Below are 111983 nucleotides of genomic sequence, written 5' to 3'. Positions count from 1 at the left end.
ACATCAGACCTTCGGCGATGGCCGTTTCCGGCAAGTCCAGCTCCAGCGCTGCTGCGATGGCCACGCCCGCATTGTCGATCTGGTGCGCGCCCGCCAGACCCGGCGCGGGCAGGTCCAGGAACCGTTGCTGATCCTGAAACGCCAGCCCGCCGCGTTCCGCCCAGGCGTCGAAGTCCACGCCCATAACCGTCAGCGGCGCATGGACCGCCTGGGCTGCACGTTCGATGGCGGCCATGGCGACCTCCTGCTGGCGCGCGATCACGCCCGGCGCGCCCGGTTTCAACACCCCGGCCTTTTCGGCGGCGATGCCCGCCAGATCGGTTCCCAGGAACTCGGCATGGTCATAATCGACCGGCGTGATGACGCTCAGCAGCGGGCGTTCGATCACATTGGTCGCGTCCAGAACCCCGCCCAGCCCCACCTCGATGATGGCCAGGTCGGCGGGGGTTTTGGACATGGCGACGAAGGCGGCGGCGGTCGTGCTTTCGAACACGGTGGCTTCGCCCCCAGAATCGGAAGTGGCGGCCTCGATCCGGTCAAGGATGGCGTTCAGCTGACCGTCCTCGATCAGTTTTCCGGCCAGGCGGATACGTTCGTTGAACCGCACCAGGTGGGGCGAGGTGTAGGCGTGAACCTTCAGCCCCGCCGCCTCGGCGATGGCGCGGATCATGGATACGGTCGAGCCCTTGCCATTGGTTCCCGCCACATGGATCACAGGCGGCAGGCGGTGCTGGGGATCACCCAGCGCCGCGCACAGGGCCTTCATCCGATCCAGCGACAGGTCGATCCGTTGCGGATGCCGCGCCCGGAGGCGTTCGGAGATCGGGTCCACGGCGGTCAGGCCGCCTGACGGGTTCCGCCCATCAGCATCGACAGGATTTCACCCAGCACGCGCGGCAGGTCGGCGCGGACGACCACGCGGTCGACCATGCCCTTTTCCTGCAGATATTCGGCGCGCTGGAAGCCCGGCGGCAGTTTCTCGCGGATGGTGGCCTCGATCACGCGCGGGCCGGCGAACCCGATCAGGGCGCCCGGCTCGGCCAGATGCACATCGCCCAGCATGGCGTAGGAGGCCGTCACCCCGCCTGTCGTCGGGTCCGTCAGGACCACGGCGTAAGGCAGTTGCGCTTCCTTGATTTCCTCGATGGCCAGGGTGGTGCGCGCCATTTGCATCAGTGACAGGGCGCCTTCCTGCATCCGCGCGCCGCCTGCGGCGGTGAAGCAGATCAGCGGAACCTTGCGGGCCACAGCCTCGCGCGCCGCCTTGATGAAGGCCTCGCCCGCCGCCATGCCCAGCGACCCGCCCATGAAGGTGAAGTCCTGCACGATCACGACCGCGTCCTGACCGCCGACGGAGCCATAGCCGATGGCCATGGTGTCCTTGCGGCCCGCCGCCTTGCGCGCGGCGCTCAGACGGTCCTTGTAGGATTTGCCGTCCGAGAATTTGAGCGGGTCTTCCGGCACGTCCGGGGTTTCGATGGCTTCATACTTGGCCCCATCGAAGGTGGCGCGCAGGCGTGTCGGCGCATCAATGCGCATATGACGGCCCGACGGCGTGACCCACAGCGAGGTCTCCAGATCCGAGCGATACAGCATCTCGCCGGTGTCGGGATCCTTGACCCAGAGATTGTCCGGCGTGTCCCGGCGAGAGACGATCTTGCGGACGCCGGGCGCAAAGCGGCTCAGCCATCCGCCGCGCTTTTCCTGCGGCTTGTTCTTGTCGACCATGGGGGCGCTCTTAAACGGTTTCCGTCACGGAAGCACTAGCAACCGATCGAACAGCGTCGCTCAGCAGCTTCACCTTGGCCAGAACGCGCGGGGCGGCGGGTTCGTTCGCGGCGACGGCGGCGGCGACTTCCTCGACCAGGGCCGAACCGACGACCACGGCGTCCGCCACACGGGCGATAGCGGCGGCCCGTTCCGGCGTCTTGATGCCGAAACCCACGGCGACCGGAAGGCCCGAGGCCGCCCGCACCCGCGCAACAGCGGGCGCCACGACGTCGGCGTCGGCTTCCTTGACCCCGGTCACGCCCGCGACGGCGACATAATAGACAAAGCCCGAGGTGCCCTGGACCACGATCTTCAGACGCGCGTCATCGGACGTCGGCGTGGCCAGACGGATCAGCGAGATCGACACCTTGTCCAGCGCCTCGACCAAAGGCGCGGCCTCTTCCGGCGGGCAGTCGACCACGATCAGGCCGTCGACCCCCGACGCCGCCGCATAGTCGGCGAAGGCGTCATAGCCCAGGCTCTCGATCGGGTTCAGATAACCCATCAGGATGATCGGGGTGGCATCGTCTTGCTTACGAAACTCACGCGCCAGATCCATGGTGGAACGCAGGCCGAAACCGGCGGCCAGACCCCGGATCGCCGCCTTCTGGATCGGCGGCCCCTCGGCCATCGGATCGCTGAAGGGGAAGCCCAGTTCGATGATGTCGGCGCCCGCGGCGGGCAGGCCCTTCAGGATGGCCAAAGCCTCCTCGCGCGAGGGATCGCCCCCCATCACATAGGGAACAAAGGCGGCGCGGCCCTGGGCCTTCAGCGCCTTGAAACGTGCGTCGATGCGGGCGGTGGTCATTGAGGAACGGTCCCTGCTGCGGCAGGTGGGGCGGCGGGCGACGCGGGCTGGGCCGCGCAGATGTCGCCGGGAATGGTGGCGAAGGCCAGATAGCCGGGATCGGTCGCCGTCACATCGGCCTTGGAGGTGTCATAGAAGGCCTGCATCTGCAGTCCGTCGCAGCCGCCGCCGTCGCGACGCTTGACGAAGACCACGCGATTGTCATCGCCGCCCGCCGCCAGCCACTGGCGGGTTTCGAGGTCGGCGATATAGGCGTCGGCCAGGGTGCCGATCTCGCCCAGCGGCGCGGTCACGCAGAAGGCGCTGCCGCTGAGGCTCAGCAGATTGCCGCAATCGGCCGCCAGCTGCGCACCGGGCAGAAGGGGCACATCCGTCGCCGGGCCGCCGCGCGCAGGTTCCTGCGCCTGTGCGGCGGTCGCAATCATCAGGACGGCGGTCGCCGCCAGCAGGTTACGGATCACAGTTCCACTCCCAGATGTTTGGCGACCTGGAAGATGTCCTTGTCGCCGCGTCCCGACATCAGCAGCACGACATCACCGCCTTTGCCGACTTCACGCGCCACTTCGCCGGTGCGCGCCAAGGCGTGCGAAGGCTCAAGCGCCGGAATGATGCCTTCCAGTTTCGAGCATAGCTGGAACGCCTCCAGCGCCTCTGCGTCCGTCGCCGAACGGTATTCGGCGCGGCCAATGTCATGCAGCCAGGCGTGTTCCGGTCCGATGCCCGGATAGTCCAGACCCGCCGAGATCGAATGGCCTTCGACGATGTTGCCGTCGTCGTCCTGGAGCAAATAGGTGCGGTTGCCGTGCAGCACGCCGGGGCGCCCGCCCTTCAGCGAGGCCGCGTGATCGGGCGTGTCCAGACCATAGCCCGCCGCCTCGACCCCGATCAGGCGCACGCCCTCATCCTCGATGAAGGGGTGGAAGGCGCCGATGGCGTTCGAGCCGCCGCCGATGCAGGCGACCACGGCTTCCGGCAGCTTGCCCATCTGGGCGCGCGACTGGACCTTGATCTCCTTGCCGATCACCGACTGGAAATCGCGCACCATGGCCGGATAGGGGTGCGGACCCGCCGCCGTGCCGATGATGTAATAGGTGTCGGCGACATTGGTGACCCAGTCACGCATCGCCTCGTTCATGGCGTCCTTCAGGGTCGCGGCGCCCGCCGTGACGGGGAAGACCTCGGTTCCCAACAGACGCATGCGGAAGACGTTCGGCTGCTGCCGCTCCACGTCCACCGCCCCCATATAGACGGTGCAGGGCAGGCCGAAGCGTGCGGCGACGGTGGCCGAGGCCACACCATGCTGACCTGCGCCCGTCTCGGCGATGATCCGCGTCTTGCCCATGCGGCGGGCCAGCAGGATCTGGCCCATGCAGTTGTTGATCTTGTGCGCGCCCGTGTGATTCAGATCCTCGCGCTTCAGCCAGATGTTGGCGCCGCCGAAATGTTTGGTCAGGCGCTCGGCAAAATAGAGGGGGCTTTCGCGACCGACATAATGGGTCAGGAAGCCGTCCAGTTCGGCCTGGAAGCTCGGGTCCGCCTTGGCCGCCGCATAGGCCGCGTCCAACTCATGGATCAGGGGCATCAGGGTTTCGGCGACGAACTGCCCGCCATAGGGGCCGAAACGTCCCTGCGCATCAGGCCAGGCGTAGGTGTTGGGCAAGGTTGCGGTCACGAGTTCAGCTTTCACGCAAGGCGGCGTCGGAATTACGACCGGCGCACGGCCTCGATGAAGGCCGCGATCCGGCCCGCGTCCTTAACACCCGGCGCGCTTTCGACGCCAGAGGAGACGTCCACCATCGGCGCCCCTGTTATCCGAAGCGCCTCGGCCACATTGTCCGGGTTCAGACCGCCAGCCAGGAACCAGGGATGGCGAAACACCCGGTCTGCCAGCAGAGTCCAGTCGAAACTGTGCCCCACCCCGCCCGGCAGGGCTGAATCTTCCGGCGGCTTGGCGTCGAACATCAGATGGTCGGCGTGGTAATCCCATTCGTCCGCCGCCGCGAAATCCTCCCCGTGCCGGATCGGCAGGGCCTTGATGACCCCCGCCCCCGTCAGCGCCCGGACGTCCTCCGCCCGCGCAGCCGTCTCCGATCCGTGCAGCTGGATGAAGTCCGGCTTCAGCGTCTGCGCGATCTCGTCCAGCAGGGCGTCATCCGGATTGACCGTGACCGCCACGATTTTCGCCCGCCCGCGCGCCCGTTCAAACAACACAGCGGCGTCTGAGGGCGCGATGTGGCGCGGGCTTTTGGGAAACACCACCGCTCCCACGAAATCCGCCCCGCCGTCCAGGGCCGCGTCCAGCGTGTCCGGCGTCGTCAAGCCGCAGATCTTGATCAGGGTCATGGCACGATCACCGTCAGGCCGATGTCACGCGCAACCGCCGCCATGGCCTCGTCCAGCGTCGCCAGACGGCATCCATGTCGCACGGCCAGGGCGAGATGAAGCCCATCCGGTGCGCGCAGTCTCACGTCATTTCTGACCAGCCGCCGCGCTTCCACCATGTCATTGTCGATCACCGAAAGAATGACCCTGCCACTCAACCATTGGTCCAACTGCAGTTCGAACTCGCGACGTTCCTTGTCGTGCAGATTGCGCATCCGCGTCCTCACCGCCAGGGCGGAGGAAAACTCAGTCACGGTCCAACTGCTCATGACAAAGTCATCGACGTCCGCGATCCAGGTCGACGCCCGCTCCGTATGCTTGTCGTTCTGGAACAGAGACATCAGGACGCTGGTGTCCAGATAGACAGTCAAATCTCTTCATCCCGCATGCGGCGCAAGAGGGTTACGGAGTCCACCGAAGCCTCCGTCTTGATCCGCACACGCTTCAGCCAATCCATGTCCATCGGGCCGGATGTCGGCTTAACCGCCTGCGCCGGTTCCAGCCGCGCCACAGGCACGCCGCGCCGGGTGATCGTCACGGCCTCGCCCGCCAACATGCGATCCAGCAGCTTGGGCAGGTTGTTCTTGGCTTCGGCGACGGAATAGCTGGACATGGCCATCAAGATAGCCATTTCGGCCAAAAATGTCCATCACGCCCGATAGAGGTCCGCATCGGGATCGACCTGGCCCCGGATCGTGCGGCCGATGATCTGGGAGGCGATGACCGAATAGGTGATGCCGTTGCCGCCGAAGCCCATGACGGCGTGAATATGATCCTGTCCCTCGACCGGGCCGATCTGCGGCAGGCCGGTCGCGCTTTCGCCGAAGGCGCCCGCCCAGGTGTAGTCCACCTCGAACTCCAGATCGGGCAAAAGGCGGCGCAGCTTTCTGGCGATCGTCTGGCATTTCCGCTTCAGCTTGGTCTTGTCCTCATGCGCCGTTGCGGACGCCTCGTCCTCGCCGCCGACGATCAGCCGTCCGTCGCCGCCCATGCGGAAATACAGATAGGGGTCAGAGCCTTCCCACACCAAGGTGTCGCGCAGCCAGGCGGGGCAGCGCACGCGCGGCTTGGACGCAAGAGCCCAGGACGAGATCACCTCGGCGCCCGGCGTGGGCACGCCCTTGGGAAACTCATAGCCGCAGCAGAAGATCACCTTGCCGGCGCGCACCGCATGACCCGCATCGGTCAGCAGGGTCACGCCGTCGGGATCGCTGACCGCCTCCAGCACCTCGACCCTGGAATAGATCTTGGCGCCCTTTTCCGTCGCGCGCCGCAGCAGCCCCGCCGCCAGCCTTGCCGGGTCGGCGCTGGCCGAACCCTCCGAAACGATGGCGCCGGTGCGGTCGACGCCGAACTGTTCGCGCAGTTCCGCCGGGCCGATGTAGCGGCTCTTCAGCCCCATCGCCGTCCGCGCCTCGGCCTCGGCCTCAAGCGCCCGATGGCCGTATTCATCGCCCGCCAGATACAGACTGCCCTTGGGTTTCAGGCCGCAGCGGATGCCTTCATCGACGACGATCTTCTGCAGGGCGTCGACCGCCGACTGCGACCGGCGATAGGCGCGCCGGGCGTTGGCCGGTCCGATCCGTCCGCCCAGGGTCATCAGCGGCAGGTCGATCTCCCACTGCAGCATGGCGGTGGAGGCCAGGGTTGATCCCATCAGCGGCGGGCGTCGGTCCAGCACCGCCACCGTGTGATCGCGCGCCAGCTCATGCGCGACGAAGGCCCCGCTGATGCCTGCGCCCACCACGGCGACATCGACCGAGATCGCCTGGGTCAGGGGCCGCGTCTTCACGCCCAGACCGGGGCTGTCCGCCCACAGCGAACGTCCGGTCCGCAAATCCCGTTTGATGGTCGCGCCGTCCATGATCCACTCCGCCTCAGCGGAGCGATAGGGCGCCAGCGCCGTTCGGGTTCCCGCGCCTCAGTCGAACAGACTGTCGATTTCGGCCTGGGTCAGCAGCCGCCACTGACCGGGCGCCAGATCGTCGGGCAGGACCAGCCCGCCCATCCGCTCGCGGTGCAGGGCCTCCACATGGTTGCCGACGGCGGCGAACATGCGCCTGACCTGGTGATAGCGCCCCTCGGTCACCGTCAGCAGGGCTTCGGTCGGCGACACCACCTCCAGCACCGCAGGCGACAACGGCTTGTCCTCGCCCTCCAGCACCAGTTCGCCGGACGCGAACAGCGCTCTCTCCGTCCCTGCCAGGGGCCGGGCCAGGGTCGCGCGATAGACCTTGGTCACATGGCGTTTGGGCGAAATCACCCGATGCAGCAGATCGCCGTCGTCGGTCAGCAGCAACAGACCCGTCGTCTGTTTGTCCAGTCGGCCGATAGTCGAGATGGCCGGATCACGCTCGCGCCAGCGTCCGGGCAGGATGTCATAGACCAGCGCGCCCTCTTCCTTGTGCGAACAGGTCATGCCCAGCGGCTTGTTCAACATCAGCACCAGTCCCTGAACCGGGTCCAGCGGCTGGCCGTCGATCTCCATGCGGCTGGGCAGGTCGGGCGTCACCGGAATGCGTTTAGACACATCCGTCAGGTCCACGCCGTCCAGCACGATGCCGCCCGCCTTGGCCATCCGCGCCATCTCCGCCCGCGAGCCATAGCCCATCGAACCCAATAGGCGATCAACGCGGGAGGTGGGCGTCTTGGCCATTATTTCACCGCCTCAAACAGCTTGTAGCCACCGGCATCCGCCACCATCCGCACCCGATTGAACGCGGCGTTGAGTTCCGCCTCATAGGGCAGATGCCGATTGGCGACGATCCAAGCGACACCGCCCTTCTTCAGCAGTTCGGCGGCCTTGCGGATGAAGGCTTGGCCCAGCCGCCGGTCCTCGGCGCCGCCGTCGTGGAAGGGCGGATTGGAGATGACGAAGTTCAGTTCGCCGTCCGCCGTCATCGTGCGCACATCGGCCCATTCGACGCTGGCGCGTGGATCTTCGATATTCTTCCGGGCGGCCTCGACGGCCCGGCGGTCCAGATCGATCAGACGCAGCGAGGTCACCCCCGGCGAACGCAGGGCCACCGTGGCCAGCGCGCCGTAACCGCAACCCAGGTCCACGCCCGCGCCCTTCAGCGCAGGCAGATGTTCGGCCAGCAGCGCCGAGCCCGCGTCGATCCGGTCCCAGGCGAAGACGCCCGGCTGAGACCAGGCCTCCAGCCCCGGCACGATGCGTGGCGCGCCGTCGGCAATGGCGGCGTCGAGACCGGTCACGCCTTCCGGCCTGATCACGATGCAGCGGCGGTGGTGGGCCTTGGCCGTCTCGCCGACCTCGACGCCGAAGCTCAGCAGTTCCTTCTTCAGGCGCGATCCGCCCTTGTCCTTGAAGGCCATCACGTCCAGCCGCCCGCCGACCTTCAACGCCCGCAGCGCCTGAGCCAGCACATAGCGGCGCTCCAGCACGCCGGGCGGGGCGTAGATCATCACCTCATCGACCGAACCGTCAGGCACGGACTCGATCGGCGTGGAGCCGGGGATCAGGGGCGAGGTCTGGGTCGCGGCGCCGGGCGGGTCAAAGACGACCGGCGGTCGGCCGTAGAGAAGCGTGGTCATGCCCCGCCCTTAACGCCGCAAGGCCGTTTTCACCAGCGACGCACTTCTCAAGGCGTCATTCCGGAGCGATGAACCCGGACCCGAAGGGCGGCGCGTAGCAGCCAACCCAGGGGTGCAGTCGCTTCGCTGAAGGCGTTCGACGCCGTATGCACGTTTCCTGGGTTCCGGGTTCGTCCTTTGGACGCTCCGGAATGACGGCTCCAGGCTGAATGCCGATTGGCCCCAGGATGACGGCTTGAGGAAGCCTCAGAAGCCCATCTGCAGCAGCACCAGCCCCACGACGCCCACCGCGATCCGCCACCAGGCGAAGACGCCGAAGCCGCGCTTGGACACGAAGTCCAGCAGGAAACGCACCACCGCCAGCGCCGAGATGAAGGCCACGACAAAGCCGATGACGATCAGGCCGATGTCGCTGAAATCCAGCGTCTTGTAGCTTTTCAGCAGGTCATAGGCGACCGCCGCCCCCATGGTCGGAAGCGCCAGGAAGAAGCTGAACTCGGCGGCCGAACGCTTGTCCGTCTTCAGCAGCAGGCCGCCCGCGATGGTGGCGCCCGAACGCGACACGCCGGGGATCATGGCCAGGCACTGGAACAGGCCGATCAGGAAATAGACCCGCATCGGATAGGTCTCGGCGTTCAGCCACTGGGGACGCTTGTCCATCCGATCCAGCGCCAACAGGATGACGCCGCCGACGATCAGGGCGATGCAGATGACGATCGGCGTCTCGAACAGCACGGTCTTGATGAAGTCGTAGGCAAAGAAGCCGATCACCACGGCAGGGGCGAAGGCGACCAGAAGCCCGATCAGAAAACGCCGCGCCTCAGGGTCGAACGGCCAGCGCGTCGCCAGCGCCCACAGGCGTTTGAAATAGACGCTGATGATGGCCAGCAGGGCGCCCAGCTGGATCACGATCTCGAACGTCTTGCCCGAGCTTTCGAAACCCATGAAATGGCCCAGCAGGAGCATATGGCCGGTGGAGGACACCGGTATGAACTCGGTCAGTCCTTCGACCAGACCCAGAATGATCGCCGCAAGCCAATCCGCCATGAAATCCCCGCATGGGTCCGGGTCAGTTCGCGCCCGGCTCTGGCCCCACATAGCGCAACCGCGACCGGATAGGCGAGCCGTCAATCACCTGATCCAGCGCATGGGCCAAAAGTCCGTTCAAACGGCCCAGCAGAACCAGGTCGCCCGCCCCGGTCGGCCCCAGATCCAGCCTGCGCGACACAAGGGCCAGAGCCAGTTCGAAGCTGGCGCCCTGGCCGCCCGCCGCCTCGCCTTCGGTGCGGATCGCCGCCAGATCGGGGGTCAGCTGCGCATGGCTCAGCAAGGCGTCCACGCGCGGGTCGTGGCGCGCGAAATCGCAGACGCCGAAGCCGGGCACGGAGCCGCGCAGACCGATCCACCGCTTGGCCGCGCCGGTCGGATCACGCCGCGCCTCGCTGACATAGGCCACGACGTCCCCCATGGCCGTCAGGGTTCCGCCCAAGGCCGAAAGCCCCGCCAGCGCCGCCCCGGCCAGGGACGCGCCCCCGTCCGCCGCCGCCCGCGTCGCCAGCACCGCCGCATCCAGCCCCTTGTCGGCGCCCAGCACCAGGGCGCGGCGCAGCAGGTGGCTTTGCACATCCACCACCTTGAACCCGCGCGCCAGACGCTGGTGGAAATACAGGCGGGGCCCCGGCCCGGACACGCTGTCCACCACCTCATTGAGCAGGGAGGCGGCCTCGCGCTTCAGTACAGCGGGTTCCTGCAGCCTGGCCGAGCGGTCCTCGGTCAGGCGCCGCCCCAGCACGGCCAGCACGCGCCGCTGGGTCGATCCGCCGACGATGGGATCAATGCGCGGCTTCAGACCGGCGAAGGGATCATCGCCCCGTGCATCCCACAGCACCCGCGACGCGGCCTCGATGGAGCCGCTCTCAGAAAGCTGCACCACGTCGCGACCGCGATAGAAGAGCCGCCCCTCCGCCGTCATGGAAACGGAGGAATGGACATCCGCCTCGCCGCGCGCGGCTGCGCCCAGGCCGGGTGGACGCAAGCCTGGCGCCCGCACGACGCCGACATCCCCGCTGGCGACCTCGTCGCCGCACAGACGGGCCACGTCGGCGGCGGCATAAAGGCTTTTACGGGAATCCGTCGGATCAGGCCGGGCGGCGATCCGTCCACGGCTGACATAGGCGTAAAGGGTCTGGGCCTTCACGCCCAGGCGGTTCAGGGCCTCGCTTCTGGCGATCCAGCGTTCGTCAGCGCCCATATCGTCCCCTCACGACTGTTTCGCATTCGAATTGAACAGCAGGCCGCACAGCGGCGTTTCCCTGTCCTAAACTGAAACGGCCACGCTCGTCTATTCCGTCGCCAAGGTTGGCTTTCGGCCATGATTGGGAGACAAGGAAATCTGCATGTCGACCTCGTCTTCCCCCTCTCCCGCGCCGCTCGAAGACGCCAATGGCGCCACACGCCGCATCACCCGCCTGTCGGTGGGCGTGGCCATCGTGCTGATCGTGCTGAAGGCCTTTGCGCTGGGGGCGTCGGGGTCGGTGTCCATTCTGGCCAGCCTGACGGACTCGGCCTTGGACCTGGCGGGATCCCTGACCGCCTTCTTCGCCGTGCGCTGGGCCGCCGCCCCGCCGGATCAGGAGCACCGCTATGGTCACGGCAAGGGCGAGGCCCTGTCGGCCCTGGTGCAGGCCGGGCTGGTCTTCGCCTCGGCCGTCTTCATCGGCTGGGAGGCGGTGCAGCGCATTTTTGATCCGCGCCCCGTCACCTCCGGCGGCTGGGCCGTCGGCGTCGTGATCGCCGGCATCGCCATCACCACCTGGCTGGTGTGGATGCAGACCCGCGCCCTGAAGACGACCGGATCCCTGGCCGTCGCCGGGGACCGAGCCCACTACGCCGCTGATCTGGCGGCCAATATCGTCGTGCTGATCGGGGTGATCTCGGGCGCCTTCCTCAATGCGCCGGGTCTGGATGCGGCGGCGGGTCTGGTCGTCGCCGTCTGGCTGTTCTGGGGCGCGACCGGGATGTTGAGGTCCGCCGCCGATCACCTGCTGGACCGCGCCCTGCCGGAGGGCGAGCTTGCGGCCATCACCCAGGCGGTTCTGGCCGACCCGCGCATCTCAGGCGTTCACCGGCTGCGCGCCCACATGGCCGGACAGGTGATGGTGGCGCAGATGCATGTCGATCTGGACGCCGCCCTGACGCTGGACGCCGCCCACGCCATTGTCGTGGAGGCCGAGACGCGGGTTCTGACGCTGTTTCCCGCCGCCGACATCCTGATCCACGCCGATCCGCGCGGTTCGACGCCCAAGCCCGCGCCGATCGTCGCCGAACCCGCGCCAGGTCAGAGTTTGGCCACGCCGTCCGCGCCCCCCGCATCCGCGCCCGACCCCGCTTCCCAAGCCAAGCCCAAGGGCCCGTGGTCCTAAGCCGGTAAACGAGGACTTAAGATGTCGTCCGCTAGGGTGCGTCGATGTCCCAGTGCGTACTCTATCATTTCGCCTTCCATCCCGCCTCGCGCGCTGCGCGGCTGGCGCTGGGCGAGGCGAAGATCGAATATGCCGATGCGCCTGTCCGCCCCTGGGAAGCCGACTGCCCGCTGAACCAGTTCAATCCGTCCGGCATGCCGCCGGTCATCCAGACCTCGGATCGCGGACGGCCTCTGAACCTGTGCGAACTGCCCGCCATACTGGGCTGGATCGAGGATCAGCAGCGCGGGCCGCTGCTGCTGCCCGCCGAGGCCGCCGAACGCGCAGAGGCGCGGCGCCTGACGGGCTGGTTCGACCGCCGCTTCAGCGACGACGTGGACGCCATCCTGCTGCACGAACGGCTGGAGAAGCCGCTGCTCAAACTGGGGCCGCCCGAGGCCCGCGCCCTGCGTGAAGGCCGCGAGGCGCTGAAGGAGCATCTGATCATGCTGGAGGAGCTGGCCGGCGCCCGTGACTGGCTGGCGGGACGCCGTCTCAGCCAGGCCGACCTGGTCGCCGCCGCCCACCTGTCGATCCTGGACTATTTCGGCGAGATCACCTGGACCCACTGGCCCGCGCTGAAGATCTGGTACTCCAAGCTGAAGTCCCGCCCCTGCTTCCGCCCGCTGCTGGCAGACCGTTTCATCGGCGTGCCGCCCGCAAGCTGGTACGCCGACCTGGATTTCTGACCCGACGGGGCCATCCTCCCCGCCGGATTGTTTCGTCGCCGTGCCTGCTGTACTCTGGCCGTGACGCGAAAATGACCGCCTGTTCTTCGGGCCGTCGCACGCATCCCGGCCCGTGCCGCTGCACGGCTTGGCCAGCGTCTCCCAAATCAACCGCCTGACAACAGGCAGCCTTCTGACGTGCGCGCCCGCTTGCGTGGTCGTCAGAGGGGCACAGGAGCGCGACGTGCCTAAATCCATCACCATCATCGGCGCCGGTCTCGGCGGCCTCATCCTCGGCCGTGTTCTGCATCTGCACGGGATCGCATCCACCATTCATGAAGCCGAAGCCTCGGCGGACGCCCGCACCCAGGGCGGCCTGCTCGACATGCACGAACACAGCGGCCAGATCGCCCTGAAGGCGGCGGGTCTGTTCGACACCTTCCTGAGCCTTGTCCGGCCGGGCGAAGACGCCAAACGCATCGTCGACGCCACGGGCCGCATCCTGTTTGACAAGCCCGGCAGCCACAGGGGCGAACGGCCCGAGATCGACCGCGGCGACCTGCGCCGGATGCTGATCCAGTCCCTGCCGGCCGAGACGATCCAGTGGGGCCGCAAGCTGGTCGCGGTCACGCCATTGGGCGAAGGCCGCCACGCCCTGCGCTTCGCCGACGGCGCGACCGCCGCATCGGATCTGCTGGTCGGGGCGGACGGGGCCTGGTCCAGGGTGCGCCCCCTGCTGTCCGCCTCAACGCCCGTCTATACCGGCACATCCTTTGTCGAGACGACGGTTCTGGACGGCGACGCCCGCCTGCCCGCCAGCGCCGAGATGATCGGTCTGGGCACCCTGATGGCGGTCATGCCGGGTCAGGGCATTCTGTCGCACCGCTATGCCGACGGAACCCTGCGGACCTATGCCGCCCTGAACCGGCCAGAGGCCTGGTTCGCCGATCCGAGCCTGATCGCAGAGGCGTTTGTCGGCTGGGCGCCGCCCTTGATCGACCTGATCACCCACAGCGACGTGGAGCCGATCCTGCGTCCCATCCATGCGCTTCCCGTCGATCACAGCTGGAAGCGCACGCCCGGCGCAACCCTGGTCGGCGACGCGGCCCACCTGATGTCGCCCTTCGCCGGCGAGGGCGCCAACCTGGCCTTGCTGGACGGGGCCGAGTTGGCCCAGGCCATCGCCGCCTCGCCAGACGATATGGAGGCGGGGCTGACGGCCTATGAGCAAAGGCTGTTTCCGCGCAGCCGCCAGGTCGCCGACCTTACCGCGCGCAATCACGAACGCTTCTTCGGCGCCGAGGCGCCGCGCAGCGTCGTCGCCCTGTTCAACGGACTCTGAACCAACCTGTGATCGGTTTGGGCGGGGCGTCTTCACGCCGCGGCATGACGCCCCGCCCTGACTGGCCTGCCCTGACTGGCCTGCCGCTCAGAGGCCCGCTGCGTCGTGGGTCACCTTGCCGGTGAACTCGCAGGCGGCGCCGTGGAAATAGGTGCAGCCGTTCTTTTCCTGCAGCGACAGTTCGTAGGGCGCCGTGAAGCGCAGCTCGATTTCGCAAACGCGCGGCGTCGGCGCATCCGGCTCGGCCACGCGCAGAACCCCTCTGCGGCCTGTCAGGACGACCTCGCCGTCGATCCCGCCCCCGCACCCGCCCACGTCGCCGCGCATCGGCGTCATGGTCGACAGCGAAACCGCATACCGCGTCCCGTCGATCCGCTTCAGGTCCGCCGTCAGTTCGCGGCCGGGCGTCTGGCTTGAGTAATGGCCTTCCAGTTCGTCAAAGGCCTGAGACAGAACCGGACCGGACGCCGCCAGCATCGCCCCTGCGAAAATCATCGTCCTGAGCATGAGCCACTCTCTTTTTGCCCCTTGGGGCGGTTGATCCGATGGAAACGATGACCCAGCCGCGAAAACCGGGCAAGCGTCGCCGTTTCGCACCCTGCGCCGGCTCCTGCGCGCCATTTCGTGCTGCAGAAAACGGAGGGTTGCGATTTATTGAACAATGATCATAAAATCTGATCGTCGCAAGTGGTCATGGGTTTTGAAATGAAAACGACAGTCATCACCGTCTCCCGCATCAAGTACCTGCTGCTGCTGGCCCTGAGCCTGGTGTTCGTCGTCGGCCCCTTTGCAAGCGGCATGGACGTGGATGACGTGGTGCTCCAGCTTTGCATCGGACTGTTCGGATTGTGCGCCGCCGCCTTCGCCTGGGTGATCATCCACCCCATGCGCCTTCATATGAACGGCGAGGGCTTCAGGGTTGAGGGGGGCTTCGTCCGTAAGCCGAAACTGGTGCGGTGGAGTGAAGTCGACAGCTTCTTCGTCTTCCAACCCCCACGCAGCGGCAGGATCGTCGGCTATAATTTCAAGCCCGACAGCAGGCACGTCACGAGCATGACCAAGGTCAACCGGGCGTTCGGGGCGGATGCGGGGCTGCCGCGAGGCTGGTCCAAATCGCCCGATGCGGTGGCCGCCGAACTCAACGCCTATCGAGAGCGCGCCACCCGATCCTGACACCCCGACGGCGGCAAATCCGTGCTACAGGCCGCCGCCGTGACCGAACGCCTGAAAACCTTCATCCGCCAGCGGGCGACCGAACTGGGCTTTGACATCTGCCGCTTCGCCTCGGCGGCCGACGCCTGGCCTGCGGGCGAGCGGCTGCGCCATTTTGTCGATGAAGGCCGTCACGGCGAAATGGAGTGGATGGAGACGACGCTGGAACGGCGCCAGCACCCCACCGCCATGTGGAACGAGGCCAAAACCGCCATCGTCCTGGGCATGAATTATGGTCCCGAGGACGATCCCCTGCCGCAGCTTGCCGACCGTTCGGCGGGCTATATTTCGGTCTATGCGCGCGGCGACGACTATCACGAGGTCATCAAGGGGCGGCTGAAGCAGCTGGCCGGTCAGATTGCGGCCCGCAACGGCAAGGACATCAAGGTCTTCGTCGACACCGCCCCCCTGATGGAGAAGCCGCTGGCCCAGCGCGCCGGTCTGGGATGGCAGGGCAAACACACCAATCTGCTCAGCCGCACCCACGGCAACTGGCTGTTCCTGGGCACGATACTGACGGCGGCGGAGATCGCGCCTGACGAACCGGAGACCGAGCACTGCGGGCGCTGCACCGCCTGTCTGGACGCCTGCCCGACCAAGGCCTTTCCCGCCCCGTTTCAGTTGGATGCGCGGCGTTGCCTGTCCTATCTGACCATCGAGTTCGGCGATCCCTGGCCGGTCGAGTTCCGGCGCGCCACCGGATCGCGCATCTATGGCTGCGACGACTGTCTGGGCGTCTGTCCGTGGAACAAGTTCGCGCAGGAAGCCCGCGAGATCCGGCTGATGCCGCGCGACGCCTTTGAAAGTCCGCGCCTTGCCGACCTGCTGGCGCTGGACGACGCCGCCTTCCGCGCCCTGTTCACCAAGAGCCCGGTCAAGCGGATCGGCCGCGACCGGTTTCTGAGAAACGTCCTCTATGCGGTCGGCAATTCGGGCGACCCGGCCCTGATCGCCCCGACGCGCAGCCTGCTGGACGACGCCTCGCCGCTGGTGCGGGGCGCCGCCGTCTGGGCCCTGTCGCAGTTGTTGGCGCCCGCCGATTTCGCCGCCCTGCGCGATGCGGCGAACGAAGCCGATCCGGCGGTTCAGGCTGAGTGGGCGCTCGACGCCGCCTGATCAGCCCATAGCCGTTCCGGCGCTGCCGCCGCCCGGCACACGCGCCACATCCAGCAGCTTGATGCGGAAGATCAGCACCGAGTTGGCCGGGATCGCCCGCCCCTGGCCGCGCGCGCCATAGCCCAGTTCCGGCGGTACATAGAGCAGCCATTCATCGCCGACGCGCATCTTCTGCAGCGCCTCGGTCCAGCCGGGCACGACCGTCTCGGGCGTGAAGATGGCGGGCGCGCCGCGCGCAAAGGAACTGTCGAAGACGGTGTTGTCGATCAGCTTGCCCTCGTAGTCGACCTTGACCAGGTCGTTGCGGTCGGGGCTTTCGCCGTCGGCCGGTCCCGACTGGACGACCTTATACTGCAAGCCGCTGGGCAGGGTCTGGACGCCTTCCTCCTTGGCGTTCTTGGCCATGAAGGCGGCGGCTTCGGCCTTGCCCGCTTCAGTGTCCACCGGTGCAGCCTCGCGACCGCAGCCCGCCAGCAGCAGTACGCTCACAAGGCCGGCAGCCAGCGCCGTCCTACCCCATCCGAAGTTCATACCCACGTTCCTTCAAGGCCTCGCCGATTTCGTCAGCGTGGGCGCTATCGCGCGTTTCGACCATGATGTCGAACTCGGCGCCCTTGGCCGGAACATCCAGGGCCAGACGGTTGTGGACCACGTCGATGATGTTGCCGCCCAGGCCGCCGATCACCGCCGCCATGGCCGACAGCATCCCCGGACGGTCATCGCCCAGGATGCGGTAAACCAGCAATCTCCGTTCACGGACCATCTCGCGGTTCAGCACCACGGCCAGCATCCGGGCGTCGATGTTGCCGCCGGTCAATTCGATGCCGACCTTCATGCCTTTGAAGGCCTCAGGGTTGGCCAGCATGGCGGCCAGACCGCCCGCGCCCGCGCCCTCGCAAACCGTCTTCTCCATGGTGGCCATATAGGAGACGCCGCGTTCGAAATCGGCCTCCTCGCAGACGAAGACCTCGTCGATCAGGTCGTTGGCCAGGCCGAAGGGAATGTCGCCCACCGCCTTGATGGCGATGCCCTCGGCGATGGTCTGGCCGGTGCAGACCGGCGGCAGGCCCGCGCGCTTGGCGGTGAAGGAGGGATAGCGCGCCGCCTCGACCCCGAACACCTTGATGCCCGGCTTGATCGCCTTGGCCGCGATGGCCGTGCCTGCGATCAGGCCGCCGCCGCCGATCGGCACGATCAGGGCGTCGATCTCGGGGGCATCCTCCAGGAACTCGATGCCGCAGACCCCCTGGCCCGCCACGATGCCTTCGTCGTCGAAGGCCGAGACGAAGACATAGCCCTTCTCGGCCTCCAGCCGTTTGGCCTCCTCGGTCGAGCCGGTGAAGTCCAGGCCGTGGATCACCACGGTCGCCCCGTGCGAACGGGTGCCGTTGATCTTGGCGAAGGGCGTGCCCTCCGGCATCACGATGGTCACCGGCACGCCGAGGCGCCCGCCGTGATAGGCCAGGGCCTGGGCGTGATTGCCGGCGGACGCCGCCACCACGCCGCGTTTGCGCTCATCCGGGGTCAGCAGCAGCAGTCGGTTCAGCGCGCCGCGCTCCTTGAAGCTGCCGGTGAAATGCAGGTTGTCGAACTTCACCCAGACATCGGCCCCGGTCAGTTGCGACAGCTTCCTGGAATAACGCGTCGGCGTGTGGTCGACCTGACCCGCGATTCGCACGCGGGCGGCCTGGATATCTTCAAAACTGACACTCATGGGGGCGTTTCCATCGCACAATCGGCCGGGGAGCCGACGATTTTCTTCCGCCTGTTTCGCGCTTTGGCGGCGTCGGGTCCAGAGGTTCCGCACATGACGATGGAACTCCAACTCCGCCTCATGCGATAGTGATCCAGCCGTCCCCCACGGCCAAGTTTCCAAAGGGAACAGCCCCCTTAGTCTCTGGAGGAGAGCCTATGTCGATCCGTCCCCTCGCTGCGCTGGCTGCAGCCGCCGCCGCCCTCGCCGCCTGCGCGCCCGCGCCCGCCCCCATCGGCGCCGTGCCCGGCGCCTTCCAGGCGGACGATTTCGCCTGGTCGCAGCGCGGCGGTCAGGCGGCCATCGAGGGCCGCGTCACCTATGCCCAGGACGGCAAGGCCTACGCCTGCGTCGCCTCTGCGGGGCTGACGCCCGACACCCCCTACACCCGTGCCCGCTTCCGCACCCTGTACGGTTCGACCGAACGCGCCGCCCTTCCCGCCGCCGTGGTCCGCGCGCGCGACGCGGGCGAAGCCGGAGCGGACTACCGCGCCTATGTGCGGTCCGAGCGCTGCGACAACGGGCGGTTCCGTTTTTCCGGTCTGCCGGACGGCGGATGGTTCCTGATCGTGCCGGTCACGGCGGGTGAAGCGCCGGTCGTCCTGATGCGCCATGTCGACACGCGCGGCGGACGCGTCGTAAACGTCACCCTGTAATCCGCTGTGAGCGGACAAAAGCGTGGCCTCAGGGTCACGCCTGAACCGCTCACAAACCCACAATAACAGCGATCGCCATTATGTCGCCCCAACCGGCGGCTGATTGCGGCGCTTCTGCGACAGTCAGGGGAGGCGTTCTTGTCCCGACACAACATCACCGGTTCCGAAGCATTCAAACGCGGTCCTTCGATCGCGGTTCGTCGGTATCGCCCGGGCGGCATGCGCCGCAAGCGCGCCCGGACGACCATGACCTTCATCATCCTGGGCGCGCTGGCGGTTCTGGCCCTGATCGTCGCCGCCGTCGCCGCCCTGACGCCCGCCGTCGCGGCCTGATTCACCGGCGCGGGCGTTGAGGCCAAGCCTTGAGGGGCGTGACAGCCCCTAGGCGATCCAGACCATCATGCGGGTGTCCGCCTGGGCGCGGCGGGCCTGGCTCCAGGCCTTGCGGGTTTCGCCCGTGTACAGGAAGCCCGCCTTCTCCAGCACGCGTCCCGACGCCGGGTTGTCGGCGAAGTGGCCCGCCACCATCGCCCGGCGCTTCCACTTGCGGCTGGCCCAGACCAGGGCGCCGTCCAGGGCTTCGGTGGCGAAGCCCCGCCCCCAGTATTCACGACCGATCCAGTAGCCCGTCTCAGGCACGCGGTCGTCGCCCTCGAACATGCCGATGACGCCGACGGGCCCCAGGTCCTCGTGCTCGATGATGAAGGTGTTGGCCCGCGCCGGATCCTGAGCCGCAACCTGCAGCACGAAGTCGTCGGCGTCGCGCACACCGAACGGATGCGGCATCCGCTGGGTCATGCGGGCGATATCGATGTCATTGGCCAGGGCCGCGATGCGGGGGGCGTCCTGGGGCGCCGGGGCACGCAGGATCAGACGCCGCGTCTCAACGACGGGAGAGGTTTCGATAACGCACATGGACTTCGCCTCACTGTCGGTGTCCGTCTCCTTGGAGGGCTCGGGCGGACTTCGAGGCGGGTAAACGCAAACGGGGAGCCTGGTGATCCAGACTCCCCGCGGAATATTTTCCCTGGTCCGGATCGGCTGCTTGGAGAGCAACGCGATCCGGTGAATTCCAGACTGCGTTACTCGGCGGCGAGCGCCTGTGCGGCGTCGTCGTTCGCCGCGAGAATCGATACGTAACAACGGCCGCCACGTTTGGTCGTGAACTTCACGGCGCCGTGGGTCAGGGCGAACAGGGTGTGGTCACGGCCCATGCCGATGTTCTCACCGGGGTGGAAGGTGGTGCCGCGCTGACGCACGATGATGTTGCCGGCCAGCACGCGCTCGCCGCCGAACTTCTTTACGCCCAGGCGTTTCGACTCGGAGTCGCGACCGTTACGCGACGAACCACCGGATTTCTTGTGAGCCATTTGATCGCTCCGTTCCTATGGCCGGGCCCCGAGGGGCTCAGCGCAGTTCTTGTTCTAACACCTGGGCGCCGCTTCGGGCGCCGCAGAAATTCTTAAGCTTCGTCGCCTGCGGCTTCAGCCTTGGGCGCAGCCTTCTTCTTGGCCGGCGCCTTCTTGGCGGGAGCGGCTTCGACTTCGGCTTCGGCGGCGACCGGCTCAGCGGCGCCGCGGGCGGCCAGATTGCGGGCGCGCAGGTTGATCTCGGCCTTGGTCGTCAGTTCGACCTTGCCGTCCCACTTGGCGGTCTCGCCAGCGCCTTCGATGCCGGTGATGCGCAGGACCGATTCCAGCTGGCGGTGGCCGTTCGTACGGCGGTAGCCCTGGCGACGGGTCTTCTTGAAGATCTTGATCTTCTCACCCTTGCGGGTTTCGATCAGGGTCGCGCCGACGATGGCGCCGTCGATCAGCGGGGCGCCCAGGGTCACGCCCTTTTCGCCGCCCAGCATCAGGACGTTGTCGAACTGCAGCTCTGCGCCGGCTTCGCCGTCGAGCTTTTCGACGACAATGGTGTCGCCCGGTTGGACCCGGTACTGCTTGCCGCCGGTCTTGATCACCGCGTACATGTTGAAGCCTCAGCGCAAACGCAAAAAAGAATGCGCCCGCTGGGAAACCCCGGCGGGCGAAGAGCGGCGACATATACGGATGGGCGCTTGAGAGTCAACGCCGAACCCGGCCAAAAATCAGCCCACGCCGCATTTCGTCACCCTGAAGCGGCCCGAAAACATATCCGCCGCCCTATATGCGGGCTGGCCGCAGAAAATTCGCCCCGCCCCGCTCGACCGTTACACAGTAACAGGTTATAGAGCCCCTCATGTCCCCGCCCTCCCCCGACTCCGTGCTTCTCTCCCTACTGGGGGGCGGATTCGTTGCGGCCTTTCTTCATGCGGCCCTGCCGACCCACTGGTTGCCCTTCGTTCTGGTCGGACGCGCCCAGCGCTGGGGCACCGGCCGCACTCTGAGCGCCGTCGTCGCCGCAGGACTGGCCCATATCGTCACCACCGCCATCGTTGGCGGCCTGATCGTGGCGGCGGGGCTGGCGCTGGATCAGTGGATCAGCGGCCTGTTGCCCCATCTGTCGGCGGTGCTGTTGTTCCTGTTCGGCGCCTTCTATCTGGCCCGCGCCATGTTGAAGCGCCCGGTGACGGCGGGCGGCCCGGCGCTGGACAGTCCAGAACCTGCAGTGTCGAACCGCGCCGCCTTCCTGGGCCTGGTCATGCTGATGGCCCTGTCGCCGGGCGAGGTGCTGCTGCCCATCTATCTGTCCTCGGCGTCGGAAGGGATTGCGGCGCTCAGCCTGCTGACCGTCGTCTTCGCCCTGGGCACCGTGGCGGGCATGGCGGTCTTCACCTCCCTGGCCAGTGCTGGCGCCTCGATCCTGCGGCTGGAGCGCTGGGCGCGGTATGAGGGGGCGGTTCTGGGTCTGGCCCTGATCACCCTGGGTCTGATCGTGGCCACGCACCAACACTAACGGACAGCATTATATGATAACATTCAATGCGTTATCATATAGCCCATTGGCGTTTTCACTGATGGGCGTATAGGCGATTTCATGAGCGCCTCGCACACCCACGATCACGACCATGCAGGCCATGACCATGATCATGGCGGCCACGGGCACGGCCATCATGGGCACAGCCACGGGCCGGGCGGCCACAACCACGGTCCGGTGGACACTGGCGACTGGCGCTATGCCGTGGCCCTGGTCATCAACCTTGCTTTCGTGGTGTGCGAGTTCGGGGCAGGCTTCGCCGTCAACTCGACCGCGCTTCTGGCCGACGCCGGACATAATCTGACCGATGTGCTGGGTCTGGCCATGGCGGGCGGCGCGGCCCTGCTGGCGCGATTGGGCGGACACGGCATCGCTGGCGGGCGGCGCACCTATGGTCTGGGCAAGGCCACGGTTCTGGCGGCGCTGGGCAATGCGCTGCTGCTGATCTTCGCCTGCGGCGCCATCGTCTTCGAGGCTGTCCGCCGGTTCAACGATCCGGCGCCGATCCATTCGACCACCATCATGATCGTGGCGGGCATAGGCTTCGTCATCAACCTGGGCACCGCCCTGCTGTTCATCAAATCCCAGCACGACCTGAATGCGCGCGGCGCCTATCTGCACATGATGGCCGACGCCGGGGTGTCGCTGGGCGTGGTGCTGGCGGGCGGGCTGATGATGCTGACCGGCTGGTCGATCGTCGACCCCATCGTCAGCCTGATCATCGTCGCCGCGATCATGTGGTCGACCTGGGGCCTGCTGAAGGATTCCGTCAATCTGGCCGTGGACGGCGCCCCGGCCCAGGTCGATGTCGCCAAGCTGGAGACAGCGTTGAAGGCCCTGCCCGGCGTGACGGCGGTGCACGACCTGCACGTCTGGGCCTTGTCGACCACCGAGACGGCCCTGACCGCCCATCTGGTGCATGAGCGGGACGACGCGTCGGCCCTGCTGAGAGAGGCTCAGACCCTGGCCAAGGCGCGCTTCGCCATCGGCCACACCACGCTTCAGCTTGAGACAGAAGCCCAGCCGGATTGCCCGAACTGCTGAGCCCTTCAACGCGCCGTCATCCTCGGGCTTGACCCGAGGATCGGAAGCGGATCGGGCTGTGCGTCGCACATAGCGCAATGCGGCGGACCACCCGGCCCTCGGGTCAAGCCCGAGGGTGACGCTGGCTGAAGTTCTTACGCCTGTTCGAACGTAACCGGCGCGCCCCAGAACTGAGAGACCAGTTCGGACTGCGGCCCCGCCTGGCCCGTGGTCAGGAAATCGCGGCGGCCGCTGTCGCCCAGATCATATTCCGGGTGATGGGCGAAATACCGCTCCAGCGCGTCCGCCACGGCCGTCGGCTGTTCGATCAGCACCGTGCCCGCAGGCAGGGCCTGGGCGAACAGCTCGGAGATGATCTCATAATGGGTGCAGCCCAGGATGGCCTTGTCCGGGTGACGACCGATGCGGCGGCGCAGGGCGTCGACGTGATCGTCCACCACCACCTTCAGCTCCTCCGGCGGCGCGCCCAGTTCGATCAGGCCCGCCAGACCGGGGCAGGGCTCGGAGAAGACGGCGATGTCTTCGCGACGCTTGTCGATCTCGATCTCATAGACGCGGCTGATCGCGGTGGCGGCGGTGCAGAAGACGCCGGTGATGTCGATGGAGGCGACCTTTTCGCCCTCCTGCGGGCGTTCAGCCTCGAAACTCCAGGGCTTGCCGGTCGCCGCCTCGATGGTCGGCACGATGATGCCCAGGATATTGACCGGGCGTCCCAGACGCGCGCGCAGCTCCGGCAGCCAGGACTGTTGCAGACGACGCAGGGCGATGGCGCTGGCGGTGTTGCACGCCAGGACGACGATCGAGGCCCCGGCCTCGAACAACCGCTCGCAGCCCGCCTTGGTCAGTTGGACGATGTCCTCGCCGCCGCGCCCGCCGTAGGGGGCGTGGGCCTGGTCGGCCAGATAGACGAAGTCGCGCGCCGGGAAGCGCCGCGTCAGTTCACGGTGAACGGTCAGGCCGCCCACGCCGGAGTCGAAAACACCAATAGCCATGCGCCGGGCTTTAGACCTGTCGGACGCCTGTCTCAATGGCGCCTCTTGGGGAATGCGCGACGATTAATTACATCACGCCCCTGTGACGGATCGATCACATGGGTCTAGGGTCCATCCAAATGATCCCCCAAAGGAACAACCGATGCAAAGACGACAGCTCCTTCTCGGCAGCGCAGGCCTGATGGTCATGGCCGGCGCCCCCACAGCCTTCGCCCAGAACCGCGCGGCCGCCGCCCCCTCGGCCGCCAGCATCGCAGCCGAGGCCCGGGCCGCCCGCGCCGTGCTGCCGACCCAGCGCCCCCGCGCCGAGCTGCTGCAGCCCTGGACCGGTTCGTATGACGGCGTGCCGCCGTTCGACAAGGTGACCCCGGCCAAGCTGCGCGAAGCCATGCTGGAAGGCATAGAGCTGCAACGCGCCGACATCGCCGCCATCGCCAATAACCGCGCCGCCCCCACCTTCGCCAACACCATCGCGGCGATGGAGCTGGCGGGCGAACCGCTGGACCGCGCCAGCAACATCTATGGGGTGATGACCTCCAACATCGGCGGCGAGGCCTATGACGCCGTCGACACCGAACTGTCGCCGCTGCTGTCAGCCGCCTCGGACGAAATCACCTTCAACGAAAAGCTGTTCCAGCGCATCAAGACCGTCGCCGACAACGCCGATGCAGCGGGCCTGAGCGCCCAGCAGAAACGCCTGGCCGAGCGCAAACGCGACGCCTTCATCCGCTCGGGCGCCAATCTGGACGCCGCAGGCAAGGCCGAGCTGGGCCGCATCAACACCGCCCTGTCCAACGCCTTCACCCGCTTCGGCCAGAAGGTCGTCGCCGACGAGAACGCCTGGACGGTGATCGCGAACGAAGCCGGTCTGGCCGGTCTGCCGGACTCCAACAAGGCGGCCGCCGCATCAGCCGCCCGCAGCCGCAACCTCCAGGGCTGGGCCATCCTGAACACCCGTTCGGCGGTTGATCCGTTCCTGACCTTCGCCGACGACCGCGCCCTGCGTGAGCAGGTCTGGAAGAAGTTCGTCAATCGCGGCGACAACGGCGACGCCAACGACACCAAGTCCACCATCGCCGAGATCGTGGCCCTGCGCGACCAGCGCGCCAAGCTGCTGGGCTATCGCAACCACGCCGAACTGCGAATGCAGGACACGATGGCCAAGACCCCGGCTGCGGCCGAGAGCCTGATGAACCGCGTCTGGGCCCCGGCCAAGGCCCGCGTCGCCGAGGAGGTCGCCGACATGAAGGCGATCGCTGGTTTCGACATCGAGCCGTGGGACTACCTCTACTTCGCCGAGAAGGTTCGCAAGGCCAAGTACGACCTGGATCAGAACGAGCTGAAGCCCTACTTCGAACTGAACGCGGTGCGCGCCGGCTCCTTCGCCATGGCCGAACGCCTGTATGGCTTCGAGTTCAAGAAACTGCCCAAGGGCACGGTCCCGACCTTTGAGCCGGACGTCGAGGTCTATGAGGTCCACGACAAGACGCGCGGCGGCCGCCTGATCGGCCTGTACTACACCGACGACTACGCCCGTGCGGGCAAGCGTTCGGGCGCCTGGATGACCACCTACCGCTCCTTCTCGCAGCTGGACGGTTCCAAGATCATCCTGGGTTCGAACAACAACAACTTCACCAAGCCCGAGCCGGGCCAGCCCGTCCTGATCTCGCTGGACGATGCCGAGACCCTGTTCCACGAATTCGGCCACACCCTGCACTACTTCTCGTCGGTGGTGACCTATCCGTCGTTCGGCAACACGCCGCGCGACTTCGTGGAATATCCGTCGCAGGTGCATGAGCACTGGGTGCTGAGCCGACCGATCCTGGACGGCTATCTGAAGCACTACCAGACGGGCCAGGCCATGCCGCAGTCGCTGGTGGACAAGATCGAGGCGTCCAACACCTTCAACCAGGGCTACGCCACGGTCAGCTACCTGTCCTCGGCCATCGTCGACATGGATCTGCACACCCAGGCCACGCCGCCGACCGACATCGCCGCCTTCGAGAAGGAAAGCCTAGCGCGCATCGGCATGCCCAAGGAGATCGTGATGCGGCACCGCCTGCCGCAGTTCAATCACCTGTTCACGTCGGACGCCTATTCGGCGGGCTATTACAGCTATCTGTGGTCCGAGACGATGGACGCCGACACCTGGGCCTATTTCGAAGAGTCGGGCGACGTGTTCAATCCGGACATCGCCAGCCGCTTCCGCTCGATCATGCTGGCGCCGGGCAACACCACCGACCGCGCCGAGGCCTACCGCGCCTTCCGCGGCCGCGACCCCGACGTGGCGGCCCTGCTGAAGGTCCGGGGCTTCCCGGTTTCCTGAAGCAGGCGATCGAGCCCATGAGGCTCATCGACTGAAACGACGAACGGCCGATGGAGCGATCCGTCGGCCGTTTCGTTTGGCGGCGACCTGTCCTAAGTCTGACGGCGGGAAACTGCTGTGAGACCGCCTGCATGTCCGTCGTCGCCTCCTACGTCTACAAGGATGGAAAGCGCCTGCGAGAGGCGCCGCTGACGCAGGCGGGACTGAGGCTGAAGCCGGGCGAGTTCGTCTGGATCGGCCTGCACGACCCCACCGATGAAGAGTTCGACGTCCTGGTCCAACGCTATCGACTGCACCCGCTGGCGGTCGAGGACGCCCTGGCCGCGCACCAGATGCCCAAGGTCGAGGTCTATGGCCGCGAACTGTTCGTCGTCGCCCGCACAGCCGCGCGGATCGACGAACGGATCGCCTATGGCGAGACCCATATCTTCGTCGGCGACGACCATGTCATCAGCATCCGCCACGGCTCGTCGCGCGCCCACAAGACCCTGCGCGCCCAGCTTGAGGCCTCGCCTGACGAGTTGAAGCGGGGTCCGGACTTCGTGCTGCACGGCATTCTGGACTTCATCGTCGACGCCTACGCCCCCATCGTCGACGAGTCCGAGGATGCGGTTCTGGAGATGGAGCAGAAGACGCTGGACGCCTTCCTGTCGCGCGTCGAGATCCGCCGCCTGTTCACCCTGCGTCGCGAACTGCTGAAGTTCCGCCGGATCATGGGGCCGATGGAGGAGGTGACGCGGCGGCTGCAGTCGCTGGACCTGCCCTGCATCGACGCCGACGTCCGCCCCTATTTCCGCGATGTCAGCGACCATGTGCAGCGGGTGAACAGCCGCCTGGGCGGCCTGAACGACATCCTGTCGTCCGTGTTCGAAGTCGCCAATCTGCTGGAGCAGCAGCGACAGGGCGGCATCACCCGCAAGCTGGCCTCCTGGGCCGCGCTTCTGGCCGTGCCGACGGCCATCGCCGGCATCTACGGCATGAATTTCGAGTTCATGCCGGAGTTGCACTGGCGTTACGGCTACTATGGCGCGATCGCCCTGATGGCGGCGATCTGCACGGGTCTGTTCATCACCTTCAAGAAGACGAAGTGGCTGTAACTACAATCGGCCGTCATTCCGGGGCTGAGCGTAGCGAGGAACCCGGAACCCAGGACCGCAATCACAGCGCGTGAAGCAGTCGCGGCCTGACGCAAGCCTCCTGGGTTCCGGGTTCGTCCTTCGGACGCCCCGGAATGACGGCGTTGGGACTGTTGATCGAAAGCCCTCAGCCGCTGTTGCGCAGGCCCGCCGCCACGCCGTTGATGGCCAGCAGGATGCCTTCACGAACGCGAGGATCTTCATCCCCCGCGCGGCGGCGGCGGATCAGTTCGATCTGGACGTGGTTCAGCGGCTCGACATAGGGCATCCGCAGGCGGATCAGGCGATCCAGCTCGGGCTGGCCGCCCAGCAGGGTGTCATGGCCGTTGATGGCCAGGATGGCGTCATGGGTGCGCTGCCATTCCTCGCGGATCTCGCCATAGATGCGGGCCGCCAGCGAGGCGTCGCCCACCAGGGTCGAATAGCGCCGCGCGATGGTCATGTCCGACTTGGCCATGACCATCTCCATGTTCTGGACGAGGGTCTTGAAGAAGGGCCAGGCCTCGGCCATCGCCTTCAACTCGGCCATGTCGTGACCCTGAACCGCCGATCCGAACCCGTACCAGCCCGGCAGCATCACCCGGCTCTGCGACCAGCTGAACACCCAGGGAATGGCGCGCAGGTCTTCGATCCGCGTCGAGGCCGTCCGCGACGACGGGCGCGATCCGATCTTAAGGTCGGCGATCTCTGCAATGGGGGTGGCGGCGCGGTAATAGTCGACGAAGCCGTCCGTCTCATAGACCAGCTTGCGATAGGCGGCCATCGACCGGGCCGACAGGTCCGACAGGGTCGCGCCGTGGTCGGCGGTGAAGGCGTGATCCTGGCTCTCGCCCAATGACGCCAGCACGGCGCCGCAGGTCAGGGCGTCCAGATTGCGCAGCGCGATCTCCGGCTCGCCATATTTGTTGGCGATCACTTCACCCTGTTCGGTGGTGCGGATACGCCCCTGAACCGTGCCTTCCGGCTGGGCCAGAACACCGGCGAAGGACGAACCGCCGCCGCGCCCGACCGTGCCGCCGCGGCCGTGGAACAGCTGCAGCTTCAGATCATGCGCCTGGGTGACCTCCACCAGGGCGCGCGACGCCTCGTGCAGCTCCCAGCCCGAAGTCAGGTAGGAGCCGTCCTTGTTGGAGTCCGAATAGCCGATCATCACCTCCTGCACCCCGCGCGCCTTGGCGACGGCCAGGGCCGACGGCTCCTGCAGCAGCCGCTCCAGCGTGGGGCGTGAGGCGCGAAGATCTTCGATCGTCTCGAACAGGGGGGCGGCCTGGATGGGACAGGCGCCGGGGTCTTCGGCCCGGTACAGCCCGACTTCCTTCAGCAGCAGATAGACCTCCAGCAGGTCCGACGCCGCATCGGTCTTGGACACGATATGGGTGCGGATCGCCTGAGGTCCGAAGGCGGCCAGGGCGCGGGCCGAGGCCTGCAGGATGGCGCGCTCCTTCAGGGTTTCGGGCTGGTATTCCGCGTACTCGCTGAACAGCTGGCGCGGCGAAGCCAGTTCGGCGGCCAGCACCTTCAACCGGCTTTCCTCGTCCAGGGCGCTGTAGCCGTCGCAGACGCCCGCCACCTTCAGCAGATCGCCCACGACCCTTTCGTGCACGTCCGAGTTCTGGCGCAGATCCAGCGTGGCCATGTGGAAGCCGAACACCTCGACCGCCGTGATCAGATCGGTCAGACGGTCGTCGGCGAAGACGCCGCCGTGCTGGGCGATCAGGCTGTCGTGCAGCACCTTCAGGTCCGTCTCGAAGGCGTCGGGACCGGAATAGGCCTCGGCGACGACCAGCGGACGGCGAGGCGGCGGCGATCCGCCCAGCTTTTCATAGGTGGCGGCCAGACGCGCATAGATGCCGGTCAGGGCGCGACGATAGGGTTCGTCTGCGCGGTGCGGCGACGGGTCATGGGCGGCGTCGGCCAGGGCCTGCAGTGCGGGCGACACCTCCGCCAGTTCGGCCGCCAGGCTCAGCTCGGCGCCCAGGGTATGAACCTCATCCAGATAGAAGTTCAGCACAGCCCGCGACTGGGTGCGGAAGGCGTCGCCCTGCACCACTGCATCCACGTTCGGATTGCCGTCGCGGTCGCCCCCGACCCAGCTGCCGACCCGCATGAAGGGCTTGAGGTCCGGCGCATCCAGCAGGCGCCGCCACGCCGACAACTGCTTGGGCGCGACGTGCAGGAAGATGCGGTCCAGGAAGGAGACCACCGTCTCGATCTCGTCCTGCACCACCAGCCCCTGGGTCCGCACCAGACGCGTGGCCCACAGAATGACGATCTGGCGGCGCAGCGGCTCGGTGATCGAGCCCGGCGTGCAGGCCGCGCCCGCCTTGTCGCAGGCGTCCAACAGGTCGCTGATGGCGGCGATGCGGTCGATCACGCTCTTGCGGCGCACCTCGGACGGGTGGGCGGTCAGGACCGGCGACACCAGGGCCTCACGCAGCAGGTTGGTCACCGCCGCCTTGTCCACGCCCTGATCGGCCAGACGCTTCAGCGCGCCTTCGGGCGTATCGGCGCGGGCGCCCGCCTCGGTCTGGTCGCGCGCGCGGCGGCGGCTGGCCCGGTCCTCGGCGATGTTGGCCAGGAGCGAGAACAGCGCGAAGCTGTGCGCAAGTCCCGCCGCCTGATCCACCGACATGGCCGTCAGCAGCTTCTCCAGCCGCTTGGCCGGATGGGACGCAGGGTCGCGGTGATAGGCGATGGAGGCCTGACGCACGGCCTCGACATGCTCGTACAGCGCCTCGCCGCCCTCTTTTCGGATCACTTCGCCCAGAATGCCGCCCAACAGACGGACTTCGTCGCGCAGGGCGTCGTCGGCGGCGGGGCTCATCATTGCTTTAATCCAAGGCTTTAGCGGGGAGATGCGCATGTGAAGTATGCGAAACCGCCTCGTCAACGCACGATCCATGTCAGAGGCCAAAACTTACGGTCATGGTGAATCACCCGTTAGGGTTTGTTAACCGCGTCGGCGCAATCATGAGACCGAAGGATTTCGTCTTCGGTCCCGGCACGATTCAATGTTCGCCAAACGCCAGTCCGTTCTTGCAGCCGCCGCCGGCGCCCCGCCGCGCGCCCGGGCGAAGCTGAACCTGAAGCCTGTCGCCGTCGCCCTGAAAAAGCCGCCGGTGATCGCGGGTCTGGCGGGTGTCTTTCTGCTGACGACCAGTGCGCTTTTCCTGACCGTGCTGGGCGATCCCCGGGCGGGAACCCCCTCGGCGCGGATCGCCCTGCAGCGCGACGCCGCCCCGGAAGCGGCGCCCCCCACCGGATTTGAAGCGTTTTCGATGGGCGCCATGGCCCTCTATCAGGACCTGGGCGACGCGGGCGACCCCTCCGGCGCAGCGGGCGGCGAGGCCGTGATCACCCTGCCCGACGGCGCCACCGTCGCGGGCGGCGCCAGCTATTCCGCCCCGGTCCACGCCGCTTCGCCCCTGATCAAGGCGCCCATCGCCGGGTTGTCGCAGCAGGGGCCGAACGGCGCCCTGCCCGTCATCGCCCCCGATGGACGTGTCCCGGCCCAGGCCTATGCCCGCCCATTCCGCCCGAACGGCAAGCCGCGCGTGGCCCTGATCGTCGGCGGTCTGGGCCTGAACGCCGTCACCACCCGCGCCGCCATCGAACGCCTGCCGGCGGAGGTGACGCTGAGCTTTGTTCCCTATGCCGAGAACCTGCAGTCGTGGATCGACCAGGCGCGGGCCCAGGGTCACGAGGTGATGCTGGAAATGCCGATGGAGCCGACCGGCTATCCCAACAACGACCCCGGCCCCTACACCCTCTTGGCCAACAGCACGCCCGATGATGTGCAGGCCAAGATGGACTGGCTGCTGGGACGCGCCACCGGCTATTTCGGCGTGACCAACTATCTGGGCGACCAGTTCGTGGCCTCCGACACCGCGTCCAGCGCCTATCTGTCCTATCTACGCCAGCGCGGCGTGGCCTTCGTCGACGACGGAACCTTCCAGCGCCGCCCCGGCGCCTGGGCGCGCGCCAGCGCCGACCGCATCATCGACCAGACCCAGTCGCCCGCCGCCATCATCGCCGCCCTGAACAGTCTGGAGGCCCAGGCCAAGGTTCGGGGCTCGGCCCTGGGGACCGGCTTCTCCTATCCGGTGACGGTCGAGGCCGCCGCCCGCTGGACCGCCGGGCTTGAGCAGCGCGGCCTGCAACTAGCCCCCGCCTCGGCCATGACGCTGCGCCCCGGCCGCTGACGCTTATGACGGACCTAAGCCTCTATCGCCCCAATGTCGGGGTCGTGCTGTTCAATCGCGACGGCCTGGTCTGGTACGGCCAGCGCCACGCCACGCCCGGCCCGCATAACCAGCAGTTCCCCCAAGGCGGGGTGGATGAGGGCGAGGATCTGCAGGCTGCAGCCCTGCGCGAACTGCGCGAAGAAACCGGCGTCACCTCGGTGGAGTTCCTGGCCCGCACAGACGACTGGGTGCTGTACGATTTTCCGCCCGAGGCGATGAACAACGCCAAGGCCTGGCGCGGCTTCAAGGGTCAGAAGCAGCAGTGGTTCGCCTTCCGCTTCACCGGCGAGGACAGCGAGATCGACCTGACGCTGGACAAGGACATCGAGTTCGACGCCTGGCGCTGGGGCCCTCTGTCCGAGGCCTGCGACCTGATCGTGCCGTTCAAACGCCCGGCCTATGAGCAGGTGGTCGCCGCCTTCAGCCGGTTCGCGGCATAAAAAAAGGGCGGCGCGAACGCCGCCCTTTCAGACGTCTGGCCTAAAAGCCGTTTAGGCGGCCTTGGCCTTCTTCTCGATCTTGCCTTCGATCACCGAAGACCCGGCGCCGATCTCAACGCGGCGGGGCTTGAGCGCCTCAGGCAGTTCGCGCTTCAGCGAGATGGACAGCAAGCCGTTCACCAGATCGGCGTCCTGCACGATCACATAGTCGGCCAACTGGAAGCGGCGCTCGAAATCACGCTCGGCCAGACCGCGGTGCAGATAGGTCTTCTGCGTCGCCGCATCGTCGTTGGCCGTCTTGCGGCCGGTCACGGTCAGCAGGTTTTCCTTCACCTCAATGTTCAGCTCGTCTGCGGTGAAGCCCGCGACGGCGATCTCGATGCGATAGGCGTTCTCGCCCGTGGTCTCGATATTATAGGGGGGATAGCCGCTGTCGGACTGGGTGGCCGCATTCTTGAGCTGGTTGGCCAGACGGTCGAAACCGACGGCGGTGCGGTACAGCGGGGTGAAATCATAGGTACGCATCAGCATCCTCCTGAGGATCAGCAAGGTTGGTCCGCCCGGCGGTTTGCCCGGACGGCTGGGTTTCAGCCCGACAGCCCGAAATCGGCGCCGCCAGTCTGGAGAGCCCGGGATCGGCGCTCTCAGGACTTCAGATGGGAAGGCCCGCCGAGGCGTCAAGGGTCTGCCGCAAAGGGATGTGAGACTGCGTCAAAGCGCCCAGCGTCGCGGTATCTTCATTTGCGCTGACGCCAAGCCCGCCTAAGAAAGCCCACCGCCTTACGGAGACGTTGTTGATGCGCGCCGCCCTATCTCTGTCGATCCTGGCGCTGGCTGCGGCGTCTGCCCCCGCCCTGGCCCAGACGCCGACCCAGCAGACCGACGCCCCGTGGACGCCCCCGCGCTCGGCCCTGTCCTCGGCCATCCCGACCTTCGAGGAGGATGCCGCCCTGCAGGCCGCCATCGCCTCGGACGCGCGCCCCGCCGCCGACCGCGCCCGCGATATCTATCGCCATCCCTATGAGTCCCTGACCTTCTGGGGCCTGACGCCGCGCATGACGGTGGTTGAGATCGAACCGGGCGGCGCCAGCTGGTGGCGGCACATCCTTGAACCCTATGCGGCGGCGACCGGCGGACGTTATGTCGGCGTGGACAAGCCCTTGGAAAGCATGGGCGTCGCCGACGGATCGGCGGACTTCATCCTGGTGGCCCGCGCCTTCCACAACTGGGCGCGCAGCGACCGGACCCAGCCCTATCTGCAGGCCTTCTTCAAGGCCCTGAAGCCGGGCGGCGTCCTGGCCATCGAACAGCACCGCAGCGCCGAGGGCCTGAACGTCGCCGACGTCGCCGCCACCGGCTATGTCCCCGAAAGCTATGTCATCCACGAGGCCCGCAACGCCGGGTTCGTGCTGGAGGCCCGCAGCGAACTGAACGCCAATCCCAAGGATGACCACGACCATCCGTTCGGGGTCTGGACCCTGCCGCCGGTGCGTCAGTCCGCTGTCAGAAACGATCCCAACGGACGCACACTGACGGCCGAGGAACGCGCCGCCTATGACGCCATAGGCGAGAGCGACCGCATGACGTTGCGGTTCCGCAAACCGGAATGAGCGGGTGCGACTCCATGCAGGTTTTGACGCTGGCGGCGAACGTGACTAAGCCGTTCCGACCGAAGTGTCAGTCGGGCCTGGGGGGCCGACGCTCTGCGCGGGTGTCTGATGCATGATTTTCCTGGGGCCGTCGCCGGCCCGTCACGCCGTTTTCTGCTGACCGGGGCCGCCGCCCTGGGTTTGATCGGCGCATCGGGCTGTAATCGCCGCAAGGAAGCCAAGACCGAGACATCGGCCGCCCCGGCGGCGCCGTCCGGCCCGTCCGAAGGCTCGCTGGAGTGGGCGGTCGCCGGTCCCTGGCGTCAGGCCAGCGACAAGGCGCGCGACCAGTACCGGCATCCGATGGAGACGCTGCGTTTCTTCGGCCTGCAGCCCCGCATGACGGTGGTCGAGTTCTGGCCCGGCAGCGGCTGGTACACCGACATCATCGCCCCCTATCTGGCCAAGGGCGGCGGGACCTATGTCGCGGCCCTGTTCCCTGAAGGCCCCACGGCCGATCCGGCCCAGGCTGCGCTGAACGCCGCCTTCCAGTCGCGCTTCTCCGCCGACAAGAAACTGTACGGCACGCCCCAGTTCACCACCTTCGGCGCCGCCTCCGGCCCCGTCGCGCCCGCAGGGACTGCAGACCTGTGCCTGTTCCTGCGCACCATCCACGGCTGGATGGCGGCGGGGGTGGCGGAGAAGGCCTTCTCGGACGCCTTTGCGGCCCTTCGTCCCGGCGGCGTTCTGGGCATCGAACAGCACCGCCTGGCCCCGGAAGGCGATCAGGACCCCGTCGCCGCCAACGGCTATGTTCAGGAAGCCTTCGTGCGCCAACTGGCGGAGGAAGCCGGGTTCGTCTTCGTCGAGGGCTCTGAAATCAACGCCAATGAAACCGACACCAAGGATCACCCGTTTGGGGTCGATACGCTGCCGCCGACGCGCCTGACCGCGCCTCGGGGTCAACCCGCAAACCCCGAGTTCGACCGGTCGAAATATGAGACGATCGGCGAAAGCGACCGCATGACACTGAAGTTCAGGAAGCCCGAGTGAATCGCGCCCAAGCCTTTGCCGCCAACGCGCCCCTGATGGGCGTGCCCGGCGCCTCCTCTCCGCCTGGCGGCAAGGGTGACTGGTTCCGCGGCGCCGGGGGCATGCGGCTGCGCGCCGCCCTGTGGCGGCCTTCCCTGCCCAAGGGCGAAGCGCCGCGCGGCACCGTCGTGGTCAGTCCGGGCCGGACCGAACCGATCGAGAAATATTTCGAGTTCATCGGCAATCTTCAGGCGCGCGGCTGGTGCGTCCTGACCCATGACTGGCGCGGACAGGGTCTGTCGGCCCGCCTGCTGCCCGACCGTCTGAAGGGCCACGCCCGTGCGGTCGAAGAGTTTCTGGACGACTACAACCGCCTGCTGAACGCCTTTGAGGACCAGTGCCCCAAGCCCTGGATCATGGTCGGCCATTCGATGGGCGCGTGCCTGAACCTGCTGACGCTGGAAAGCGGCGAGCAGCGGTTCGCGGGCGCCGTCCTGTCCAGCCCCATGCTGCGCATCAAGACCGGCAAGCGGTCGATGTGGTCGGTGAAACTGGCCGTGCGCTGGGCCATCCGCAACGGCAATGCAGGCGATTATCTGCTGGGCGACCCGGATGATCCGTTCGACCACACCTTCGCCGAAGACGCCCTGACCTCGGACGAGCGGCGCTATGAGATGTGGCGCCAGCAGCTCTACGCCTGCCCGCACCTGGGCATCGGCGGCCCGACCTACGGCTGGCTGGCCTTCGCCATCGACGCGGGCGAGCGGGCGCTGAAGCCCAAGGCGCTGAAGTCGGTGCATATTCCCGTGGCCATCGTTCAGGCGGACGCCGACGACGTCGTCTGGAAACAGACCGCCCGCTGGGCCGCGCGCCGACTGGGACGCGGCCGCTATGTCGAAATCCACGGCGCCAAGCACGAAGTCATCATGGAGGCCGACGACATGCGCGGCGTCTTCCTGCGTGAGTTCGACGCCATGGCCGACATGGTCGCGCCCGTGGTTGATCCCAGCCTGACCGCCGACCCGTCCGCCCGCACCGAGGACGTGACGGAACTGGCCGCGCCGGTCGCCTGACGACCGGCGGTCTAGCCGATCAACCCTGCCAGAGTGCGCCGCCCCGCCGCCAGAATGTCCTGACCGTCCGGCACGGCCACATCCGGCTGCATCAGCCAGCGGGGGTGGCGGTTCACGTCATAGACCGGCTCGGCTGAATACTGGGCCCGGAGGCCGGTGCGGTCGAGCACGATGGGAAAGACCGCCGCGCCCAGCCCCATCATCGGGGTTCCCACGACGGTCGCCCGCCCGATGCCGCGCATCCCCATGGGGAAGCCCTCGGCCATGCTGGCGCTCCAGTGATCGGCCAGGACCACCACCGGCCGCGTGTAGGTGAAGGGGCCGCGCGGATCGACCGTCTCAGTCCAGTATCCGCTTAAGCCCTGACCTTCGCGACGACGCATCAGGGCGTAGGGTTTGGTCTCGGTGATGAACCGCCCCATGATCGGGCGCGCCACAGCCGTGTCACCGCCGCCGTTATTACGGACGTCAAGAATCAAACCCGGCGCATCGCCCAGTTCGGCCAGGGCCTGATCGAAACTCTCTGTCACGGCGTCATCGGCGAAACTACGGATGATGATATAGCCCGCCCCGTCCTCAAGCCTTCGCCATTCCACATTGGGTTTTGGCGTTGCAGGCCGGATGGGAATGACAATTTCGCGCGCCGTTTCATCCCCGCGTGCGATCAGATAACGCCTGGACTGCCCCCGAACACCCGCCACAGCGCGCCCCAAGGCGAAGGCCGTCGCAGCCGGGTCGGGCGAGGTCAGGCATTTCGGCGTCCACGTCTGGATCAGGGGCGCAAGCGACTGGCCATCCACGGCAAGGATCACGTCGCCAAAGCGCATATCTGCTTCCGCCGCCGCCGTATCTTCAAGGATGGCCTTGATCTGGGCGCGACCATTCTGTTCGTCCACGACGATATCGGAGATCGCCCCGCGCTGGGCGCCCGCCGGGGCCTCGGCTGGGGACGTATGCGGGTCATAGAGTTCCGCCATCACCTGCCCGACGACCGCAGCAAAGGCATCTCGCGAGTCCGCCTGCACCGCCATGGGACGATACATTGTCCGCACACGATCCCAATCCGTGCGCTTCTCGGAAAAGAAGCAGTAGCGATCGCGCAGCGTCGTCCAAAGCTCGTCGAAATCTCCTGCGAAGGTGACGTCTCGATCAGGCTCAACCGCCCATGCCGCGCCGCCCATCGTCGATCCGACCGCAGCCGCAAGGCCCGCGCGCAGCAACAGACGCCGATCCATGCCCCACTCCATATTCATCAACCTGTTCGAGTGTTGTGAACTGCGAGCAGCGAACGGGGCCAGTTAAACTCCTGTAAGATCGTCAGCTCTTACGCCCTGCTGCGCGACTGCACGGGCGAAACCGGCGCCGTTCGCCGGATCGTAGTCCAGATAGAAGTCCGGCTCGATCAGTTCGGCCTCCATCAGCACCCACCGGCCTGCGTCGTCGCGGGCCATGTCGATGCGGGCGTACAGCAGTGGCTCGTCGATGGCGGCCAGCACCTGTTCGGCCAGGGCCAGAGCCTCGGCGTCGGGGGTGACGGCCGTGTAGAGGCCGCCGAACTGCATCTGGATGCGGAAATCGCCCGGCACGGGGCGTTTGTTCACCGCGTGGCTGAGCCGACCGCCAAAGAACAGCAGCGAAGTCTCGCCCTCGGTCTCGATGGATTTCAGATAGGGCTGGATCATCGCCGCCCCTTCCGGCGCCTCCGTCAGGGCCTCGCCCGGCGACAGACGCAGGGTGCGAAAGGCGCCTGCGGACACGGTCGGCTTGACGATCAACACCGGCGCGCCCGTCTCCGCGAAGGCGGCGTCCACCTGTTCCTGGGTCACGCCGTCGGTCCACAGCGTCGGCGGGATCGGCACGCCCTTTTGCGCCAGGCGGGCCAGATAGGACTTGTCCGAGTTCCAGCGCAGCACCTCCGCCGGATTGGCGACCGGCAGGCCCGCCTTCGTCCATGACGCACAGGCCTTCAGCCAGCGGGCGTGGTCGCGGTGGTAGCCCCAGACGATGACCGGCAGGATCAGGTCATATCCGGCCAGACCCGAGGCGTCCTCGACATGATCGGTCCAGGGCGTGGCGGTCACGGCGGCACCCGTTTCCTGCAAGGTCGCCTTCAGGCGCTCCAGCACCTCGGGCCAGCGGCCGATGTAGGAACGGTCGGAGGGGGCGGGGGTCAGAACGGCGATCTGGGTCATGCCGATCCTCCTATCGCAGCATCGTTCCAGTTCAACCCGGCAAACACATAAGGGCTTCCTTATGGGATTTTGGATGACGCAGGACGCCCCCTGAGCTAAGGGCGTTTCATGACCCAGAACACCGCCCAGTACGATATCGCCGCCGTCGGCAACGCCATCGTGGACGTCCTCAGCCCCTGCGACGCCGCCTTCCTGGCCGCCCAGGACCTGGCCCCAAACTCGATGCAGCTGGTCGACGCCCAACGCAGCGCCGCCCTGTATGACGCCATGGCGCCGGGCGTTGAGGCTTCCGGCGGGTCGGCGGGCAACACCGTCGCGGGCGTCGGTTCGTTCGGCGGGCGCGCGGCCTATATCGGCAAGGTCGCCGACGACACCCTGGGCGAAGTCTTCACCCACGACATCCGCGCGGCGGGCGTCCATTTCGACACCCCGGTCCTGACCGGCGGCGCGGCCCAAGGCTTCGGCACCGGGCGCTGCCTGATCAACGTCCTGCCCGACGGCGCGCGCACCATGGCCACCTTCCTGGGCGCCGCCAACCAGCTGTTCGCCGATGACATCGACGAGGCCCTGATCGCCGCCAGCGAGATTGTCTATCTGGAGGGCTATCTGTTCGACCCGGCCCCGGCCCGCGCCGCCTTCGAACGCGCCGCCGCCGCCGCGCACAAGGCGGGCCGCAAGGTCGCCATCACCCTGTCCGACACCTTCGTCGTCGCACGCTGGCGGGCCGAGCTGCTGGATTTCGTCACCCAGTCCGCCGACATCGTCCTGGCCAATGAGGCCGAACTGGGCGCCCTGTTCGAGACGGAAGACTTCGACGCCGCCGCAGACAAACTGGCCGCCATTGTCGAGATCGCCGCCGTCACGCGCGGCGAACATGGCTCGGTCATCATCCGTGGCGATGAACGCACCGCCGTCGCCGCCTATCCGGTCGCCAAGGTTGTCGACACCACTGGCGCCGGCGACCAGTACGCGGCAGGCTTCCTGCTGGGTCTGGCGCGCGGCCTGTCGCTGGAGGAATCCGGCAAGCTGGGCTCGCTGGCCGCCTCCGAAGTCATCGCCCACTGGGGCCCGCGCCCGATGGTCAAGCTGGACCAGCTGGCCAAGGACAACGGCCTCAAGCTCTGAGAATGCTGCGCCTTCCCTGCCCGGGCGCGGAAGGCGTCAGGCCTTGCGCCGCAAGGTGACGTAAAAGGCGCCGTCGCCGCCGTGGCGCTGGTGCGCGGTGGTGTAGCCCGACACCACCGCTCGCAAACCGGGCGAATGCATCCAGTCAGCGAAGGAGGCGCGGATCACGCCGCCGCCCAGCCGCCCCTGGCCGGTGATGACCAGCACCGCCCGCATCCCGCGCGCCTGACACGAGGTCAGGAAGCCGCGAAGCTGATCCTCGGCCTCGAACCGTCCGAACCCATGCAGGTCGATGCGCGCCTCGATGGGGTCGCGCTCGCGGGTCAGGCGGCGCTTGCGGTTGGGCTCCACATCCTCGGGCGCGGACTTGCCGCGCGTCGGCGCCCGCGTATCGACCAGAACCGGCGTCGGGGTGCGTTTGACGCCCGGACGCGGCGGCGTTCGCGGCGGCGCGGGCTGAATGGCCTCAGGCGCATGGGCCGGGCCTTCGATGGCGACGCGCGCGGCCTTGCGCACGCGCGGCGGCGTGACGGAGCCAGAGACACGCCCCCAGATGCGGCGGTCGTCAGGCGTCAGGCCGTTCGCATCGACGTCCTTCGGCGCGCGCGGCCGCTTCATCCTTCGCCGTCGTCCTCGAAGCCGCCGGGGCCGGGCTCATAGACCAGCAGATCGCCGGGTTGGCATTCCAGCTCGCGGCACAGGGCGTCCAGGGTCGAGAACCGCACGGCCCGCGCCTTGCCGGTCTTCAGGATCGACAGATTGGCCACCGTCACCCCGACCCGATCCGCGAGTTCGGTCAGGGACATGCGGCGTTCGACAAGAACGCGATCGAGCTGGACGCGGATGGCCATGAGGGGTGTCCTACTCGAAACGGCTCAGATCGTCAGTTCAGATTCGCGGCGCAGGCGCGCGCCCTCGCGGAAAACCTCCGCCAGAACAAAGACGATCAGCACGGAAAAGATCGGGGTCAGCAGGTCGCCGATGCCCTGTTTGTCCATCACCCCCGGCGCCAGACGCGCGGCGACAAAGCCCTGGGCCGCCCAGACGCCGCCGGTCACCACCGCCAAGGTCAGGCCGATATGGCGCAGACGGCGCACATTGTCTGGATGGAAAGGATCGCCCATGGTCAGGGTGCGGAAGATGCGGCGCAGACTGCGCAGGATCAGCATGAAGCCGCCGAAATAGGCGGTCATCGCGCCCAGGCCGAACACCAGCAGCATGCGCGTCAGCGGCAACTGCCGCCCGCCGTCGTCGCTGGTGACGGTGATGTTCAGATTGTCGATGGGAATGAAGATGGCCGTGACCAGCAGGATCAGCAGCAGGCCTGTTAGCAGGCCCAGCAGCACATAGGCCACATCCAGGGCGATCTTCAGCAGGGTCGATACAGAGCCGGGGCCCATGGCGCGAAACTGTCGACGGGCGTCGTTCAGCAGGGGGATCGGCTGTCCGCCTGGCTTCGTCGTCAATCGTGGCGGCGTCGGCAGGCGCATGGCGTGGGTATGACTTTCAGACCGGGGTGGAGAGCGCGGCGGCCGCGCGGGGTCCGGCGAACCCGCACGCGGCTCTATACATCGCGGTCTTCATCAAGATCGTCAAAGCCCTCTTGATCACTACGGGGTTTGATCCGAAGGGATCGGTCAGAAGGCCTGGATCAGAATGGCGACCAGGGCGGTCGGTAGGGCGGCGATCAGAACCGTGTTGACGAAAAGAGCGCCAAGCTTGTCCATCAGCAGCGAGGTGTTCATGGTGTGCATCGTATTTCTCCGTTGACCTGAAAGGGCATTATCGCCCCGTTGATTTGATTTTCCGCAAAATCGTTTCTCCGGGTGGAGAAGTCAGGAACGAAGCGGCCTCGTTCTCGATGATCAATAGATAGGCCGTGCGAAGCCGAAAAGCACGTTACATATCGTTTAACGATATTAAACTTTGGCAATAGACTGTTTCAGGGATGTGATCGCCGATGAATCTCAAGCTTATCAAAGGCATGCGCCTAGTTGCGGCGACGCATAACCCCGGCAAGGCGCGCGAGATCGAAGCCTTGCTGGATGGAAATTACGAGATCGTCACGGCAGGCAGCCTGAATCTGCCCGAACCGGACGAAACCGAGAGCACCTTCACCGGCAACGCCATGCTGAAGGCGCGTCATGCCGCCGCCCTGTCGGGGGAGGTCTGCCTGGCCGACGATTCCGGCCTGTCGGTCGCCGCGCTGGACGGCGCGCCGGGCATCTTCTCCGCGCGCTGGGCGGGGCCGACCAAGGATTTCACCCTGGCGATGCAGAAGGTCGAGCAGAGGCTTGAGGAGATCGGGGCCGCCGATCGCCGCGCCTGGTTCACCTCGGCTCTGGCCGTGGCCTGGCCCGACGGCCCCTGCGTGGTGGTCGAAGGCGTGGTCCACGGTGAACTGACCTTTCCGCCGCGCGGCGACCGGGGCTTCGGCTATGACCCTATCTTCATCCCCGAGGGCGGCGACCTGACCTATGGCGAACTGGACCCCGCCGTGAAGGAGGCCGACAGCCATCGCACCCGCGCCTTCCGCCTGCTCAAGGCCGCGCTGATTGACTGATCCACTCGACCCCGTTTTTCCTGATCCCGGCAGCGACGTCGGCCTCTATGTCCACTGGCCCTATTGTTCGCGCATCTGCCCCTATTGCGACTTCAACGTCGTGCGCGACCGGGGTCGGGTGGAGGAGCAGGCCCGGCTTCTGGACGCCATTCTGGCGGACATGCGGGCGCAGGCGGCGATGCTGGGGCCGCGTCGGCTGGCGTCGATCTTTCTGGGCGGCGGCACGCCGTCGCTGATGTCGCCGGACGCCGTGTCAGCCGTCATCGATCAGGCGCGGGCGCTGTTCCCGCCTGCTGGCGACATTGAAATCACGCTGGAGGCCAATCCGACCGACGCCGAGGCGGGCCGGTTCGCGGCCCTGGCCGACGCCGGGGTCAACCGCCTGTCGATGGGGGTGCAGGCGCTGGACGACGCCTCGCTGAAGTTTCTGGGGCGCGACCATTCGGCGGACGAGGCCCTGCGCGCCGTCGATCTGGCGGGACGCGCCTTCAAACGCCTGTCCATCGATCTGATCTACGCCCGCCCCAACCAGACCGTCGCCGGGTGGACGGCGGAGCTGCGATCGGCCCTGGCGATGGGGTTCGAACACGTCTCGCCCTATCAGTTGACCATAGAGCCCGAGACGGCGTTCGGCCGCGCCCTGCGGCGAGGAACCCTGACCCCGCCGGACGAAGATCAGGCCGCCGCCCTCTATGAGGCGACGCAGGCGGTGCTGCAGGACGCCGGTTTCGACGCCTATGAGGTGTCCAACCATGCGCGCGGCGTGGCGGCCCGGTCGGCGCACAATCTGCATGTCTGGCGCGGCGGGGATTATCTGGGCCTGGGCCCCGGCGCTCACGGGCGGCTGACGCTGGACGGGGTGCGCACCGCCACCGTCGCCCACCGCCGGATCGACGCCTATGTGGCGGGCGTGGCCGAACACAAGCCGTGGAGCGACCGCGAGGCCCAATCCCCGGCGGACGCGGCCGAGGAGCGTTTCCTTCTGGCCTTGCGCACGGTCGAGGGCGCGCCGATCGGCCTGCTGGCGGATCTTGGCCTTTCGCCGGACGCGGCGCCTGCCGCGGACCTGATCGCAGACGGCTTCCTGACGGCGACGTCGGGTCGGCTGTCCGCCACGGCCAAAGGGCGGCCCGTGCTGGACGGGGTGCTGAAGGCGCTGCTGACCTGAGCTATTTCTTCAGGCCCAGCATCCCCAGCCAGCCGCCGCTGGTCAGCAGGGCCACGTCCAGCAGGGCCAGAGGCAGGGGCGTGGAGGCAGGGGCGGCAATGAAGCGCGAACGCCAGTCGGGCGCGAACTTGGACTTGTAGCTGCGCAGCCCCTGGAAGCCGTACAGGGCGCCGCCTTCGTCATAGACCAGGGCCCCGACACGGGCGAAGACCGGGGCCATCCGCCGGTCCTCCAGACCCGACAGGGGCGCCATGCCCAGATCGAACCGGGCCATCCCCTGATCCTTGGCCCACTGGGTGCAGCGGGTGAACAGATAGTCCATCACCCCATGCGGCGCGTCGGGCGCATAGCGCATCAGATCGACCGCCGCCTCGTCGGGCGCCGTCAGCAGATTGGCGAAGGCCACGATCCGTCCCTCGGACCGCACCACGGCCAGCGGCGTCAGGTCCAGATAGGCCGGATCGAACCGCCCCAGGGAAAAGGCCTTTTCGGTTCCCTCATGCATCTTCAGCCAGGCGTCGGACACGGCCCTTAATTCGTCCACGATGGGACCGACCGATCCGGGGGGCAGGACCTCGAACGAGCCGCCTTCGCGTTCGGCGCGGTTCACGGCTGTGCGCAGATTCTGCTTGGACTTGCCCTCCATCGAGAAGTCCGCGACCTCGATCACCGCCGTCTCGCCGACCTTGCGCACCGCCAGACCCATGGTCGCCAGATCGCCCAGCACCGCTTCGCTGACCGAATAGAAGACCGCCGCCCCGCCGTAGCTGTCGGCCATCTCCGCAAAGGCCCACAGCAGTTCGCGCCGCTCCTCTTTCAGGCCCGCCGGTTCGCCCATGACGATCCAGCGGCGTCCGCGCACACGGTAGGTCAGGAAGCTGTTCCCCGAGGGACTGAACAACAGCGCCTTGTCGCCCAGCATGGCCAGCCAGGCCTCGGGCGTCGCCTCCTCCGCCGTGTCCAGCACGGCCCGGGCCCGGGTCAGGTCTTCAGGCGATGCGGGCCCGTGATCATGCGAACCGGGCGAACTGAGCAGGGATCGCCCCGCCACGACCATGGTCAAGATGGCCAGCATCAGGCCCGCGCGCAGGAAGCCTGACGCCTGTTTGTCCGTCAGGAAGCGCCACCACAACTCGTCATTATAGGTGACGTCGCGATAGGCGAAGAAGCCCAGCCACAGCATGGCCCCCACGCCTGCGATCAGCAGCAGCAGCCAGCCAGGGCGCAAAGGCTCGCTGAGGCGCGAACGGCGGTTGAAGGCGCTGCGGCAAGGCGCCAGCAGGGCGGCGACGATCAGCAGGTCGAACGCCTCCTGCCAATCCAGCCCCTTCAGCACCGTCAGCACCGCCCCGATGATCAGGGTCAGAAGCGCCGCCCAATAGGCCCCTCGACGGCGCCGCCACAGGCCCGCCGACAGCAGCATCAAAAGGAAGCCCGCGATGCTGGCCACGAAATGCGACAGGTCGATCAGGATAGGCGACACCACGCCGGTCAACTGGCGCAGGCGGGCGTCGAATTCGGGCGTCATGGCCGAGGCCAGCATGACCGCGCCCGCGACGAAGGCCGCCACCGCAAAGACCTGCGGCGTCAGCTCATAGGCCAGACCCAGCAGCCGCCGGACCAATCGCTGTGCGGGAGTTGTGCGGGACGGCAAACAGCGGCTCCGATTCGGCTGCCCCGAATATAGACCAAGAATCGGCCAACTGGGGCGAGGTTGAGGTCATTTCGCGGCGTCTGCAACAATCTGAAACATCGCGGATTAGGTTATTGCGGGCGTCGGGCCCGTGTTACCGGATTATGTCCCAATGACGATCAAGAACATTCTTCTGGCCGGCTCGGCCGTCGCCTTCCTGACCGCCGCGCCCGCCATGGCGCAAGACACGACCCCGCCCGCACCGGCTCCGGCCGCAGCTCAAGCCCCCAGCCTGACTCTGACGCCTGGCGCGACCGTTCGCGGCGCTGATGGCGAACTGGGCAAGCTTGAGGGTGTTCACAACAATGCCGAAGGCAAGCAGGAGCTGACGGTCCGCGGCGCTGACGGCCAGGTCCGCGGCGTGCCGCTGGCGGGCATCCGCCAAGATGGCGCCGATGTCGTCGTCGGCTTCACCAAGGCCGAGTATGACGCCGCGCCTCCGGTCGCCGCTGACGCCCCGCCGCCTGCGACCGAAGAACCGGCCCCGGCGCCCACCGAACCGCAATCCTGAACCCCACAGGAAAAAGGGCGGCTCTTGCGAGCCGCCCTTCTTTTATTCAGCTCACCGGAACGATCAGGCGCGACGCTTGATCAGCCCCAACAGGAACAGAAGGATCACCGCGCCGATGGTGGCGACGATGGTCGAGCCGATCCAGCCGCCCCAGGCGAAGCCCAGCGCATTGGCGATGAAGCCGCCGATCAGGGCGCCGATGATGCCGACGATCAGATTGGTCAGCAGGCCGTGATTGCGGCCCATGATCTGTTCAGCAAGCCAACCGGCGATGATGCCGATGATGATCCAAGCGATAATACCCACGTTTTGCGTCCTTCCCTATTAAAAGCCAAGCTGCGTTGATTAATGCACATGGGCCGCCGAGGTTGCGTCCCCGCCGCTGACATTCCCCCCAGAGACGATCCCGGCACGGCGCTTGCCGCACGACAGGCGAGTCGTCCCGCATCGGGACGTCGTCTGATGAGGATCTGGCGGCCATGGCCACCGACATCGACCTGCATCTTGGACGTCGCCTGCGCCGTCGCCGCCGCCTGCTGGGCCTGACCCAGCAGCAGTTGGCGATCCAGATCGGCATCCGCTTCCAGCAGATCCAGAAATACGAATGCGGCGCCAACCGCATCTCCGCCGCCCGCCTGTGGCAGCTGGCCGAGGCGTTGGAATCGCCCGTCAGCTATTTCTACGACGGCCTGACCGAGGCGATGGAGCGCAAGGAGACGGCCGCCGCCGGGCGCGAGGCCTTTTCCCGCAAGGAGACCCTGGATCTGATCCAGGCCTATTATCAACTGGGCGAACGGCCGCGCCGCCGTCTGCTGGACCTGGCGAAATCGCTGCACGCCGAGGGCGACCCGGTTTCCTGAAACCTGCGGCTGGGCTAGACCTTGGCCATGACCGAATTCGAAGCCTTCGCCGTCGAACTGGCGCGAGAAGCCGCGCGCGTGACCCTGCCCTTCTTCCGCTCCGACATCGGGCATGTGGACAAGGGGGGCGCCGCCGGTTTCGACCCCGTGACCGAGGCCGACAAACAGGCCGAGGCCGCGATCCGCAAACTGATCGCCGCCCGCTATCCCGATCACGGGATCATCGGCGAAGAATATGGCGAGGACCGTCCCGACGCCGAACACGTCTGGGTGCTGGACCCCATCGACGGCACACGCGCCTTCATTTCCGGCCTGCCGCTGTGGACCACGCTGATCGCCCTGCGCGTCACGGGCAAGCCGACCGTCGGCGTCATCGCCCAGCCTTATCTGGATGAGATCTTCATCGGCGGCCCGTCCGGCGCCCGGCTGCTGCGCGGCGAGACCGAAACGCCTCTGGCCGTGCGGTCGTGCGAGAAACTGACCGACGCCATCATCGGCACCACCGATCCCGACATCTTCACCGGCGCAGAGCTGGGCGCCTGGACCCAGGTGCGGGCGGCGGCGCGTCTGGCACGGCTGGGCTGCGACGCCTACGCCTATGCCATGGTGGCGACGGGCAAAATGGATCTGGTCGCCGAAACCAGCCTGAAGCCGTGGGACTGGTCCGCGCTGGTTCCCGTAATCGAGGCGGCGGGCGGCAAGGTGGTCAACTGGCGCGGCGACGCCCCCGACGACAACGGACAGGTGCTGGCCGTCGGTGACGCGCGCCTGATCGATCAGGCGCTGATCACCCTGAGACGCGCCGCGATCTAGCCCTTCAACTCCGGGCCTCGCCCAGCGCCAGCAGGCCCGCCCGCGACGGGCACAGGTCGGCGATGATGCAGCCCAGGCAGGCCGGTTTGCGCGCCGTGCAGGTGTAGCGACCGTGCAGGATCAGCCAGTGGTGCGCCTTGGGCAGCCATTCCTCCGGCACCACCTTGAACAGCTGGGCCTCGACCTTGTCCGGCGTGGAGGCGTTGGCCAGGCCCAGCCGATGCGAGACGCGGAAGACATGGGTGTCGACCGCGATCGCCGCCTCGATCCCCAGTTCGTTCAATACGACGGAAGCCGTCTTTCGTCCCACGCCGGGCAGGGCCTGAAGCCCCTCGCGGTCCAGCGGCACCTCGCCCCCATGCTGCTCCAGCACGATGCGGCTGAGGGCGATGACATTCCTGGCCTTGCCCCGGTACAGGCCGATGGAGGCGATGTAGGGGATCAGGCCCTCCTCCCCCAGCGCCAGCATCTTCTGCGGCGTGTCGGCGACGGCGAACAACCTGTCCGTCGCCTTGTTCACCGAAACATCGGTCGCCTGGGCCGACAGGGCGACGGCGACCACCAGCGTATAGGGATTGGAGAAGTTCAGCTCGGTCTTGGGATCCGGCATGACGCCGGACAGGCGCTGGAAAATCTCCTCCACCCGGTCCTCATCCGGCGGCCAGCGCAGCACAGGCACCGAGGCCCCGGTCATGACGGCGGGGCGTTTGGCGGCGGGCGCGGCGGGTTTTCGGGCCTTGGTCGGCTTCATGCCTCGCTGTCGCCGGGGCCGGTGCGCGGGTCAAGTCCCAGGGCCAGCAACGCCGACTTGGCCGCCCGCTCGCCTTCCATCCAGGCGCCGTGAGCCGTGCCGAAATAGACCGGCGCCGTCGCCTCGCCCGCCAGGAAGATGCGGTCCTCGATGGCGGTGCGCAGCCGGGCGCGGTCGGCGGCATGGCCCGGCAGGGCGTGGGAATAGGCGCCGCGCGAAAAGGGATCGACGCCCCAACTGCTGGCGGCGAGGGGCTCCAGACGTTTTCGCATATCCGAACCGAGCGCCGCGACCAGTTCGCTGAGCGCGAAATCATACAGGGCCGCCGGACCTTCCGCCTCCAGCCCCCAGGCCAGATCAGCGCCGAAATAGCCCTCGATCATCGGCCGCCCGAAGGGCCGCAGATGATAGCCGCCGGTCTGGGGCGTGTCGCGCCGGGTCCAAAGCTGGGAATCGGGCGGGAAATCCTGAGCGCCGCGCACGCTCATATGCATCTTGGACGCCAGCCCCAGAGGCACGCCTGATACGGCCTCCAGCAGGGCGGGGACCGGCGGATCTATGCGCACCGCCTCAGACGCGATCAGGCTGTTGGGCACGGTCAGAATGACGATCCGGGCCTGAAGTCCGCCCCGGCTGGTCTCCAGCCGCAGCAGCGGTCCCGAACGGTCGATGCGCTGGACCATGCAATCCAGCACCGTGACCTCGTCCACCGCACGGGCCAGCCGCGCGATCAGGCGGCCATAGCCCTCTCGCACCCGCCAGTTCACGCCCGTATCCCCATAGGCGTCATAGTCCAGGGTCGACACCTCGGCGAAGCGCGCCCCGTTCAGCGCGCCGGAGATAGCGTCCAGACGCGGGTTCCAGGGGTTGTCCGGCTCGAACAGATCAGACGCGGGCCGGTCTTCGCCGCGCGCCGCCGCCTCGGCGACCCGCTGTTCAAAAGCGTCGAAGGCCTCGCCGAAGTCTTCACGCTCGCCCGCCGTGCTTTCGTGATTGAAGGCCTGGGCGCCCCACGGCGGCGGCGTCTTGTCCAGCGTCAGACCTTCGCCCTCGACCAGACCCGCCAGCAGATTGTCGTCGGCCGAGTGCAGCCAGCCGCAGCCCATATCGAGGCCCTCGCCCTGAATCCGCAGCGTATGCGCCCGGCCGCCGACGCGATCCCGCGCCTCCAGAATGAGGACGGACAGGCCGGGCCGCATCAGACGGCGGGCGGCGGCGACACCTGCGGCGCCCGCCCCGATCACGACGACATCGACCTGGGGCGGAAGGGGATTCGAGGCGTCGGCGGATGTGGTCATGAGGCGATGGAAACACACAAAAATGGATCGTGTTCATTGCATCGCACAAACGCCCATTGATTTTTGGACGCGCGGGTCCATTTTAGCGCCGCTTCAAAACGCCGCACCCTCCCCCGGACTGTTCACATGTCGCCTGAACTCAAGAAACGCCTGCCCCTTATCGCCGCCGGGATCGTCGGCGTGCTGCTGATCATCGGCGGCGCGATCTGGTGGATCAACGGCCAGCGCTGGGAGGCGACCGACAACGCCTTCGTCCAGGCCGACACCACCAATGTGGCCCCGCAGCTGTCGGGGCGCGTGACCGAGGTTCTGGTCACCGACAACCAGCAGGTCCAGGCCGGGGACATTCTGGTCAAGCTGGACGATGCGGACCAGCGCGCCGACCTGGCCCAGGCCGAGGCCAATCTGCAGGCCGCCATCGCCGCCGTCGGCAATGTCGACGCCCAGTCGCAGCAGGAAAAGGCCAATGTCGCCGCCCGCGCCGCCGCCGTCGCCCAGGCGAACGCCCAGGCCAATCTGGCCCACGCCGAGGTCGAGCGTTACGGCAAGCTGGCCCAGCAGGGCTGGGTCTCGCAGCAGCGCATCCAGACCGAGCAGGCCCAGGCCCAGACCTCTGTCGCCGCCGTCCAGCAGGCCCAGGCCGCCCTGGTCGCCGAGCAGCGCTCGGCCGGCGTGCTCAGCTCCAGCCGTGAACAGAGCGTTGCCGCCGTCGAACAGGCGCGCGCCCGTCTGGACGTGGCCCGCATCGCGCTGGAGCGCACGGTGATCCGCGCCCCTGTCTCCGGCGTCGTCGGCGCCCGCAGCGTCCGTGTCGGCCAGTTCGTCAACGCCGGCGCCCAGCTTCTGTCCATCGTGCCCCTGGGCGACACCTATGTGGTCGCCAACTTCAAGGAGACGCAACTGGCCAAGATGCGCATCGGCCAGGACGTGGAGATCACCGCCGACGCCTTCCCCGGCCGCAAGATCCACGGCCGCGTCGACAGCTTCGCCCCCGCCACCGGATCGCAGTTCGCCCTGATCCCGATCGAGAACGCGACCGGCAACTTCACCAAGATCACCCAGCGGGTGCCCGTCCGCATCGCCGTGGCCCGCAATGACGGGGGTCTGGCCCTGCGCCCCGGCCTGTCGCTGGACATCAAGGTCGACCTGAAGAGCCAGGGCGGGCAGCTGTTCGCCGACGCCGCCAGCGCCCCCCGCCCCGCCGCGCAACCGACTGTGGAGCCTGTGGCCCAGTGACGACCGCCAGCCCCGCAGACGGGGCTTCGGTCCCGTCCTCAGCGTCCGGCGGCGGCGGTCCCGTCGCCGGTCGTCCCGAAATCAACTGGACCATGCTGCTGCTCGGCTTTGCGGGCATGGTGGTGGGCCAGTTCATGGCGATCCTGGACATCCAGATCGTCGCCGCCTCCCTGCCTCAGATACAGGCCGGCGTCGGCGCGTCCGCTGACGAGATCAGCTGGATCCAGACCGCCTATCTGATCCCCGAAGTCGTCATGATTCCCCTGTCGGGCTTCCTGTCGCGGCTATGGGGCACGCAGCGGCTGTTCATGGTCTCCTGCGCAGGCTTCGTTCTGATGAGCGTGGCCACCGGTCTGTCGAACTCGATCGAAGCCATGATCCTGTTCCGCGCCATCCAGGGCTTCGTCGGCGGGGCCATGATCCCGACCGTGTTCGCCGTCGCCTTCACCGCCTTCCCGCCGGACAAGCGTGTCACGGCCAGCGTCGTCATGGGCCTGATCGTGACCCTGGCGCCGACGGTCGGCCCCACGCTGGGCGGACACCTGACCGAGTGGCTGAGCTGGCGCTGGCTGTTCTTCATCAACGTCGGGCCGGGGATTCTGGTGTTGTTCCTGGTCGGCCGCTACGGCGCCTTCGACAAGGGCGATCCGACCCTGGCCAAGGGTTTCGACTGGTGGGGACTGGGCATGATGGCCACCTTCCTGATGTCGATGCAGTTCGTGCTGGAGGAAGGGGCCAAGAACGACTGGTTCCAAGACACCCATATCCTGCTGCTGACCGTGGTCGCCGCCGTCGCGGGACCGATGTTCATCTGGCGGTCGCTGACCTATCATCAGCCGATCGTGGAGCTGCGCGCCTTTGGAAACCGCAACTTTCTGGTCGGTTTCATCATGACCTTCATCGTCGGTTTCGCCCTGTTCGGCGGCACCTTCCTGTTGCCGTTGTTCCTGGGCCGAGTGCTGGCCTATTCCTCGTCCGAGGTCGGCACCACCATGGTGGTGTCGGGTCTGGCCATGTTCGCCACCGCCCCGTTCGCCGGTCGGTTGGTGCGCAAGCTGGACGCGCGCATTCTGATGTTCGGCGGCTTCATGATGTGCGCCTACGGCATGTGGGAGGCGCGTCTGGTCACCGAGAACTGGGGCTTCTGGGAGTTCGCCTCAGTCCAGGCCTTCCGGGGCATCGGGGTGATGCTGGCCATGATCGCCTCGCAGCAGGTGACGATGGCCACCCTGCCGCCGCACATGGTCAAGAACGCGTCCGGCTTGGTGAACCTGGCCCGCAACGTCGGCGGCGCCTTCGGTCTGGCGATCCTGAACACCAGCCTGACCACCAATACGGCCCTGCACATGGTCGAACTGACCAGCGCGATCAACCAAGGCGACCAGGCCGTGCGCGGCCTGATCGCGGGCATGGCCCAGAGGTTCGGCGACACCATCGACCCCGCCGCCTCTGCGATGAAGGCCGTCTATGGCATACTGATGAAACAGGCGACGACCATGGCCTTTGGCGACGCCTTCGCCCTGCTGGGCGTCATGTGCGCCGGGGCAGCCTTCGTCACCCTGCTGGCCCAGCCGGTGAAGGCCCAGGCAGGCGCGCCCCCGTCGGACGTCCACTGATGGCCCGGCGGCGCGGCCAGGTCGACGAGAGGAAAAGCGAGGCGATTCTGGACGCCGCGACGACCCTGTTCGCCGACAAGGGACTGCAGGCCAAAATGGAGGAGATCGCCAAGCTGGCGGGGGTGTCGAAACAGACCCTCTACAACCGCTTCGCCTCCAAGCTGGAGATCGCCCAGGCCCTGGCCAATCAGCGCTCGGACCTCGTGGTCGCGCCGCTGAAGGCCGGGGGCGAACCGGCCGTGGTGCTGGAGGCGCTGGGCCTGGCCCTGCTGGAGCGCGTCTGCCACCGCGACAAGATCGGGTCAATGCGCGGCGTGTCGCTGATGTCGGTTGAGGCGCCGGAGATCGCCCAGGCCATCTATGAGGCCGGGCCCAAACGCAGCCTGAAACTGCTGGCGGCCTGGATGGCGGATCAGACCCGGCAGGGAAAACTGCAGGTTCCGAACCCGGACGAGGCCGCTGAAATGTTCTCGGGCCTGGTCATGGGCCACGGGCATCTGAAGGCCATGCTGGGCGTCGAACAGATCAACGCCGACGGCATCGAGCAGCGCGCCAGGGAGGCCGTGCGCGTCTTCATGGCCGCCTATGCGCCCCAGTCATAGAGGCGGGCCTGTCCGCTCCTGCGGGATCGCGCTATCAGTATGAAACCCAAGTCTGCTGCGTCGCCCCCCGGACGCAGAGTTTCGTTGTGAGAGTGCATTCATGCTGATCCACCTGTCGTCCTGGCCTGAAATCGATGCGGCGCTGAACGCTGGAAAGCCGCTGTCCAGGACGGTGATCGTGCCCATCGGCTCCAACGAGCAGCACGGGCCGACGGGCCTGCTGGGCACCGACTGGCTGTGCCCCGAGATCATCGCCCATGCGGCGGAAAAGACCGATGAGAACCTGATCGTCGCCCCGACCTTCAACATCGGCATGGCGCAGCACCATCTGGCGTTCGCGGGCACCATCTCCCTGCGCCCCTCGACCTTCATGGCCGCGATCACGGACTGGGTGTCGTCGCTGAGCCGCCACGGGTTCGAGCGCATCTATTTCCTGAACGGGCACGGCGGCAATGTCGCCACCATCGAAGCGACCTTCTCCGAAATCTATGCGGAATGGAGCTATGTCGAGGAACAGCCGCCGTTCGTGCTGAAGCTGAAGAACTGGTGGGACCTGCCAGGCGTGAACAGCCTGTGCAACCAGCTGTTCCCCACGGGCCACGGCATGCACGCCACCCCGTCCGAGATCGCCGTCACCCAGGCGGCCTATCCCGAACGGATCAAGACGGCGGCGTATTCGCCCAAGATCGCGCCGAACGGTCCGATCCGCGACGCCTTGGACTACCGCGCCCGCTTCCCGGATGGCCGCATCGGGTCCGACCCGGCGCAGGCCAGCCCGGAAAAGGGCCAGCAGATCATTGATGCGGCCATCCCCGGCCTGCTGAGAGACGTCGCGGCCTTCGCCGCCGAGGAACGCCCCTGACCCGCAAAAACCCTTCGCCTGCGGACGCCGCCATCACCGGCGCCGAACTGCTGGCCGCATCGGCTGAAGTCATCGCCGCCCGCACCACGCGGATGGCGCAGGACCTGACCAATCCCAAGGGTCAGGACCTGAAGGAGCTGTCGTTGATGAGTTCGGAAAAGGCCGCCGCCATGACCGCTTCGGCCAATGCGGTGGCGGCCAGCGCCGGGGCCATCAGCCAGCGCCTGGGCCGTGCGGCGATGGACGAAGGCGCCATCGCCATGCGCGCGGCCGCGTCCCTGGCCGAGGCCCGCTCGCCGGTCGAGGCCGCCACGGCCCAGTTCCGCTATGCCCTGGGCTGGTGGGGTCGTGCGACGGCACAGGCCGTCACATTAAACACCGAACTGATGCGGGCGCAGGCCGAGGCCATCGCCCCCATCCACAAGACCGCGACCGCCAACGCCAGGCGGCTGCGGAAAAAGTCCTAAGCCGCCTCGACGGCTTTTGGCTTCTTAACCTTGGCGGGCTTGGCCGGGCGGTCCGCCTTGCGGGCCGCTTTCTCGGCCTTCTTGGCTTCCTTGTCCGCCTGTTTCAGCGCCTTCTTGGCCGCCTTGGCCTCGGCCTTGGCGGCGTCCGGCGCGGCGTCGGCGGCGGCGGCCAGTTCCGCCAACTGCGCCAGGAAGGTCTCGCGCTGGCCCTTGGGCAGCAGGGCCATGATCCGCTTGTCCGCCGCCTCGACCAGAGGCCGCGCCGCCTCCAGACGCGCCGCCCCTTCCGTGGACAGACGAACCGCCTTGGCGCGCGCATCCAGGGTCGAGCGTTCGCGCTCCAGCAGGCCCTTGGCCGTCATGCGGGTGACCAGATCGGCCAGGGTCGAGCGGTCGATGCCGGTCATGCGGACCAGTTCCGTCTGGGTCAGGCCGGTCTTGATGGAGGTCGCCTCCAGCACAGCGAACTGGCGCTGCGTCAGGCCTTCCGGCCCCGTCTCTTCGGAATAGATATCCAGCGCCAACTGCAGGGCGCGATGCATCAGATGGCTGGGCGAGGTGCCCAGAGGCCCCACCCGTTTCGCCAGCTTTCCAGCCTTGACCATGAGAACGTCCCCCGATTGTTTCGTCCGAACGCGTACCAGCAGTGCTTTACGTTTTGACGGGGGAAGTGTGTCGGTTGCGCGACAATTTGTCTGTAGGCGCGCCACGCCCGGCGTCGGACCTGAAACACGCCCTCAAACCATAGGTTCCAGCGTCCCCTAAAGGCCTGTGTCGGGCGAGATCGGACCCGGCTCCTCGTCCTTGATCATGTTCTTCATGATCAGCGGCACCTGCGACAGGCCGAAGACCGAGGCCGAAATCCACAGCACGCCGCGGAAGCTGGTCCAGACGTCGTTCGGGTTCGGCGTGTCGCGGCCCAGAGCGTGCCAGATGGCGGTCACGGCGGTGGGGCTGCGGAAGATCTCGTTCAGTATGGCGACCGTCAGGAAATACAGCCCATAGCGCAGGGTCAGCTTGCGCCACGCGGCATCATTGACCTTGATCGCCGAGCCGAGCAGCGCCTTGAACGGGTATTTCTTCAGCGGGATCGACCCCAGCAGGATCACGGCCAGCAGGCCATTCTGGACCGTCAGCTTCAGCTTCACATACAGGTCGTCGTGGGTGAAGACCGTCAGCAGGCCGAACACCAGGGCGAACAGGCCGGTGATCAGCGGCAGGGGTGCAAACCGGCGCTCGATGGCGAATCCTACGCCCAGCGCAATCGCCGACGCCGCCACCAGCACCCAGGTCGCCAGGATCATGTCCTTGGTGACGAAATAGCTGATCATGAAGGCGGCCAGGGCGCCGAAATCGACGGCCTGCCTGATCCACTGGCGGTTCTTCTTCTCGGGGGCGGCGGTCTTGGGGGCGTCAGTCATGCTCAGTCTTCCAGTCCCACCAGCGAGCGGGAGAATGCGCGGGCGTCGAACGGCTGCAGGTCTTCGACGCTTTCGCCCACGCCGATCAGCATCAGGGGGGCGTCGGACGCCTGGGCCACCGGCACCAGAACCCCGCCGCGCGCCGTGCCGTCCAGCTTGGTCATGACGATGCCGGTGACGAAGGCGGTGCGGCCGAAAATCTGTTCCTGGGCCAGGGCGTTGCGGCCCACGGTGGCGTCCAGCACCAGCAGGGTGTCGTGAGGCGCCTCGGGATCGACCTTCTTCAGCACGCGCACGATCTTGAGCAGTTCGTCCATCAGGGCCGACTTGTTCTGCAGGCGTCCTGCGGTGTCGATCAGGACGACATCGTAGCCTTCCTCACGCGCCTTCTGATAGGCGTCGAAGGCCAGGCCTGCGGCGTCGGCGCCGTCGCGACGGCTTTCAAAATCCGCGCCCGCCCGTTCGGCCCAGACCTTCAGCTGCTCGCGCGCGGCGGCGCGGAAGGTGTCGCCCGCCACGATCATGACCTTGGCGCCCTTGCCCGTCAGGTCGGCGGCGATCTTGCCCAGGGTCGTGGTCTTGCCCGAGCCGTTCACGCCCACGAACAGGACGACATAGGGTTTGGGGCCGTTCAGCGGATCAAAGGTCGCCTGACGCGGCGACAGTTCGGCGGCGACCGCCTCGGCCAGGGCTTCCTTGACCTCGCGCTCCTGGGCGTCCTTGCCGAACTTCAGCGCGCGGAAGCGCTCGACGATGCGGGCGGAGGCGGCGGGGCCGAGATCGCTTTCCAGCAGATGCTCTTCCAGCTGCTCCAGCGAGGCCTCTGACAAGGGCTCCTTGACGAAGGTCGCGACGACCTGATCGGTCATCTGCTTGGAGGAACGAGAGAGTCCCGCGGACAGGCGCTGGAACCAGCCTTTTTTCGGCGTGTCGGTCATGGGATGGCTTTAGCGGTGACGGAGGCGCGCGTCATCCGCATTCGCAACACCATGGGCTGGACAAGGTGCCCATGGACATTCCCGAAGGCGGCGAACAGACTTGGACTAAAGCGCAGCCTGGGAGGATCGTGATGACAGATGTCTTTCCGCAAGGCGTGGTCCACGACGCCGCCGCCGACCTGGAGGGCGCTGTGCGGGCGGACGCGGGCGTCTATGATCTGTGGAAGGCCCTGACGCCGCTGGGCCGCAATGAGTTCATCTGCTGGGTGGACGACGCCAAACAGGCTGCGACCCGCCAGCGCCGCATCGAACGCACCGTGGAGGAACTGCTGGAAGGCAAGAATCGCCCCTGCTGCTGGTCCGGCTGCATCCACCGCACCGACAAGGCCCCCAGCCGATGGCAGCAGGCCGTGCTGATCGACGGCAAGGGAAGGCGCGGCGCGTAGAGCACGACCACACACGCCGTAGGCGCCGGGGCTCGCAACGTCAGCTTTTAGCAAAGAAGCCCGTTTCTCGTATCGACCCGTTGCGGACATTCGGATCGAAGATAAACTGCGCTGGAGGGAGGCTGCGATCATGAGCCGAGATGCGAGAAACTCTATCCTTCTATGGGTAGGCACGTTGGTCTTCATGGGCCTGTTTTGGGCCGGTACGCATTTTAATATCGGGGCCAACATTCCGGATCGCTGGCTTTGGCCGATGCTCGGGATTGTGGTGAGTATGGATATCCTTAGGTCAATTCGGGACTTCTTCCGCAAGCAAAAGGCCGAAGTCCGCTAACCCCCCCCCTAGCTGGAGTTGGGGGTGTCCGCTTTCCGGCCTGGCAGCCAGCGTCCGCTTTCGGCGCCGAAGCCCAGGACTGAAATCGACCCGTTGCGGACATCCATTCAGAGAAGCATCATCGGTGGATGTCAGCGCCAGATTACGACGATCCTAAGTCCAGACTTAAGCTGCGCTTTCGGCCGCTGCGCGGCTCAAGCACGCTTGTCTTGCTGGCTGTCGGACTGTCCATGCTCGCCGCGATTGTCTGCTTAATCGCCTTTCTGGCCAGCCTTCTTCCCGGTGCCGTAGTTAGCGGAAGTCCCTTCTGGTTCCTCGCCGGAGCGGCAGCTTTTGCGCTCAGTACCGGAGTCTTTTATGCGACTCACAGATTCTTGCGGCGCTTCCGCTGAACGTCCGCTTCCCACCCTTAGCCGAAACCCCGTACGTCTGCTCGTCAGCCCCGAGGTCAATGGGTCGGCGCCTACCGATGAACCGGTTTGCGCCACTGTCTTCGTCACCGAACTGACGAACTGATACCCCCCGGCTTCGGCCTGGGGCGTTTCCGTTTTGACGGGGCGGAATGCGCCTCTCGCCCCGGCCGAAGTTTCTCGCCTATATGAAGTCTGACGACCGGCGCGCTGCGCGCCGGGTGCAGCGGGCGAGCCGATGGCCGAGACTCTTTCCTTCCATTCTCCCAAGACCCACGGCTTCGTGCGTGTGGCGGCGGCGACGCCGGTCAGCCATGTCGGCGACCCGAAGGCCAACGCCGCCGAACACGTCGCCCTGATCCGCGAGGCGGGCGAACAGGGCGCGGACCTGATCGTCTTTCCCGAACTGTCGCTGTCGGCCTACGCCATCGATGACCTGCACCTGCAGGCGGCGCTGCTGGACGAGGTTGAGCGCCAGATCGCCGTGGTGGCCCAGGCGACGGCCGACGCGGATCTGATCGCCGTGGTCGGGGCGCCGGTGCGCAACGGCGACGCCCTGTATAACTGCGCCGTCGTGATCGGATCGGGCGAGGTGCTGGGCGTCGTGCCCAAGACCTATCTGCCCAACTACCGCGAATACTACGAGAAGCGCTGGTTCGCCCCCGCCGCCGCGCGCAGCGAGGACGTGATCCATCTGAACGGCGAGACGGTCGATTTCGCGCCGGGCCTGGTGTTCGAGGCCGTGAACCGGCCGGGCTTCGTCTTCGCCGCTGAAATCTGCGAAGACTATTGGGCGCCCCTGCCCCCCTCGACCCGTGCGGCGCTGGCGGGCGCGCGCATCCTGCTGAACCTGTCGGCCTCCAACATCGTCATCGGCAAGGCGGATGAGCGGGCGATGCTGAGCGCCAGCCATTCGGCCCGCACTCTGTCGGCCTATGTCTTCACCGCCTCGGGCTGGGGCGAGAGCACCACCGACCTGGCCTGGGACGGTCAGGCGACCGTTCACGAACTGGGCGTCAAGCTGGCGGAAGGGCAGCGGTTCTCGCTGGAAAGCCACCTGACCCTGGCCGACGTGGATGTGGACCGGATCGGGCTGGACCGGCTGCGCAACGGCACATTCTCCGACTGTGCGCGGCTGGAGGGCGAGGTCGCGACCATCGTGCCCTTCATGGCCCGCGAGGACGTGGTCGAAAGCGACCTGATCCGGCCGCTGGACCGTTTCCCCTTCGTGCCCGACGACGCCGGGCGGCTGGACCAGGACTGCTACGAGGCGTTCAACATCCAGGTGCAGGGTCTGATGCGCCGGATGACGGCGACACGTGCGAACCGGCTGGTGATCGGGGTTTCGGGTGGACTGGATTCGACCCAGGCCCTGCTGGTCGCCTGCCGCGCCTTTGACCGGCTGAACCTGCCGCGCACCGGCATCCTGGCCTACACCATGCCGGGGTTCGCCACCTCTGACGGCACCAAATCGAACGCCTGGACGCTGATGAAGACGTTGGGCGTCACCGGCGCCGAGATCGACATCCGCCCCGCCGCCGAACAGATGTTCAAGGACATCGGCCACCCCTACGCCGAGGGTCAGCCGGTGCACGACATCACGTTCGAGAATGTGCAGGCGGGCCTGCGCACCGACTATCTGTTCCGTCTGGCCAATCAGAATGACGCCTTTGTCCTGGGCACCGGCGACCTGTCGGAACTGGCGCTGGGGTGGTGCACCTATGGCGTCGGCGACCATATGAGCCACTACAACGTCAACGGCGGGGTGGCGAAGACCCTGATCCGGCACCTGATCCGCTGGGTCGCGGCGCGCGAACTGGTCGGGAATGATGCGACGCCGACCCTGCACGCCATTCTGGACACCGAGATTTCGCCCGAACTGGTCCCGGCCAAGGACGGGGTGATCCAGTCCACAGAGGGCACGGTCGGTCCCTATGCGTTGAACGACTTCTTCCTGTTCTACATCAGCCGCTTCGGCCTGAAGCCGTCCAAGGTCGCCTTCCTGGCGCACCAGGCCTGGGGCGACCGGACCGTGGGCGAATGGCCCGCCAACACGCCGCAGGATGAGCGGGTCGAATATGATCTGGCCACCATCAAGGGGTGGTTGAGAAAGTTCCTGATCCGCTTCTTCCAGACGGCCCAGTTCAAACGCTCGGCCCTGCCGAACGGGCCCAAGGTGGTGACCGGCGGCTCGCTGTCGCCGCGCGGCGACTGGCGCGCGCCGTCGGATGGCTCGGCGCGGGTCTGGCTGGACGAACTGGATGCCAACGTCCCGGACGTCTGAACATGAAATCCCATAGTCAGCGTATGGATATTGCGCGACCCGCTCGCTAGAAGCTTCGCCATGACCGAAGACGTGACCAAAGATTCCAACGGCAACATCCTGGCCGACGGCGACAGCGTGACCCTGATCAAGGACCTGAAGGTCAAGGGGTCGGGCGGCGTGACCCTGAAGCGCGGAACCCTGGTCAAGAACATCCGCCTGACCGGCGACACAGATGAGATCGAGGCCAATGTCGAGAAGGTGCGCGGCCTCGTGCTCCGCACCGAGTTCGTCAAGAAGGCTTGAAGCCCCCCCTTTTCAAGTGACGGTGCAGCCGCCATCTAGCGGCCTATGACCGACACCCTCGCCGCCCCCGCCTCTTCTGCCGCCGCCACGAACGGCAAGATCCCCGTCACCGTGCTGACCGGCTATCTCGGCGCGGGCAAGACGACGCTGCTGAACCGCATCCTGACCGAGGACCACGGCAAGCGTTACGCCGTCATCGTCAACGAGTTCGGCGAGATCGGCATCGACAACGACCTGGTGGTCGGCGCCGACGAGGACGTGTTCGAGATGAACAACGGCTGCGTCTGCTGCACGGTGCGCGGCGACCTGATCCGCGTGGTCGCGGGCCTGATGAAGCGCCAGCGCCCCGGCAAGCCCGCCTTCGACGCCATCATCGTGGAGACGACCGGCCTGGCCGACCCTGGCCCGGTGGCCCAGACCTTCTTCGTGGACGAAGACGTCAAGGCCAAGACCCAGTTGGACAGCGTCACCACCCTGGTCGACGCCAAGCACGTCATGGCCCGGCTGGACGACAGCAAGGAGGCCCGCGAACAGGTGGCCTTCGCTGACCGGATCATCCTGAACAAGGTCGATCTGGCCACGGCGGACGAACTGGAGACGGTGGAGGCCCGTCTGCGCGCGCTGAACCCGCTGGCGCCCATCGTGCGCGCCGAGCGGTCCAACGTTCCGCTGGACCAGGTGCTGGGCCTGCACGCCTTCGACCTGGATCGGATTCTGGAAGTGAAGCCAGACTTCGTGAACCCGCCGCATGGCGCCGACGGCCATGTGCATGACGAGCACTGCGGCCACGATCACCACCATCATGACCACGACCACGGGCATGACCATCACGAACATGACCATGCCCACGATCACGGACATGGCGTACGCGGCCATGCGCATCAGGACGACATCAAGGGCATCTCCCTGTCGCTGGACCGCCCGCTGGACGGGACCAAGTTCACCAACTGGCTGGACAAGCTGCTGGGCGAGCAAGGCCAGAACATCCTGCGCGCCAAGGGCATCATCGACGTGAAGGGCGAGAACCGCCGCCTGGTCTTCCAGGCCGTGCACATGATCCTGGAAGGCGACCTGCAACGCGAATGGGGCGTCGCCGAACGCCGCTGGAGCCGCGCTGTCTTCATCGGCCGCGATCTGGACGAGGCCGCGCTGAAGGCCGGGTTCGAAGCTTGCGCGGCCTGACCTTGACCTGATCGCTGAAAATAAAAGGCCGGTGGGGCGATCCACCGGCCTTCTTTTTGATCACGCCTTATCGAACAGCCTGTTCCAGCGACGCTTGTCGCGGGTCTTCCAAGCACCGCGGTGATAGGCGTCGGAGGCGATCAGCGGCACGACCGTGGTGGCTTCAGCAAAGACCATCTGTTCATGGGTGGTCTGGACCTTGCCCCACGACGCCGCCTCTTTCAGCGTCGAGGATGAGCAGGCGCCGTCGCGGACATCGGCGACCGTGATCTGGACGGCGTATCGGTGCATCTCGGCCTCGACGCCCAGGATTTCGGCGCAGACGACCGTGTCCTGGGCGAAATTCTTGGGCACGCCGCCGCCGACCATGAACAGGCCCGTGACGCCCGCCGCGATCTTGATGTCGGTCAGTTCGCGGAAGTCGGCGATGGCGTCCAGCATCAGATAGGGCTTGCCCGCCGCCGCCCGCTCCTTCTGGTGCTTGACCAGACCGAAACCCGCGGAGCTATCGACAAAGGCCGGACAGAAGATCGGCACGCCTTCTTCATAGGCGGTCTGGATCAGGGAGCCGGGCTTTTTCGCATTTCCCTCCGACAGCCACTTGCCCATCTCCCAGATGAACTCACGGCTGGAATAGCCGCGCGGCTCCAGACGGTTGGCGATCTCCAGGATGGTGTGGTCGCAGGCCTGGAGCTGCTCTTCGTCGATATAGGTGTCGTAGATGCGGTCGATGTAGTTTTCGCGCAGAACATTGTCGTCCACCGAACCGGCGGCCTGATAGTGTTTGAAGCCCAGGGCCTCGAAGAAATCCATGTCCACGATGGAGGCGCCGGTGGCGACCACGGCGTCGACCATGCCGAACTTCACCATGTCGCGGTACACGTCCATGCAGCCGCCCGCCGAGGTCGAGCCGGCCAGGATCAGCCAGGGCGAGCAATCCGCATCCTCGATGGCCATGGAGAAGATGTCGGCGGCGCGGGCCGTGTCGCGCGAGGAGAAGCTCATCTTGCGCATGGCGTCGATGATGGGGCGGGCGTCGAAGCGGGTGATGTCGACGTGCTCGACGACGTTCTGCAGCAGTTGGGCCTTGGTGTTGGCGGGCGCGGTTGCGGTCATTTCGGAAGCTTGCCTTGATGAACGCCCGTCGGACACGCAGCCATGCCGGGACGGAGCGACCGGCGGGACCGTTAGCCTCAACATAATCCGCCACCCTCGAACTTGATCCGAGGGTGGCGGCTTGAGATGTGAACGCGTTTACTTCCGGCGCGACTTGCGCTGGCCAGCCTTGCCCTTGGGACGCGACAGGCGAACGACCTTGCGGGCGTTCTCTTCCGCCGTGGTGCGCACGGTGGGGATGGAGCGCGGCGCCAAGCCGTACAGCGAGGCCATCGGGGCGTCCTCGACCACAGCGATGTCGTGCTCGCCATAGCCGTTGAAGCCGGTCGACATGGCCACGCCATAGGCGCCCAGCATGCCGATCTCGATGAAGTCGCCTTCGCGCACATCGGCAGGCAGCCAGAACGGGCCCGGCATATGGTCGATGGAATCGCAGGTCGGGCCGTAGAATTGAAACGCCTTGAGATCGCCCGCAGCATCGCCGTCCCGGACCAGTTTGGTCGGGAAGGGCCAGCGCGAGTGGGTCGCGTCGAACAGCGAACCGTACGATCCGTCGTTCAGATACAGGGCGTCGCCCTTGCGCAGATCAACGCGGGCCAGGATCGACGAGGACTCGGCGACGATCGCCCGGCCGGGCTCGCACCACAGCTCGGTCGTTTCCGACACCGGCATCTCGTTGAAGCCGCGGTGGATGGCGTCGGCGTATTCGCTCATGTCCGGCGGGACCATGCCCGGATAGACGGACGGGAAGCCGCCGCCGACATCGACGATGTCGACGATCACGCCCGCACGGCTGATCGAGCGGCCGACCTGGGCCATGGCGGCCTGGTAGGCGGTGGGCCGCATGCACTGCGAACCGACGTGGAAGCTGACGCCCATCAGACCGTCCTTGACCGCCTGGCGCGTGGCCAGCAGCAGAGCGGGGGCCTGATCCGAGGAGACGCCGAACTTGCCCGACAGGGTGTAGGCGGCGCCGTCCGCCGACACGGCCATGCGCACGACCAGATTCAGGTCGTCTGCGCCGCCGGTGGCGTCGAGGATCTTGGTCAGCTCGTCGATGCAGTCGAGCGCAAAGGTGCGCACGCCGTAGTCGAAATAGGCCTTGGTGATGGCCGAACGGCTCTTGACCGGATGCATGAAGGCCAGACGCACGTCGTCGCTGACCGAACGGACCAGTTCGATCTCGGCGATGGACGCCACGTCAAAACCGCGAACGCCCGCCTCGACCAGGGTCTCGATGACCCAACGCGACGGGTTCGCCTTCACCGCATAGAAGACGTCGGCTTTTAAATTATCCTGGAACCAGCGCGCCGCTACGGAAACCGAACGCGGCCGCACGAGTGCGACGGGACGTTCAGGAGGCCGCTCACGGACCAGGTCCAGGGGAAGCTGGTACGTGCGCAATTCACGTAACCCCCTGATGATTGTTAACCCAGACCGGCGTTAGCAGCGCGTAACGGTTAGACCTACGGGGTCCGCCGGAAAGCGCGATATGGGGTCTGTGGACTGTCATGTAAAGCGGTAATTTCATGGCGGGATCAGCTGAGGACCTGGCCCGATCGTGCGTCGCCCCCCAGCAGCCGCTTCCTCCCACTCCCGTCATCCCTGGGCTGGTCCCAGAGATCCATACGCCCGGTGTTTGGCGTGTGCGGCTTGCTCCCGGTCATCCTCGCCACAAGGGCGAGGATGACCATGAAACGAGAGCGAGAGAATGATTGACGAGAGAGATGGCGTCGACTGGGTCTTGCCCACGCCTGAAGCGCCTGCGACACGAACGTGCGCTATTCGTCCGAACCCCCATAAAAAAGCGTCGCAGGGTCGCGGTGCGTCGTCACACTCTGGCGAAATCGCCCGGTCCATGCGATTAAGACTTGCCCAAACGCCATTGGCGCGTCATGCGGCGCCCCTTCGCCACAGCCTCTCAGCGAGTTCATGAGTTCATCCGCAGCCGCCATCGCCCCCGGGCTCGTCCTGGCGCGTGACGTGTCGAAGACCTTCGGATCGCGAAAGGCGCTGAACGGCGTCTCGATCGAGGTCGCCTCAGGCGAAATGGTCGCCCTGATCGGTCCTTCGGGATCGGGCAAGTCCACGCTCCTGCGTTCCATCACCGGCCTGCAGTCGATCGACGCGGGCAAGGGAACCATCGCCGTGTTCGGCGAGACGGTTCAGAAGGACGGCCGTGTCACCGGCGCCGTGCGCAAGGCGCGCGGCAAGCTGGGCATGATCTTCCAGCAGTTCAATCTGGTCGGGCGCCTCAGCCTGTTCTCCAATGTCATGCTGGGATCGCTGGGCCGCCTGCCCGCCTGGCAGGGTCTGCTGGGCGTCTGGCCCCAGGCCGACAAGGACAAGGCCATGGCCGCCCTGCACCGGGTGGGCGTCAGCGACTACGCCGCCCAGCGCGCCAATACGCTTTCGGGCGGCCAGCAGCAGCGCGGCGCCATCGCCCGCGCCATCCTGCAGGGCGCCAAGGCCATCCTGGCCGACGAACCCGTCGCCTCGCTGGACCCCGTGTCCGCGCGCAAGGTGATGGAGTTGCTGGTCGAGCTGAACAAGCGCGACGGCATGGGCGTCATCGTCACCCTGCACCAGGTCGACTACGCCATCCGCTACTGCGACCGGGTCATCGCCCTGCAAGCGGGCAAGATCGTCTATGACGGTCCCTCAACGGGCCTGGACCAACAGCGCCTGATCGAAATCTACGGTCCTGAATTCGAGGACGCGTTCTGGGAGACCAAGGCATGAGCCCGTCCCAATTCTCCATGACCCGCCGCCTGATCGCCAGGACCGGCATGGCCGCCGTCGGCGCCGCCCTGGTTCTGGGTCTCGCCTCGTGCGGCGGCGGCGATGACAAGAAGGGCGGAACCCCGTCCGAGATCACCTTCTCGATCCTGTCCGCTGAAGGCCAGGCCTCGGCCGGCCCGCTGTGGCAGCCGCTGCTGGACGACATGTCCAAGGCCATCGGCGTGCCGGTGAAACCCTATTTCGGCTCGAACTACACGGTTCTGGTCGAGGCCATGCGCGGCAACCACACCCAGGTGGGCTGGTTCTCGGCCAAGCCTGAAGTCGAGGCCATCGACCGCGCCAACGCCGAGGTCATCGCCCGCACCGTCAACCGCGAAGGCCTGGACTCCTATCAGTCGACCCTGATCGTCAAGAAGGGCTCCGGCATCACGCTGGACAAGGTCGTGGCCTGCGGCAAGCAGTTCAACTTCGGCATCGGCGACGCCCAATCGACCTCGGGCACCCTGGCCCCCCTGACCTATTTCTTCAATCCGCGCGGCATCACGCCGTCGCAGTGCTTCAAGACCGTGCGTTCTGCCAACCATCAGGCCAACGCCTTTGGCGTGGCGACCGGCGTGATCGACGTGGCGACGTCCAACAGCGTCAACACCCTGTTCATCCGCAAGGAGAACCCGCGTCTGGCCGACCAGATCGAGGAGATCTGGTCCTCGCCCCCGATCCCTGAAAGCGGCATCGTCCTGCGCAAGGATCTGGACCCGGTTCTGAAAGAAAAGATCCGCGGCTTCTTCCTGACCTACGGCCAGGGCCAGGGCGCCGAGGCCGAGCGTCAGCGTCAGGTTCTGACGGCGCTGGAGTATTCGCGTTTCGCCGCCGCCGACGACGACTATCTGGATCCGATCCGCGAAATGATCGCCGACCAGAAGCTGAGCGAAGCCCGCGCCAAGGGCGACACCGCCGGCGCCGCTGCGGCCGAGCGTGAACTGCAACGCCTGCGCGCCAAGGGTGAGGTCCAACCTTGAGCGCAGCGCCTTCCCTGACGCCCGCGGCCATCCCCGCCGCGCCGCGCAAATCGGCCCTGGCATGGGCCGCCGACGTCCTGGTCTGGGGCGGCGTCGCCGTGGTGCTGCTCTACAGCATCAAGGCCGTCGACCTGGGCAATATCTCGCGCCTGTTCTCGGGCAACGAGAGCACGCAACTCTTCATTCACGACCTGCTGCGCCCCGACTTCTCCGATTGGAAGATGTTCGTCGGCAAGATGTGGGAGACCGTCCAGATCGCCCTGTGGGGCACCTTCCTGGCCGTGCTGTTCGGCATTCCGCTGGGTCTGGCCGCCGCCCGCAACATCGCCCCGCAATGGGTGGTGACGCCGGTGCGCTGGGTCATGAACCTGCTGCGTTCGGTGCCCGATCTGGTGATCGGCCTGCTGTTCGTCACCGCCGTGGGCCTGGGGCCTCTGGCCGGTGTTCTGGCCATCACCCTGAACACGGCTGGCGTTCTGGCCAAGCTGTTCTCGGAAGCCGTCGAGTCGATCGACAAGGGTCCGGTCGAAGGCGTGCGCGCCACCGGCGCCTCCAAGCTGCACGAGATCGTCTGGGGGGTGATCCCTCAGGTGGCCCCGCTGTGGACCTCTTTCGCCCTGTACCGCTTTGAATCCAACAGCCGTTCGGCGACCGTTCTGGGCCTGATCGGCGCAGGCGGCATCGGCCAGGTGCTGTTCGACAGCATGAACGCCTTCAACTTCAAGGCCGTGTCGGCCATCGTCATCATCGTGGTCATCGCCGTGACCCTGATCGACAGCCTGTCGCAGGTCATGCGCCGCCGCCTGCTGTAATCGTGCAGCCGGGCTTTGGGCCATCAGCCCGAAGCCCGGCCAGCCTGCTTCAGCGGCCCCTTGGCTTCAGCCGCTCCCCGACAGCCGCCCCCTTCAGCGGAATGTCACAATCCTCTGCTCTAAGCGTTGCGCACTAAGCCGCTCAGGGAGAGCCAGGATGATCCGCGCACTGAAATACGCCGCTACGGCGACCGCACTTCTGGCTCTCGCAGCCTGCGGCGACAACGGCTCCAGCGGCGGCTCCTCGTCGCGCGCCCGCGCCGGGATCTGGGCCGCAGGCTCCTCGACCGTCTTTCCCTTCTCGACCCGCGTGGCGGAGAACTTCGCGCGCACCTCGGGCGGCGCCGCTCCCCGCGTCGAGGCCCTGGGCACCGGCGGCGGCATCCAGGCCTTCTGCCAGGGCGTCGGCCCCAACAGCCCCGACATCGCCAACGCCTCGCGCCAGATGAAACAGTCCGAGTTCGACCTGTGCGCCAAGAACGGCGTCACCGACATCGTCGAACTGAAGATCGGCTATGACGGCATCGTCATCGCCACGGCGCGCAACGGCAACAGCTTCAACTTCGAACTGAACGACCTGTACGAAGGCCTGGCCAAGGAAGTTCCCGACGCCAGCGGCGCCTTCATCGCCAACCCGACCAAAACCTGGAACGATGTGAACAAGGGCCTGCCGGTCCAGCGCATCCAGGTCTATGGCCCGCCGCCCACCTCGGGCACGCGCGACGCCTTCCTGGAGCTGGGCATGGCGCCGGGCGCCAAGCTGGTTCCCGCCGCCGCCGCCATCGAAAAAACGGACAAGAGCCGGTTTGAAACCATCGCCCACACCCTGCGGGAGGACAATGCCTGGATCGACGCCGGCGAGAACGACAACGCCATCGTCCAGACCCTGAGCCGCACCCCCGGCTCGTTGGGCGTGTTCGGCTATTCCTTCCTGGAGCAGAACCTGGATACGGTGAAGGCCGAGACCATCGACGGCGTGGCCCCCACCGCCGACACCATCGCCGACGGCTCCTATCCCCTGTCGCGCAGCCTCTACATCTATGTGAAGAAGGCCAATATCGGCGTCATCCCCGGCCTGCAGCAGTTCGTGCAGGAGTTCCTGTCGGACGCCTCCGCCGGTCGTGGCGGTTATCTGCAGGACCGCGGCCTGATCCCGCTGCAGGCGGCGGATCTGCAGGCCCAGCGCGCCACGGCGGCCGCAATGACGCCGATGGCCCGCCCCGCCAAGTAACCGGGTTCTCTCCGAAGGCGTCCCGCCCCTTTTCACCGCTGCTCCGTCGGCTATGATGGGGCGGGACAGCTTTTCAGGACATCGAATGACTTCCAAGCCCGCGCGTCTGCGCAAGGCCGTACTTCCCGTCGCCGGTCTCGGCACGCGGGTTCTTCCCGGCACCAAGACGACCCCCAAGGAACTGTTGAACGTCGTTGACCGGCCGATCCTTTCCTACATCGTCGAGGAAGCCCGCGAAGCCGGGATCGAACACATCGTCTTCGTCACCGGCCGCTCCAAGGGCGCGATCGAGGACTATTTCGACCACCAGATCGAGCTTGAGGCCCAGTTGGAGGCCAAGGGCAAGACGGCCATCCTGGAGATGATGAACGCCGAACTGGCCAAGGCCGGTGAGATGAGCTTCACCCGCCAGATGCAGCCCAAGGGCCTGGGTCACGCCGTCTGGTGCGCGCGTGACATCATCGGTCATGAACCGTTCGCCGTCATGCTGCCCGACGTCATTGTCGATGGCCAGCCGGGCGCGTTGAAACAGCTTGTCGATGCCTATGAGGAGACGGGCGGCAATCTGATTGGCGTCGAATCGGTCGATATCGCAGACGCCCACAAATACGGCATCGTCGATCCGGCCAGCCGCGAGGGCAATCGCATCACCATGAAGGGGATGGTCGAAAAGCCCGCACCCGGCACGGCGCCGTCCAACCTGTCCATCGCGGGCCGCTACATCCTTCAGCCCGAGATCTTCGACCTGCTGGCGACCCAGGAACGCGGCGCTGGCGGCGAGATCCAGTTGACCGACGCCATGGATCGGCTGATGCACGAGCAAAGCTTCACCGCCGTCGAATACGCAGGCGTGACCCACGACTGCGGCGACAAGATCGGCCTGCTGCGCGCCAACGTCGCCCTGGCCCTGAAACGCCCAGATTTGGGTGAGGCGGCGCGCAAGGCGATTTCGGCCCTGCTGTAACCTTACGGAAGCCTGCGGGGGTTCCGGTTCGCATCGGCCCCTGCTAACCCTCCGCCAAATCATCAGGAGACGTATCATGGCGACGAGCGAAGGCTGGGACATGCCCACCGGAGACCTCATGAAGGGCAAGAAGGGCCTGATCATGGGGGTCGCGAACTCCAGCTCCATCGCCTGGGGCATCGCATCGCAACTGGCCGCCCAGGGCGCCGAGTTGGCCTTCACCTATCTGGGCGAAAGCCTGGAGCGCCGCGTGCGCCCGCTGGCCGAAAGCGTCGGCGCCAAGCTGCTTATCCAGGCCGACGTCACCGACGACGCCTCGATGGACCATGCCTTCGCCGAGTTGGAGAAAGAGTTCGGCACGATCGACTTCGTCGTCCACTCGGTCGCCTTCGCCAACAAAGATGAGCTGAAGGGTTCGTTCGTCGACAACACCACGCGCGACAGCTTCCTCTTGGCCATGAACATCTCGGCCTTCAGCTTCGTGGACGTGGCCAAGCGTTCGGCCATGCTGATGCCGAACGGCGGATCTATGATCACCCTGACCTATCTGGGGTCCGAGCGGGTCATTCCGAACTACAACACCATGGGCGTGGCCAAGGCTGCGCTGGAAGCCGCCACGCGTTACATCGCGCGCGATCTGGGTCCCAAGAACATCCGCGTCAACGCCATCTCGGCGGGCGCCATGCGCACCCTGTCGCTGGCCGGCATTTCGGGCGGACGCGGCCTGCACTCCAGGTCGGCGCAGTTCTCGCTGATCAAGGAAGAGACCTCGATGGAAGGCGTCGCGGGCGCGGCCCTGTGGCTGTGCTCGGACCTGGGTCGTTCGACCACGGGCGAAGTCGTGCACGTCGATGCGGGCTTCCACGCGGTCGGCCTGCCGGAAGACATCGAAGCCTGATCCCGACGGATCGGCTGAACATCAAGGGCCGCCGGGCGAACCGGCGGCCCTTTTTGCTTTCGGGGCGCGACAGCTCCGCTTATCCGTAGGCTATGAGCGCGCCGAACCTCCCTCCCCCCGCCAGCTTCTCCGCCGCCGCCGTGGCCACCGTGGTGGGTTTCGGCGGCACGGTCGCCCTGATCGTGCAGGCGGGTCAGGTTCTGGGCGCCAGCCCGACCCAAATCATTTCGATGGTGACGGCCCTGTGCCTGGGCATCGGCCTGCCGGGGATGTTGCTGAGCTGGCGCTTCAAAATGCCGGTCGTCTTGGCCTGGTCGACGCCGGGGGCGGCCCTGCTGGCGGCCTCGGCGCTAGGCCTGGGCTGGGCCAACGCCATCGGGGCCTTCGTGTTTGCAGCCCTGTTGATGGTGCTGACGGGCCTGGCGCCGGCGCTGGGACGGCTGGCGCAGAAGATTCCCGCCTCGGTCGCCTCGGCCATGCTGGCGGGCGTGCTGCTGCCCTTCGTGCTGAGGCTGTTCAAGGTCGTGCCGGACGAGATGGGGCTGGCGATCGGACTGCTGGCCGTCTTCATCGTCACGCGGCGGCTGTGGCCCGCCTGGAGCCTGCCCGCCGTTCTGGTCGCCGCCTTTGCTGTGCTGGCCTTCAAGGGGCAGATAGGCCTGCCGCCCGGAACCGGCCTGTTCGGCGGCCTGTCGCCGGTCATTCCCGTCTTTGACTGGAAGGTCGCCGTCAGTCTGGGTCTGCCGCTGTTTCTGGTCACCCTGGCCTCGCAGAACCTGCCGGGGCTGGTGGTGCTGAGAGCCGCCGGATACGAGCCGCCCGCCAACCGTCTGATCTTCGCCACCGGCCTGACCAGTCTGATCGCCGCCCCATTCGGCGCGCACGGGGTCAATCTGGCCGCCATCACCGCCGCCCTGTGCACCGGCCCTGACGCCCATCCCGATCCCGCGAAACGATGGATCGTGGGCGTCATCTATGGCGGGTTTTATGTGGTGGTCGCCCTGTTCGCGGCGCCGCTGGCGGGCCTGTTCATCGCCATGCCGCCTGCGGTTCTGGCCATCATCACGGGCCTGGCCCTGATCGCGGCCCTGACGGGGGCGCTGGGGGCCATGCTGGCCAAGCCGAACGAGCGGGAAGCCGCCGTCCTGACCTTCGCCGCCACAGGCTCCGGCGTCGCCCTGTTCGGGATCGGCGCGGCCTTCTGGGGGCTGGTCGTGGGATTCGCCGCACTGGCGGCGATGCGCTGGATCAGACCGAGGGCCTGACAAGGCTCGCGGTCCATCGACATTCGGTTAGTCAGTCTCTCGAATCGTCATTCCGGGGCTGAGCGGAGCGAAGAACCCGGAACCCAGGTTGAACGGCGCTGGAGCGACCTCCTGGGTTCCGGGTTCGCCCTTCGGGCGCCCCGGAATGACGGTTCTGAACTGGCTTAGTCGCGCAGCGAGGCCGGGACCTGGCCGCCGTTTTCGGCCAGCTTCCGCCAGACCGCCTTGGACAGGGCGATGTTCTGCTCGGCCGAGCCGTGTTCACCGGCATGGACGTTCAGTTCTTCAGCCAGCTCCTTGCGGGCCGACAGGCTGGAATCGAGGTCGAGCAGTTTCAGCAGGTCGACGATCGAGGTGCGCCAATTGCCGCCGCCGCCCTTGCTGGCGGCAAGGCCGCTCAGAACGGCTTCGACGTCGACCGGCGGCAGGCTGGCGGGCGCAGCAGTCGGCGCGGCGCCTGCCGGAGCGGCTGTCGGTGCGGGGGCCGGAGCCGCCGCAGGCTTGTGGTTCGTGATCTTGTTCCAGATGGAAGAGAAGATGCCCATGAGGTCGCGCTCCTGTTGAGGTTGCGGACTAACGCAACCATGACAGTATGGTTCACGTCCGTGACGGAATCTCAAGCCCCCGCTGAACCGCCGGACGCGCCAGCCCGCGTTCCAGCCAGGCGGCGACGTGCGGGAAGTCCTTGAACCCGACGATCTCGCCCGCTTCATAGAAGCCGATCAGGTTGCGCACCCAGCCCAAGGTGGCGATGTCGGCTATGGAATAGTCGCCGATGATCCAGTCACGCGGCTCGCCGCCTTCATTGGCCAGACGGGTCTCCAGGACGCCCAGCAGACGACGGGATTCCGCGACGTAGCGATCGCGCGGGCGCTTGTCCTCATACTCCTTGCCGGCGAAGCGGTGGAAGAAGCCGAGCTGGCCGAACATCGGGCCGATGGCGCCCATCTGGAACATGACCCACTGGATCGTCTGGTAGCGTTCGGCCGGATCCGCCGACAGGAATTTGCCAGTCTTCTCCGCCAGATAGATCAGGATGGCGCCGGATTCGAACAGGGCCAGCGGTTGCCCTCCCGGCCCCTCGGGATCGATGATGGCGGGGATCTTGCCGTTGGGGTTCAACGACAGATATTCCGGCCCCCAGGTCTCGTTCTTGGTGATGTCGATCAGATGCGGCTCATAGGCCAGACCGACCTCCTCCAGCATGATCGACACCTTCACGCCATTTGGCGTCGGCAGGGAATAGAGCTGGAGCCGGTCAGGATGCTGGGCGGGCCAGCGCTGGGTGATCGGGAAGGCGGACAGGTCGGTCATGCAATGAAGTCCTGATGGCGGATGCACCAATGTTGGCGCGATCCGCCTATTTCGCAACAGCGGCAGGAGCAGTGCAATCGCGCGCTTGTGAATGGCGACGCTGGGAGGTCAATGCCAGCTTGTCTGTGACCCGATCACAGGTCGTATCTGGAGACGCCCGATGGCGCACAAGTTCGAAGTCTATAAGGACAAGGCTGGCGAGTTCCGTGTCCGCTTCAAGTACAATTCCGAGATCATCTTCTCGACCGAAGGCTATTCGGACAAGTCAGGCGCCAAGCGCGCGATCGAGTCGATCAAGAAATACGTCGCCGACGCCCCGACCGAAGAAATCTAGGTTCAGTCGGGCTCACGCTCGCCCACCTCGTTCGGCGGCACGGCCAGAAGCCAGCCGTCGGCGAGGTGAAGCTCGGGCACGGCCTCTTTTGTAAACGGCAGATACCAGGTCGGGCCGCCCGTCGCGGGCGCGATCTCCAGCATGTCGTCGGCGCCGAAATTCTGAACCGACTTGACCTGGCCCATGACGGCGCCGTCCGCGCCACGGGCCTGAACCCCGATCAGATCCGCCAGATAGAATTCATCTTCGTCCGGTTCCGGGAAGCGGTCACGCGGGACGTGCAGCTTCAGACCGCGCAGGGCATCCGCCTCCTCCTTGGTGGCGATCTCCTTGGCGCGGCCCACGACGCCGTTCTTGTCGGGCCGCGTGGAGGTCAGGGTCAGGGCCACGGAGCCATCGGCGCGCAACAGCGGACCATAGGCGGTCAGGGCCAGAGGGTCGGCGGTGAAGGCGGTCACCCGCACCTCGCCGCGCACGCCGAAGCCGCCGCCGATCTGGCCGACGAGGATGAGTCTGCTGTCCGTGGTCATGCCGTTCTCTCCGCTTCAGGCCGCCCATAACAGAAAAGCAGCGCCCGTGAGGACGCTGCTTTCCATGCCGGATTGGTCGAAAGCCTTAGGCTTCCGTGGTTTCTTCAGCCGAAGCTTCAGCGGCCGGAGCCTCTTCAGCGGGGGCTTCTTCAGCAGCCGGAGCCGGAGCGTTCTTGGCGGCTTCAGCTTCTTCCTTGGCGCGGGCAGCGGCTTCGGCGGCTTCGGCCTTGGCGGCGGCTTCGGCTTCCAGGCGGTCGGCTTCGCGCTGGGCGCGTTCAGCGGCGCGCTCTTGCGCCTTCTTGCCGGGCTGGGCCTTGTTCGGGTTGTTGCCTTGCGTCCACTTGACCTTGGCGCCCAGGGTCTCGTCCTGCGACAGGAAGCGCGCGACGCGGTCGGTCGGCTGAGCGCCCTTGCCGAGCCATTCAGCGATACGCTCGACCTTCAGGGCGACGCGCGGCGTGGCGCTGTCCTTGGGAAGCATCGGGTTGTAGGAGCCGACCTTCTCGATGAACTTGCCGTCGCGGGGGGCGTGCGAGTCAGCAACGACGATGTGGTAGTAGGGGCGCTTCTTGGCGCCGCCGCGGGCCAGACGAATCTTCAGCATTTTCAGTCTCTTTCTAGAAAGTCGTTATTTCTTTGAGGGGAAGCCCGGCAAGCCCGGAAGGCCCCCCGGAAGTTGTCCGCCGCCCAGGCCCGCCAGACGGTCCTGCACAGCTTTCAGTTCGTCCGCGCTGGGTTCAGCCATCTTGCCGCCACCCAGAGCCTTAAGGCGCGCCATGTCCGGCCCGCCCATTCCACCGCCGCCGAGGCCGCCGAGCATGGCCGCCATCTGCTGCATCTTCTTGGGTCCGCCACGCGCCATCGACTTGACCATGTCGGCCATCTGGCGGTGCTGTTTCAGAACCCGATTCACGTCCTGCACGTCGACCCCGGCGCCCGCCGCGATCCGCTTCTTACGCGAGGCGTTCAGCAGGTCCGGCTTCTTGCGCTCGGCCTTTGTCATCGAGGAGATGATGGCTTCCTGACGCAGGATCATGCGGTCGTCGATGCCGCTGTCGGCCATCTGGTTCTTCATCTTGGCCACGCCCGGAAGCATGCCCATGATGCCCTGCAGACCGCCCATCCGCTTCATCTGCTGAAGCTGACCGGCCAGATCGTCCAGATCGAACTGACCCTTGGCCAGCTTGCGGGCCATCTTCTCGGCCTTGGCCTGATCCAGGTCCTGAGCGGCCTTTTCGACCAGGGCTACGATGTCGCCCTGACCCAGGATGCGGCCCGCGACGCGGCGGGCGTCGAAGACGTCCAGGGCGTCGACCTTTTCGCCAGCGCCCAGATATTTGATCGGCAGGCCGGTGACGGCGCGCATCGACAGCATGGCGCCGCCACGGCCATCGCCGTCGGCGCGGGTCAGGACCAGACCCGTCAGGGGCAGGCGCTCATGGAAGGCCTTGGCGGTGCGGACGGCGTCCTGACCGGTCAGGCTGTCGGCGACCAGCAGGGTCTCGACCGGCTTGGAGATCTCGGCGACCTCGGCGACCTCGTTCATCAGCCCTTCGTCCAGGGTGATGCGGCCGGCGGTGTCCAGGATCAGGACGTCAAAGCCCTGCAGCTTGGCGGCGGTCAGGGCGCGGCGGGTGATCTGGACCGCGCTCTCGCCCGCCACGATGGGCAGGGTCGCGACCTCGATCTGCTTGCCCAGAGTGGCCAACTGCTCCATCGCGGCCGGACGACGCGTGTCCAGCGAGGCCATCATGACCTTCTTGCGATCGAACTTGGTCAGACGCAGCGCCAGCTTGGCGGAGGTCGTCGTCTTGCCCGAACCCTGCAGACCGGCCATCAGCACGACGGCGGGCGGGTTGGCATTGGTGTTAAGGGGGACCGGCTCTTCGCCGCCCAGCATCTCGATCAGGCCGTCATAGACGATCTTGACCACCTGGTCGGCCGGCTTGACCGAACGGATGACTTCTTCGCCGGTGGCGCGCTCGGTGGCGAAGGCGATGAAGTCCTTGACGACCGGCAGGGCGACGTCGGCCTCAAGCAGGGCCACGCGCACTTCGCGCATCGCCTCTGCGACATCCTTTTCAGACAGGGCGCCGCGACCGGTGATCCGGTCGAAGACGCCTGTAAGCCGCTCGTTCAGAGCCTCGAACATTCACTACCTCATGGCGACGGGTGAAACGGCTCCATACGACAACGGCCTCTGGCGACGGTCACGTCGGCAGAGGGTTCTCGCCAGCCTCATCCACTTCCCTAGAGCGCTAACGCTGCGCTGCTTGAGCGCGGAAATGGGATCGTGCTGGTGGAGACGCGAGGTTCACTTGCGTCGGAAGCGGCGGCTTATGAAGGAAAACAATGGAAATGTCGAATCCGACATTTCATCTCTGCATAGCCCTTCAACACGTCACGACCGCCAAGCTGAAACGCCGCTCCCCGATCAAGAGAAAAAGAAAGAAGGGGCGATGGCGACGCCACCGCCCCAACCGTTCAATGCACCCGCGCCTTGCCGATCTCCAGGCCGTCCTGACCCGCTGACACGGCGATCACGCCGCCGTCTTCGATCTCGCCCGCCAGCAGTTTGCGGGCGATGGGGTCGACCAGGTCTTTCTGGATGACGCGCTTCAGGGGGCGGGCGCCATAGACGGGGTCGTAGCCGCGGTCGGCCAGCCAGGCCAGGGCCGCGTCGTCGATGTCGATGGCCATGCGGCGGTCGGCCAGAAGCTTCTCGAACCGGGCCAGCTGGATGCGGACGATGCCGCCCATCTGGTCGCGGCCCAGGCGGTGGAACAGGATGATCTCGTCGATCCGGTTCAGGAACTCGGGCCGGAAATGCCCGCGCACCGCCTCCATGACGAACGGACGCACGGCCTCGACATCATCGCCTTCGCCCTGATTGGCCAGGAATTCCGAACCCAGGTTGGAGGTCATGATGATCAGGGTGTTGCGGAAATCGATGGTGCGGCCCTGACCATCGGTCAGGCGACCGTCGTCCAGCACCTGCAACAGCACGTTGAACACGTCCGGGTGGGCCTTTTCAACTTCGTCGAACAGGACGACCTGATAGGGGCGACGACGCACCGCCTCGGTCAGGGCGCCGCCCTCGTCATAGCCGACATAGCCGGGAGGGGCGCCGATCAGGCGGCTGACCGAATGTTTCTCCATATATTCCGACATATCCAGCCGGGTGATGGCGGCTTCGTCATCAAACAGGAACTCGGCCAGAGCCTTGGTCAGTTCGGTCTTGCCCACGCCCGTGGGGCCCAGGAACAGGAAGCTGCCCAGCGGACGGTTGGGGTCGTTCAGACCGGCGCGGGCGCGGCGCACGGCGTCGGACACGGCGGTCAGGGCCTCGTCCTGACCCACGACGCGGGCGCCCAGGGCGTCCTCCATCTTGAGCAGTTTCTCGCGCTCGCCTTCCAGCATCTTGTCGACGGGCACGCCGGTCCAGCGGCTGACGACGGCGGCGATCTGTTCGGCGTCGACGACTTCGGGGGTCAGAGGCCCCCCACGACCGGCAGAGCCCGAGGTTTCGTTGGCCTCAGCCTCGGCCAATTGCTTCTCGATCTGGGGGATCTGGCCGTAGGCGATCTCTGACGCACGACCCAGGTCGCCCGCACGCTGGGCATTGGTCAGCTCCAGACGCAGGCGGTCCAGGGTTTCGCGCAGCTGGGCGCCCTGACCGACCTTTTCCTTTTCCGACTTCCACTGGGTCGTCAGGTCGTCGGACTGGCCTTCCAGATCGGCGATCTCGTCTTCCAGCTTCTCCAGACGGTGCTGGGAGGCGGTGTCCGTCTCCTTCTTCAAGGCCTCGCGTTCGATCTTCAGCTGCACCAGGCGGCGGTCGATTTCGTCCAGAGCCTCGGGCTTGGAATCGACGGCCATGCGCACGCGCGATGCAGCCTCGTCGATCAGGTCGATGGCCTTGTCGGGCAGGAAGCGATCGGTGATGTAGCGGTTCGACAGGGTGGCGGCGGCGACGATGGCGCTGTCGCTGATGCGGACCCCGTGGTGGACCTCGTACTTCTCCTTCAGGCCGCGCAGGATCGACACCGTGTCCTCCACCGTGGGCTCGGCGACGAAGACCGGCTGGAAGCGACGGGCTAGGGCCGCGTCCTTCTCGACGTGCTTGCGGTACTCATCCAGGGTGGTGGCGCCGACGCAGTGCAGTTCGCCCCGCGCCAGGGCGGGCTTCAGCAGGTTGGAGGCGTCCATCGCCCCGTCGCCCTTGCCCGCGCCGACCAGGGTGTGCATTTCGTCGATGAACAGGATGACCCCGCCCTCGGCCGCCGACACCTCGTTCAGCACGGATTTCAGCCGCTCCTCGAACTCGCCACGATATTTCGCGCCGGCGATCAGGCTGCCCATGTCCAGCGCCATGACGGTTTTGTCGCGCAAGGATTCAGGCACGTCGCCGTTGACGATGCGCAGGGCCAGTCCTTCGACGATGGCGGTCTTGCCCACGCCCGGCTCGCCGATCAGGACGGGGTTGTTCTTGGTGCGGCGGGCCAGGACCTGAATCGTGCGGCGGATTTCCTCGTCACGGCCGATGACCGGGTCGATCTTTCCGTCCGCCGCCGCCTGCGTCAGGTCGCGGGCATAGCGTTTCAGGGCGTCATAGCCGTCTTCGGCGCTGGCGTTGTCGGCGGTCTTGCCCTTGCGAATGTCGGCGATGGCGGTCTCCAGCTTGTCAGGCGTCAGGCCGGACGATTTCAGCACCTGGGCCGCGACGCCGCCCTCCTTGGCCAATGCGGCCAGAAGGCGTTCCGTCGTGACGAAGGCGTCGCCCGCCTTTTTCGAGGCCTCCTCGGCGGCGGCGAAGACGCGGGCGGTGTCGCCGTCCAGATAAAGCTGGCCCGAGCCGCCGGTGACCTGGGCGCGCTTCTTCAGGGCGGTTTCGACGTCGGCCTCGGCCTTGCGGACGTCGCCGCCAGCGGCGTTGATCAGGTTGCGGGCCAGGCCATCGCGCTCCTCCAGCAACACCTTGAGCAGGTGTTCGGGGGCGAACTGCTGGTGACGGCGGGCCAGGGCCAGCGACTGGGCCGACTGGACGGCCTGTTTGGCGCGGTCGGAGTAGAGATCGAGATTCATGTGTTCCCCTCAGGAGGCGGATTTCATCTCAATGCGCCCTTATCGAAAGCGACGCCTTGAGCTGTCGCAAACGAGATGGTGTTGCGGATTTGGCGCACAAGGGGCGCGGGTCAGGATTTGCGGCGGCCCGCGGCGTGCTGGGCGGCCAGAACGGCGACGGCGCGCAGATCCTCGCGGCTGACGTCCAGGGCCTCGTGCATTTCCGACAGGGCGGCGTCGATGTCGGCCTCTGAAATCGTCAGCGGGCCGGGCGTGATCTTCTCTGGCCTGTGCGGATAGGCGTGGCCTGAAAACCGGTGAAACAGCCAGGCGGCGCCGACCAGCAGGACCGCGTTCAGGGCGGCAGGCGCCAGCGGGAACAGCCAGGCGGCGGCGGGACCGGCCAGCACCGGCGTCAGGGCTGTGCCGCCGCCGGGCGGATGCAGGCAGCCGAACAGGGACATGGCCCCGATGGCCAGGGACACGGCGACAGCTCCGCCGATCATCGGGTCATGGATGGCATGGGCGACGATGACGCCGATCAGGCCGGAAATGGCGTTGCCGCCGATCACGGGCCAGGGCTGGGCCAGAGGGCTGGCGGGAACGGCGAAGACCAGCACCGCCGACGCCCCCATCGAGGCGATCAGCAGGGCGTGGGCCGCATGGTCCGCCCCCAGAACCCAGCGCGACACCAGCCCCGTCAGGCCGATGCCGAACAAGGCGCCCAGACAGGCCGCCGCGCGGTCGCGCAGGGTCGCACCCGCCAGAATAGGTCGAAACAGCCGCATGAAGCCCCCTCGCGCCGAAGCCTCCTGCCTAAACCCAGCCAGAGCGCCGCGATAGGCCGCCTGGACATCGCGGATATATTTTCAGGCCGTCCTGCTGCAGGTCCTCGCCATGCGTTGTGTCTTCATGCCCGAATGATCGGGCGGTAGGAGCTAACCATGCGCAAGAACCTGATCGCAGTCGCCGCCGGCCTTATGGCCCTCAGCGCCGCTTCCGCACAGGCCGCGAGCTCTGACCAGTCCCGACAAGGACAGCCAGAACACGCCGCACCGATGCGGCCAAACGAGGCCAGAACCCCACAGACCGGCCCCGTCCCCTATATGCAGACCACCGGGCCGAACCAGCACGACATGCGTCGCGCCGACGGTCGTGGGCCGCAGGACAATGACCGATATGGCGTGTGGGAAACCAGTTGGGGCGCGCGCCCCAATGAGCCGCCGGCGCATTTCTCGCGTCACGGCGACTGGTACCGCCACGTTCACGCCTGTCAGAGCCGGTACAAGAGCTATAATCCGCGCACGGACCGCTACACCGTCCGTCGCGGCCAGACGGCGGTCTGCCGCCTGTAACGCCTGAAGCAAGACGACCGGGCGACGCCCCGCCGCCCGGTCTTGTCGGGCAATCGGGAACCCAGAGCTTCGCCATACGCTTTGGACCGATGCTTACGACCAAGATGAACCCCCGTGTCTTCTGGGGGGCCAGCGCGATTGCAGGCGCCCTGCTGCTGTTGGCCCTGATCGCGCCGAACACATCCGACCTGATATTCGGTCGGGCCCAGGCCTGGGTGATCGACACCTTCGGCTGGCTGTATGTCGCTGCTGTTGCAGGCTTTCTGGGCGCCGTGGTCTGGCTGGCCGCCGGGCCGACCGGACGGTTGAAGCTGGGGCCGGACGACGCCGAACCGGACTTCCCCTATCTGTCCTGGCTGGCCATGCTGTTCGCCGCCGGCATGGGCATCGGCCTGATGTATTTCGCCGTCGCCGAACCGGTGCAGCACTATATCGCCCCGCCCGAGGAGGTCCCCGGCACGGTCAAGGCCGCACGCGAGGCCATGGTCATCACCTTCACCCACTGGGGCGTCCACGCCTGGGCCATCTATGCCGTGGTCGGACTGAGCCTGGCCTATTTCGCGCACCGAAAGGGCCTGCCGCTGACGATGCGGTCGGGCCTCTATCCCCTGTTGGGCAGGCGGATCAACGGGCCGATCGGCGACGCCGTCGACATCTTCGCCATCTGCGGCACCCTGTTCGGCATCGCCACCTCTCTGGGGCTGGGCGTGGCCCAGATGGCGGCGGGTCTGGATTATGTGTTCGGCATTCCCAACACGGTGCTGATCCAGGTCGGGCTGATCGTGGCGGTGATGGGGGTGGCGACGCTTTCGGTGCTGTCGGGCGTGGACAAGGGGGTGCGGCGCCTGTCGGAGCTGAACCTGATCCTGGCCGTCTGCCTGATGCTGTTCGTGCTGTTCGCCGGACCGACCCTGTTTCTGATGCGGGCGCTGGTGCAGAATTTCGGCCTGTATCTGGACCACTTCTTCGTGCGCACCTTCACCCTGTACGCCTATGAGCCGCGGGCGTGGATGGCCAACTGGACCCTGTTCTACTGGGCCTGGTGGATCGCCTGGTCCCCTTTCGTGGGCATGTTCATCGCCCGCATTTCACGTGGGCGGACGGTGCGCGAGTTCGTGATCGGCGTGCTGCTGGTCCCCACCGGCTTCACCTTCCTGTGGATGACCGTCTTCGGCAATACGGCCATGGCCTATGACATGGGCCAGGCGGCGGGCGCGATTTCCCAGGCCGTGCAGGCCGACCTGTCGACCGCCATGTTCCACTTCTTCGAGCAGTTGCCGGGCACGATGTTCACCTCGACCCTGGCCATCCTGCTGGTCGCGGTCTTCTTCGTCACCTCGGCGGATTCCGGCTCGCTGGTGATCGACACCCTGGCGTCGGGCGGGGCGGACGACACCCCGCGCTGGCAGCGGATCTACTGGTGCGTGATGCAGGGGGCGGCGGCGGCCCTGCTGCTGCTGGCAGGCGGGTTGGGGGCGTTGCAGGCCGCGACCTTGGTGGCGGCCCTGCCCTTCTGCATCATCATGATCCTGCTGGTCGCGGGCCTGTTCCGACAGATGAACGCCGACCTGACCGGGGCGAGCATCGCCACCGAGGCCGCGCCCCTGTCGCAGCAGCTGAAACGCATCCTGACGCCGGCGACGCGCACCGACATCGTCAAGGAGATCGACCGCCACGGCCTGCCCGCGCTGGAGACCGTGCGGACCGCCCTGGAGGCTGAAGAACCCGACGCCGAGGTCGGTCGCGACGACGCCGCCGCCTGGCTGACGGTGCGGCACGGCGAGCGGGTCTTCATCTATCGGCTGGGCGCGCGGTCACGCCCCCGCCCGGTCGCCAGCCAGCGCGATGCGCCCGTCGGGCGCCGCCTGCTGGAATGGCGCCTGACGGCCCAGACCGGCGACGGTTCGCGCCCCTATGATGTGACCGGCTTCACCCAGAACCAGATCGTCGCCGACGTGCTGGAGAAACTGCAGGCCTGGCGCCTGGGTTGAGCACCGGGGGCGGCGGCGCGAACGACGCCGCCCTTCTGATCCTCAGCCGCCCGTCGGGCCGGTCGAGAAGTCGAACTGCTCCGGCTGACGACGTTGGCCGCCGCCGAAGTTCCACGTCAGGCCGACGTAGAAGGCGCGCAGCTTGATGTCCTGCTCCGAGCGTTCGCGGAACAGGGGCGTGTCATAGGTGACCGTGTTGTTGAACGAATTGAACAGGTCGCGGGCGGTGAAGTTGAACGACAGGGTCTCGTTCAGCTTGCGCCGATAGCCCAGGTTGACCATGCCCCCGGCCTCGCGCTTGCCCTGGGCCAGCAGGCTTTCGCCCTGCCAGAAGCCGGTCACCTGGACAAAATCCTTGGGCGTCGGCTGCCAGTTCAGGCTCAGGCGCCCGCTGGCCATCGTGCCGTCGCGGTCGCGCCCGCCAGGAATCCCCGCAGCGTCGATCTCCTGCTGGAACACATTGACGGCGGCGTTGTAGCGCAGGGTCGGATGCAGGCGGCCGTTGGCGACCAGTTCCACGCCCATGTCGCGGCGCGAGCCCAGGTTTTCGGGGCGGGTCAGCAGAACGCCGCCGCCGATGTCGCTGGCCACGTCGGTGAAGGCCTTGTCGGTGTCACGCAGATAGGCGGTGGCCTGATAGAAGGTCTGCCCCTTGCGCAGCTGCCACATGAACTCGAAGGAATCGGTTTCCTGGGGCTGCAGGTCCGGGTTGCCTGAACGCAGGTTCAGCGGGTCCTGATAGACCACCAGCGGATTCAGCTGGCTGGGCTGCGGGCGCTGGATGCGGCGCGAATAGCTGGCGCGCAGGGTCTGTTCGTCCGACATCTTGTATTGGACATGAGCGGTCGGATAGGCGCGGAAATAGTCCTGAGAGGCGGAGGTCCCGCCGGTCAGGTCGTCGATGCGGATGTCGGCCTGCTCCAGCCGCAGACCCGCCTGGGCCGACAATTTCTCGGACAGGCTGCGCTCATAGGTGGCGTACAGGGCGTGAACCGTCTGGCGCGCCTTGAACCGGCTGCTGAGGCCCGGAACAACCGGCAGATTGTTCTCGACGGCGCCCCGGCTGAAGACCACCTCCTGATCCGGGCGCTGATCGTTCAACTCATAGCCCAGTCGCAGCTTGCCGCCGTCGGACAGGGGACGGACATAGGCGCTGGTGAAGCCCAGGGTGACCTGGTTCACATCGGTCGCCGTGCGCTCGTACAGGGTCGCGGCGGCGGGGGTCAGGAAGAAGGTGCTAGCCGGGCCCGAACTGTCGTTGCTGTTGCTGTCGTAGCGCAGCTCGTTCGACCATTCGTGGCCGGAATCATCGAAGCGATGCAGCACCCGCCCGGTGACGCCCCAGTTCTTGAAGTTGAAGTCCTGACCGCCTTCACGGCGATAGGCGCTGGTCAGGGCGCCCGCCGCATTGCGGGTTTCGAACAGCCCCCCTCCCGAGCCTTCGCCGTCAAAGACGACGCCGCGCAGTTCACCGGTCACCTGGGTCTTGTCGGTCAGCTTGTATTCGGCGGTCAGGCGCCCGAACGCGCCGTTCTGTTCAGACTCGATCCGCTGATCGACGCTGGTGGTCGAAACCACCGCGCCGGTGACGGGATCAAGCTGCTCGCGCAGGCGCGTCATGTGGATGTTGGTGGGATCGGTCCGGTAGCTGAGGTCGCCCGACAGGGTCAGGCGGTCCTTCTGATACGATCCGCTGAGCCCCGCATTCCAGCGGCCGTTGTCGCCGACATTGGCGCGGATGGAGCCGGTGGTTTGGGTTCCGGGCTTGGGCGCCGTGGGCTTGGTGATCAGGTTGATCACCCCGCCGGAGCCTTCGGGGCTGTAGGCGGCGGACGGATTGGTCATCACCTCGATGCGCGCATACTGGCTGGCCGGCAGCTGGATCAGCGCCTGGCCACGGCCGGGGCCCGTCAGGATGCCCGACGGGCGGCCGTCGACCAGGATGGTGACATTGCTGTCGCCGCGCAGGGAGACATTGCCCTCGGGATCGACATCGACCGAGGGAACATTGCGCAGGGCGTCGGCCACGCTGCCGGTCACGGCCTGAAGGTCGTTGGCCAGGCTGTAGCTGGTGGCGTCGATCGAGGTGCGGACGTCGCTGGCGCGGGCGTTGACCACCACATCGCCGACCGTGGCGGCCTGACCTGACGGCGGGGTTTGTGCGGCGGGCTGGGGCGGGGTTTGGGCCGGAGCCTGGGGCGCAGGCGTCGCCGGACGCGGCGCGGGCGTCTGGGCCAGGGCGGCCCCTGCGGGCAGCATCAGGGCGGCGCTGGCCAGCGAGGCGTAATACAGTCTGTTCACTTGAGATGATCCTGGGCAAGCAGAGACGGGGGCGTGCTTTTTCCTCGCGCTAACAACAGGCGGCGCCGAACACCAGTTAAGGATGTGTCATGTGACGTCGCGCGCGAGTTCGCGTTTGGCCCGTTCGCGCTTGGACAGTTCCCGCTTGGCCAGTTCCCGCTTGGAGTGTCGGCGGCCCGGCGTTAGCGTCGCCGCAAGTCTTGTCGGAGTTTTCAATGTCCCTTCGCCTGTCGCGCCGCACCGCCCTGTTCGCTTCCGGAGGCGCCGCCGCCCTGGTCTCCAGCCCGTCCTGGGCACGCACGGCGGCGAACGACGACGCCAGCCTGGTCGAGGCGGTGGACGCCTATGTGAAGACGGCCATGGCCGCCTGGCCCGACCAGCCCGCCCTGGGCGTTGCGGTGGTCAAGGACGGCCAGACCATCCTGTCGCGCGGCTATGGCGTGAAGGTGCAGGGCAAGCCCGCGCGGGCCGACGAACACACCCTGTTCGCCATCGCGTCCAACTCCAAGAACGTCACCGCCGCCGCCCTGGCCATCATGGTCGACGAGGGCAAGGTGAAGTGGGACGAGCCGGTGAAGACCTATCTGCCCGGCTTCAAACTGTCCGATCCCTACATCACCGACCATATCACCGTCCGCGACACCCTGAGCCACCGGGCCGGGTTCGGCCTGGGCGCGGGCGACCTGCTGTTCTGGCCCAACAGCGACCGCACCCGCGCCGAGGTGATCGCCCAGGCCGCCTTCGTGCCCATCGAGGACGGGTTCCGGGCGCGCTATCACTATTGCAACCTGATGTTCGTGGTGGCGGGCGCCGTGCTGGAGGCCGTGTCGGGCCTGTCGTGGGAGGACTTCATCCAGACGCGGATCCTGGACAAGGCCGGCATGACCGAGACCGTGCCTCTGGCGCGCCTGGCCGACCCCGCCAAATCCGCCCTACCCCACGCCCGCGTCGGGCCGCCGCTGCGCACCCACGGACCGATGGTTCAGATCGCCAACTGCATCGCCGAGGTCTGGAACTGGGATTCGGCGGCGGCGGCGGGCGGCATCTGCACCACCACCACCGACTGGGCCAAATGGATCGCCGTGCGCCTGAACGAAGGCAAACTGCCTGACGGCTCGCGCCTGTTCTCGGAAGAGACGGCGCGCGAGATGTATCGGCCCAACATCATCGTCGGCAACTCGGCGGGGCCGACGGCGGAACTGCCCAACCGCGCCATCGCCTCGACCTACGCCATGGGCCTGCAGGTGCAGGATTATCGCGGGGAGCGGATCGCCAGCCACGGCGGCGGATCGCCCGGCGGGATTTCGGCCACCGTCCTGATCCCCGGACGCAAGATCGGCTTCAGCATCTTCTCCAACGCCGAGGAAAGCTTCCTGCTGCGGTCCCTGCGCTCAGGCATCACCGACCTGTGCATGGGCAAGGCCGACTTCGACTGGATTGCAGACTCCAAGAAGATCGAGGCAGAGGGCGAAGCCAAGTCGCAGGCCGCCGCCATCGAGATTGACGCCAAGCAACGCGCGGGCGCACCCCCGGCGATGCCGCTGGACGCCTATGCCGGAACCTGGCGCGACCCGTGGTACGGCGACATCACCATCGTCCAGAAGACCGAAGGCCGGGGCCGCAACCGCAAGAGCGGCCTGTGGCTCAGCTTCACCCACACGCCCGCGCTTCAGGGCTGGCTGGAGCCCTATGACGGCGAGACCTTCCGCACCCGCTTCCCCGACAAGCGCGAGGAAGACGCCTTCATCACCTTCAACATCCAGACGGCGAAACCGGCGACGGCGACGGTCAAGGGCGTCTCGCCCGACATCGACTTCTCGTACGATTATCAGGACCTGAGGCTGACGCGGGTCTGAGATTTCATCCGTGGGGCGATCCTGGACGGATCGCCCGCCCGTCAGCGGACGATCTCGATCAGGTCCAGCTTGGATTCCTGTTTCGGCCAGGGGATGACCACGCGCCAGCGGTTTTCGCCGATCCGCTCGACCACGCCCGCCTGATCGCGTTCCGGCTGGGCGCCATAGGCGGGGAATCCGCGTTCGTCGCCCCAGGCCTGGGTTCCGACATAGACCAGACGGCTGTCGGCATCGGGATAGAGCCTGCCCTGGAACCGCTGCGAGCCGGTCGTCTTGGTCAGGATCAGGTCGCCGCCCGGCGTCAGTTCCACCCGGCAGGCGAAGAAGGGATAGTCGACGTAGGCCAGGGTTCCGCCGTCGCGCGTGCCCATCTTGATCGTGCGGCAGCGATAGGATCCCGGCCCCGGCTGCGACCGGCCCACACGGGCAGCGTTGGGATCACCCAGCGGCCCCAGTTTCTCGACCTGGGCTGAATAGCCGTCTTCCTCAGCCTCGATGCGCGCCAGACGCCACGCGTCGTCAAGCCGGCCCAGCAGACCTTCGTCCGTGTTGGAGACGACCTTGCGCCAGTCGTCGGTCGCCGGGGCCGCTGTTTCCGCCGGCGCGGCGTCGGCCGGCGGGGCGGCTTCGGGTTGCGGCTGGGCGGTTTCGGCGTCGGCGACCTTCAAGGCGGGCTGCGCGGGCTTGCCGCCGCGATTGTCGCCGCAGGCGCTCAAGGCCCCGGCCAGGGCTGCAGCGCTGACCAGGGTCAGCATTTTCAGAGGGAGGGATCGCATGGTGTTTCGCCTTGAAATCGGGCTGTCGGTCAGTTCGCGGGGATCAGTTCGATCAGGTCCAGATTCGATTCGTTCTGGGGCCAGGGGATGACCAGGCGCCAGCGCGCGTCGTCGATCCGCTCCATCACCGCGACCAGATCGCGGTCGGGATTCTGGCCATAGGAGTTGGCGGGCGGCTCCTGCGCCAGGGCCATCGAGCCCAGCAGGACCATGTGCCGGTCGTTCTCGGGGAACAGCAGGCCGGACGGACGCTGCGAACCGGTCGTCTTGGTGAATTTCAGGCCGCGCGGCGTCTGTTCGATGCGACAGCCGAACCAGCCATAGACGACGTAACCCAGGCCTGTCTCACCGCCCTGTGACCCCAGTTTCACTGTGCGGCAGCGATAGTTTCCGGGGCGCGGCGCGGCGCCCGGTCGGGCGGCGCCGGGATCAATCAGGTCGCCCAGGCTGTTCAGGTCGCCTGAGCCCTTCTGACGGCGGGCCTGCTGCAACGCCAGGCTCCAGGCCGCGTCACGTCGCACATACCGGTCGCGATCGCCTGAGGTGATGACGCCGCGCCAGTCCATCAGGGTCGCGCCCGTCCCCGCGCCCCCTGTGCCCGGCCCCGCCGGCGGCGGGGGCGGAGGCGGCGGAGGGGGTGTTGTCGTGCAGGCCGCCAGGACGGCGACAGCAGAGATCGACAGGGCGAGACGGACGAATGAACGCATCAGCGCTTCCCTTGCGGCGGCGGCCTTGCGGCGAAGTCCCGCCCTTTAGGCCCCGCCGCCTACGCCGCCGTCAAGACCGTGACGGTTCAGGCGGCGGATCTGACGCCCGGTCCGCCGTCCAAACCGCGCCGATTGAGGGCGTCATGCAGGGCGCCGGTCAGGGCCTGAAGCTCCAGCGGCTTCGTCAGATAGGCGGTGAAGCCCGCAGCCTGTCCCCGCCGGATGTCGTCCGGCGCGGCCGAGGCGGACAGGGCCACGACCGGCAGTCCCCGCGTGATGGGATCAGCGTCCAGCCGCATCTTCAGTTCAAACCCGTCCATGCCCGGCAGGTCCGTATCCAACAGGATGACATCGGGCTGCAGCGCCTGGGCCAGGGCCAGCCCCTCGTCCCCCGTCGGCGCGACATAGAGGGGCGGATCGCCAAAGACCGAAAGCACCTGCCGCATCAGGGCGACATTGGCGGGATCGGCCTCGACGTAGAGGATGACGGCCTTTGACGGCACGTTAACGGGCGCCGGGATGACGGCAGGCAGACGCAGGGTGAAGGTGACGCCGGCGTCCTTTCGGCGCGCCGCGAAGATGCGGCCCTGCATGGCCTCGGCCAGACGTTGGGCCGCCGCCATGCCGAGACTGGCGCCGGAAGGCGCATCGCGCTCCACCCCGTTGAACGGCTCGAACAGGGTCTCGATCCGGTCGGACGCGGCCTCGAAACCCGTGTCGTGGACCAGGGCGACCACCTCGTCGTAGGACCGCTGGATCTCGGTGCGGACCATGCCGCCCGGCTGGGTATGACGAATGGCGTCCGCGATGAGGCGGCGCAGAATCTGGCGCACCCGGACCGGATCGGCGATGACGCCCAGGCCTGCGGCGGCAGGCGGGCAGTCCAGGGTGACATGGGCCTTTTCGGCGTCCACGCTCAGGGCGTCGCAAACCTGCCGCAAGGCCAGGCGCAGATCGACACGCTGCAGGGACAGGGTCAGGTTCGGCGACTGCACGGCGGCGAAATCGATCACCTCGTCCGCCAGCGCGATCAGGGCCGAGGACGCCGCTTCGATCCGCCCCACGGCTTCGCTCTGCTTGCGGCTGAGGGGCTCCACGGAGTTCAGACGCAGCAGTTGGGCAAAGCCGTGGATGACGTTCAGCGGCTGACGCAGTTCGCGCCCCAGGCCCAGCATGAATTCGGCCTTGGCCCGGTCGGCGGCGGCGATGCGGTCCTGCTGGGCGTCGGCGGCGGCCAGGGCCCGCGTCAGCGCCAGGGTTCGTTCGGCGACGCGGGCCTCCAGCCCCTCATTGGCGCGCCGCAGCTTTTCAGCCGCACCCCGCGCCTTGAGCCAAAGTCGAATTCCGGCCAGCCCACCCGACAGGGCCATGACCAGAATGAGCAGGATGATTTCCATGACGCCCTCCAGACATGTGAAAAATCACACGTTCAGGTTGCGATCAGGTAAACGACACCTTTTGGCTGTATTCAGTCTTCGCTCTCGACTGCCGCCTCGGCCTTGCGACGCGGAGCGCGGCGGCGTGGGGCGGCTTCCGCTTCAGGCTCAGCCGGAACCGCCGAACGGGTCAGGAAGCCCGGCAGAGCGGCCGGGGCGTCGTCACCGGCCTCGACCGCTGCGGCGGCCGGACGACGGCCGCGGCGAGGGCGTTCTGCGACTTCGACCGGCTCAGGCGCCTCGACAGGCGCGGCCTCGACGACCGCTTCAACCACAGGCGGCGCAGCAGCTTCACCTGCGTCGTCGGAGGCCTCGACCTGGCCGTCGTTCGGGCCTTCGTTCTGGCCCTCGAAACGATTGTTGCGCTCCTGGCGGCGGCGCTCCCAGCGTTCGCGGCGGGTTTCACGGCGGCCGCCGTTTTCGCCTTCGGCGCGGGGCTCACGGTCCTCGCCGCCTTGATCGCGGTCGCCGTTCTGCGTGTCACGATCGCGGTCGCGCGACTGATACTGGTCGCGGTCGCGGTTCTGGTCGCGATCACGCGGCTGGTCGCGGTCCCGATCACGGTAGGGTTCGCGCGGCTGGTCACGCTGTTCAGCGCGCGCGGCGGCTTCCGACGCGGCGCGGTCAGCGGCCTGCTGGGCGGCCAGGAAGGCGGCGGCCTGTGCGCCGGACTCGTCTTCGAAATCGATGTCGAAGCCCTGGTTCGACAGTTCGCGTGCAGCGATGTCCGAGAAGGACCGCTGCGGCTGCAGCGCGCGCAGGACGCGGTAATAATGTTCGGCGTGCTGCTGATAGTTTTCAGCCAGAACCCGGTCGCCGCCAGACGAGGCGTCGCGCGCCAGCTGCTGATAGCGTTCATAAACGGTCTGGGCGTTGCCCCGGACCTTGATGTTCTCTGGGCCCTGCGAGTCCCACGAACGATTCGGATTGGCGTTGTTGGCGTTATTCGCGCCCGCCTTGTTCCGATTGCGTCCGCGTTGACGCTTCATGCCCTTGAAATCTCTCATGCCCGCTAACCGTGTGCAGGGGCGGAGCCGCGCCAGTCTGGCCGAGTCCGTCCGTTTCGTGGTTCCGTTTCGCTCGAGGCCTATCCCCGATTGTCGATCTGTCGGAATGCCTAGTCGCCCGCATGGTGCGCCGGTCCTTTGGGGACAGACCGTCATGGCCGGCTCAAGCCGCGAACAGCCGGGTATGCGCCCGGAAAGCTGCGATTTGAGTTGGGAGACAGGGAGTGACTTAACCTGTGCGACCGTCCTTTCCAAGCGGTTTTCGCAGGCCTGTCGCATCACAAGCCAACTGCGGCGCTTTGCTGCGCCCCCTCCCTTGGGCTAGGCAGTGGCTTTGAGAGGTTTACGAGGCTTTCCATGCGCGTTCTGGTTCTGGGCGGCGACGGTTTCTGCGGCTGGCCCACGGCCCTGCATCTGTCGGCCAGCGGATGGGACGTGACCATCGTCGACAATCTGAGCCGTCGGAACATCGACAATGAGCTGGAGATCCAGTCCTTGACGCCGATCCGCACCATGGGCGAGCGGACCAAGGCGTGGAAGGAAATCTCGGGCCGCGACATCGGCTTCGTCAACATGACCCTGGGCCAGGAGTTCGACCGGCTGGTCGCCCTGATCCGTGACCTGGCGCCCGACAGCGTGGTCCATTTCGCCGAACAGCGCGCGGCCCCCTATTCGATGAAATCGGCGCGGCACAAGCTCTACACCGTCGACAACAACATCAACGCCACCCACCACCTGCTGGCCGCCATCGTCGAAAGCGGGCTGGACGTGCATCTGGCCCACCTGGGGACCATGGGGGTCTATGGATACGGCACCGCGGGACTTCGTATTCCCGAGGGCTATCTGAAGGTCACCGTCGACACCGACAACGGCCCGTCCGAACAGGAAATCCTGTTCCCGCCCAATCCGGGCAGCATCTATCACATGACCAAGACGCAGGACGCCCTGCTGTTCCAGTTCTACGCCAGGAACGACGCCCTGCGGATCACCGATCTGCACCAGGGCATCGTCTGGGGCGCCCAGACCGCCGAGACGCGGCTGGACGAGCGGCTGATCAACCGCTTCGACTATGACGGCGACTACGGCACGGTGCTGAACCGGTTCCTGATGCAGGCGGCGGTCGGCTATCCGCTGACGGTGCACGGGACAGGCGGCCAGACGCGGGCCTTCATCCATATTCAGGACACGGTGCGATGCGTCGAACTGGCGCTGAAGAACCCGCCCAAGCGCGGCGAGCGGGTCAAGATCCTGAACCAGATGACCGAGAGCCTCCGGGTGCGCGACCTGGCCCGGATGGTCGCAGACATGACCGGCGCCGAAATCCGCAACCTGCCCAATCCGCGCCAGGAGGCCGACGAGAACGAACTGGTCGTGGCCAATGACCAGTTCCGCCAACTGGGCCTGAAGCCGATCACCCTGGCCGAGGGGCTGATGCAGGATGTGACCGAGATCGCCCGCCGCTACGCCGACCGCGCCGATCTGACGCGCGTGCCGTGCGTGTCGGTCTGGAATCAATGCCGGGCAGAGGCGCTGGAGCACCCTGCGCCAGCCCAAGCCGTCAGACCGTCAGTGCTGACGGTCTGAGGCTATTCAAGCAAACGGCCTCTGGGCTCACTCCGCCACAAAGACGAAGGACAGGATCTTGTCGTCCGGCGTGGTGTCGCGCCAGGCCTGTTTATAGACCAGCTTCAGCGAGGCAGGCCCCTTGCCGCGCGGCGTGATGCGGATGGCGGCGCTTTCCGGCGCCCCCACCATGCCGTTGGGGGTGGCAGGATCGCGGGTGACCTCGAACGGTTCGTCGACGCGCAGGTTGGCGGCCTCGACCACCTGCCAGGCATAGCCGGTGCTGGGATTGGTTTCGAGGCGCAGGACGGAGGTCACGCCCGCAGGCAAAGACACAGGTGACACGGCGTTGGCGGCCGACAGGGTGATCGGCGCAGGCTCCTGCGCGGTTGCGGCGTTGGCGGACGAACTCGCGGCCAGGGCGAAAGCGAAGGCGACAAACAACATTCTGTGGGGCATCGTGAACCTCGACCTTGTGAAACGCGTTTAAAGCATAGCTGGAAGCCAACTCTGCCCCAGAGCAGCGGAATCTCCAACCCGATCAAACACTCCGCCTTTGGCGCGCGTCTCTTCGCCCAAGGCCCGTCCCGTGATGAAATCCATGCCTGAACCCGCCCCCACCCTGTCCCTGCTGGTCTTCGGCGGCGGCTATGTGGGACGGGCGGTTGCGCTGGAGGCGCTCAGGCGGGGCGGAACGGCGGTCGCCACCTCTCGCGATCCCGAACGCCGCAAGGCGCTGGAGGCCGAGGGCGTCACCGCCATTGATCCGCAGGACGCCCCCGCCCTGAAGGCGGCGTTGCAGGCGGCGACGGCGGTTCTGGTGACCGCTGCGCCGGACGCCCAGGGCTGCCCCGGTCTGCGCGCGCTCTCCCCCCTGGCGTCAGAGGCCTGGCCCGACTGGATCGGCTATGTCTCGTCCACCTCCGTCTATGGCGACCGGGCGGGCGGCTGGGTGTTCGACAGCGGTCCGTTGAACGCCGCCAATCTGGAAGGCGCGCGCCGCGTGCGGGCCGAACAGGACTGGCTGGACGGGGCGCGGGGCATGGGACTGACGGTGCAGTTGTTCCGCCTGCCCGGCTTCTACGGACCGGGGCGCAGCGTGGTCGAGCGGCTGCGCGCGGGCACGGCCAAACTGGTCAGGAAGCCCGGCCAGATCTTCAATCGGATCCACATCGACGACATCGTCTCGGCCCTGTTCGCCTCGATGGACAGGCCGCGCCCGGGCGCCGTCTATAATCTGACGGACGACGAGCCTTCGCCCGCCGATGTGGTGGTGGAATGGGCGGCCCAGCGCATGGGCCTGTCGCGTCCGCCCGAAGTCGACTGGACAGACGACAGCGTCAGCGAGGGAATGCGGCGCTTCTATCTGGACTCAAAGCGCGTTTCGAACGCCCGCACCAAGGCCGAACTGGGCTGGCGTCCGAAATATCCGACCTATCGCGAGGGGCTGGAGGCCATGCTGGACGCCCCGCCCCCGCTCCGCATGGCGGGTTAGAGCGGCAGCAGATTGCGCTGGCGGCTGTAGCTCATGGTGCCGACATTGGCGCCCAGACGCAGGCCGACGCCGGTGCGGATCGGGGCCAGGACGATGCCGTCCGCCTTCTGATAGTTCACGCCCAGTCCGGCGACCAGATAGGCGGTGCCTTCCACGCCGGGATAGCGGCGATAGATCATGTCGGGGTGATAGAGGCCGTACACCAGGGTGAAGACCCGGCTGGCGTTGCCGCCCCAGTCCCAGCCCACCGAAGCCCCCTGCCAGAAGACCTCCTGCGAGGCCGACAGATCCTTCATGTGCAGGGCGCCGCGACCATAGCGGGCGCCGACGACGAACGAGCCGGAGCCTTCTTCGCCCGCGATATAGGCGGTCGGGCGGTCGCCCTGATCCGCAAAGACGCGTTCGATGGCGCCGCCGACGACTTCAGCGGCGATGCCCAGTTCGCGCGAACCGGCCGAAACCAGTTCATCGAAGCTGTAGGACGATGCGCGCTGATCCGAGGCGATCGGATAGTTGGGATCGCGCGGCGCGGTAGAGGCGCAGGCGCCCAGCGATGAAGCCCCGGCGGCTGTGGCGATGCCCGAAAGGATCAGTTGGCGGCGATGCATGAGGGGCGCTCCGAAAGACAGCGAGAGAGGGCGCCCGTAAGAACGCGGGCCTGATGCGACCCTCCTCGACCTTTAAGGCAGCCTTGCGGCTTCAAGGTTAACCGGACCTTACGGCAGCCCCGAAACTCAGTGTTTGTCGGTCTTTGAGGCCAGCCAATCCATCAGGGCCAGCAGCACGCCCGACACCACGAAGGTCAGGTGGATGATGACGCCCCACAAGGCCTCGGTCGTGTTCAGCTCGTAGCCGACCTTGCCGATGTTCATGAAGGTCTTGAGCAGCTGGATGCCCGAGATCGCCACGATGGAGGCGATCAGCTTCATCTTCAGACCCGAGAAGTCGACCGTGCCCATCCACGGCGGGCGGTCCGTCTCGCCGTCCAGATCCAGTTTGGAGACGAAATTCTCATAGCCGGAGAACATGACAATCAGCAGCAGATTGCCCGCCAGCGACAGGTCCACCAGCGTCAGCACCGCCAGAATGGCGTCGTTGGACGACAACTCATGGCTCAGGCTCAGGGCCTTGGGCACATAATAGATCAGGTCCTTGACGAAGACCGCCAGCAACATGACCAGCGCCAGCACCAGACCCGCATAGAAGGGGGCCATCAGCCAGCGCGAGCGGAAGAGCAGCCGCTCGAAAGCGGTTTCGATACGAGGTTTGGCGCTCATGTCAGGCCCGCAGCTTCCCGCCCTGCTTCTCGACCGCCGCAACGACCTTGGCCGTCAGGGCTTCGATCTCGGCTTCGGCCAAAGTGGCCTCGCGCGGCTGGATCACGACCTCCAGCGCGACCGACTTAAAGCCGTCGTCCACGCCCTTGCCGCGATAGATGTCGAAGACCCGCACATCAACGATCAGGGCCTTGTCGGCGCCCGCCGCCGCACGCACCAGGTCACCGACCGGCTTGGCGTCCTCGACCACGAAGGCGAAGTCGCGGGTCAGGGGCATCAGGCTGCTGAGGTCGGCCGGGCCACGCCCCTTAGCCTTCTGGCCGCGCGGTTCAGGCACATTGTCCAGAACGATCTCGAAAGCCAGCATCGGGCCATCGGCGTCCAGCGCCTTCAGGATGCGCGGATGCAGTTCGCCGAACTCGACCATCACATTCTTGGGGCCAAGCTGCAGGCGGGCCGAACGGCCGGGGTGCCACCAGTCGCGGTTCTGGCCCTGGGCCAGTTGCAATGAGGCGACCGGCGCGCCGATCTCCTCCAGCACGGCGATCAGATCGCCCTTCAGTGCGAACAGAGGCTCCTCGCCCGCACCGCCCCAGTGCCGGGCGGCGTGGGGGGCGACCAGACCGGCGATGACCGTGCGCTGGTCCTTGGGCCCGTCGCCCAGATAGATCGGGCCGATCTCGAACAGGGCCGCATCGGCGAAACCGCGCGCGGCGTTGCGGGCGGCGGCCTGGATCAGGTTCGGCAGGGCCGAGGGGCGCATGCAGTCCAGATCGGCCGCGATGGGGTTCTCCAGCACAAGACGTTCGTCGCCGCCGCCGAACAGGGCGGCCGTCGATTGCTTGGTGAAGGACCAGGTGACGGCCTCGGCGTATCCCAACGACGCCAGGGCGCGGCGGGCCGTGCGGACGCGGGCCTGGCGCGGGTTCAGCACCCCGCCCGCCGGAATGGCGACCAGCGGCAGGGCCACGTCGGGCAGATTGTCGAAGCCCTCGATCCGGGCCACTTCCTCGACCAGATCGGCGCGGCCCTCGACATCACGACGCCACGACGGCGGGGTGACGATCCACGGCTCGGCCTGACCAGAAGGCGCAGCCTGCACGAGGAAGCCCAGTTGGCCCAGGATCGTGCCGATGCGGTCATCGGCCAGATCCATGCCGGTCAGACGCTTCACATAGGCCGGGTCGAAGGCGAAGGGCTCAGGGTTCGCAGGCGGCTCGCCCACGAAGACGATCTCTGACGGTTCGCCGCCGCACAGGTCCAGGATCAGGCGGGTCGCCAGCTCCAGCCCCGGCGTGACCGAGACAGGATCAACGCCGCGCGCGAACCGGTACTGGGCGTCGGAGTGAATGCCCAGAACCCGGCCCGTCTGGGCCGTGACGATGGGATCGAACCAGGCGCTTTCCAGGAAGACGTCCGTGGTGTCGTCGTCGCAGCCGGTCGTCTCGCCGCCCATGACGCCGCCCAGGCCGATGGCGCGCGCACCACCCGCATCGGCGACGACGCAGACTGACGGATCAGCCGCATAGGTCTTGCCGTCCAGGGCGACCAGACGCTCGGCCTCTTCCGCCGCGCGACCGGCGCGCACCACAATCTCTGCGCCGTCCAGCTTGGCCACGTCATAGACATGCAAGGGCCGGGCGCGGTCATAGGCGATCAGGTTGGTGACATCGACCAGACGGTTGATGGAGCGCAGGCCGATGGCGGTCAGACGCTTCTGCAGCCAGGCCGGCGACGGGCCGTTCTTGACGCCCCGGATCACGCGACCGGCGAAGACCGGGCACATTTCCGTCGCCTCCAGACGCACCGAGATCGGCGACGGGAAGGCGCCGCGCACCACGGCGATGTCGAAATGCTTCAGCTTGCCCACGCTGGCGGCGGCCAGATCGCGCGCGATCCCGGCGACGCCCAGCCAGTCAGGACGGTTCGGGGTGACCTCGAAATCGATGACGGGTTCCGCGCCGAACAGACCCGCGACCGGGGTTCCCACGGGGATCTCCGGCGGCAGTTCCTGAATGCCGTCGCTTTCGTCGGCCAGCTCCAGCTCGGAGGCTGAGCACAGCATGCCGTTCGACACCACGCCCCGCACCGGCTTCTCGACCAGGGTCACGCCCAGCCCCGGCACATAGGCGCCGATGGGGGCATAGATGGTGGTCAGACCCGCGCGCGCATTAGGGGCGCCGCAGACGATCTCCTTCAGTCCATCGACCGTTTCGACCTGGCAGACCTGAAGCCGGTCGGCATTGGGGTGACGCTCAGCAGAAATGATCTTGGCCACCGTAAAGGGGGCCAGCTTGGCGGCGGGATCGAGAACCTCCTCGACCTCCAGCCCGGCCATGGTCATGGCCTCGGCGATCTGGTGGACATCCGCCTCGGTCTCGAGGTGGTCCTTCAGCCAGGACAGGGTGAATTTCATAATCGTCTCAGGCTTTAGGGTGCAGCGTATCGGCGGTCGCCCCGCCCAGCATCAACGCCAACTCATCAAGGAACGAGGACGCGCCAGTGAAGCCGACCCTTTCGAAGCGGCAGTTAATGAAGACGCAATCTTCAAAGGGGACCGAACCAGTGACCTTCTGCGGCGACACCGGCGCCAAAAGCAGATTGCGGGCATCGCCCATGGTGTCACCCATGTTGCAGCCGTCAAACTGGCAGCCGCCAATCGGCAACAACACAGCCGGACCTTCCATGAAACAATTGACGAAGGTCTTGTTCTTGATCGTTCCCTCGCCGCGACGCGCTGCTTCTACGACCAATTGGGGCAGCCAGATGTGCTGACCTTCATAGTGCGGGCCAACGCCGATAATCGGAAAACTGAGGGTGGGGCCAGTATCAGTCATGAGTTCAGCTCAGTCCGCTTGCAGGGTTGGGCGCGGCGAACGCCGAGAAGCCGTAGTGCGCCAGCCAGCGCGTGTCGGCGTCAAACATGGGGCGCAGGTCCGGCACGCCGTATTTCAGCATGGCCAGACGATCCACGCCCATGCCGAAGGCGAAGCCCTGGTATTCGTCCGGGTCGATGCCGCAGTTGCGCAGCACATTGGGATGCACCATCCCGCAACCCAGAATCTCCAGCCAGTCGTCGCCGGTGTTGAACACCAGCTTGCCGCCCGAGCGGTCGCAGCGAATGTCCATCTCCGCCGAGGGTTCGGTGAAGGGGAAGTGGTGCGGGCGGAAGCGGGCCTGAACCTCGTCCAGCTCGAAGAAGCGGGCGATGAAGGTCTGAAGCGTCGTCTTCAGGTGGCCCATATTGATGTCGCGGTCGATCACCAGACCCTCGATCTGATGGAACATCGGCGTGTGGGTGGCGTCCGAATCCTTACGGAAGGTGCGGCCCGGCGCGATGATGCGGATCGGCGGCTTCTGCGACATCATGGTGCGGACCTGGACCGGGCTGGTGTGAGTGCGCAGAACCTTGCGCTCGCCCGTTTCGGGGTCGGGCTTCAGGAAGAAGGTGTCGTGCATCTCCCGCGCCGGATGTTTGGGCGGGAAGTTCAGGGCGGTGAAGTTGTGGAAGTCGTCCTCGATGTCGGGACCTTCGGCGACCGCAAACCCCATCTCGGCGAAGACGGCGACCATTTCGTCCATCACCTGCATGGTGGGATGGACGCCCCCCTTGCGGCGCGGACGCGCGGGCAGGGTCAGGTCGACGCGCTCGGCCAGAAGCCGGGCGTCCAGTTCAGCGGCCTCAAGCTCGGCCTTCCTGGCGGCGATGGCCGACGACACGCGGTCGCGCAAGCCATTGATGATCGGGCCCTGTTCGCGGCGTTCGTCAGGGCTCAGCGCGCCCATGCCCTTCAGCAGGCCGGAGACGGAGCCGGACTTGCCCAGGGCCGCGACCCGCACCTCTTCGAGGGCGGCGACGCTTTCAGCCGAGCCGATGGCGTTGATCAGTTCGAGTTCGAGTGTGGCGAGATCGGTCATTTGGGCCGTGCATTAGCGGGCCTGAGCGATTTCGTCACCCTTCAAGGCTCAACGGCGTTGCGTTGCACGTCTTCAGCCGCGCCTTCATAGGCGGTCTTGATCCAGACAGGCGGTTGCGGCTCCCAGCGAATGGGTCGTCCCTCGGTCTGCGTCCAGCGATGCAGCCACGAGATTCCATTGGCCCGCACATAGGTGTCCGCATGGCCATAGACGGGGTCAGCCAGCGCCTCTTCCAGAGACACGAACCGATAGCCGCGCGCCAGATACAGGGCGTGGATCTGCGGATACCAGGCCTGATTCAGACTGTTGGCGTGCAGCAGCAGGACCTGCGCCGGCTCCCGACCGCCAGTGATCTCGGCGCTGTAGGGCTCGAAGACATCCAGCACGGCGGCCATGTGCGCCACATAGGCCTCGCCGATCAGATGCATCAGGGCGGCGTCCTTGACCGCCTCGGCCTTGCGATAGACGTCGGCGAACATCCAGTCGTTGTTGTCGATGGTGACCGGCGCGATCGTATAGCCGCGCTGGGCCAGACCGGCGGCGATGGCGTCGTGTTTCTCCGGCGTCTCCCCGGTGAACAGATAGGGGTGGCGGAACCAGTGCAGCCGTTGGCCCCTCGCCTCCAGCACCGCCCGGGTGGTCGGCGCGCCCGCATCGACATTGGCCAGATAGGCCTCTGCCGTATTGCGATGGATGTTGATGTGGTTGGCGGTGTGGTTGCCCAGATCAAGCCCGGCGTCCAGCCACAGGTTCAGCGCCTGCGGCAGGGTCGAGGCGCGGGTCGCGTCACAGATCTTGCCCTCATTGACGAAGGCGACGCCGCGCGTGTCGAGCGGCCTGAGCATGTCGACGAAATCCTGCGTCAGACGCAGCAGATAGGCCGGATCACACATGGCGTCTTCGTCAGCCTGGAACGGCAGGTCATCGAAGGTGACGGCGACGCGGCGTTCCTGTGCGGCGACGGGCAAGGACAGGATGAGGCTGGCGGCGAGGCCGCAGATCAGGGCGCGCAACATAAGGCCAGACTAGCCATCGAGCGCGGCCGTGGAAACGGCTTCGCGGCAAGGGGCGCCCGAAACGAAGAACGCCCGCCCCGGAGACCGGAGCGGGCGTTGATCTTTGTCTTTACGACTGTGGCTTAGGCCAGAGCAGCGCGGACCTTGTCGGCGACGGCCTTGAAACCGGTCGCGTCGGCGGCGATCGCGGCCAGAACCTTGCGGTCCAGTTCGATGCCAGCCTTGTTCAGGCCGTTGATGAACTGGCTGTAGGTGAAGCCTTCGATGCGGGCCGCAGCGTTGATGCGCTGGATCCACAGGGCGCGGAAGTTGCGCTTCTTGGCGCGACGGTCGCGGTAGGCGTATTGCCCGGCGCGGTCGACGGCGGCCTTGGCCGTGCGGATCGTATTCTTGCGGCGGCCGGAGAAGCCCTTGGCCTGCTCCAGAACCTTCTTGTGCTTGGCGTGCGAGGTTACGCCACGTTTTACGCGAGCCATATCGCTATTCCTTCAAATTCTTTGGGTTGAGATCAGTCGTACAGCGCGCGCCGATCAGGCGTACGGCATGTAGGATTTGATCTTCTTGGCGTCGGCGTCGGACATGACGGCCGTGCCGCGGTTCTGGCGGATGTACTTGGAGTTGTGGCTGATCAAGCGGTGACGCTTGCCCGCAACGCCGGCCTTCACCTTGCCAGAAGCGGTGAATTTGAAGCGCTTCTTGGCGCCCGACTTCGTCTTCAGTTTCGGCATTTCAGTCTCCTTTTTGGAAGGACGCCGACCTTTGGGCTGCGAGAGCCGTCAGGGGGTGGCCTTCCAGAGTTTAAGAACTGCCCAGGCATGCCTGTTCGCCCGGCAGTTCGGTACGCGAAGGCGCGGCTTCTACGCCAAGCCTGCGCCGATGGCAAGAAGAGTCAGGCAGTCGCCTCAGCCGCCGCCTTCTGGCGTCGGATCACCCGCCCGGCGTTGATCGCCATCACCGCCGCCGGAATGGTCAGAAGCGCGCCGATCAGGAAGGGCCAGTCATGCCCCAGGCCCGAGAACAGCGCGCCCGCAATCATCGGCCCGAAGATGCGCGCGACAGAGCTTGAGGCCATGTTCAGGCCCAGCATGGCCCCCTGCCGGTCAGGCGGCGAGGCGCGGCTGATCATGGCCGAGATATTGGGCATGGCCAGCGACATGCCGCAGGCGCCGAAGGCCATGACGATCGGAATGACCCAGCCCTGGACAATCGGGATCGACAGCGCGCCTAACTCCAGACTCGTCGCCGGGAACCAGGACACCGGTGAAATCACCTGAAGCACCAGAGACGCCCCGAACAGCAGCATCCCGACCGCCAGCACACGCGATTCGCCGAACCGCCGCGCCAGCTTCCCGGCGAAGAACCCCTGGTTCAGGGTCGAGACGATGCCCACGATCATGAAGCTGAGCCCCACTTCGCGCGCGCCCCAGGCGTATCGATCCTCGGCCCACAGACCGAACACGCTCTCCATGGCCGAGAAGCCCGCCATATAGATCAGGGTCACGACCAGCACGCGCGACACCACTTCGTTGTCACGGGCGAACTTCAGGCCAGACAGGAAGGCGGGACGCGGCGCCGCCGGGTCGGCCTTGGCCCGGCTTTCGCGCAGGAAGACGACAACCCCGAGCGCCGCCAGGGCCGCCAGCGCCGCCGCCACGAAGATCGGCAGCTGATAGCCGATATGACCCAGTTGCGGCTGGGTCAGCAGACCGCCCAGCCCCGGCCCGACGATGAAGCCCAGACCGAAGGCGGCGCCGATCAGCCCCATCCGGCCCGCGCGCTTCTCGGGCGGGGTCACATCGGCCACATAGCCCTGCACCGTCGAGATATTGCCCGCGCCCAGGCCTGTGAACAGCCGCACCGCAATCGCCAGCCAGATGTTGGGCGCAAAGGCCAGCATCAGATAGCCCAGAGCATTGGCGACCAGGGTCACCAGCAGCACCGGCTTGCGCCCGATCCGGTCCGACAACCGCCCCCAGAAGGGCTCTGCGAAGAACTGCCCCAGCGAATAGGCCGAGAACATCAGGGTGATCTGCCAGGCCTCGGCCTTCAGGCTCTGGGCGAAGAAGGGCAGCAGCGGCACCACCAGCCCGAACCCGACCAGATTGATGAACACCACCGAAAACATCACGGCCAGTGCGGCCCCGCCTGCGGCGGGCGGGGTTTTGGAAGACGAGATCATGCCCCCGCCTTAGCTCGACGACGCCCGGTGTAGAAGCACGAACGGGTTACGCCCGCCTAATGAACCGGATTGTTCACCTCCAGGAACCGCACGGTCTCGGCCAGCATCTTCTGGCGGGTCTCGGCGCGCGACAGCCAGTGGTCCTCGCCCGACAGCTCGATCAACTCGGTCGGCTTGCCAGCGCGGCGCATCGCGTCAGCCATGACGCGGCTCTGTTCGATGGGCACCACGGTGTCGTCACGCCCGTGAATCAAGAGCAGCGGACTGTCGACGCCTGCGGCCAGATGAGCTGGCGACAGGGCGTCCAGCCCCCGGTCGTTCAGCTTGTCGACCCCCATGAACCGGTTCCAGTAGCGAATGGTCTGGCTGTCGGCGCGGCTCTCCTGTCGGGCGCTCCAGTTGACGAAACGGCGCAGGTCCGAAAGGCCAGCGACGGCGACGGCGCAACGATAGACGCCCTTGTCGATCGTCACCCCGGCCATGGCGGCGTACCCGCCGTAACTGGCTCCGACGATGCAGACCCGGCTGGGATCGATGACGCCCTGGGCCGCCAGCCAGCGCACCCCGTCCGACAGGTCGGTCTGCATCTTGCGCCCCCACTCGCCATACCCCGCCTCCATGAAGTCGAGGCCATAGCCGGTAGAGCCCCTGAAGTTGGGCTGCAGGACCGCATAGCCCCGTGAAGCCAGCGCCTGCGACCACCAGTCGAAGCCGATGGTGTCCTGGGCCGCGGGACCGCCGTGGGGCAGCACGACAAGCGGCAGGCCCTTCGGCTCGGTGACGCCCGGCGGCAGGGTCAGATAGCCGGGGATCGCAAGACCGTCCGCCGCCTCATACTCAATGACACGGATCGCCCCGACCTGATCATCGGGAATGGCGGGATAGGCTTCCGCCAGAATGTCGGCCTTGCCGCGCTGGAAATCGACGATCTGATAAAGGCCCGACTCGCCGACATCGGTAAAGATGATCACCTGATCCATGTCATCGTTCCACGACACCAGCTTGGGCCGCTTGCCTGCAAAGGCGCGTTCGATGGAGGCCCAGCGCTGCGCCGACACGGGTTCGATAAACTCATAATGCACGCCGTCTTCCTCGACCCATCCCGCCCCGATCAGCAGACGGGTCATGGGGTGACGGATCATGAAATCAGGATGTGTGTCGAAGGGCAGACGGCTCCATTCACCCGTATCCACATTGACCTCGAACAGGGTGTAACCATTCTCCGACGCGCCGGTCGTCCCGGCCAGGTCAGGGCGCATGGCCGAGATGACGATGGTGCGCGGGCTTCGCCCCATGCCCATCAGATCAGGCGTGTCGATCGGCGTATCCACGCTCCAGTCCTCGCGGAAACTGGAACGGTTTGCACGCGGCAGCATCAGGGTCCAACGCCCCCGCCGTTCGACATATTTGCCCATGGCGATCACCTGACCGCCGCCATCCAGCACATGGTCCTTGATCTCATAGTTCATCGGCGCGACCGAACGGCCGCGCCCGGTCGTCAGATCAATCCGGTACAGATCGCTGCTGGATTCCCAGCCCACGGCGACACCGCGAACATAGAGCGCCGCATCCTGATCCACCCGACGCACCATGGCGGGACCATAGAGGACCGAAATCACATTCTCCGTCCGGTCCAGCACCTGGACCATCTTGCGCTTCTCCAAGTCCACGATCAGGCCGAAGTAGAGCTCGGTGCGCGGTATGCCGATCAGGGGAATGCCGCGCGTCTGGCATGTGACGACCAGAATCCTCTTCTCCCCGATCCAGGTCAGATCGCGCACCTTGGTGTCTCCGATGCGGGCTCGGAACAGGGCTTCGCCCGTATTGAAGTCGCTGACCAGAACCGCCCGTTCTTCGCCGACGACAGTGATCCGCGCGATCCGGTCGCCGCTGGGCGACAGCTCGATGTTTTCGATGGAGGGAGCCGCGCCATAGGCGCTGAGCGGCGGCGTCTGCGACGTCACCTGCGGGGCCGTCTGGCCTTGAGCCCCCCCTGCCGCGCCGCTCAAGACAATAACGGCCGCCATTGCAGCCGCATTCACCCATGACCTGAACATTCAGACGCTCCCCTGATCCCCGGCCTCCATTCAGACGATCAGACCACAGGTTGCAATACACACCCGTCGCAAGAGGCAAAGAAAAACCCCCGACCGTTTCCGGGCGGGGGTTCTCAAATCAGCAATAGAATGCGGCTGTCAGCGCGGCGCCAGGATCATGATCATCTGGCGGCCTTCCATCTTGGGTGCGAACTCGACCTTGGCGATTTCGTCGAAGTCGGCCTGCACCTTGTGCAGCAGCTTCATGCCCAGTTCGGGGTGCGCCATTTCACGACCCCGGAAGCGCAGGGTGACCTTCACCTTGTCGCCTTCGTCGAAGAAGCGGTGCATGGCCTTGGCCTTCACCTCATAGTCGTGGGTGTCGATGTTCGGACGGAGCTTGATTTCCTTCAGCTCGACGACCTTTTGGCGCTTGCGCTGTTCGGCCTTCTTCTTCTGCTCCTGGAAACGGTGCTTGCCGTAATCGAGGATCTTGGCCACCGGCGGCTCGGAGGTGGAGACGATCTCGACCAGGTCCATCCCGGCTTCCTCAGCGGCTTCCAGAGCGGCGGAGGTGGGCATGACGCCTTGTTTTTCGCCGTTCTGGTCGATGAGCAGAACGCGAGGCGCGCGGATATCCTGGTTCATACGCGGCCCGTCTTTCACGGGTGGCGCTTGCATGGGACGGCGAATGGGCGTCGTTTCCTTATGTGGTCAGAAGAAGCGTGTTTTGTGATACGCGGAAAGGCGCGGCGACGGCCACGTTTCCCACAGGCCCGCAATATGCGCCCGGAGCCCCGGTTTTTCAAGGCTTGGCGGGCGTCTCGGCGATATAGGCGTCGTGCAGGGCCAGCACGGCCTCGAACACATGATCGACAGTCAGATCCTCGATGGGCGCGAACTGGCCGCGCGTCTCGTTTGAGGCCGCCGTGCGGGTCTTTGGTCCCCACGGCCCGTACAGCCACCATTCGGTCGGCCCAAACAGACCCAGCGTGGGACGCCCCAGGGCCGCTGAAACATGCATCAGGCCCGAGTCGTTGCCGACGAACAGGTCGGCCCGGTCGATGGCGGCGGCGGAGGCCAGGATGTCGCCCTTGCCCACGAAATCAATCCCGCGCGGCCCAGCAGCCTCAAGCGCAGGCGTTGCCGGCGGCCGGTCGCCGGGACCGCCGACCGGCATGAAACGCCAACCATCGAAACGCGGCTCAGCCTTCAGCTTCTCGACCAGCGCGCCCCAGCGATCGGCCGGCCAGCTCTTGCCCGGCTGGTGCGCGATGGGCGCCAGGGCGATGATGGGGCCGGGACCGGCGCCCCCAGCCAGTTGCGGATCGATGACGGCGGCGGCCTCGGCGCGAGCCTGATCGTCAAGGAAGATTTCCGGGTCCAGCGGCGTCGGCGAGCCCATCAGGCGCGACACCATCTCGACCTTGCGCAGGCCCGTCTCCCACCGGCGATTATAGACGACGCGGCGTTTGGCCGGGATCAGATAGGACAGGGCCGATCCGCGAATGTCGATCACCAGGTCCCAGCGCGTCGAACGCACCTGAGCCCACAGGTCGAACCAGTGGCCGGACAGTTTCTTCTTGTCGAGAATGATGGTGCGCGCCACGCCCGGCGCATTGCGGAAGAAGGGCGCAGGCGGCCGCCCGCAGGCGACGGTGATCTCGGCCCCCGGAACCTGACGCGTGATCTCGCGGATCACCCCGGACGAGATGACGCAGTCGCCGATGCGGTTGGAGGTGACGAACAGGACCTGGGGTGCGGACAAATCTTCCTCCGTCATCCTCGGGCTTGACCCGAAGATCGGAAGCGCCCCGCGTGCGATGCGGAACGCGGGCTGCGGCCGGAACCGCCTATCAGCCCTCCGTGTGCGTCACGCCTGATCCTCGGGTCAAGCCCGAGGATGACGAAGACAGGGCGCAGAGGGTGACGGGATGCGAAACACGCGGCAAAAGAAGGCCATGAGCGACATCCAGACCCTGACCCGCCCCGACGGCGAAACCCTGGCCTTCAAACGCATCGAGGGCGACGGCCCCACCGTGATCTGGGTCGGGGGCTTCCGTTCCGACATGGAGGGGACCAAGGCGCTGGCGCTGGATGCGGCGGCGCGCAAACGCGGCTGGAACTATGTCCGCTACGACCATTTCGCCCACGGTCAGTCCTCGGGCGACTGGCGACAGGCGACCATCGGCCGCTGGCGCGAAGACGCCGTCGCCCTGATCGACAGTCTGGAAGGGCCGGTGATCCCGGTCGGATCGTCTATGGGCGGCTGGGTGTCGCTGCTGGCGACGCTGGCGCGGCCTGAGCGGATCAAGGGCCTGGCCCTGGTCAATCCGGCGCAGGACTTCACCGAACGGCTGATGTGGCCCGGCCTGGCCGATCACGAACGGCAGGCCATCCTGCGCGAGGGCGAGACCTTGATCGTCGAGGAAGGTCTGGGCGAATATGTCCTGACCCGCCGCATGTTCGAGGAGGCGCGCGACTGGCTGCTGATGGACGGGGTGATCGACATCACCGCCCCCGTCCATATCCTGCAAGGCCGCGACGACGACGTGGTGCCGTGGCGCCATCAGGCCGAACTGATCGAGCGCCTGAGCGGCGGCGACGTGCGGCTGGACCTGATCGAAGGCGGCGACCACCGCCTGTCCAGCCCCGCCGACCTGGACCTGCTGGTCGCGGCGGTTGAGGCGTTGCGAAGCTAGATAATCATCCGTCACCCTCGGGCTTGACCCGAGGGCCGGGCCATCCGCCCCATTGCGCTCAGGACGGCGCACAGCCCAATCAGCATCCGATCCTCGGGTCAGGCCCGAGGATGACGGAAGGCAGGAAAACCAGGTTCAATCGACGTTCAGTTGGCCGACGCCTTACCCGTCATTCCGGGGCTGAGCGAAGCGAAGAACCCGGAACCCAGAACGACAGTCGCGCTGCTGGACGCATTCGATGCTTGATGTGAACGCCTGGGTTCCGGGTTCGTCCTTCGGACGCCCCGGAATGACGGCTTCCAACGAAATGTCGATTGGCCCTATTTCCCGCCCGTCAGCGCCCCGTACAGATCGGTGCGGCGGTCACGGAAGAAGCCCCACGCCGCCCGGTACTTGTCCAGTTCGTCCAGATCGAAGCTGTGGACCAGCACGCCTTCGTCGTCCGCGCCCAGGCTCTCGACCAGGGTGCCCTGCTGATCGGCGATGAAGGAGTGGCCGTAGAAGGTCTGGCCCGCCTCCGTCACCGTCTCATGGCCGATGCGGTTGGCGCCGACGACCGGCACGGCGTTGGACACGGCGTGACCCTGCATGGCGCGACGCCACGGCTCGGCGGTGTGCAGACCCGCGTCATGCGGCTCGGTGCCGATGGCGGTCGGATACATCAGGACGTCGGCGCCCTGCAGCATCATCGCCCGCGCGGCTTCCGGGAACCACTGGTCCCAGCAGATGCCGACCCCGACCTTGCCGAAGCGCGTGGTCCAGGTCTTGAAGCCGGTGTCGCCGGGGCGGAAATAATACTTCTCCTGATAGCCGGGACCGTCAGGAATATGGCTCTTGCGATAGACGCCCAGCGTCTCGCCGTCCGCATCCAGCATGACGATGGAGTTGTAATACTGCGGCCCGTCCTTCTCGAAGATCGAGACCGGAATGGCGACGCCCAACTCTTTGGCCACCGGCGACAGGGCCGTAACGCAAGGATGGTCGCGCCATTCATAGGCGTGGGCGAACCAGTGCTCTTCCTGCGAAACGCAGAAATACGGCCCCTGAAACAGCTCCGACGGCAGGATCACCTGCGCGCCACGGCCAGCCGCCTCACGGACGAACCCAATGGTCTTGTCGATATTGGCTTGCAGGTCGTCCCCGTAAGAGGTCTGAATGCCGGCGACGGAAATCGTGCGGGTCATGCGGGCTCCTGCTGGGAAATGCAGTGGAAGGACCCGCCGCCGGTCAGGATGGCGTTCGACGGCAGCGGAATGATCTGGCGATCCGGGAAGGCGTCGGCCAGGGCCTCGCAGGCGAAGCGCGAGGCCTGATCATCGCCATAGGTCGGCACGATCACCGCGCCATTGGCGATCAGGAAGTTCATGTGGCTGGCGGGGACCGGGCGTTCGTCCTCGTCCAGCACCAGACCCGGCGACGGGATGCGCACCACCTTCAGCTTGCGGCCGCCTGCGTCCGTCACCGTCGACAGATCGCGCGCCGTGGCGTCATAGACCTCGGCGTTCGGATCCTTCTGACCCCAGGCGATCGGGCAGGCGACGACGCCCGGCGCGACGAAACGGGCCAGATTGTCGACGTGGCCGTCGGTGTGGTCGTTCAGCAGGCCGTCGCCCAGCCACACCACGACCTTGGCGCCCACCGCATGCTCCAGCGCCGCCGCAGCCACGGCCTCATCCTGGTTCCAGCCTGGATTGCGGTTGGGGTTCAGCACGCACTGGCGCGTGGTCAGGACCGTGCCCTCCCCATCATGATCCAGAGAGCCGCCCTCCAACACGAAATCGTTCCACGTCAGGGGCACGCCTGAATGTTCACCGATCTGGCCCGCAACCTCGTCGTCGCCCGCCATGTCGTATTTGCCGCCCCAGCCGTTGACCTTGAAGGCGGCCGCCGTCCTGGAGCCAGCGCCGAAGATCGGGCCGGTGTCGCGCAGCCAGATGTCGCCGAAACGACCCGGCACGACCTCGACATTGGCGACGCCCGCAAAACGCGCCTGGGCGCCCGACAAGGCCTCTTCGCTGCCGACCATCAGCTTAACCTGTTCACGCCCGGGCCCGGCCAGCGCCAGCACCAGCCCCTCGACCTCGTCACGGGCCTGTTCCAGATGCTCGAACCAGTATTCGGCATGGGTCGGCCAACCCACCCACATGGCGCGGTGCGGAGCCCACTCTGCGGGGATGGCGGCAGGGATGGGAGCGGTCATCGGCGAACTGATCCTGTCATTAATCCGGCGGGATATCCGGGGACGAAACGCGAGCCGCGCCATATGGCCCCTAGCGCCCCCGACTTCAACGCCCGAACCCCCAAAGAAAAAGGGCGGCCCGTCACCGGTCCGCCCTTCATAGTCTTAGACTGCTACGCGATTAGAAGGCGTAGGTGACCGTCGCCTGGATGGTGCGCGGGGGACCACGGTAGGCATAGGTGGCCTTGGACGCATCCGTCGCGCCCGAGATCGAGCCGAAGTATTTCTCGTCGAACAGGTTCACAACGCGCAGGGCCAGATTGGAGTTCTTGTAGCCGAAGTAGCCCAGGTCGAACTTGGCGTCGGCGTTAACAACCGTGTAGGCGTCCGTGTACAGGTCGTTGACGTCGGTCACCCAACGCTCGCCGGTGTACTTGACCTGAGCGCCCAGTTGCACCGGGCCGGTCTCATACTGGATGCGACCACCGAAGGTCCAATCCGGGGTTTCCGTCAGCGACTTGCCGCCCGTCTTGATCAGGTTGGTGCCATCCAGATAGTCGTTGGCGATTTCCGAGTCCGTGTACGAAGCCGTGGCGTACAGCGACAGACCTTCCATCGGCGACCAGCCGACTTGTGAGTCGAAGCCGTACAGCTTCACATCACCCACGTTCGAGTCGAACGACACGCCCAAATCCTGGTCGTAACGCGACACGATGCGGTTCTTGAACTCGGTGTACCAGACGTTGGCCGAAGCGATCAGGGTGCCCGTTTGGTAGCGGTAGCCCAGGTCATAGGTGGTGGTCTTTTCCGGTGCGGTGATGGGCGAGGTGATTTCGCCCTTGGCGTCGAAGAAGACGGTGTACAGGTTGTCGGTGCGCGGCAGGGTCAGAGACTGGGCGAACGAAGCATAGACCGACTGAGCGCCAGAGAAGTTCCAGCTGACGTTCACGTTCGGCAGCACGTCGTCGAACTTCACGTCGCGCGAGTACGGCGCGATGTAGCTTTGCGTGCGAGTGCCCACCTTGTAGGTTCCGTCCGCTTGCTTGACTGCAGTTTCGGTCGTGCAAATAACCGAGCTGCTCTTGGACTGCGAGTAGCAGTTCTGGTTCATCTCGCGCTTGAAGTACGGCACGCGCAGGCCGACGTTGACGCGCAGTGCATCGTCAAGGAAACGACCGGCATACTCGACCGCGAACTGGTTCAGGGTGGCGTAAGACAGGCGATCCCGCGCACGCAGTTCATAACCGTCCAGATTGACAATGCGGTGATCCTTGTCGCGCAGGCCAGCGAAAGCGTCGAAGAAGCGCGGATCGGTCGGGTTGGAGAAATCGATCCGACCGTACATGCCGGTCTGACGGTGGCGGGCGTCGTCAAGGGTGTAGGCGGCACGCAGAGTCTGCGTGTCCGACAGTTTCCAGATCAGCGACGAGCTGATGCCGTAGCGCTGGGTGTGGGTGTTGTTAGTCGAGTGAATCCGGACGCTGTCCAGGGTGTCGCCGTCACCGTTCAGGTCAACACCGCCCGTGGTCTTGGAGCCGCGGATCAGACGGTCGGTTTCCGACAGGACAAACTGACCCGACCCACCGGTCGCCAGCGTATACTGGAACGACGGATCGAAGGTGAAGATCAGGTTGTCGCGCAGGGTGAAGCGCGACTGGGCGCGGATATTGCCGGTGTCCGACGGGTTCTGACGCAGAGCCCAGAAACGGTTGCCGTTGCCGTCAACATCGGCTTGGCCGTTGCGATAGGTCGGAGCCGTGTAGTTCGTATCGAAGTCGGTGTCCCAGGTCACGCCGTTGGCCAGGCTGGCCGAACCGTCAGCGTTCCGCTGCAGTTGCAGGTCCGCATAGTTGTTGTTGCGGTTGCGGTTCCAGTGACCGGCCAGCGAGACGAAGTCGCCATTTCCACGAATCGGCTGGTAAATTTTGAAGTTGTACTGCGTCTTGTTCAGGTCGCCGAGACCCTTGTACTTGTCGTACGACTGATCCGAATAGGCCAGCCAGGCGCGGGTGCCGAACGGACCGACTTCACCCGTGTTCAGTTGAGCGAAGACACGACGGAAATCGCTGTCTCCCAGCGAGCCTTTAATGCGACCGCCGAACTCGGTCGGAACAGCGATCGAGGACATGTTGATGGTGCCGCCCGAAGCCGAGGCCGTCGGAGAGTCAACGTCGGTCGTGCCGGTGTTGACCGAAGCCGAGCCGATCAATTCGCTATCCAGCTGCTGGTTCGAATACAGCGAATAGTTGCCCGAATCGTTCAGCGGCATGCCGTCAAAGGTCTGCGAGATGCGCGGGCCGTCAAAGCCGTGCAGACGAATGTTGCCACCCGACGAACCATAGGCGTCGTTGTTCGTGAAGCTCATGCCCGGAACCAGGTTAAGAACTTCGTTGATCGTTTGGCCGGCGGCTTGAGTCTCGATGAACTCTTGGGTGACGGTCGAACGCGATTTACCGACGGTTTCAGCCACGATGGCACCGTCGATGTTGCGCGGACCGCGCTGGCCCGTAACGACAACATCTTCAACCGACTGAGTGGCGGTCGATTGCGCCGAAGCGGCTCCAGCGGCGGCGAGCGAACCCACGAGCGCCGTAGTCGCCCAAAACAGGCGTTTGCGGTTGAACATTACATCTATCCCCAGATGAGAGGCTGCTAAGGCCAAAGGCGACAGACAACGTCGTCTGTCGAAATCGAACCTCCCTCTAGGGCGGATGTTAAAACGTCGGGCGACAGTTATGTGACAGAACAATGACAGCGCCCAAAGGTGGCGCAAAGGCCACACCAAGCCTGAACAGTGTCACTTCTCGGAAACGCGCTCGAACATGTCCGCGACGCCCTGGGCGGTTGGTTCGATGGAGCGGGGTTCATGGTAATTCCCATTCACCTGGCTTTGACTGATCACATGGGCGCGAAAACGTGTGAAAAGCTCGGCATCGGGCGCCTGGGGCGTCGCCCAGAAACCGTCCAAGGGCTGCTGGTCCGTCAATCCGGCGAAGTCGAAGAAGGCGTCGCCCAGAACTTTCACTGGCGTGTGGAAACCCAAGGCTGACAGCGCGGCACTGGAATTATTGACGACCATGCCACGCGAATTACGGCACAGCTGAGCCAGATTGCCGCCGTCAATGAAATCAACCCGTCCCGCCAGCCCACGCTCCTTGGCCAGCCGCAGGGTGACGGCGCGAAGATCGATCAGTCCGGGGTCCAGCGGATGATTCTTCACCACCAGCCGGTCGCCCGCCGCCGCCCCTTGGGCGAAGCTGGTCAGCACCGCCGCCAGGAAGGCCGTATTATCGGCGTAGCGGGAATAGCGCAGCAACTGCGCGTCGCCCTCACGCTGCAGGCAGGCGATGAAGAAGGGACCGCGCGAGGCGATGAGATCGGCGTCGCAATTTTCCGGCTTGTGGAAAGCTAGGCCGACATAACGTCGGATATGCCCCAGACACTGACGCAGCGGCGATACAGTGTAGTGCACGTCCTGGCTGGGAAACAGAAGCCCGCCCAGCCACTGCACCGTATGGTAGAGGCTGATGTTGACGACATGATACGGCAGGATTTTGCCGACATGACGCACTGTCGGCAGTTCGGGCGCAGGATCGGGATAGGCGTCACGGAAACGGGGCAGGGCGCTGGAGGCGTTTACGCCATTGCGCTCAACCGTAATCCAGTCGGGTCGGAAATAGCCGTTTTCGAGCACCCACACCCGAGCCGACAGCCTGTCCACCGCAGACAGCACCGCTCGATTATAGGAGCCGCCTTCTCCAAAGATGATGACGTCGGTGAAGTCGGCAAGACGCTGATGGATTTCGCCAGCCCAGACATTCGGCGCGTGTCTGAAGACGATTCCGCCCCGCCGAGGCCAGTTCAAGGCGTCGCCGGCATTGAAGATCATGCGGCTGACCTCAGCGCCGCGCGATTCAAGCACACGAGCCAAGGCGGGGCCGAAGCCACCGAAGGGCGCCGTGACGATCAGGAAGCGACGTCCGTGAAGCCCCGATTTGTGTTGAGCGAAGCTCGGCGTGAGGACCGTCACACCTTGGTTCCCCCCTCTCGGGCGAACAAGCGGGGGAGCCTTGGGCGCACGCACCGAGATCTCGCCTCTAAGCCGATAGCGCCGTCGCCGACGCCCGGACATCACGCGGGAAGAGGAGCGAAGATCAGCCAAGACGGTTTCTGCTAGTTTTGATCACAACACAAACCACATGCTCGCCAGATGAAAGGAAGGCGGCCCACACCCCAGAGTCGTTTTGACGCGCAGAAGGTGTATTTTCAACCACAAATGTTTGATTTTGCGCAACAACGCAAAAAAATCACAACCCATGACTGCTCTACGAGCAAAGCCGCCGATC

110 protein-coding genes (1 of these 110 only partly in view) are annotated in these 111983 nt (G+C 66.4%); 45 read left to right on the top strand and 65 right to left on the bottom strand.

Annotated features, from left to right (window positions below; genetic code table 11):
* From JKF87_RS11185 to JKF87_RS11125, 13 genes are all read right to left on the bottom strand, one after another.
* Positions 1 to 832 carry the 5' portion of a bifunctional folylpolyglutamate synthase/dihydrofolate synthase gene (locus JKF87_RS11185; protein WP_201099965.1) on the bottom strand. 455 nt of this gene lie to the left of the window's left edge, so 832 of the gene's 1287 nt are visible here — the first part of the coding sequence; the start codon lies at positions 830 to 832; the stop codon falls past the left edge of the window.
* 5 nt (positions 833 to 837) lie between these two features.
* Positions 838 to 1728, bottom strand: coding sequence for an acetyl-CoA carboxylase, carboxyltransferase subunit beta (gene accD / locus JKF87_RS11180; RefSeq protein WP_201099964.1), 891 nt, complete (start codon positions 1726 to 1728; stop codon positions 838 to 840).
* A 10-nt stretch (positions 1729 to 1738) separates the two neighbouring features.
* Positions 1739 to 2578, bottom strand: coding sequence for a tryptophan synthase subunit alpha (gene trpA / locus JKF87_RS11175; protein ID WP_201099963.1), 840 nt, complete (start codon positions 2576 to 2578; stop codon positions 1739 to 1741).
* Entirely contained in the window at positions 2575 to 3039 is a 465-nt protein-coding gene (locus tag JKF87_RS11170) for a hypothetical protein (protein ID WP_201099962.1), read from the bottom strand. The genes trpA and JKF87_RS11170 overlap by 4 nt, the downstream gene beginning before the upstream one ends.
* Entirely contained in the window at positions 3036 to 4250 is a 1215-nt protein-coding gene (gene trpB, locus JKF87_RS11165) for a tryptophan synthase subunit beta (RefSeq protein ID WP_201099961.1), read from the bottom strand. Before trpB ends, JKF87_RS11170 begins: the two co-directional genes overlap by 4 nt.
* Before the next feature lie 32 nt (positions 4251 to 4282).
* Complete coding sequence (locus tag JKF87_RS11160; protein WP_201099960.1) at positions 4283 to 4921, bottom strand: phosphoribosylanthranilate isomerase; 639 nt, start codon at positions 4919 to 4921, stop codon at positions 4283 to 4285.
* Complete coding sequence (locus tag JKF87_RS11155) at positions 4918 to 5331, bottom strand: type II toxin-antitoxin system VapC family toxin (protein ID WP_201099959.1); 414 nt, start codon at positions 5329 to 5331, stop codon at positions 4918 to 4920. Before JKF87_RS11155 ends, JKF87_RS11160 begins: the two co-directional genes overlap by 4 nt.
* Positions 5328 to 5591, bottom strand: coding sequence for a type II toxin-antitoxin system Phd/YefM family antitoxin (locus tag JKF87_RS11150; protein WP_201099958.1), 264 nt, complete (start codon positions 5589 to 5591; stop codon positions 5328 to 5330). The genes JKF87_RS11155 and JKF87_RS11150 overlap by 4 nt, the downstream gene beginning before the upstream one ends.
* Before the next feature lie 18 nt (positions 5592 to 5609).
* Entirely contained in the window at positions 5610 to 6824 is a 1215-nt protein-coding gene (locus tag JKF87_RS11145) for an NAD(P)/FAD-dependent oxidoreductase (RefSeq protein WP_201099957.1), read from the bottom strand.
* A 57-nt stretch (positions 6825 to 6881) separates the two neighbouring features.
* Positions 6882 to 7616 carry a pseudouridine synthase gene (locus tag JKF87_RS11140; protein ID WP_201099956.1) on the bottom strand — a complete coding sequence of 245 codons (735 nt, stop codon included), beginning with the start codon at positions 7614 to 7616 and terminating at the stop codon, positions 6882 to 6884.
* The gene (locus JKF87_RS11135) at positions 7616 to 8515 is read right to left on the bottom strand and encodes a class I SAM-dependent methyltransferase (protein WP_201099955.1); all 900 of its coding nucleotides are present in this window, start codon (positions 8513 to 8515) and stop codon (positions 7616 to 7618) included. Before JKF87_RS11135 ends, JKF87_RS11140 begins: the two co-directional genes overlap by 1 nt.
* Before the next feature lie 246 nt (positions 8516 to 8761).
* Positions 8762 to 9562 (bottom strand): undecaprenyl-diphosphate phosphatase, encoded by an 801-nt coding sequence (locus tag JKF87_RS11130; RefSeq protein WP_201099954.1) that lies wholly within the window; start codon positions 9560 to 9562, stop codon positions 8762 to 8764.
* A 22-nt stretch (positions 9563 to 9584) separates the two neighbouring features.
* The gene (locus tag JKF87_RS11125) at positions 9585 to 10766 is read right to left on the bottom strand and encodes a citrate/2-methylcitrate synthase (RefSeq protein ID WP_201099953.1); all 1182 of its coding nucleotides are present in this window, start codon (positions 10764 to 10766) and stop codon (positions 9585 to 9587) included.
* Between the two features lie 145 nt (positions 10767 to 10911).
* Between JKF87_RS11125 and JKF87_RS11120 the strand changes: the two genes are divergently transcribed.
* The 3 genes from JKF87_RS11120 to JKF87_RS11110 all read left to right on the top strand — a co-directional run bounded on the left by JKF87_RS11120 (position 10912) and on the right by JKF87_RS11110 (position 13986).
* Positions 10912 to 11937 carry a cation diffusion facilitator family transporter gene (locus tag JKF87_RS11120; RefSeq protein ID WP_201099952.1) on the top strand — a complete coding sequence of 342 codons (1026 nt, stop codon included), beginning with the start codon at positions 10912 to 10914 and terminating at the stop codon, positions 11935 to 11937.
* 44 nt (positions 11938 to 11981) lie between these two features.
* Positions 11982 to 12665, top strand: coding sequence for an FtsZ-binding protein FzlA (gene fzlA, locus JKF87_RS11115; RefSeq protein ID WP_201099951.1), 684 nt, complete (start codon positions 11982 to 11984; stop codon positions 12663 to 12665).
* A 223-nt stretch (positions 12666 to 12888) separates the two neighbouring features.
* Complete coding sequence (locus tag JKF87_RS11110) at positions 12889 to 13986, top strand: FAD-dependent oxidoreductase (protein ID WP_201099950.1); 1098 nt, start codon at positions 12889 to 12891, stop codon at positions 13984 to 13986.
* Positions 13987 to 14073: 87 nt separating this feature from the next.
* On the opposite strand, the gene JKF87_RS11105 is transcribed toward JKF87_RS11110, so the two are convergent.
* The gene (locus JKF87_RS11105; protein ID WP_201099949.1) at positions 14074 to 14493 is read right to left on the bottom strand and encodes a hypothetical protein; all 420 of its coding nucleotides are present in this window, start codon (positions 14491 to 14493) and stop codon (positions 14074 to 14076) included.
* Between the two features lie 198 nt (positions 14494 to 14691).
* Between JKF87_RS11105 and JKF87_RS11100 the strand changes: the two genes are divergently transcribed.
* Positions 14692 to 15159, top strand: a complete 468-nt coding sequence (locus JKF87_RS11100) for a hypothetical protein (protein WP_201099948.1) — start codon at positions 14692 to 14694, stop codon at positions 15157 to 15159.
* Positions 15160 to 15180: 21 nt separating this feature from the next.
* Positions 15181 to 16314, top strand: a complete 1134-nt coding sequence (queG, locus tag JKF87_RS11095) for a tRNA epoxyqueuosine(34) reductase QueG (RefSeq protein WP_370874344.1) — start codon at positions 15181 to 15183, stop codon at positions 16312 to 16314.
* Here queG and JKF87_RS11090 read toward each other — a convergent pair whose 3' ends face one another.
* Both JKF87_RS11090 and JKF87_RS11085 read right to left on the bottom strand, forming a co-directional pair.
* Positions 16315 to 16845 (bottom strand): FKBP-type peptidyl-prolyl cis-trans isomerase, encoded by a 531-nt coding sequence (locus tag JKF87_RS11090; RefSeq protein WP_201099947.1) that lies wholly within the window; start codon positions 16843 to 16845, stop codon positions 16315 to 16317.
* On the bottom strand, positions 16826 to 18028 hold the full coding sequence (locus JKF87_RS11085; RefSeq protein WP_201099946.1) for a threonine ammonia-lyase: 1203 nt from the start codon (positions 18026 to 18028) through the stop codon (positions 16826 to 16828). Before JKF87_RS11085 ends, JKF87_RS11090 begins: the two co-directional genes overlap by 20 nt.
* 197 nt (positions 18029 to 18225) lie before the next feature.
* Between JKF87_RS11085 and JKF87_RS11080 the strand changes: the two genes are divergently transcribed.
* Positions 18226 to 18723: a hypothetical protein gene (locus JKF87_RS11080; RefSeq protein ID WP_201099945.1), complete on the top strand. Its 498-nt coding sequence runs from the start codon at positions 18226 to 18228 to the stop codon at positions 18721 to 18723.
* A gap of 138 nt (positions 18724 to 18861) precedes the next feature.
* Entirely contained in the window at positions 18862 to 19056 is a 195-nt protein-coding gene (locus JKF87_RS11075; protein ID WP_201099944.1) for a hypothetical protein, read from the top strand.
* A gap of 48 nt (positions 19057 to 19104) precedes the next feature.
* Here JKF87_RS11075 and JKF87_RS11070 read toward each other — a convergent pair whose 3' ends face one another.
* From JKF87_RS11070 to rplU, 3 genes are all read right to left on the bottom strand, one after another.
* Positions 19105 to 19638 carry a GNAT family N-acetyltransferase gene (locus JKF87_RS11070; protein ID WP_201099943.1) on the bottom strand — a complete coding sequence of 178 codons (534 nt, stop codon included), beginning with the start codon at positions 19636 to 19638 and terminating at the stop codon, positions 19105 to 19107.
* Between the two features lie 167 nt (positions 19639 to 19805).
* Positions 19806 to 20093, bottom strand: a complete 288-nt coding sequence (rpmA, locus tag JKF87_RS11065) for a 50S ribosomal protein L27 (RefSeq protein ID WP_201099942.1) — start codon at positions 20091 to 20093, stop codon at positions 19806 to 19808.
* A gap of 92 nt (positions 20094 to 20185) precedes the next feature.
* Complete coding sequence (gene rplU / locus JKF87_RS11060; protein ID WP_201099941.1) at positions 20186 to 20695, bottom strand: 50S ribosomal protein L21; 510 nt, start codon at positions 20693 to 20695, stop codon at positions 20186 to 20188.
* Between the two features lie 248 nt (positions 20696 to 20943).
* Here rplU and JKF87_RS11055 point away from each other — a divergent pair, with 248 nt between their 5' ends.
* On the top strand, positions 20944 to 21600 hold the full coding sequence (locus JKF87_RS11055) for a hypothetical protein (RefSeq protein ID WP_201099940.1): 657 nt from the start codon (positions 20944 to 20946) through the stop codon (positions 21598 to 21600).
* Positions 21601 to 21681: 81 nt separating this feature from the next.
* Entirely contained in the window at positions 21682 to 22665 is a 984-nt protein-coding gene (locus tag JKF87_RS11050; RefSeq protein ID WP_201099939.1) for a cation diffusion facilitator family transporter, read from the top strand.
* A 134-nt stretch (positions 22666 to 22799) separates the two neighbouring features.
* On the opposite strand, the gene JKF87_RS11045 is transcribed toward JKF87_RS11050, so the two are convergent.
* The gene (locus JKF87_RS11045; protein WP_201099938.1) at positions 22800 to 23657 is read right to left on the bottom strand and encodes a glutamate racemase; all 858 of its coding nucleotides are present in this window, start codon (positions 23655 to 23657) and stop codon (positions 22800 to 22802) included.
* A 142-nt stretch (positions 23658 to 23799) separates the two neighbouring features.
* Here JKF87_RS11045 and JKF87_RS11040 point away from each other — a divergent pair, with 142 nt between their 5' ends.
* Both JKF87_RS11040 and JKF87_RS11035 read left to right on the top strand, forming a co-directional pair.
* Positions 23800 to 25983, top strand: coding sequence for a M3 family metallopeptidase (locus tag JKF87_RS11040; RefSeq protein WP_201099937.1), 2184 nt, complete (start codon positions 23800 to 23802; stop codon positions 25981 to 25983).
* A 131-nt stretch (positions 25984 to 26114) separates the two neighbouring features.
* Positions 26115 to 27080 carry a magnesium and cobalt transport protein CorA gene (locus tag JKF87_RS11035; RefSeq protein ID WP_201099936.1) on the top strand — a complete coding sequence of 322 codons (966 nt, stop codon included), beginning with the start codon at positions 26115 to 26117 and terminating at the stop codon, positions 27078 to 27080.
* A 166-nt stretch (positions 27081 to 27246) separates the two neighbouring features.
* Here JKF87_RS11035 and ppc read toward each other — a convergent pair whose 3' ends face one another.
* Complete coding sequence (gene ppc / locus JKF87_RS11030) at positions 27247 to 29946, bottom strand: phosphoenolpyruvate carboxylase (RefSeq protein ID WP_236261301.1); 2700 nt, start codon at positions 29944 to 29946, stop codon at positions 27247 to 27249.
* 184 nt (positions 29947 to 30130) lie between these two features.
* Here ppc and JKF87_RS11025 point away from each other — a divergent pair, with 184 nt between their 5' ends.
* Positions 30131 to 31321, top strand: coding sequence for a divergent polysaccharide deacetylase family protein (locus tag JKF87_RS11025; RefSeq protein ID WP_201099935.1), 1191 nt, complete (start codon positions 30131 to 30133; stop codon positions 31319 to 31321).
* Positions 31322 to 31326: 5 nt separating this feature from the next.
* Positions 31327 to 31803, top strand: a complete 477-nt coding sequence (locus JKF87_RS11020) for an RNA pyrophosphohydrolase (protein ID WP_201099934.1) — start codon at positions 31327 to 31329, stop codon at positions 31801 to 31803.
* 51 nt (positions 31804 to 31854) lie between these two features.
* On the opposite strand, the gene JKF87_RS11015 is transcribed toward JKF87_RS11020, so the two are convergent.
* Positions 31855 to 32328, bottom strand: a complete 474-nt coding sequence (locus JKF87_RS11015; protein WP_201099933.1) for an Hsp20 family protein — start codon at positions 32326 to 32328, stop codon at positions 31855 to 31857.
* A gap of 272 nt (positions 32329 to 32600) precedes the next feature.
* Between JKF87_RS11015 and JKF87_RS11010 the strand changes: the two genes are divergently transcribed.
* From JKF87_RS11010 to JKF87_RS11000, 3 genes are all read left to right on the top strand, one after another.
* The gene (locus JKF87_RS11010) at positions 32601 to 33413 is read left to right on the top strand and encodes a class I SAM-dependent methyltransferase (RefSeq protein ID WP_201099932.1); all 813 of its coding nucleotides are present in this window, start codon (positions 32601 to 32603) and stop codon (positions 33411 to 33413) included.
* 108 nt (positions 33414 to 33521) lie between these two features.
* The gene (locus JKF87_RS11005) at positions 33522 to 34445 is read left to right on the top strand and encodes a class I SAM-dependent methyltransferase (RefSeq protein ID WP_201099931.1); all 924 of its coding nucleotides are present in this window, start codon (positions 33522 to 33524) and stop codon (positions 34443 to 34445) included.
* The gene (locus JKF87_RS11000; protein WP_201099930.1) at positions 34442 to 35497 is read left to right on the top strand and encodes an alpha/beta fold hydrolase; all 1056 of its coding nucleotides are present in this window, start codon (positions 34442 to 34444) and stop codon (positions 35495 to 35497) included. The genes JKF87_RS11005 and JKF87_RS11000 overlap by 4 nt, the downstream gene beginning before the upstream one ends.
* An 11-nt stretch (positions 35498 to 35508) precedes the next feature.
* On the opposite strand, the gene JKF87_RS10995 is transcribed toward JKF87_RS11000, so the two are convergent.
* Complete coding sequence (locus JKF87_RS10995; RefSeq protein WP_201099929.1) at positions 35509 to 36732, bottom strand: S41 family peptidase; 1224 nt, start codon at positions 36730 to 36732, stop codon at positions 35509 to 35511.
* 63 nt (positions 36733 to 36795) lie between these two features.
* Positions 36796 to 37689 (bottom strand): ATP-grasp domain-containing protein, encoded by an 894-nt coding sequence (locus JKF87_RS10990; protein WP_201099928.1) that lies wholly within the window; start codon positions 37687 to 37689, stop codon positions 36796 to 36798.
* Positions 37690 to 37797: 108 nt separating this feature from the next.
* Between JKF87_RS10990 and JKF87_RS10985 the strand changes: the two genes are divergently transcribed.
* A complete protein-coding gene (locus JKF87_RS10985) occupies positions 37798 to 38814 on the top strand; it encodes an adenosine kinase (protein ID WP_201099927.1) in 1017 nt (338 codons plus the stop codon).
* A 36-nt stretch (positions 38815 to 38850) separates the two neighbouring features.
* On the opposite strand, the gene JKF87_RS10980 is transcribed toward JKF87_RS10985, so the two are convergent.
* From JKF87_RS10980 to JKF87_RS10970, 3 genes are read right to left on the bottom strand one after another with little or no spacing between them, the layout of a single operon-like run.
* Positions 38851 to 39432 (bottom strand): Smr/MutS family protein, encoded by a 582-nt coding sequence (locus JKF87_RS10980; RefSeq protein WP_201099926.1) that lies wholly within the window; start codon positions 39430 to 39432, stop codon positions 38851 to 38853.
* The gene (locus JKF87_RS10975; RefSeq protein ID WP_201099925.1) at positions 39429 to 39665 is read right to left on the bottom strand and encodes a helix-turn-helix domain-containing protein; all 237 of its coding nucleotides are present in this window, start codon (positions 39663 to 39665) and stop codon (positions 39429 to 39431) included. The genes JKF87_RS10980 and JKF87_RS10975 overlap by 4 nt, the downstream gene beginning before the upstream one ends.
* Positions 39666 to 39689: 24 nt before the next feature.
* Positions 39690 to 40280, bottom strand: coding sequence for a DUF2975 domain-containing protein (locus JKF87_RS10970; RefSeq protein ID WP_307417890.1), 591 nt, complete (start codon positions 40278 to 40280; stop codon positions 39690 to 39692).
* A gap of 494 nt (positions 40281 to 40774) precedes the next feature.
* Between JKF87_RS10970 and rdgB the strand changes: the two genes are divergently transcribed.
* Together rdgB and hemW are read left to right on the top strand one after the other, a co-directional pair.
* On the top strand, positions 40775 to 41377 hold the full coding sequence (rdgB, locus tag JKF87_RS10965; RefSeq protein ID WP_201099923.1) for an RdgB/HAM1 family non-canonical purine NTP pyrophosphatase: 603 nt from the start codon (positions 40775 to 40777) through the stop codon (positions 41375 to 41377).
* Positions 41370 to 42545 carry a radical SAM family heme chaperone HemW gene (hemW, locus tag JKF87_RS10960; RefSeq protein ID WP_201099922.1) on the top strand — a complete coding sequence of 392 codons (1176 nt, stop codon included), beginning with the start codon at positions 41370 to 41372 and terminating at the stop codon, positions 42543 to 42545. The genes rdgB and hemW overlap by 8 nt, the downstream gene beginning before the upstream one ends.
* 1 nt (position 42546) lies before the next feature.
* Here hemW and JKF87_RS10955 read toward each other — a convergent pair whose 3' ends face one another.
* On the bottom strand, positions 42547 to 44199 hold the full coding sequence (locus JKF87_RS10955; protein ID WP_236261300.1) for a GNAT family N-acetyltransferase: 1653 nt from the start codon (positions 44197 to 44199) through the stop codon (positions 42547 to 42549).
* Positions 44200 to 44350: 151 nt separating this feature from the next.
* Between JKF87_RS10955 and JKF87_RS10950 the strand changes: the two genes are divergently transcribed.
* Entirely contained in the window at positions 44351 to 44749 is a 399-nt protein-coding gene (locus JKF87_RS10950) for a superoxide dismutase (protein ID WP_201099921.1), read from the top strand.
* A 63-nt stretch (positions 44750 to 44812) separates the two neighbouring features.
* On the opposite strand, the gene JKF87_RS10945 is transcribed toward JKF87_RS10950, so the two are convergent.
* A complete protein-coding gene (locus JKF87_RS10945; protein WP_236261312.1) occupies positions 44813 to 44995 on the bottom strand; it encodes a GlsB/YeaQ/YmgE family stress response membrane protein in 183 nt (60 codons plus the stop codon).
* Between the two features lie 224 nt (positions 44996 to 45219).
* Between JKF87_RS10945 and JKF87_RS10940 the strand changes: the two genes are divergently transcribed.
* Together JKF87_RS10940 and hisN are read left to right on the top strand one after the other, a co-directional pair.
* Entirely contained in the window at positions 45220 to 45609 is a 390-nt protein-coding gene (locus tag JKF87_RS10940) for a helix-turn-helix domain-containing protein (protein WP_201099994.1), read from the top strand.
* Positions 45610 to 45636: 27 nt separating this feature from the next.
* The gene (gene hisN / locus JKF87_RS10935; RefSeq protein WP_201099919.1) at positions 45637 to 46422 is read left to right on the top strand and encodes a histidinol-phosphatase; all 786 of its coding nucleotides are present in this window, start codon (positions 45637 to 45639) and stop codon (positions 46420 to 46422) included.
* Positions 46423 to 46426: 4 nt separating this feature from the next.
* On the opposite strand, the gene nth is transcribed toward hisN, so the two are convergent.
* Both nth and JKF87_RS10925 read right to left on the bottom strand, forming a co-directional pair.
* The gene (gene nth, locus JKF87_RS10930) at positions 46427 to 47173 is read right to left on the bottom strand and encodes an endonuclease III (protein ID WP_201099918.1); all 747 of its coding nucleotides are present in this window, start codon (positions 47171 to 47173) and stop codon (positions 46427 to 46429) included.
* Entirely contained in the window at positions 47170 to 48471 is a 1302-nt protein-coding gene (locus JKF87_RS10925) for a flavin monoamine oxidase family protein (protein ID WP_201099917.1), read from the bottom strand. Before JKF87_RS10925 ends, nth begins: the two co-directional genes overlap by 4 nt.
* Before the next feature lie 126 nt (positions 48472 to 48597).
* On the opposite strand from JKF87_RS10925, the gene JKF87_RS10920 reads away from it, so the two are divergent.
* From JKF87_RS10920 to JKF87_RS10900, 5 genes are all read left to right on the top strand, one after another.
* Entirely contained in the window at positions 48598 to 49707 is a 1110-nt protein-coding gene (locus JKF87_RS10920; RefSeq protein ID WP_201099916.1) for an HlyD family secretion protein, read from the top strand.
* Positions 49704 to 51323 carry a DHA2 family efflux MFS transporter permease subunit gene (locus JKF87_RS10915; protein ID WP_201099915.1) on the top strand — a complete coding sequence of 540 codons (1620 nt, stop codon included), beginning with the start codon at positions 49704 to 49706 and terminating at the stop codon, positions 51321 to 51323. Before JKF87_RS10920 ends, JKF87_RS10915 begins: the two co-directional genes overlap by 4 nt.
* Entirely contained in the window at positions 51323 to 51925 is a 603-nt protein-coding gene (locus JKF87_RS10910) for a TetR/AcrR family transcriptional regulator (RefSeq protein ID WP_201099914.1), read from the top strand. The genes JKF87_RS10915 and JKF87_RS10910 overlap by 1 nt, the downstream gene beginning before the upstream one ends.
* A gap of 100 nt (positions 51926 to 52025) precedes the next feature.
* Entirely contained in the window at positions 52026 to 52787 is a 762-nt protein-coding gene (locus JKF87_RS10905; RefSeq protein ID WP_201099913.1) for a creatininase family protein, read from the top strand.
* A 92-nt stretch (positions 52788 to 52879) separates the two neighbouring features.
* Entirely contained in the window at positions 52880 to 53254 is a 375-nt protein-coding gene (locus JKF87_RS10900) for a phasin family protein (RefSeq protein ID WP_236261299.1), read from the top strand.
* On the opposite strand, the gene JKF87_RS10895 is transcribed toward JKF87_RS10900, so the two are convergent.
* The 3 genes from JKF87_RS10895 to ftsY form a co-directional block, all read right to left on the bottom strand.
* Complete coding sequence (locus JKF87_RS10895; RefSeq protein WP_201099912.1) at positions 53251 to 53859, bottom strand: MarR family winged helix-turn-helix transcriptional regulator; 609 nt, start codon at positions 53857 to 53859, stop codon at positions 53251 to 53253. The two genes, JKF87_RS10900 and JKF87_RS10895, sit on opposite strands and share 4 nt — an antisense overlap.
* A 156-nt stretch (positions 53860 to 54015) precedes the next feature.
* A complete protein-coding gene (locus JKF87_RS10890; RefSeq protein WP_201099911.1) occupies positions 54016 to 54675 on the bottom strand; it encodes an inner membrane-spanning protein YciB in 660 nt (219 codons plus the stop codon).
* Between the two features lie 2 nt (positions 54676 to 54677).
* Positions 54678 to 55613, bottom strand: coding sequence for a signal recognition particle-docking protein FtsY (ftsY, locus tag JKF87_RS10885; protein ID WP_201099910.1), 936 nt, complete (start codon positions 55611 to 55613; stop codon positions 54678 to 54680).
* Positions 55614 to 55744: 131 nt separating this feature from the next.
* Between ftsY and JKF87_RS10880 the strand changes: the two genes are divergently transcribed.
* From JKF87_RS10880 to JKF87_RS10865, 4 genes are all read left to right on the top strand, one after another.
* Positions 55745 to 56059, top strand: a complete 315-nt coding sequence (locus tag JKF87_RS10880; protein WP_201099909.1) for a YdeI/OmpD-associated family protein — start codon at positions 55745 to 55747, stop codon at positions 56057 to 56059.
* A gap of 982 nt (positions 56060 to 57041) precedes the next feature.
* Complete coding sequence (locus JKF87_RS10875; protein ID WP_201099908.1) at positions 57042 to 59087, top strand: NAD(+) synthase; 2046 nt, start codon at positions 57042 to 57044, stop codon at positions 59085 to 59087.
* A 60-nt stretch (positions 59088 to 59147) separates the two neighbouring features.
* On the top strand, positions 59148 to 59372 hold the full coding sequence (locus tag JKF87_RS10870) for an alkylphosphonate utilization protein (RefSeq protein WP_201099907.1): 225 nt from the start codon (positions 59148 to 59150) through the stop codon (positions 59370 to 59372).
* Positions 59373 to 59417: 45 nt separating this feature from the next.
* Positions 59418 to 60554, top strand: a complete 1137-nt coding sequence (locus JKF87_RS10865; RefSeq protein ID WP_201099906.1) for a CobW family GTP-binding protein — start codon at positions 59418 to 59420, stop codon at positions 60552 to 60554.
* A 60-nt stretch (positions 60555 to 60614) separates the two neighbouring features.
* Here the strand turns inward: JKF87_RS10865 and JKF87_RS10860 are convergent, their stop codons facing one another.
* The gene (locus JKF87_RS10860) at positions 60615 to 61670 is read right to left on the bottom strand and encodes a 1,9-bis(guanidino)-5-aza-nonane synthase (RefSeq protein WP_201099905.1); all 1056 of its coding nucleotides are present in this window, start codon (positions 61668 to 61670) and stop codon (positions 60615 to 60617) included.
* Positions 61671 to 61808: 138 nt separating this feature from the next.
* The gene (locus tag JKF87_RS10855; protein ID WP_201099904.1) at positions 61809 to 63074 is read right to left on the bottom strand and encodes a type III PLP-dependent enzyme; all 1266 of its coding nucleotides are present in this window, start codon (positions 63072 to 63074) and stop codon (positions 61809 to 61811) included.
* A gap of 528 nt (positions 63075 to 63602) precedes the next feature.
* Here JKF87_RS10855 and phnC point away from each other — a divergent pair.
* The 7 genes from phnC (at position 63603) to JKF87_RS10820 (ending at position 70601) form a co-directional block, all read left to right on the top strand.
* Entirely contained in the window at positions 63603 to 64412 is an 810-nt protein-coding gene (gene phnC, locus JKF87_RS10850) for a phosphonate ABC transporter ATP-binding protein (RefSeq protein WP_201099903.1), read from the top strand.
* Positions 64409 to 65431, top strand: a complete 1023-nt coding sequence (phnD, locus tag JKF87_RS10845) for a phosphate/phosphite/phosphonate ABC transporter substrate-binding protein (RefSeq protein WP_236261298.1) — start codon at positions 64409 to 64411, stop codon at positions 65429 to 65431. The genes phnC and phnD overlap by 4 nt, the downstream gene beginning before the upstream one ends.
* Positions 65428 to 66243: a phosphonate ABC transporter, permease protein PhnE gene (gene phnE, locus JKF87_RS10840; protein WP_370874339.1), complete on the top strand. Its 816-nt coding sequence runs from the start codon at positions 65428 to 65430 to the stop codon at positions 66241 to 66243. Before phnD ends, phnE begins: the two co-directional genes overlap by 4 nt.
* Positions 66244 to 66400: 157 nt before the next feature.
* The gene (locus JKF87_RS10835) at positions 66401 to 67474 is read left to right on the top strand and encodes a substrate-binding domain-containing protein (protein ID WP_201099902.1); all 1074 of its coding nucleotides are present in this window, start codon (positions 66401 to 66403) and stop codon (positions 67472 to 67474) included.
* A gap of 85 nt (positions 67475 to 67559) precedes the next feature.
* The gene (gene galU / locus JKF87_RS10830) at positions 67560 to 68438 is read left to right on the top strand and encodes a UTP--glucose-1-phosphate uridylyltransferase GalU (protein WP_201099901.1); all 879 of its coding nucleotides are present in this window, start codon (positions 67560 to 67562) and stop codon (positions 68436 to 68438) included.
* 100 nt (positions 68439 to 68538) lie between these two features.
* Complete coding sequence (locus tag JKF87_RS10825) at positions 68539 to 69336, top strand: enoyl-ACP reductase FabI (RefSeq protein ID WP_201099990.1); 798 nt, start codon at positions 68539 to 68541, stop codon at positions 69334 to 69336.
* Positions 69337 to 69428: 92 nt separating this feature from the next.
* On the top strand, positions 69429 to 70601 hold the full coding sequence (locus tag JKF87_RS10820) for a benzoate/H(+) symporter BenE family transporter (RefSeq protein ID WP_201099900.1): 1173 nt from the start codon (positions 69429 to 69431) through the stop codon (positions 70599 to 70601).
* Between the two features lie 164 nt (positions 70602 to 70765).
* On the opposite strand, the gene JKF87_RS10815 is transcribed toward JKF87_RS10820, so the two are convergent.
* Together JKF87_RS10815 and JKF87_RS10810 are read right to left on the bottom strand one after the other, a co-directional pair.
* Positions 70766 to 71146, bottom strand: a complete 381-nt coding sequence (locus JKF87_RS10815) for a DUF3597 family protein (protein ID WP_201099899.1) — start codon at positions 71144 to 71146, stop codon at positions 70766 to 70768.
* A 52-nt stretch (positions 71147 to 71198) separates the two neighbouring features.
* On the bottom strand, positions 71199 to 71915 hold the full coding sequence (locus JKF87_RS10810; RefSeq protein WP_201099898.1) for a glutathione S-transferase N-terminal domain-containing protein: 717 nt from the start codon (positions 71913 to 71915) through the stop codon (positions 71199 to 71201).
* A gap of 160 nt (positions 71916 to 72075) precedes the next feature.
* Here JKF87_RS10810 and JKF87_RS10805 point away from each other — a divergent pair, with 160 nt between their 5' ends.
* Positions 72076 to 72249 carry a YegP family protein gene (locus tag JKF87_RS10805; protein ID WP_201099897.1) on the top strand — a complete coding sequence of 58 codons (174 nt, stop codon included), beginning with the start codon at positions 72076 to 72078 and terminating at the stop codon, positions 72247 to 72249.
* Between the two features lie 2 nt (positions 72250 to 72251).
* Here the strand turns inward: JKF87_RS10805 and rimM are convergent, their stop codons facing one another.
* From rimM to JKF87_RS10780, 5 genes are all read right to left on the bottom strand, one after another.
* On the bottom strand, positions 72252 to 72779 hold the full coding sequence (gene rimM / locus JKF87_RS10800) for a ribosome maturation factor RimM (protein ID WP_201099896.1): 528 nt from the start codon (positions 72777 to 72779) through the stop codon (positions 72252 to 72254).
* Between the two features lie 85 nt (positions 72780 to 72864).
* Entirely contained in the window at positions 72865 to 73383 is a 519-nt protein-coding gene (gene rpsP / locus JKF87_RS10795; protein WP_201099895.1) for a 30S ribosomal protein S16, read from the bottom strand.
* Positions 73384 to 73407: 24 nt separating this feature from the next.
* Positions 73408 to 74931: a signal recognition particle protein gene (gene ffh / locus JKF87_RS10790; protein ID WP_201099894.1), complete on the bottom strand. Its 1524-nt coding sequence runs from the start codon at positions 74929 to 74931 to the stop codon at positions 73408 to 73410.
* A gap of 332 nt (positions 74932 to 75263) precedes the next feature.
* Positions 75264 to 77864: an ATP-dependent chaperone ClpB gene (gene clpB / locus JKF87_RS10785; RefSeq protein ID WP_201099893.1), complete on the bottom strand. Its 2601-nt coding sequence runs from the start codon at positions 77862 to 77864 to the stop codon at positions 75264 to 75266.
* Positions 77865 to 77974: 110 nt separating this feature from the next.
* Entirely contained in the window at positions 77975 to 78631 is a 657-nt protein-coding gene (locus JKF87_RS10780; RefSeq protein ID WP_201099892.1) for an HPP family protein, read from the bottom strand.
* A gap of 156 nt (positions 78632 to 78787) precedes the next feature.
* Between JKF87_RS10780 and JKF87_RS10775 the strand changes: the two genes are divergently transcribed.
* Positions 78788 to 79198, top strand: coding sequence for a BA14K family protein (locus JKF87_RS10775; protein WP_201099891.1), 411 nt, complete (start codon positions 78788 to 78790; stop codon positions 79196 to 79198).
* An 89-nt stretch (positions 79199 to 79287) separates the two neighbouring features.
* Positions 79288 to 81189: a BCCT family transporter gene (locus JKF87_RS10770; protein ID WP_201099890.1), complete on the top strand. Its 1902-nt coding sequence runs from the start codon at positions 79288 to 79290 to the stop codon at positions 81187 to 81189.
* A gap of 42 nt (positions 81190 to 81231) precedes the next feature.
* On the opposite strand, the gene JKF87_RS10765 is transcribed toward JKF87_RS10770, so the two are convergent.
* Entirely contained in the window at positions 81232 to 83490 is a 2259-nt protein-coding gene (locus JKF87_RS10765) for a TonB-dependent receptor domain-containing protein (RefSeq protein WP_307417876.1), read from the bottom strand.
* A gap of 215 nt (positions 83491 to 83705) precedes the next feature.
* Here JKF87_RS10765 and JKF87_RS10760 point away from each other — a divergent pair, with 215 nt between their 5' ends.
* Positions 83706 to 85346: a serine hydrolase gene (locus JKF87_RS10760; RefSeq protein ID WP_201099889.1), complete on the top strand. Its 1641-nt coding sequence runs from the start codon at positions 83706 to 83708 to the stop codon at positions 85344 to 85346.
* A 41-nt stretch (positions 85347 to 85387) separates the two neighbouring features.
* Here JKF87_RS10760 and JKF87_RS10755 read toward each other — a convergent pair whose 3' ends face one another.
* From JKF87_RS10755 to JKF87_RS10740, 4 genes are all read right to left on the bottom strand, one after another.
* Positions 85388 to 86122: a DUF4893 domain-containing protein gene (locus tag JKF87_RS10755; RefSeq protein ID WP_201099888.1), complete on the bottom strand. Its 735-nt coding sequence runs from the start codon at positions 86120 to 86122 to the stop codon at positions 85388 to 85390.
* 29 nt (positions 86123 to 86151) lie between these two features.
* Positions 86152 to 86829, bottom strand: coding sequence for a DUF4893 domain-containing protein (locus JKF87_RS10750; RefSeq protein WP_201099887.1), 678 nt, complete (start codon positions 86827 to 86829; stop codon positions 86152 to 86154).
* Between the two features lie 86 nt (positions 86830 to 86915).
* On the bottom strand, positions 86916 to 88226 hold the full coding sequence (locus JKF87_RS10745) for a hybrid sensor histidine kinase/response regulator (protein WP_201099886.1): 1311 nt from the start codon (positions 88224 to 88226) through the stop codon (positions 86916 to 86918).
* Positions 88227 to 88297: 71 nt separating this feature from the next.
* Complete coding sequence (locus JKF87_RS10740; RefSeq protein WP_236261297.1) at positions 88298 to 89254, bottom strand: DUF4167 domain-containing protein; 957 nt, start codon at positions 89252 to 89254, stop codon at positions 88298 to 88300.
* Between the two features lie 375 nt (positions 89255 to 89629).
* Here JKF87_RS10740 and JKF87_RS10735 point away from each other — a divergent pair, with 375 nt between their 5' ends.
* Entirely contained in the window at positions 89630 to 90856 is a 1227-nt protein-coding gene (locus JKF87_RS10735; RefSeq protein WP_201099884.1) for an NAD-dependent epimerase/dehydratase family protein, read from the top strand.
* Positions 90857 to 90883: 27 nt separating this feature from the next.
* Here the strand turns inward: JKF87_RS10735 and JKF87_RS10730 are convergent, their stop codons facing one another.
* Entirely contained in the window at positions 90884 to 91294 is a 411-nt protein-coding gene (locus tag JKF87_RS10730) for a protease inhibitor I42 family protein (protein ID WP_201099883.1), read from the bottom strand.
* Between the two features lie 142 nt (positions 91295 to 91436).
* Here JKF87_RS10730 and JKF87_RS10725 point away from each other — a divergent pair, with 142 nt between their 5' ends.
* Positions 91437 to 92330 (top strand): NAD-dependent epimerase/dehydratase family protein, encoded by an 894-nt coding sequence (locus JKF87_RS10725; RefSeq protein WP_201099882.1) that lies wholly within the window; start codon positions 91437 to 91439, stop codon positions 92328 to 92330.
* On the opposite strand, the gene JKF87_RS10720 is transcribed toward JKF87_RS10725, so the two are convergent.
* The 12 genes from JKF87_RS10720 to JKF87_RS10665 all read right to left on the bottom strand — a co-directional run bounded on the left by JKF87_RS10720 (position 92327) and on the right by JKF87_RS10665 (position 104524).
* Positions 92327 to 92938 carry a DUF1134 domain-containing protein gene (locus JKF87_RS10720; protein WP_201099881.1) on the bottom strand — a complete coding sequence of 204 codons (612 nt, stop codon included), beginning with the start codon at positions 92936 to 92938 and terminating at the stop codon, positions 92327 to 92329. The genes JKF87_RS10725 and JKF87_RS10720 overlap by 4 nt on opposite strands.
* A gap of 126 nt (positions 92939 to 93064) precedes the next feature.
* Positions 93065 to 93607, bottom strand: a complete 543-nt coding sequence (locus JKF87_RS10715; RefSeq protein ID WP_201099880.1) for a TIGR00645 family protein — start codon at positions 93605 to 93607, stop codon at positions 93065 to 93067.
* A 1-nt stretch (position 93608) separates the two neighbouring features.
* Positions 93609 to 96023, bottom strand: a complete 2415-nt coding sequence (gene pheT, locus JKF87_RS10710; RefSeq protein ID WP_201099879.1) for a phenylalanine--tRNA ligase subunit beta — start codon at positions 96021 to 96023, stop codon at positions 93609 to 93611.
* Between the two features lie 7 nt (positions 96024 to 96030).
* Positions 96031 to 96444: a hypothetical protein gene (locus tag JKF87_RS10705; RefSeq protein ID WP_201099878.1), complete on the bottom strand. Its 414-nt coding sequence runs from the start codon at positions 96442 to 96444 to the stop codon at positions 96031 to 96033.
* Between the two features lie 4 nt (positions 96445 to 96448).
* Positions 96449 to 97525, bottom strand: a complete 1077-nt coding sequence (pheS, locus tag JKF87_RS10700) for a phenylalanine--tRNA ligase subunit alpha (protein ID WP_201099877.1) — start codon at positions 97523 to 97525, stop codon at positions 96449 to 96451.
* Between the two features lie 41 nt (positions 97526 to 97566).
* Complete coding sequence (locus JKF87_RS10695) at positions 97567 to 98541, bottom strand: polysaccharide deacetylase family protein (protein ID WP_201099876.1); 975 nt, start codon at positions 98539 to 98541, stop codon at positions 97567 to 97569.
* A gap of 122 nt (positions 98542 to 98663) precedes the next feature.
* Positions 98664 to 99017, bottom strand: a complete 354-nt coding sequence (gene rplT / locus JKF87_RS10690) for a 50S ribosomal protein L20 (RefSeq protein ID WP_087121350.1) — start codon at positions 99015 to 99017, stop codon at positions 98664 to 98666.
* A 54-nt stretch (positions 99018 to 99071) separates the two neighbouring features.
* Positions 99072 to 99269 (bottom strand): 50S ribosomal protein L35, encoded by a 198-nt coding sequence (gene rpmI / locus JKF87_RS10685; RefSeq protein ID WP_201099875.1) that lies wholly within the window; start codon positions 99267 to 99269, stop codon positions 99072 to 99074.
* Positions 99270 to 99430: 161 nt separating this feature from the next.
* Positions 99431 to 100720, bottom strand: coding sequence for an MFS transporter (locus JKF87_RS10680; RefSeq protein WP_201099874.1), 1290 nt, complete (start codon positions 100718 to 100720; stop codon positions 99431 to 99433).
* Positions 100721 to 100776: 56 nt separating this feature from the next.
* Positions 100777 to 102777: an alpha/beta hydrolase family protein gene (locus JKF87_RS10675; RefSeq protein WP_201099873.1), complete on the bottom strand. Its 2001-nt coding sequence runs from the start codon at positions 102775 to 102777 to the stop codon at positions 100777 to 100779.
* Between the two features lie 138 nt (positions 102778 to 102915).
* A complete protein-coding gene (infC, locus tag JKF87_RS10670) occupies positions 102916 to 103437 on the bottom strand; it encodes a translation initiation factor IF-3 (RefSeq protein WP_201099872.1) in 522 nt (173 codons plus the stop codon).
* A gap of 124 nt (positions 103438 to 103561) precedes the next feature.
* Positions 103562 to 104524, bottom strand: a complete 963-nt coding sequence (locus JKF87_RS10665; protein ID WP_201099871.1) for a glycosyltransferase family 9 protein — start codon at positions 104522 to 104524, stop codon at positions 103562 to 103564.
* A gap of 193 nt (positions 104525 to 104717) precedes the next feature.
* On the opposite strand from JKF87_RS10665, the gene JKF87_RS10660 reads away from it, so the two are divergent.
* The gene (locus JKF87_RS10660) at positions 104718 to 105458 is read left to right on the top strand and encodes an alpha/beta fold hydrolase (RefSeq protein WP_201099870.1); all 741 of its coding nucleotides are present in this window, start codon (positions 104718 to 104720) and stop codon (positions 105456 to 105458) included.
* Positions 105459 to 105778: 320 nt separating this feature from the next.
* Here JKF87_RS10660 and aguB read toward each other — a convergent pair whose 3' ends face one another.
* From aguB to JKF87_RS10640, 4 genes are all read right to left on the bottom strand, one after another.
* Positions 105779 to 106642 (bottom strand): N-carbamoylputrescine amidase, encoded by an 864-nt coding sequence (gene aguB / locus JKF87_RS10655; protein ID WP_201099869.1) that lies wholly within the window; start codon positions 106640 to 106642, stop codon positions 105779 to 105781.
* Positions 106639 to 107658, bottom strand: coding sequence for an agmatine deiminase family protein (locus JKF87_RS10650; RefSeq protein ID WP_201099868.1), 1020 nt, complete (start codon positions 107656 to 107658; stop codon positions 106639 to 106641). Before JKF87_RS10650 ends, aguB begins: the two co-directional genes overlap by 4 nt.
* A 160-nt stretch (positions 107659 to 107818) precedes the next feature.
* Entirely contained in the window at positions 107819 to 110263 is a 2445-nt protein-coding gene (locus tag JKF87_RS10645; protein WP_201099867.1) for a TonB-dependent receptor, read from the bottom strand.
* 171 nt (positions 110264 to 110434) lie between these two features.
* Positions 110435 to 111526: a capsular biosynthesis protein gene (locus tag JKF87_RS10640; protein WP_236261296.1), complete on the bottom strand. Its 1092-nt coding sequence runs from the start codon at positions 111524 to 111526 to the stop codon at positions 110435 to 110437.
* Between the last annotated feature and the right edge of the window lie 457 nt (positions 111527 to 111983).

Source organism: Brevundimonas nasdae, assembly GCF_016654005.1.
GTDB lineage: Bacteria > Pseudomonadota > Alphaproteobacteria > Caulobacterales > Caulobacteraceae > Brevundimonas > Brevundimonas nasdae.
This window is presented reverse-complemented; position numbering and strand designations above follow the sequence as displayed.

Excerpts from the sequence above, each read along its gene's own strand:
- accD (WP_201099964.1), bottom strand. The coding sequence starts at position 1,728 with ATGGTCGACAAGAACAAGCCGCAGGAAAAGCGCGGCGGATGGCTGAGC.
- trpA (WP_201099963.1), bottom strand. The coding sequence starts at position 2,578 with ATGACCACCGCCCGCATCGACGCACGTTTCAAGGCGCTGAAGGCCCAG.
- JKF87_RS11160 (WP_201099960.1), bottom strand. The coding sequence starts at position 4,921 with ATGACCCTGATCAAGATCTGCGGCTTGACGACGCCGGACACGCTGGAC.
- JKF87_RS11150 (WP_201099958.1), bottom strand. The coding sequence starts at position 5,591 with ATGGCTATCTTGATGGCCATGTCCAGCTATTCCGTCGCCGAAGCCAAG.
- JKF87_RS11145 (WP_201099957.1), bottom strand. The coding sequence starts at position 6,824 with ATGGACGGCGCGACCATCAAACGGGATTTGCGGACCGGACGTTCGCTG.
- JKF87_RS11140 (WP_201099956.1), bottom strand. The coding sequence starts at position 7,616 with ATGGCCAAGACGCCCACCTCCCGCGTTGATCGCCTATTGGGTTCGATG.
- JKF87_RS11135 (WP_201099955.1), bottom strand. The coding sequence starts at position 8,515 with ATGACCACGCTTCTCTACGGCCGACCGCCGGTCGTCTTTGACCCGCCC.
- JKF87_RS11130 (WP_201099954.1), bottom strand. The coding sequence starts at position 9,562 with ATGGCGGATTGGCTTGCGGCGATCATTCTGGGTCTGGTCGAAGGACTG.
- JKF87_RS11125 (WP_201099953.1), bottom strand. The coding sequence starts at position 10,766 with ATGGGCGCTGACGAACGCTGGATCGCCAGAAGCGAGGCCCTGAACCGC.
- JKF87_RS11120 (WP_201099952.1), top strand. The coding sequence starts at position 10,912 with ATGTCGACCTCGTCTTCCCCCTCTCCCGCGCCGCTCGAAGACGCCAAT.
- fzlA (WP_201099951.1), top strand. The coding sequence starts at position 11,982 with ATGTCCCAGTGCGTACTCTATCATTTCGCCTTCCATCCCGCCTCGCGC.
- JKF87_RS11105 (WP_201099949.1), bottom strand. The coding sequence starts at position 14,493 with ATGCTCAGGACGATGATTTTCGCAGGGGCGATGCTGGCGGCGTCCGGT.
- JKF87_RS11100 (WP_201099948.1), top strand. The coding sequence starts at position 14,692 with ATGAAAACGACAGTCATCACCGTCTCCCGCATCAAGTACCTGCTGCTG.
- JKF87_RS11090 (WP_201099947.1), bottom strand. The coding sequence starts at position 16,845 with ATGAACTTCGGATGGGGTAGGACGGCGCTGGCTGCCGGCCTTGTGAGC.
- JKF87_RS11085 (WP_201099946.1), bottom strand. The coding sequence starts at position 18,028 with ATGAGTGTCAGTTTTGAAGATATCCAGGCCGCCCGCGTGCGAATCGCG.
- JKF87_RS11080 (WP_201099945.1), top strand. The coding sequence starts at position 18,226 with ATGTCGATCCGTCCCCTCGCTGCGCTGGCTGCAGCCGCCGCCGCCCTC.
- JKF87_RS11070 (WP_201099943.1), bottom strand. The coding sequence starts at position 19,638 with ATGTGCGTTATCGAAACCTCTCCCGTCGTTGAGACGCGGCGTCTGATC.
- rpmA (WP_201099942.1), bottom strand. The coding sequence starts at position 20,093 with ATGGCTCACAAGAAATCCGGTGGTTCGTCGCGTAACGGTCGCGACTCC.
- rplU (WP_201099941.1), bottom strand. The coding sequence starts at position 20,695 with ATGTACGCGGTGATCAAGACCGGCGGCAAGCAGTACCGGGTCCAACCG.
- JKF87_RS11055 (WP_201099940.1), top strand. The coding sequence starts at position 20,944 with ATGTCCCCGCCCTCCCCCGACTCCGTGCTTCTCTCCCTACTGGGGGGC.
- JKF87_RS11050 (WP_201099939.1), top strand. The coding sequence starts at position 21,682 with ATGAGCGCCTCGCACACCCACGATCACGACCATGCAGGCCATGACCAT.
- JKF87_RS11045 (WP_201099938.1), bottom strand. The coding sequence starts at position 23,657 with ATGGCTATTGGTGTTTTCGACTCCGGCGTGGGCGGCCTGACCGTTCAC.
- JKF87_RS11040 (WP_201099937.1), top strand. The coding sequence starts at position 23,800 with ATGCAAAGACGACAGCTCCTTCTCGGCAGCGCAGGCCTGATGGTCATG.
- JKF87_RS11035 (WP_201099936.1), top strand. The coding sequence starts at position 26,115 with ATGTCCGTCGTCGCCTCCTACGTCTACAAGGATGGAAAGCGCCTGCGA.
- ppc (WP_236261301.1), bottom strand. The coding sequence starts at position 29,946 with ATGATGAGCCCCGCCGCCGACGACGCCCTGCGCGACGAAGTCCGTCTG.
- JKF87_RS11025 (WP_201099935.1), top strand. The coding sequence starts at position 30,131 with ATGTTCGCCAAACGCCAGTCCGTTCTTGCAGCCGCCGCCGGCGCCCCG.
- JKF87_RS11020 (WP_201099934.1), top strand. The coding sequence starts at position 31,327 with ATGACGGACCTAAGCCTCTATCGCCCCAATGTCGGGGTCGTGCTGTTC.
- JKF87_RS11015 (WP_201099933.1), bottom strand. The coding sequence starts at position 32,328 with ATGCGTACCTATGATTTCACCCCGCTGTACCGCACCGCCGTCGGTTTC.
- JKF87_RS11010 (WP_201099932.1), top strand. The coding sequence starts at position 32,601 with ATGCGCGCCGCCCTATCTCTGTCGATCCTGGCGCTGGCTGCGGCGTCT.
- JKF87_RS11005 (WP_201099931.1), top strand. The coding sequence starts at position 33,522 with ATGCATGATTTTCCTGGGGCCGTCGCCGGCCCGTCACGCCGTTTTCTG.
- JKF87_RS10995 (WP_201099929.1), bottom strand. The coding sequence starts at position 36,732 with ATGGATCGGCGTCTGTTGCTGCGCGCGGGCCTTGCGGCTGCGGTCGGA.
- JKF87_RS10990 (WP_201099928.1), bottom strand. The coding sequence starts at position 37,689 with ATGACCCAGATCGCCGTTCTGACCCCCGCCCCCTCCGACCGTTCCTAC.
- JKF87_RS10985 (WP_201099927.1), top strand. The coding sequence starts at position 37,798 with ATGACCCAGAACACCGCCCAGTACGATATCGCCGCCGTCGGCAACGCC.
- JKF87_RS10980 (WP_201099926.1), bottom strand. The coding sequence starts at position 39,432 with ATGAAGCGGCCGCGCGCGCCGAAGGACGTCGATGCGAACGGCCTGACG.
- JKF87_RS10975 (WP_201099925.1), bottom strand. The coding sequence starts at position 39,665 with ATGGCCATCCGCGTCCAGCTCGATCGCGTTCTTGTCGAACGCCGCATG.
- rdgB (WP_201099923.1), top strand. The coding sequence starts at position 40,775 with ATGAATCTCAAGCTTATCAAAGGCATGCGCCTAGTTGCGGCGACGCAT.
- JKF87_RS10950 (WP_201099921.1), top strand. The coding sequence starts at position 44,351 with ATGACGATCAAGAACATTCTTCTGGCCGGCTCGGCCGTCGCCTTCCTG.
- JKF87_RS10945 (WP_236261312.1), bottom strand. The coding sequence starts at position 44,995 with ATGGGCCGCAATCACGGCCTGCTGACCAATCTGATCGTCGGCATCATC.
- hisN (WP_201099919.1), top strand. The coding sequence starts at position 45,637 with ATGACCGAATTCGAAGCCTTCGCCGTCGAACTGGCGCGAGAAGCCGCG.
- nth (WP_201099918.1), bottom strand. The coding sequence starts at position 47,173 with ATGAAGCCGACCAAGGCCCGAAAACCCGCCGCGCCCGCCGCCAAACGC.
- JKF87_RS10925 (WP_201099917.1), bottom strand. The coding sequence starts at position 48,471 with ATGACCACATCCGCCGACGCCTCGAATCCCCTTCCGCCCCAGGTCGAT.
- JKF87_RS10920 (WP_201099916.1), top strand. The coding sequence starts at position 48,598 with ATGTCGCCTGAACTCAAGAAACGCCTGCCCCTTATCGCCGCCGGGATC.
- JKF87_RS10910 (WP_201099914.1), top strand. The coding sequence starts at position 51,323 with ATGGCCCGGCGGCGCGGCCAGGTCGACGAGAGGAAAAGCGAGGCGATT.
- JKF87_RS10905 (WP_201099913.1), top strand. The coding sequence starts at position 52,026 with ATGCTGATCCACCTGTCGTCCTGGCCTGAAATCGATGCGGCGCTGAAC.
- JKF87_RS10900 (WP_236261299.1), top strand. The coding sequence starts at position 52,880 with ATGGCGCAGGACCTGACCAATCCCAAGGGTCAGGACCTGAAGGAGCTG.
- JKF87_RS10895 (WP_201099912.1), bottom strand. The coding sequence starts at position 53,859 with ATGGTCAAGGCTGGAAAGCTGGCGAAACGGGTGGGGCCTCTGGGCACC.
- JKF87_RS10890 (WP_201099911.1), bottom strand. The coding sequence starts at position 54,675 with ATGACTGACGCCCCCAAGACCGCCGCCCCCGAGAAGAAGAACCGCCAG.
- ftsY (WP_201099910.1), bottom strand. The coding sequence starts at position 55,613 with ATGACCGACACGCCGAAAAAAGGCTGGTTCCAGCGCCTGTCCGCGGGA.
- JKF87_RS10880 (WP_201099909.1), top strand. The coding sequence starts at position 55,745 with ATGACAGATGTCTTTCCGCAAGGCGTGGTCCACGACGCCGCCGCCGAC.
- JKF87_RS10875 (WP_201099908.1), top strand. The coding sequence starts at position 57,042 with ATGGCCGAGACTCTTTCCTTCCATTCTCCCAAGACCCACGGCTTCGTG.
- JKF87_RS10870 (WP_201099907.1), top strand. The coding sequence starts at position 59,148 with ATGACCGAAGACGTGACCAAAGATTCCAACGGCAACATCCTGGCCGAC.
- JKF87_RS10865 (WP_201099906.1), top strand. The coding sequence starts at position 59,418 with ATGACCGACACCCTCGCCGCCCCCGCCTCTTCTGCCGCCGCCACGAAC.
- JKF87_RS10860 (WP_201099905.1), bottom strand. The coding sequence starts at position 61,670 with ATGACCGCAACCGCGCCCGCCAACACCAAGGCCCAACTGCTGCAGAAC.
- phnC (WP_201099903.1), top strand. The coding sequence starts at position 63,603 with ATGAGTTCATCCGCAGCCGCCATCGCCCCCGGGCTCGTCCTGGCGCGT.
- phnD (WP_236261298.1), top strand. The coding sequence starts at position 64,409 with ATGAGCCCGTCCCAATTCTCCATGACCCGCCGCCTGATCGCCAGGACC.
- JKF87_RS10835 (WP_201099902.1), top strand. The coding sequence starts at position 66,401 with ATGATCCGCGCACTGAAATACGCCGCTACGGCGACCGCACTTCTGGCT.
- galU (WP_201099901.1), top strand. The coding sequence starts at position 67,560 with ATGACTTCCAAGCCCGCGCGTCTGCGCAAGGCCGTACTTCCCGTCGCC.
- JKF87_RS10825 (WP_201099990.1), top strand. The coding sequence starts at position 68,539 with ATGCCCACCGGAGACCTCATGAAGGGCAAGAAGGGCCTGATCATGGGG.
- JKF87_RS10820 (WP_201099900.1), top strand. The coding sequence starts at position 69,429 with ATGAGCGCGCCGAACCTCCCTCCCCCCGCCAGCTTCTCCGCCGCCGCC.
- JKF87_RS10815 (WP_201099899.1), bottom strand. The coding sequence starts at position 71,146 with ATGGGCATCTTCTCTTCCATCTGGAACAAGATCACGAACCACAAGCCT.
- JKF87_RS10810 (WP_201099898.1), bottom strand. The coding sequence starts at position 71,915 with ATGACCGACCTGTCCGCCTTCCCGATCACCCAGCGCTGGCCCGCCCAG.
- JKF87_RS10805 (WP_201099897.1), top strand. The coding sequence starts at position 72,076 with ATGGCGCACAAGTTCGAAGTCTATAAGGACAAGGCTGGCGAGTTCCGT.
- rimM (WP_201099896.1), bottom strand. The coding sequence starts at position 72,779 with ATGACCACGGACAGCAGACTCATCCTCGTCGGCCAGATCGGCGGCGGC.
- rpsP (WP_201099895.1), bottom strand. The coding sequence starts at position 73,383 with ATGCTGAAGATTCGTCTGGCCCGCGGCGGCGCCAAGAAGCGCCCCTAC.
- ffh (WP_201099894.1), bottom strand. The coding sequence starts at position 74,931 with ATGTTCGAGGCTCTGAACGAGCGGCTTACAGGCGTCTTCGACCGGATC.
- clpB (WP_201099893.1), bottom strand. The coding sequence starts at position 77,864 with ATGAATCTCGATCTCTACTCCGACCGCGCCAAACAGGCCGTCCAGTCG.
- JKF87_RS10780 (WP_201099892.1), bottom strand. The coding sequence starts at position 78,631 with ATGCGGCTGTTTCGACCTATTCTGGCGGGTGCGACCCTGCGCGACCGC.
- JKF87_RS10775 (WP_201099891.1), top strand. The coding sequence starts at position 78,788 with ATGCGCAAGAACCTGATCGCAGTCGCCGCCGGCCTTATGGCCCTCAGC.
- JKF87_RS10770 (WP_201099890.1), top strand. The coding sequence starts at position 79,288 with ATGCTTACGACCAAGATGAACCCCCGTGTCTTCTGGGGGGCCAGCGCG.
- JKF87_RS10760 (WP_201099889.1), top strand. The coding sequence starts at position 83,706 with ATGTCCCTTCGCCTGTCGCGCCGCACCGCCCTGTTCGCTTCCGGAGGC.
- JKF87_RS10755 (WP_201099888.1), bottom strand. The coding sequence starts at position 86,122 with ATGCGATCCCTCCCTCTGAAAATGCTGACCCTGGTCAGCGCTGCAGCC.
- JKF87_RS10750 (WP_201099887.1), bottom strand. The coding sequence starts at position 86,829 with ATGCGTTCATTCGTCCGTCTCGCCCTGTCGATCTCTGCTGTCGCCGTC.
- JKF87_RS10745 (WP_201099886.1), bottom strand. The coding sequence starts at position 88,226 with ATGGAAATCATCCTGCTCATTCTGGTCATGGCCCTGTCGGGTGGGCTG.
- JKF87_RS10740 (WP_236261297.1), bottom strand. The coding sequence starts at position 89,254 with ATGAAGCGTCAACGCGGACGCAATCGGAACAAGGCGGGCGCGAATAAC.
- JKF87_RS10735 (WP_201099884.1), top strand. The coding sequence starts at position 89,630 with ATGCGCGTTCTGGTTCTGGGCGGCGACGGTTTCTGCGGCTGGCCCACG.
- JKF87_RS10730 (WP_201099883.1), bottom strand. The coding sequence starts at position 91,294 with ATGCCCCACAGAATGTTGTTTGTCGCCTTCGCTTTCGCCCTGGCCGCG.
- JKF87_RS10725 (WP_201099882.1), top strand. The coding sequence starts at position 91,437 with ATGCCTGAACCCGCCCCCACCCTGTCCCTGCTGGTCTTCGGCGGCGGC.
- JKF87_RS10720 (WP_201099881.1), bottom strand. The coding sequence starts at position 92,938 with ATGCATCGCCGCCAACTGATCCTTTCGGGCATCGCCACAGCCGCCGGG.
- JKF87_RS10715 (WP_201099880.1), bottom strand. The coding sequence starts at position 93,607 with ATGAGCGCCAAACCTCGTATCGAAACCGCTTTCGAGCGGCTGCTCTTC.
- pheT (WP_201099879.1), bottom strand. The coding sequence starts at position 96,023 with ATGAAATTCACCCTGTCCTGGCTGAAGGACCACCTCGAGACCGAGGCG.
- JKF87_RS10705 (WP_201099878.1), bottom strand. The coding sequence starts at position 96,444 with ATGACTGATACTGGCCCCACCCTCAGTTTTCCGATTATCGGCGTTGGC.
- pheS (WP_201099877.1), bottom strand. The coding sequence starts at position 97,525 with ATGACCGATCTCGCCACACTCGAACTCGAACTGATCAACGCCATCGGC.
- JKF87_RS10695 (WP_201099876.1), bottom strand. The coding sequence starts at position 98,541 with ATGTTGCGCGCCCTGATCTGCGGCCTCGCCGCCAGCCTCATCCTGTCC.
- rplT (WP_087121350.1), bottom strand. The coding sequence starts at position 99,017 with ATGGCTCGCGTAAAACGTGGCGTAACCTCGCACGCCAAGCACAAGAAG.
- rpmI (WP_201099875.1), bottom strand. The coding sequence starts at position 99,269 with ATGCCGAAACTGAAGACGAAGTCGGGCGCCAAGAAGCGCTTCAAATTC.
- JKF87_RS10680 (WP_201099874.1), bottom strand. The coding sequence starts at position 100,720 with ATGATCTCGTCTTCCAAAACCCCGCCCGCCGCAGGCGGGGCCGCACTG.
- JKF87_RS10675 (WP_201099873.1), bottom strand. The coding sequence starts at position 102,777 with ATGTTCAGGTCATGGGTGAATGCGGCTGCAATGGCGGCCGTTATTGTC.
- infC (WP_201099872.1), bottom strand. The coding sequence starts at position 103,437 with ATGCAAGCGCCACCCGTGAAAGACGGGCCGCGTATGAACCAGGATATC.
- JKF87_RS10660 (WP_201099870.1), top strand. The coding sequence starts at position 104,718 with ATGAGCGACATCCAGACCCTGACCCGCCCCGACGGCGAAACCCTGGCC.
- aguB (WP_201099869.1), bottom strand. The coding sequence starts at position 106,642 with ATGACCCGCACGATTTCCGTCGCCGGCATTCAGACCTCTTACGGGGAC.
- JKF87_RS10650 (WP_201099868.1), bottom strand. The coding sequence starts at position 107,658 with ATGACCGCTCCCATCCCTGCCGCCATCCCCGCAGAGTGGGCTCCGCAC.
- JKF87_RS10645 (WP_201099867.1), bottom strand. The coding sequence starts at position 110,263 with ATGTTCAACCGCAAACGCCTGTTTTGGGCGACTACGGCGCTCGTGGGT.
- JKF87_RS10640 (WP_236261296.1), bottom strand. The coding sequence starts at position 111,526 with ATGATCTTCAATGCCGGCGACGCCTTGAACTGGCCTCGGCGGGGCGGA.